This window comes from Paenibacillus sp. MABNR03, from assembly GCF_050455445.1.
Classification (GTDB): Bacteria; Bacillota; Bacilli; order Paenibacillales; family Paenibacillaceae; genus Paenibacillus; species Paenibacillus xylanilyticus.
This window is the reverse complement of record NZ_JBCIYR010000001.1, coordinates 1,672,470-1,787,812: the sequence shown is the minus strand read 5'-3', so window position 1 is coordinate 1,787,812 and position 115,343 is coordinate 1,672,470. Positions and strand designations below refer to the sequence as shown.

Here is a 115,343-nt window from a genome sequence, read left to right as displayed (position 1 = left end):
GGCTTATCTAAAAGACATTACGGATACATTCACAAGTACCAGTCCAAAGTACGGAAGCAGCCACGGCTGGAATATGAATCAGATTCGTCTGTTCATCGACCGGGAAGACATGGGAGATGTGGCAGCAGGCACTTACAATTTTGCAGGTGTACAAACGGTAACGCAAAATGTCATTATCCCTTATATTCAATATGCCAAAACAAAAGGCGTCTATGTCACGCTCGGTCTTGACTTCACTTTGAAGGATGACCAGGCTACCACCTCAGCCAATCTGCAAAAGTTTAACGAGATCTGGGGTTATCTTGCTTCCCGGCCAGAAATCAAAAGTGCAGACAATGTGCATTTTGAGCTGATTAACGAGCCTGTAAAATCATATGCGAACGGGCATTGGGGCGGCTACAACGGGGAGAATGACTTCGTGGATCACTGGAACGACCTACGCAATTTCCAGAATTCCATCATATCCACGATTCGCAGTAAGGGCGCAGACAACGTGATCTGGGCAGCAGGCCTCGGATACAATCAATTCTATAGTTTGACGGCGAGTCATCCTCTAACAGATCCGCTGAACAACTATGGTTATGCGGTTCATTGGTATCCGGGATACGGTGCCCATGACGATATGTCGATTCTGCAAGATCAGTGGAATACGAATGTGAAGGCTGCGGCCGATAAATATCCAATCAACATCACCGAAGTAACATGGTTCAAAAAGAAAGCGGGAGATTCGGAATACTGGAATCTGTTCAACGGCAGCAATGAAGGATTTGGAAACAATACGAAGACCATTTTCAACGCAGCTGGAAATGTCAGCATTGCAGCACACATGAACGGATTTATTTTAGATGCTGGACAACGAAGCTCCTTTGCCGACCCTACGGCAGGCCTAAAATGGGATGGCGATGCTTCACGGAGCGCGATGGGAAGGTTCCTCTTCGAATGGTTTTATGAACGTGCACAGACCTACCCGAACGGCGGCAATCCGTCAACCGGTCTGATCCCGGGTGCGACCTATAAGATTGTAGCCAGACATTCGGGGAAAGTAATTGATGTGCCGGGCGGGGTGAATGAGAACAATCTGCAGCTTCAGCAATGGTCCGATCTGGGAGGCAATCCTCAAAAGTGGGTCCTGAACCAGATTGCGGGTGGGATCTATAGTTTGACGAGTGTGAATTCGCCCGATAAGGTCATCGACATTCGGAATGGAACCAGTAACAATGGAGAAGCGGTTCAGCTTATGAGCAATTTGAATACCACAGCGCAGCACTTCAAAATCAATGATCTGGGCAATGGGTATTGGAGTATTATAAACGTTAACAGCAATAAAGCCATTGAGGTAACAGGTTCTGCGACGACAGATGGTGCAAAATTGCAGCAAAATACCTTTACCAATGCGACCAATCAGCAATGGAAGTTTGTTGCAGTCAATTAAACAGCATGTACAAGTAAGGACCTCCACGGCCATAACATGGCTTGGAGGTCCTTACTTGTATTCAGGAGTGGTAAGCAGCAAAAACATTGAAAACTAGCAGACAGTTTTGAGTTTGCGGACTTTCTTCTATTTAATGAAGCTGGATCTTTTTAATTGGATTTTAAGGATTTGTACCAAAAAGAAGAAGTTGTACCTTCACCTAGCGCAAATGAAGGGTGTATCATTAACAGAACACTTTTGTAAACGCTTACCAAAGGAGGAGGTACATATGAAGCACCTATGGTCCAAATTCTCGCCGTTGTTTCGCAGATTCATGGTTTCTTATCTGATTGTTCTCATGATTCCTCAAATTGCCGGATATGCCTCCTACAGAGCATCCATTGAAGCAGCGAGGACAAGTTCTATTGAGAACAGCTTAAAGTCACTTAATCTTGGCAAGGAAATTATTGAACGTAATCTTATGCAGGTCGAGGATTTCACAAGACAGTTAGCCATTAACCAGGATTTATACCGTTTAATAGCCGATCCTAAGCCGCAGGATGCTAATAATGTCTACGGTTTGAGCCGCATGCAGCGCAGTCTGTCCATGTACAGCAGCACCAATGAGTATTTGTCTCATTTCTTCATCTATATTCCCAATTATAATGTCATTATTACGCCTACGACGGTTTACTACCGACCTGAACATTATTTTGCTGCCAATCGCCTGGAAGGCGTGACGTTCGACGAGTGGAAAGACAACATCTTAAAAAAGCCGCATTTAAATGAAATCATTCCCCTGCAAAATTACAAGAAGGAGATTCGCAGTAATGTGCTTGTGGACGCTCCTGCCATTACGTTTCTTCAATCGCTTCCATTAAACAGCTTCAACAAACCACAGGCTACAATCGGCGTCATGATTGATGAGGATAAGATGGCGAGCTTGACTCACCATATTGTAGAGCAATATGGAGGATGGACACTGGTGACAGACTCCAATGAGAATATCATTTTTTCGAGCGGCCTGAATAAAGACGAGGCAAACAAATTAAAGGTTATGACTGCCGGCAAGGAAGATGAAGCGAAGCCTATGGGCGACGGACGTCTGCTGATTTCCATTCACTCCAATCAAAACGGTTGGAATTATATGGCTGGTATTCCCGAACGTGCGCTGATGGTCAAGGCAGATCAAATCAAGCAGGTTACCTTTACCTTTACGCTAGCAACGCTTGGTTTCGGATTGTTGATTGGGCTTCTACTTGCTTACCGAAACAGCGCTCCGATTCATCGGCTTCTGTCCGTGTTCCGGGAACAGGATATCGTGCTGCCTGGAAAGGCAGGCAACGAATATGATTTTTTGGCAAGCAACATCACCAGCCTTATTACCAATAACCATTTACTCAAGAATGCATTAAATGAGCAGATTCCCATGCTGCGGGACGGGTTTATCAAGCGTCTGCTGACGGGTGAGTTTTACACCATCCGTGAGTTGGAGGCGATTTCTTCCCAGACCGGCATATCCCTTCATACCAGCCGGGGCTTTGTGGGAATCCTGAAGGTAGACGGTTATGGCAGTCCGGATAGCGAAGAAATTATTCAAGAACTAAGCGTAGCGAGACTCATCGTGCGCGAAACCATGACCACATGGCATGCCGACGTGCTGATAACAGACTGGGGGACAGATCAGATTGCTTTTGTGCAACCGCTTAGCGAAGAACCTTCAAACACTCCCTTGCACACTGCTGTATCTGAACTGAGCAAACGGATGAATGCTGTATACAGGGATTATCGGGTATCCACCACGATCGGAATTGGTTCTTCTTATGAGGATTGGAATGATGTTGGCCGATCGTTTAACGAAGCCAGACAAGCGTTGGAATATGCCATTCATATGGGAGCAGAACATCTGGTGAGATTCGAAGATACCATAAAGGAAACCGAATTGTACTACTATCCGATTGAGTCCGAACAGCGTCTGCTAAATACGCTGAAGGCGGGAGAAATGGAAGAATCTGATCGTGTTTTGGATCAGTTGTTCAGCCGAAATTTTACAGAACGAGAGCTGTCTTATGACATGACACAGCAGTTCGTTGTGGAACTAAAGGGAACATTCCTGAAGTTGGAACCCAAGATCATGCTGGACGAAGCGCTTGTCGATGAGTTTAAAAATCGGATTGCGGCCATTCAGGTAACGGACAGTGTTGGCATACTCCGGGACAAGTTTCATCAACTGGCGAAAGACGTCTGCCGGGACGTACAACGCAAAAAATCCAATATGCATGCGGAAATTGTTAACGAAACGATCGCTTATATTCAGAAACGCTATGCCGATGCCACCTTAACGGTATATCGGATTGCGGAACAAATGGGGAAACCGGAAAAATATATCTCGCAATTATTCAAGGAGTACACCGGAGAGAACCTTTCCGACTATGTGGAAGTGGTACGAATTAACAAAGCTGCTGAACTGCTGCGTGAGAGTCAGCAGACGATTGATGAGATTGCCCTGACAACCGGATATAACAGCGCGCATTCGTTCCGAAGAGCCTTTAAGCGAGTCCGGGGGGTCTTGCCTAGTTCATTTCGCCAGATGGAGGATCAAATAAAATGAAGCTGCCACAATCATTATCACCAAACAAAGCGGAAACCACAGAAAAATCAAATTGAAAAGTAAAGCAGTATCAGGCTTCCCGGCCTATTTGTCCTTGAATCGTACCTCTTCGATTAAAGTGTACCTTTACGCGACAAGGGGGTCCCTCTTATGATTACGAACAAGAAAGCGCTATCAAAAAAGAGGGCCTTATTCATATTAGGCTACCTACTGGGGGGATGACTCTGAGAACGACAACTTCGAATGGCAAAATGGTAGTGAAACAAGGCAGGCGCTCTGCGGTGAAACGAGTCTTGTCCAGAAGCTGGAGGAGGCACTGGCAGCTATACCTGTTGATGATTCCTCCGGTCGCATACTTCCTTATTTTCAAGTATGTGCCCATGGTTAATGCAGTGCTCGCTTTCAAAGATTACAACGTGATCAAGGGGATTTGGGGAAGTCCGTGGGTAGGCACCAAATATTTTGAGCTGCTTTTCCAAAACCCCGCGTTCGCTACTCTCATCAAAAACACGCTGTATATTTCGTTTTACAGTTTGGTCGTGGGTTTTCCGGTCCCGATATTGCTGGCACTGGCGTTGAACGAAGTCAAAAACGCCCGATTCAAGAAAACGGTACAGATGGTTACTTATGCACCTTACTTTATTTCTACGGTTGTCATGGTATCCATTATCATGCTGTTCCTATCCCCGCGGCTGGGCATTGTGAACACGATTGCAGGGGCACTTGGATTTGAAGCAGTCAATTTTCTTGGAGAGCCTGGGCTGTTCCGTTCCATCTATGTGTTTTCTGATGTCTGGCAGAGCATGGGATATTCGGCAGTCATTTATTTGGCAGCACTTGCGGGTATTGATCCTTCATTGTACGAGGCAGCCAAGGTTGACGGAGCTAACCGGTTTCAGAAAATGTTGAACATTGATCTGCCCGGCCTGCTGCCGGCGGCAGTCATTATCCTGATCCTGAGCGTTGGCAATATCATGGCGGTTGGATTTGAAAAAATTTATTTGTTGCAAAATCCGTTGAACCTGTCCGCTTCCGAAATTATTTCCACATATGTGTACAAGATGGGTTTGCTGAATGCGAATTACAGCTTTGCTACCGCTGTTGGCCTCTTCAATTCGCTTATTAATCTGATTCTGTTGTTAATAGTCAATGCTGCCGCCAAGCGTCTGTCCAATACAAGCTTGTGGTAATGCGGCAAAAGGAAGGGGGATAAAAGATGAGCAAGTTGCACTCCCAAGCCGGTTCGGCGGTAAGTCGGAGGAGCACAATCAGAGAATCTTTTGGGGACCGGGTTTTTATAGCCATCATCTACGTCATTCTGACTGTAATCTTGATTGCGGTACTCTATCCACTGATTTATATCGTAAGCTCGTCCCTGAGCAGCCCGGCAGCAGTTACTTCAGGAAAAGTCTGGCTGTGGCCCGTTGATATGACACTGGACGGCTATAAGTCTGTACTGCGCAACGATCAGGTTATTATGGGTTATGCCAATTCGTTATTTTATACCGCAATCGGAACACTAATTAGTGTAGCGCTGACAATTATGATTGCTTATCCACTTTCCAAAAAAACCTTTGTTGGGCGCAATCCTCTCATGATGTTCATTACGTTCACCATGCTTTTCTCCGGCGGATTGATCCCAACGTATCTTGTGGTCAAATCCATGGGACTTATCGATACTCGCTGGGCGCTGTTGATTCCAAATGCCATTTGGGTGTGGCAAGTGATCATCGCACGAACCTTTTTTCAGAATTCAATCCCGGAAGAGCTGTCCGAGGCAGCTGATATTGACGGATGCAGCGATATTCGTTTCATTTTCAGCGTCATTTTGCCTCTGGCCAAACCTATCATTGCTGTTCTGTCGTTGATGTATGCCGTTGGACAGTGGAACGCATATTTTGATGCGCTAATCTATTTAAAAACGCAATCACTCTACCCGCTGCAATTGATTCTCCGCAGCATTCTGATTCTGAGCAACAGCACGGGAAATATGGATGTGGGAGAGATGGTGAAACAGCAGCAGATGGCCGAGTTGATGAAGTTCTCGCTCATTGTTATGGCCAGCTTGCCCGTACTCGTCATTTATCCGTTTGTTCAGCGATATTTCGTTCAGGGCATGTTGATTGGCTCCGTCAAGGGCTAGTTCACGACAATCATTCATAAGGGAGAGGGTCTATTTGAGAAAAACAGGATCATTCGTACTTGCTTGTATACTGCTTCTGTCACTGGCACTGGCGGGATGTTCATCCAGCGGGGAAAAGGGAGAGGGGGCTTCATCCGGAGACAACGCGTCCATTAACGTGTTCGCTCACCAAAGCTCGGATACCAACCTTCAAACGAACAAGTTTACGAAAAAAATGGAAGAGAAGTTCAACATTAAGATCAACTGGACGACCGTTCCTTTTGACGGTGCAGCTGAAAAAAGACAGATTTCACTGGCTTCGGGTGACTACCCTGACCTGTATTTGCTCATTCCATGGGTGGACCGTTTTTCTCAAACAGACCTGTTAAAATTTGGCCAGCAAGGTGTCATTGTACCGCTCAATGATCTGATTGATCAATATGCGCCGAATATCAAAAAGGTACTGGACAGCAGTGAGTATTATAAAGCCATGAATACTGCGCCCGACGGCAATATTTACGGTCTGACGGGCTTGAATGAATGTTTCCACTGTTCTTATCCGAACAAGATGTGGATGAATACCAAATGGCTGAAGCAGCTCGGCTTATCCGAGCCTACAACGACAGAGGAATTTAAGGAAGTGCTGAAAGCATTTAAAACCAAGGACCCGAACGGCAACGGTAAAGCTGATGAAGTCGCGCTAAGCGGTTCCATTGAAAATTTCGGTGTGCATATCATTCCCTATTTGATGAACGGGTTTATCTACGACGATGACAGAACCTATCTCATAGCGAAGGATGGCCGGGTTGAGACGGTTGCGAGTAAACCGGAGTGGAAGGAAGGACTTGCCTATATCAAGTCGCTGTACGATGAAGGCCTGATTGACCCCGGTGCGTTCACGCAAAATGTTGGGGCATTTAAAAAAATCGGAGATAATGCTGATGCGCAGCTTCTTGGTGCAGGTGCAGCCATGCACCCGTCTCTTTTTGTAAATACGGCAGAGGATTCTCCGTATGGGAAGGATTACAATCCGATTCCTCCTCTGAAAGGGCCGCATGCCAATTATGCAACCTATAACTATCCAATTGATCCTGGAGCATCGTTTGTACTCACAAACAAGGCAAGCGAAGAAACGCAAATTGCAGCCATAAAAATGCTGGATTATCTCTACACAGAGGAAGGAGCCATGAGCGCATATCTGGGTGAGGAGGGCACGAGCTGGCGCAAGCCGCAGGAAGGAGAAGTGGCCCTTAATGATCAGGTGCAGCCACTCTACAAAGCAATTCCACTCCCGACAGGAGAGGAGCCCCGTAATGACAGCTGGGGAGCGCTCAGTCAGTACAATCACCACAGAGCTTACCGGGATGCCGAGGTACAAGGCAAGGACATCTATGCGGGTGACGGATATGAGCGCCGACTTTATGAGGCGACACTGCTGATGGAAGGCAAAGAACCAGATGAGATATTTCCGCATTGGGCACTATGGGTGGATCCGGCAAATGCAGATGAAACAAGCATGATGCAGACGAATCTCAAGGATTATATTGACCAGAACGCCCTGCAGTTCATCACTGGAGCGAAGAGTCTGGAAAAGGATTGGGATGATTATGTGAAAGGGCTGGAGGGCCTCAATATCAATCGTTACCTTGAAATTATGCAGTCCGCGTATGATTCTTCAACCATTTCTAAGTAAGAAGAACAGGCATGATTGAGTTTTAGAATCATCTGTGCGAGCACAGACCGTCCATCTTCCTAAAAAACGGACCCGGTTCGCATTCCTTGCGAAATCAGGTCCGTTTTTTGGGAGATTGATACCCTTGTATGCGGTTATAATGATCTGCTTTAATATATGCGATAGCAGCCGCTCAATGCCAGCAGACTGAAGAAATAGAGACAATTGTCATAATACCTACGTTCGCCCTGGCGCAGAGGAGTGTTCCAAAACTGGTGCACGAACTGGCTGGAATGTGGACCGTCCGCAGCCAGAGATGCCATGGCATTGGTGGCGAGAAGTCCGATAGGATGCAGCGATGGCTCATCGAAAGGTTCACCATCGATGGTGTAACGACGATAATCGGATACTTGAATCTCACTGAAAAACGCCTGTATGCGATTGGACTGCTCCACTTGCCAACGATCCTTGCCAAACCATTCCCAGTCAAGGGCGATGTTAGCCGCAACCCGGTAAGCGTCACTGTAAAAATGTCTGAAATCTCCATGACGCTGAGGGGGGGCGGGTGTTCCGTCAAAATTGGCATACTCCGGCGAGAGCCCGGTCACCGGATGACATGCTTTGTGCAGGTACGCCCGGCTTGCTGCCGCAGCTTCTGTCCAAAACGCTTGATCGCATTCATCTGCGTACTTCGCAAACAGTTCGTAAAAATGGGGCAGATGATAGGAGGGGTCACTAAACGGTGATTCCGGTATGAATTTGATTAATTTGGTTTCCGCGTCCCACATGGGATCGCCCTCGCCATGTTCACCTTGATGCACGCAGGCGTGAAGGATTTTTCTCGCTTGCTGCGCATAATCATATGGCGCTGTTCCATCCCCCCATCGGTTGGAGGCAAAGAACAGGGCCATAGCAAAAAATTCTTCCCCGTCCGGAGCAGGGCCTTGCGATATCCGCGTGCCGTCAGGTTTGCAATGCCATGCAAAATAATCCTTGTATCGGCCATCGGTATGCTGCATGAATGTTTTCGAGAAATTCCAGAGTCGATCGAATTCTTCTTTTTTGTCCATTTGCACAGCCATCATCATGCCATAAGACATGCCTTCCGAGCGAACGTCGTGATTGCCGGTATCGAGAAGGTATCCTTTGTCCTCATCAATGGGGTAATAAATCCGCGTATTAGGGTCACCGTAGAACAATTCGGTCCAGGTGTCTTCAATTTTTGCTGTAATTTCTTCGTCGGAGTAGCCGTGCTCCAAAAACAGATTTCTGTACTTTGAAGTATTGTAAGCGCCTTCAGTTATGTGAGCCAAGTTATTTTCCTCCTTGATCGATCGTACTCGCTTTAGTATAGCATGCGGGTTATGGATCAAATTAAAGCATTTTCCTTAAAAATCTTAGTTTATTGGTCTGACCTATTGGCCCGAAGAAAAATATGCGCAATAATCCAATTGTGCTAACCGAAGTGAAATTTCAAAATAAATCATCACTATCAATTTACATGTCATATAAGAGTACTGATCTGCTGGAATACGTCATTTTTATTCCTTAGTTGGATGATAAAATTAAATTACACTCATACAAATATACCTATTATTCGTATTGGAGGTTCACAATGAAGGTATCGAATCGGAACAATCATCGAATGTGGTACAGCAAACCTGCGGAGGTGTGGAACGAGGCTTTGCCAATCGGGAATGGTCGTCTAGGTGCAATGATATTCGGTGGGATAGCTGAGGAGCGCTTGCAGTTGAATGAGGACTCCATGTGGTATGGCGGACCACGCGATCGTAATAACGAAGATGCACTGCCCAATCTGCCCCATATCCGCAAGTTAATAATGGAAGGGAAACTCCGGGAGGCTGAAGAGATTGCATCCATGACGATGGCCGGGCTTCCGGAAGCCCAGCGACATTATATGCCACTTGGGGAGCTGCAGTTATCATTCGGCAATCATGATGGTCCCATTGAGGATTATGTTCGGGAGCTTGATTTGGACCGGGGCATCTCCAGAGTTAGCTATCGAGTCAGTGGTATCTGTTATACACGTGAGCTGTTTGCCAGCCATCCGGATCAAGCCATCTTCATCCGAATTTCAGCAGACAAGAAGAGTGCATTGTCTGTAAAAGCCCGATTTAATAGACATAAGTGGAGGTACTTGGAGAAAACAAAGAAGTGGGAGCAGAGCGGGCTCATCATGCTTGGTGAATGCGGTGGTAAAGACGGAAGTTCCTTTGCGACTGTTTTGAAAGCGATACCAACTGACGGTGCCTGCAGGCTCCTTGGCGAGTATTTGCTGGTGGAGGACGCGAGCTCGGTCACACTGATGCTGGCTGCGGAAACGACTTTCCGCCAAAAGGATCCGGAATTGTACACTAAACGTCGCGTGGAAGAGCTTAGCCAGACTGCTTATGATACGCTGCTTGCACGGCATACATCGGATTATGGTGAACTGTATAACAGAGTTGCATTGAACTTGATCCAAAAGATTGACCGCCATGATCTTCCTACCGACGAGAGGTTAAAACAGTTTCAACAGGGAGAAGAAGATCCCGGATTGATCGAAACCTATTTTCAGTTTGGTCGATATCTGCTGATTTCCTCAAGCCGGCCAGGCTCTTTGCCAGCAAATCTTCAAGGCATATGGAATGACAGTTTTACGCCGCCATGGGATAGCAAATTTACCATCAACATTAACACACAAATGAATTATTGGCTCGCTGAAAACTGCAATCTAGCAGAGTGTCATGAGCCATTGTTCGATCTGATTGAAAGAATGCGTGAGCCCGGCCGAATTACGGCTCGGACGATGTATGACTGCCGGGGTTTCACTGCACATCATAATACCGATATTTGGGCAGACACGGCCCCTCAGGATACCTACCTTCCAGCTTCCTTCTGGCCGCTGGGCGCTGCTTGGTTATGCCTGCATTTATGGGAGCATTATCGCTATAGTCAGAATCGCATTTTTTTGGAGAAGGCTTACGAAACCATGAAGGAATCTGCACAGTTTCTCCTTGACTATTTGATCGAGGATGCAGAAGGACGCCTGATTACTTGTCCATCCGTTTCTCCAGAGAACAGTTACAAGCTGCCTAATGGCGAGATTGGGGTGCTTTGCGCAGGTGCTTCAATGGATTTTCAGATTATAGAAGCTCTGTTCACTGCTTGCATCCGCAGTGCCGAGTTGATCGGAAGAGATTCTTCATTTAGAGAAGAACTTGCTGCAGTCCTGGAGCGAATTCCGAAACCGCAAATCGGTAGAAGCGGACAAATTCAGGAATGGATGGAGGACTATGAAGAAGTGGAGCCGGGACACCGCCACATCTCGCATCTATTCGGGCTGTATCCTGGAGAAAGTTTCACGCCAGAACACACGCCGGAATTAGCGAAAGCAGCACGTACAACTCTGGAGCTCAGACTGAAAAATGGTGGTGGACACACCGGCTGGAGCCGGGCCTGGATCATTCATTTCTGGGCACGTCTTCAGGATGGGCAGAAGGCTTATGAAAATGTCAGGGCTCTCTTGGAGGACTCAACATTGCCCAATCTTTTTGATAATCATCCGCCGTTTCAGATTGACGGCAACTTCGGTGGGTCATCGGGAATTGCCGAAATGCTAATGCAGAGTCACACAGAGGTGATCCGGCTTCTACCTGCCTTACCCGACACCTGGTATGAAGGGAGTGTTCAGGGACTCAGGGCCCGAGGCGGCTATACACTTGATTTCTCCTGGATGATGGGGAGAGTTATTGAGGTCACCGTAAAAAGTGCAATTGATGGATTTTGTCAGTTGGAAGGCCCTGGACTTAAGTCTGTTTCCTTCCATGCAGAAGCTGGACGATCCTATACTTTTACTTAAACAGATTCCGTTCAATGTGTTGCTACAAGGTCCACTATCCGATGATTAAAAAACGATATCTTATCAGTGGGGGAAAGGATGATTTCCATGCAAGGCACCAGTGAGCCACTTTTGGACTTCGAATCACAAGCTTATCGTGATCTGATTTCAAAATCGCTGTTGAATAAGGGCCATAACGCGAGACTGAAAAGGGCAATTGAGAAAACAAAACGAGGGGCTCCAAGCTCTTGGTGCTGACAATGATCCTGCTGTCATTCTGCTGTTCAGCGTATTTGAGAACGACTGGAATCTGCAGGATCGCTTGGCACCTGTAGGTTGGCATTATAATCTCCCGATGGTAAGCGTAAAAGATGCGGTTGTGGAGCAGTTTCATCATACCCCAGCGGAAGGAGGCATCATTTCCAGAGAGCAATTCTTTCACGACATCTATCATCCAAGCAATGCCGGGCATTTTATCATGGCCGATTGTCTGGGCTGGTTATTCGAGGTAACGAATCATTCTGATCTGGACAAAGAAAAATTGGCGATGGATAAACCACCGCTAATCGGAAATGATTTTGCAGAAGTGAAGCTGCTGGATCGACTGAATGGCGACGCTATCGCCCGAATCGATGCGGGAGGCTTTGAGAAAATAGATACGGATCTGCAAATGGCAGAGATGGATGATCACGCCTTTGGCACTCCTCATTTCCCTAATAACTGGATGCACACAGGAGAGCGTGATGATGGAAATGGCAGCTTTAAAATGATCCTGCGGAGTAAACGAGTCATTCTCGTCTTCAAAGACTCAGGAAGCGACGAGTTCGGGATCGCCAATATAATCGTGGATGGTAAGCTGGTAAGAAAAGCCGACCCGAGCCAAATCAAGTGGACCCATTGTCATGCCGTGCTTCTGTTTGATGAAAAGGATGCCAGGGAGCACACCATCGAGATTGATATGGATGAAGGCCATGAGGCCAAACAGTTTACGATTCTAGGCTTTGGCTATGTCGATTAAAACGCGGTATGAAGCTTAACAAAGGTCCACTGGTTGCAAATGAAGAAAAGGGGAAGCCTGTAGCGAGCGCGAATTGGACTTCATCCATGCTTTCTTGAAAATTCGCCCAAGTGCTGCTTTTTGGAGTTCAAACAGAAAGAAACAGAACAAATAGACGGGAGCATTCCTACTGTGGCTGTGTGGCAGGGAGCGTTCTTGTCTTTTGTTCTAATACCCAAAAAATACATAGCCCTCATAGACTGTTAAGAACTCAGTTTTATCAAAACGCCATAAATGAGTAAAGCTTTGGATACTAAATCAAATATTGAATGTTGCAAAAGAGATGAAAGCTCTTGATAATTAAAAAGGTACACTTTTCCAGGGGATTTGCGTCAGAGTCCGTGGTCTAGGATAGCCCTATGGTTCGAAAGAAGGTAATGCTTCTCAATTACCAGGTTAAAAGATATGCATCATATGATACTATTGGTTTGAAATGAAACGTGAACAGATTCGCTGTCGAACACAAAACAAACTTCATTTAATGCGAAGGGGGAAACATGAATGATGGATGTTTTATTGGTGGATGACGAGCCATGGGTACTGGAAGGTTTGAGATCCATGGTCAATTGGGAAAAACACGGTTTTCGAATCTGCGGAGAGGCCGAGAATGGAAATACCGCCTGGACCATGATTGAGCTTCTTCATCCAGATCTGGTGTTTACAGATATTCATATGCCTTCCGTAAGTGGGCTTGATCTGATTGACCGTTCCAGGCACGAGCTCGCCAAACCACCGCGATTTGTCATATTAAGTGGATACGATAGCTTCGAGTATGCGAAAACAGCACTGGAACAGCGGGTGGAAGATTATTTGCTCAAGCCCATAGATGAAGCCGAAATTGAAACCGTATTGGAGCAGATGAGCCGTAAAATCCAGAAAGAGCAAGATTCAGAGAAATTGCATCAACGCGAGCGTGCCTTATATGTGAATTGTTTATTCAAACGCCTTCTTCAGGGTGAAGAAAGCAGCGAACTAAAAGCGGAAGTGGAAGAAATGCTGCAAATGGAAGGTCATGAGAATATGGCATGTCTTCTTATTGAAACAGATATGTGCAATGAGGAAGTGCATGCACGGTTGCGTAATCTTGCTGAGGCTCATTGGTCAGAACCCTTTACCGATGCCGAAGGAAGAATTGGCGTGTTCGCTGCTGAAATTGAAGATTCTCTGAAGCTGCTTGAGATGTTGGGGAGAAGTTTGTATGAGATGTACTCTACTCATGCGTCAATCATCGTTGCATTCGGACTAGAATCAGGCGGAGTAGATGCTATGCGGACAGCGTATGAAAAAGCACAATCTGCAGTCAAATGGAAGCGCTATCATCAAGAGTGGGGTATTGTTTATCATCAGGATTTGCCACAAAATAATGCCATGTCGAGTGTGAATCAAAAAGCGTTGACAAATCTGATGGAAACCATACTGTCCGGGGAAGAGGAGCGGTTGGAGGCAAAGGTACAAGCGCTGCTTGCCAAACCTGACTCAGGACAGCCTGTGTCGGAAATCGAATACGTCAGGGTTCAACTTCTTGCTCTTGAAATGGGTGTCCTCAAGAAACTGAAGGAGCTGGATGGAGATGTGGACCACTTTATGCTTCAGGTTCAAAATATGTCAGGCGGCATTAATGGAATAGACTCATATCCTGCGTTTTTGGAGTATGCACTTGTATTAAGTCTCAGCGCTTTGAAGACGTTACAGGAACAGCGAAAAGAAAAGGAATGCAACACGATTTTCTGTGTGGTGCAGTATGTCAATCAGGAGTTCAGGGAGAAGCTACAGCTTCAGGAGCTTGCACAGAAATTTCATATGAATGCCAACTATTTGGGGCAGGCATTTAAACAGCAGACCGGCAAAGCTTTTCGGGAGTATTTAAATGATAAACGAATTGAAGAGGCGAAGCGGTTATTACGTCAAAGCTGTATAAGTATTGCCGACGTTGCGGTAAATTCCGGTTATCCGAATGCTGACTATTTTGTAAGCCAATTCAAGCGAATGACTGGTATGGCACCTTCTGCATATAGAAAGCAGCAATAGGCCTTTCGGAAGATGAGATGAACGAAGGATGGCGATAGCAGACATGTTCAGACAAATCCGTTTCCGCAGCATCGTGAACGATATCCCGTTGAATTATAAGTTTATTCTGATCTATGTAATTGGAATTTTGCTGCCCATCATTGCGAGTAATTATTTGTTTATGGATCGTATGTCCGGGCTGATCAAGGAGCGGGAGGAGCACAATTTGCAAATATCGCTGGAGCGGGCAAGAAAGGACATTCATACCATGATTGATGGTGGCATTGCAGTCAGTCATGCCTTGATCACGGACAAATTATTGTCTGAATCCATGGATCGGGTGTATAACGGACAACTGGATTTTTACAGCACGCTCGATGATCAGCTGCGGCACCGGGTGACCTCCTACATTCCTGTGAACAACCAGATTCAGCGAATTGGCATTTATACCGATAATCCAACCATTGTGCCTGGAGGGGATTATTATTTTCTGGATAGTACGACGCGCTCCAGCACCTGGTTCAAGCAGTGGAAAGCGGCGGGGGAGTCCTTGCGCGTGCTCGCCTACCGTGATCAGGCAGCCAATGATCGGGCTGCGACTTCTTCTTACTTTAGCGTGATCGAAAAAATGGACTATTACAATGAGGACAGCTCTTATCAGAAACTGGTCCGGATCGATTTTTACCTCAATCGTTTCTATGACGTGATCGCCAGAGAAAAGAGTTCGCTGGATCTGTATCTGGTTAATGCCCAGAATCAAATCATCGTTTCTGCGGATGACAAATATCAGGGCGAGGTGGATAGCAATTATGCGTTGTTCGATATGAGCAAGGCGGCAGACAAAGACCTACATATTGTTTCAATTGGCAATGCCAGCTATGTGAAAGGCTGGAAGCTGATTGGTGTGCCTCAGGAAACGCGTGTCAAAGAAGCGATGCTATCCATGCAGCTCTATTTCGGCATGCTGGCCGGGATCATTACCCTGATCACTTCCATTTTCATTTATGTCATGCTGCGGTCCTACAATTATCGGGTAAAACGCTTGTCCAGACACATGCAAAAAGTCGGGAATGAGAAATTCGAGCTGATCAACATAGACGGTGGACAAGATGAGATTGGTCATTTGATCCGGAATTTTAATATGATGACTGCTCAGATCCATTCATTGATCAACAATGTATACAAGCTGGAAATTCAGCAACGGAGCCAGGAAGCCGAGCGTATCCGTGCCGAGCTTAATATGCTGCAAAGCCAGATGAATCCTCATTTTTTATTCAATACACTGAATGCGCTGCTTGTGGTTAGTGCCAAAAATAATTATACGGATGTCAAGGATATCATAAAGGACTTGTCCAAGCTGCTTCGTCGTCTCTTGAATTGGAAGGACGATGTGGTCACGCTGGAGGAGGAGATGAGTTTTACAGTCATGTACCTGGGGATTGAAAAATTCCGTTTTCGGGACAAGTTTGAGTACTACATTGAAATTACTGATGAGGCACGACAATATAAAATACCGAAAATGAGCATCCAACAATTGGCGGAAAACGCCTGCAAACATGGCATCCAGGCCATTGAGGGTCTTGGCTATGTGAGAATACGAGCTGAGGTCGTGAGGGAGCGTCTTCGTGTCGTTGTGTCTGATAATGGCAAGGGCATGGACAAGGAGCGTCTGCAAGAGGTTCTCTATCATATGCGAAGCAAGGAGGAAAGCGGAGGAAGCAATATTGGCATGCGCAACGTGTATCGCCGTCTCGAATTGTACTATGACGATAAAGTGAGTTTTAACCTGGTGAGCAGAATGGAAGAGGGGACTGAGGTCTCTTTCGAAATTCCGCTGCAGATGCTGGAACGTCAGGAAAAAGGGGGCATGGATAATGGCATTTAAAGTGCTATTGATTGATGATGAGCCATGGGCGCTCGAAGGCTTGCAGCTGTGGATTCCTTGGGAAAGTCTTGGCTTCGAGGTATGCGCCGTCTGCGGAAACGGGGCGGAAGGGTTGAAACAAATGGAGGAGCTGAAGCCGGACCTTGTCATGGTAGATATACATATGCCAATTATGGATGGACTGGAGATGATTGAGGAATGGCGGCGCAGAGGCAACTGGACAACCAAGTTTATTATTCTTACGGGGTATAGCGATTTCGAATATGCGCGAAAGGCACTTAAATTCAAAGTTTCCCGTTACCTGCTCAAACCATTGGATGATGAACAGGTGGAGTCCGAAGTTCTCATCATGAGACAGGAACTGCTCAAGGAGCAAGAGCAGCACCAAATTGGACAGATCGCACAGAGAGAGCAGAAAATGTTGACAATGAAAGAAGCGCTGATGGGCAGCACGCTTCCGGTAGAAGCTGCTCACTTAATGGAGTCGCTGTCCCGGGCAGCAGATGTCTGGAATGTATGCCTGATTCAGATGTCCGCTGAAGATTATGGCCGATGGAGCAGTCTTGCTGCGGAGTTTCTAAACGGGTGGGATGCCGTTTACTTGATTCGTTTGCGAAGTGATCTTGTTTCCATCGTGTTTGGCGAATTGGCCTCTGCAATCCAGGGAACGGAAGAAACGGTAAGAACGCGATTGGAGACACTAGCTCGCCGTTTGGCGGGCTTTCGTGTATTTATGGCGGTAGGCTTACCCGAATCTTCCCTCATTAGCATTAGCAATTCCCGAATTACAGCAGAGGAAGCGCTGCTGCATGCCTTTTATGAAGCGGAACGGAACAAGATTATAGAATATGAAGCGGTCAAGAATCACGCTTTTCAAAGGCACTACAATCAGGTAGAGCTGGTGGAGAGAGTACTGGGGGCGTTTCAGCTCATTGATCACACCAGTTATCAGTCCGCTGTGGGGTTTATTGAACAAACATTTCGTGAGACCAGGGTTCACCCGGAAGCTGCCCGGAAATTTGTGATATACCTTCTTCATGAAATTAGGGCGTATATGGGAGCAAAAATGGCGGAGAATTCAGCAGATTCAAACCGTCTATTCGAAATCCCGAATCTGGATGAAGCCCTTCTTACCTTTGATGATTTAATCGGCATGCTGCATTCGTGCGGAAGAGTCTGTTTTGAGCTTTTGCTTAAGGAGAACGCCTCAGAAGCGCAAGGCATTGTACAGGATATTAACGATTATATTTCTGCGCATTTCCGGGAGGGGTTGACCATTAAGATGCTGGCTGAACGCTTCTTTCTGCATCCAGCCTACTTGGGACAACTGCTGATACGAAAAAATGGAATCGGCTTCAATGAACTGCTCCATAATCTGAGGATTGAGGAGGCTTGCCGGCTGCTCCAGCTGAACCAATACAAAAATAGCGAAGTTTCAGAAAAGGTTGGATACGCCAGCTACCATCATTTTCTGAAGCAGTTTGAGAAACGTATGGCCATGTCTCCTAATGAATATAAGAAAAACGTCTAGCCAGGTACCTTTAAAAAGAAAGCAGATGATTTAGCTGGATTTTTTTCTTGCAATATCAGGAAAATAATGTACTACAATGTAAAGCTTTAGGTATTTATAGAAAACCTGAGCTTTTCTCGGAAAGAGCTATAATTCGAATATAGTTTCCAGGTGGCGATAAATTTATAATGAAATTATTCAAATGAAAGGGCTTTCATGAAGGCGAGATCAAACTTTGGAGGTGCTTTATGGGGGACAGTAAAAAGAAGTTTTTCCGTATGGGGGCAACATTACTGTTGTCACTGAGCGTTGTGCTGGCAGGCTGCTCAGGCGGCAGTGATTCAGGCAGCGGAGAGACAAGCAGTGAAGGCAGTGAGGTGGGAGCTGAAAATCCGTTAGAAATCTCGGTATTCTTGAACGAGGCCGGACAGCAGCCAACCGCTGACAACAAGATTTACAAGAAAATGAAAGAAGAGCTTGGTGTTACATTCAAATTCGAATTCCTGGCTGGTGACAAAAACCAAAAGCTCGGCGTTATGATTGCTGGTGGGGATTATCCAGACCTGATCTCAGCTGATACCAAACTGACAGCTGCAGGTTCAGTCATTCCGCTTGAAGATCTGATTGAGGAACACGCCCCGAATTTGAAAAAACATTACGAGAAGTACTGGAATCAAATGAAGGATCCGAATGATGGACATATCTACTACCTGCCAAACTATGGTGCATATAACGGCGAAGTGGCTGACACCTATTACAGCGGTCCCGCGTTCTGGATTCAAAAAGCCGTACTGAAAGAGTTCGGTTACCCGACTCCAAAAACACTGGATGAATACTTCGACCTGATCGCGAAATACAAAGAGAAATATCCGACTATTGACGGCAAGCCGACCATCGGTTTTGAGGTCCTGAACTATGACTGGAAAAACTGGGGCTTGTTGAACCCGCCTCAGCATTTGATCGGTCATCCGAATGATGGCGGAGTGGTCGTCAACGATGGCAAGGCGGAGATCTTCGCCGATAAGGATTATGCCAAACAGTACTATCAGAAGCTAAATGAAATCAATGCCCAAGGCTTGCTAGATAAGGAAGCGTTTGCACAGAACTACGATCAATATATGGCCAAATTATCCAGTGGGGCCGTACTCGGCATGTTCGATCAACATTGGAATTTCCAAAGCGCGGAAGATTCCCTCATAACGCAAGACAAAATTGAACGCACTTATGTAGGTTTCCCGCTTGTGTATGACAGCAGCACCAAAGACTATTATCGTGACCGCGCAGCACTGAATCTCAACAATGGTTTCGGTATTACCGTGAGTGCCAAAGACCCTGTAAAAATCCTCAAAGTGCTCGATAAACTGATGGAGGAAGAATGGCAGAAAACACTCACTTGGGGCATTGTGGATGAAGACTATTATGTCAATGAAGAAGGCCGCTTCATGAAGACACAAGAACAACGCGACAATGCAGCGGATGCTGCTTGGAAGCTTGCCAACAAAGCAGATGCATTTTATGGAACAGCACCGAAAATGGAAGGGTACTTTAGCGATGGCAACGCAACTTCGGCAAGTAATCAGCCAGAAGAATACCAGGCAAGCCTGAAACCGTTTGACAAGGAAGTTTTGGATGCATATGGTTTCAACAGCTATATCGATTTCTTCAGTGCTCCACCAGAGAATCCGGTGACTTACCCTGCTTGGTCTGTCGATGTGGTAGAGGGATCTCCAGCCAAGATTGCCAATACGAAGTTGAACGAATTGTCGACCAAATATTTGCCAAAAGCAATTTTGGCCGGTACATCAGAGTTTGACAATGTGTGGAACGAATACGTTTCCGAGATTCAAAAGCTGGACATCAAGGCATATGAAGATCGTATCAATGAAGTGTTGAAGTGGAGAATCGATAACTGGTCTGTGAAATAAAAGGTTTAGCGTCAGGAAGGAAGGATGCCTTCCTTCCTGATTTTGTGAAAAACATGCTGCTGGACGCGGTCTGTCACCAAGGAAGATACGCGGCGGACGTTTTTCCTTTCATTATAAAGATGGATAGGGGCTTGATAATATGGAGGAAATTGTAGTGGGAACCAAGCCGCACAGCCCGAAGAAAAAACCGAAAATCAGGCGGCTGACCTGGCAAAACATCAAAGCACAGAGACAGCTCATATGGATGTCTGTTCCACTGCTTGCATACATTATTGTCTTTGCTTATGTGCCTGTCTGGGGCTGGACGATGGCCTTTCAGGATTATAAACCGGCGAGAAGCTTCTCGCAGCAAACTTGGGTAGGATTCAAGCATTTTCAATTTTTATTTAGCGATGACAATTTCTTGCGGGTGCTTCGCAATACGCTCGCCATGAGCGTCATTAACATGGTTTTGGGTTTTGTAACCGCCATTGTTTTGGCATTGTTGCTCAATGAGATCAAAAAGATTATGTGGAAGCGGACGGTACAAACCATCTCGTACCTGCCCCATTTCTTATCATGGATTATCGTTACCGGCATCGTGGCGACATCGCTCGCTTCGGATGGGATTATCAACGATATCCTTATGAAGCTGCACTTGATAAATGAGCCTATTCTGTGGCTGACAGAAGGAAAATATTTCTGGGGAGTCGTAGCCAGTTCCCATATCTGGAAAGAAGTCGGCTGGAGTACAATTATTTATTTGGCGGCCATGGCCTCTATTGATCCGGCACAGTATGAAGCAGCCGATATTGATGGAGCTAATCGATATCAAAAAATGTGGAATATCACCTTGCCTGGAATCAAGCCTACTATTGTCATCCTGTTGATTATGTCGATTGGGCATATTCTGGAAGCGGGCTTCGAGGTTCAGTATTTGCTGGGTAACGGTTTGGTTGTTGACTGGGCGGAAACGATTGATATCTTCGTGCTCAAATACGGGATTGCACAGGGTAACTATTCGCTCGCAACTGCAGGCGGAATATTCAAGACTGTGGTCAGCATTACCATGTTACTTGTAGCAAATTGGACCGCCAAGCGGCTTGGGGAAGAGAGGCTGTTATAATATGAAAAAAACATCATTGTCCGGTTCAGGGAATACAGCGGCACTTTCCGTACGCCGCCCTGGTGCCAGAGGTATCGAACCGTTTCTGTTCAACACGTTTAATACCATCTTCATGATACTGCTTGTCATTGTGACGTTGTATCCGTTCTTGAACACGATTGTCGTTTCGTTTAATGCAGGGAATGACACCATTCGGGGAGGCTTATATTTATGGCCTCGCGATTTCACCATGCAGAATTATAAAGCCGTATTTGCGTCAGGTACAATTTATAACGCGTTTATGGTTTCCGTTGCACGTACTGTTCTTTCTACCGTTCTGAATATTTTCTTGACTACCATGCTGGCTTATACGCTTAGTCGGCGCGATTATATTTTCCGTAAGCTGATTACAACCATTTTTGTGCTGACGATGTATTTCAATGCAGGGCTTATCCCGGGATACTTCCTGATGAAGGATTTACATTTGATCAATTCCTTCTGGGTCTATGTCCTGCCATCACTGGTCAGTGCGTTCAACCTGATCGTTATTCGTACTTATATATACACGATTCCCGAAAGCTTGATCGAATCTGCCAAAATTGACGGTGCAGGAGATTTTAGAATTTTCTGGAAAATTATTTTCCCGCTATGCAAACCTGTGCTGGCGACGATTGCGCTCTTCGTCGCAGTTGGCGCTTGGAATTCCTGGTTCGATGCTTTTCTGTACACGTCATCCCGTCAAGAGCTAAGCACCCTGCAATATGAATTGATGAAGCTGCTGTCTTCCAGCATGAATGCCAACAGTAACCCTTCCGTAGCCAATGGCGTGGGGGTGGAGCATTCAACACAGGTAACGCCGATTTCCATTCGAGCGGCAGTGACAATTGTCGCCTCTGTTCCGATTCTGCTCGTATATCCATTTATGCAAAAGTACTTTGTCGTTGGACTTAACGTAGGGAGTGTGAAGGAATAATGCCACAGCTTCAATCGCAGACAATTCATTATGCCAACCCGATCCTTCCCGGATTTTATCCGGATCCGAGCATTGTAAAAGCAGAAGATTACTTTTACCTAGTTTGCAGTTCGTTTGAGTATTTTCCCGGTGTGCCGATTTTTCGGAGCCGGGATCTGATTCATTGGGAGCAGATCGGCAATGTACTGGACCGGATGAGTCAGCTTGATTTGACCGATCAGAAGAGCTCGGACGGGATCTATGCTCCCGCGCTGCGTTATAACAAAGGCACGTTTTATATGATAACAACTGACGTGAGGGGCATCGGGAATTTCTACGTCACGGCAACCAATCCTGCCGGACCGTGGTCTGAACCAATTCGTATACCTTACGGTGGAATTGACCCATCTCTGTTTTTTGATGATGACGGCAAAGTGTATGTTACTGCACAGCAAGGTGCGGATTACAATTCACACGCCATTCAGTACGAGATCGATATTGCGACGGGAGAAGCGCTTTCTGAACCACAAGTCGTCTGGCATGGGGATGGCGGGCCTTGGACCGAAGGGCCGCATTTGTACAAAATCAACGGCATGTATTATATGATGTCTGCTTCCGGCGGGACAGCCAAAGAACATCGGGAAATCATCGGCCGAAGTGACAAGCCTTACGGGCCCTTTGAACGCTATCCCGAACCCATCCTGACTCACCGCAATCTGGATCATCCCATCCAGTATCTGGGTCATGCCGATCTGGTGGAGGATCATCACGGCGACTGGTGGGCCGTATTCCTTGGCGTTCGATTGACGGAGGAGGGGTACAGTGTGCTCGGAAGGGAAACGTTCCTCGCACCGGTCATTTGGAACGAAGGCTGGCCGCACATTGACAACAATGAAGGAACGGTCAGTCTGGACATGGTTGTTCAGCGCCTGCCGATGACAGTGCCTGCCATACCGGAGAGCCACGCTTCAATCGTGGAGGGCCGTGAAGACTTTGATGCAGAGCTTGGGCCTCAGTGGCTGTTTGTGCGCAATCCGTCAGAAGGGGCATGCTCCATTACGGAAAAACCAGGTTTCCTGACATTGTATGGTCAGGAGTCAGGTCTCAGTGACGTTGGCCAGATTACGTTTATTGGCCGGAGACAGCAGCATCTTCAAGCCAGCTTTACAGCTAGCATGTCATTTGTGCCAGCTGTCGATGGTGAAGAAGCTGGATTATGCATCCGCCGGGATGAGGATGCACACTATGAGCTTGGGGTAAGGCGATCGGAAGGACGCAACATGATCTTTGCCCGTCTAACGGTACGTGGAGAGTCGAGAATCGTGCATGAGAGCGAGACCGAAGCGGACGTGCTGCGGCTCCGAATCGAATCGACAGAAAAGGAATATAAGCTTAGTTGCTCCGCGGATGGAGAGAACTGGTTAAGCGTGGGCTCAGGTGCCGCACGGGCCATTTCTCCGGAGGATTTTGTGCATAAAATGTGCTTTACCGGAGCGGTGGTCGGGCTGTATGCTACCGGCAATGGCCAGGCTAGCTGCACGCCTGCCCGCTTTGACTGGTTCGAGTATGTGATCTAGCTCTTAGGATTCGTACAGGAGCCACAGGAGTGAGAGGATTCGGCAATATAGAGGAGGGAAATCATGACTAAGTTGCGAGCAGAGACTCCATTGAAGACATTGTACAAGGATGCTTTTCACATCGGAGCAGCAGTGAATACGAGAACGATCGAAAGTCAGAAATCACTGCTTGCGTATCACTTTAACAGTATAACAGCTGAGAATGAAATGAAATTCTCCAGCGTGCATCCACAGGAGGAGTTGTACACGTTTGAAGACGCAGACGTCATTGCTGCATTTGCCAGAGAGCAAGGCATGGCCCTTCGTGGCCACACATTAGTCTGGCATAACCAGACCCCGGATTGGCTGTTTGAGGATGATAAAGGCGGTCTTGCGGAGCGTGACGTATTGTTGGCGCGGCTTCAATCACACATTCAGACCGTGGTTGGCCGATATAAGGACGTTATCTATTGCTGGGATGTCGTGAATGAAGTTATATCCGATGATGCGAACGATGAGAGCGCATTTCTGCGGCCTTCCAAATGGCTGGATATTGCCGGAGAGGACTTCATCGCGAAAGCATTCGAATTCGCCCATGAAGCAGATCCGCAGGCGCTCTTGTTCTACAACGACTACAACGAGTCCAATCCGCATAAGCGGGAGCGCATCTATCGGCTCGTTCGTTCGCTGCTGGATCAAGGCGTACCGATTCATGGCGTCGGTTTGCAGGCGCACTGGAATTTATTCGATCCTTCTCTGGACCAAATGCGTGCCGCGATTGAGAGGTATGCGCAGCTTGGCGTACAGCTTCAGCTGACCGAACTGGATGTGTCGATGTTCCGCTTCGAGGACAGACGTACGGATCTGGTTCAGCCCACGCAAGACATGCTGGAGTTGCAAGCCGAACGATATGAATCCATATTCCGCCTGCTTCACGAATACAGTGAACACATTAGTGCTGTGACATTCTGGGGGGCTGCTGATGATTATACCTGGCTGGATCATTTCCCTGTTCGGGGACGGAAAAACTGGCCATTCTTGTTCGATGAGGCACAGCGTCCCAAGGAAGCCTATCAGCGTGTTGCCCAAATAGCTGCGCCCAAGTAAACATGGACTAATGAAGCATGATAAATCAGTTTTACATCGGTAGAGATGGGCTCAATAGTATATTTTATGGAAGGAGTCATTGGGATGTCCAAATTATCTAACATGCATCAACCTCTAGTCACTCATATTTTCACTGCCGATCCGTCAGCGCATGTATTCGAGGATCGCCTCTATATTTACCCTTCCCATGATCTGGATCACGATGGTCCGGTGAATGACAATGGAGATCAATACAAAATGGAAGATTACCATGTTCTATCCATGGCTGGCCCGGATTCAGCCGTGACGGATCATGGCGAGGCGCTGCATGTGAAGGATGTTCCATGGGCGTCCCGTCAGATGTGGGCGCCGGATGCCGCATTTAAAAACGGCACATATTACTTGTTTTTTCCTGCGAGAGACCATGAAGGCATTTTTCGCATCGGCGTGGCTACATCACCATCACCGGCAGGTCCGTTCAAGCCGGAGGAGCATTATATTGATGGTAGCTTCAGCATTGATCCTGCCGTCTTCATTGACGAGGATGAACAGTCCTATATGCTCTTCGGCGGGCTGTGGGGCGGACAATTGGAGAAGTGGCAGACAGGTAGTTATGTAGAACATGCAGAAGGCCCTGCTTCGGATGCACCTGCGCTCGGTCCAAGAATTGCAAAGCTGAGCGAGGATATGCTCTCAATGGCTTCGGAGGCGATGGAAATTCTTATCGTCGATCAGGAAGGAAAGCCACTGACTGCAGGTAACGAGGATTGCAGATATTTCGAAGGGCCATGGATGCACAAGTATAATGGAAAATATTATCTGTCCTACTCGACAGGAACGACGCACAAGCTGGTGTATGCCATCGGAGACAGCCCAATTGGACCATTTACGTTCCAGGGAACCATCCTGCCGCCTGTTTCGGGTTGGACAACGCATCACTCCATTGTTCAATTTCAAGAGAAATGGTACTTGTTCTATCATGATTGTTCTCTTTCTGGAGGCATCGACTACAAACGCTGCGTAAAATTGGCCGAGCTGACGTACAATTCGGACGGTACTATTCGTATGATTGATCCCTATCCGGAGAAGTAACAGAACTAAAGGCACTGCATGAATGGCGGAAATACCTATAATCGTGGCCTTTAAGATGCCCTTGATTGGTCGTTTGTTTCAAGGGCACAGGCACGGTTTTGAAGTTCAGACTGTAAGAAGCAAGCTGTACTATTTTACCCTCTTTTTATGTAAGCGCTTTATTATGTATGGATCCTTATTTCCCTTAAACGAGCGGATTTTGCCAACCATGCATCCTGATTTACATAAAAACGTCTTTGCTAAAGCGGTTCGACCTTATGGATGGCATCAGACAAAAAAATGGTTTATGCGGGCGTCCCTCATGGACTGTGTGCCAAAAGATGTTCTATAATCGTGCAAGCACGACAATATAATTGTCTACACAGATCGGTCAGGGCAGCTCGGTAAGCAAGTCCTATACTTTATCAGGTTGCTGTTAAAATATGTAAGCGCTACACTTTGAGAGAAGGAGTACATTTGTTACTGATATATCTGAAGTTTTGACTCCTTCAACATGCTTTTCTTGGATTGTAAAATCCTGCGGAAAGGATGGTGATGCTGTAACAGTTGGAAATTGGACGTGATGACCGGGATCTGCACCGAAGACACCGTTTATTCGGATATCTTCATTGTCAAAGTTGCAATAACAACACTGGAGAAAGACCCGGGGGAGGGGTTACGAAAGCCTAATGTTGGAAGTGATTGCTTCAAATAACAAGCTATTGATGAACCTCCTTTATAGCGTACTTGCGTACTTGAGAAGCACTGGAATCTTCTGTACCACAGCTACCATCCAAATGACAGGAGGGTATGGGGATAGGCGTTCACAATTCCGGGTTTCTGCTACGTCGATGAACTAAGACTCATCCAGTTCAAAGGGATAATGCATGCCATGAAGGGAGTATTACACATGATATCTTCAGCACCGGTGGGATTTGACCAATACCGAGATAACATACCACGCGGAGTAATCGAGACGGTAGAATATCACTCCGAAACGGTTGGGAATGTACGTAAAGCAATGGTGTATACACCGCCAGAATTTTCTTCGCAGCTCACGTATCCTGTCCTTTATCTTCTGCACGGGATTGGTGGGGACGAAACAGAGTGGCACAACTATGGCGCTCCGCAGATTATTCTCGATAATCTCTACAACGACAACCTGCTTGAACCGATGATTGTTGTTTTTCCCAACGGCCGCGCCATGCCCAATGATCGCGCCGAGGGAGACCTTTTCGAGCCTGAGAAAATAAGAGCTTTTGAACGTTTTGAGTCCGACCTGATTCATGACCTTATACCTTATATCGAGTCTGTTTATCCCACAAATAAAACCAGGGACAACAGGGCAATTGCAGGCTTGTCCATGGGAGGAGGCCAGTCCCTGAACATCGGATTGGGTAACCTTGACCATTTTGCTTGGGTCGGTGCCTTTTCCGCAGCTCCTAACACCAAAGCCCCGGAATTGCTCCTACCCGATCCGGCAGAAGCTTCCTCACCCCTCTCGCTGCTGTGGCTTTCCTGTGGTGATCTGGATAATCTCATACAGATTAGCATTGGTGTACATCAATACTTGGAGCAGCAAGGATTAACTCACATTTGGTATGAAGAGAGCGGAGGGCATGATTGGCCGGTGTGGAAGAACGATCTATATTTATTTTCGAAACGTCTTTTCAAGTAATCTGATCCATGAAATATCCAGACCCAGGGAAATGAAAATCGGCATATGGTCAGTACTAAATCCATTTAAATATCAGGAGGTATTCTACCATGTTCAAATTCAGCAAAAAATTGTTGACGGTCGTTCTTGCAGCTTCCATGAGTTTCGGAGTATTTGCCGCTACATCAAGTGCGGCGACAGATTATTGGCAGAATTGGACAGATGGCGGAGGAACGGTCAATGCCGTGAATGGCTCTGGCGGAAATTACAGCGTAACCTGGCAGAACACCGGGAATTTTGTTGTCGGGAAAGGGTGGACATACGGTACGCCAAATCGGGTAGTCAACTACAATGCCGGCGTATTTTCTCCTTCCGGTAACGGATACTTGACCTTTTACGGCTGGACCAGAAATGCACTTATTGAGTATTACGTGGTGGACAACTGGGGGACATATCGTCCAACCGGAACATACAAAGGTACGGTAAACAGTGATGGCGGCACATACGACATCTATACAACGATGAGATACAATGCACCTTCGATTGATGGTACGCAAACCTTCCCTCAGTATTGGAGTGTCAGACAAACCAAGCGGCCTATTGGAGTAAACTCTACGATCACGTTTAGTAATCACGTGAATGCGTGGGCAAGTAAAGGGATGTATCTGGGCAACAGCTGGTCCTATCAGGTAATGGCGACAGAAGGATATCAAAGCAGCGGAAGCTCTAATGTGACGGTCTGGTGACTTTCGTTGACTCTTTCAATTGAACCAGGAGGCTATTGTAACGCATACCTTCTAGGACAGACTCAAGCAGGACAGGTCCACAGCCTGTCTTGCTTTCAATTTACGGATCGAAAGGAGACATTTGAATGAAGAAGTGGTTGGTCGTTCTTTTAATCATTGCAGTCGCTGGCCTGAGCGCTTGTTCAACAACCGGCACCGGTGTTGGCGATCATTTTGTTTTTGTGGAGGGTGGGACGTTTAAGAATAACAAGTCCACTTTTAGTGGCAAGAACATAACGATGTCCGACTTTTATATTGGGAAATACGAAGTGACTCAGAAGGAATGGCAGGACATTATGGGCGAGAATCCGTCCGGTTTCAAAGGAGATGATTTGCCGGTTGAAATGGTGAGCTGGTATGATGCGGTGGAATATTGCAACCAACGAAGCATCAAGGAAAACCTGAAACCTTATTATGAGATCGACAAGAATACGACGGATACAAACAATAAGAATGAAAACGACCATTTAAAATGGACTATTACCATTAATGAAGGTGCTGATGGATATCGCTTGCCTACAGAAGCGGAGTGGGAATATGCCGCAAGCGGGGGTGAAAAAAGTCTGAACTATGTCTACAGTGGAAGCAATAATCCTGACGAAGTGGCGTGGTACTGGGTCAATGCTGGGGACAAGCTATTAACCGGAGACTGGAGCTGGCCGGCTATCGAGAATAATCGGAATCAAACGAAAAAAGTGGGGACGCTGAAGGCAAACGAGTTAGGAATCCATGATATGTCTGGAAATGTGAGAGAATGGTGCTGGGACTGGTACAGTCATCCCGAAAGCCCGGAGAATACTTGGCGTGTGGTCAAGGGAGGTGGCTGGATTGGCGGTGTTAACAACAATGAAATTTCCTTTCCGGGAAAATTCGATGCAAATGGGTTTGGACCCGATCAGGGTTTTCGAGTCGTAAGAGGAAAATAATCGGTCCCTTCATTACAGAAGGGCCTTTTTTTATTTTCAATGCTTACGAACCTTTACCTAATCTTGATGAGGCGCAAGTTTCATTTGTCAATCCTTTTTCGGCACGCGGATGTCCTATTCGCACAGTCAAGCAGTCCACCCAGCGCGTAGACTATAGCAGATCAGCGGATTGAGGTGATATTCCATGGCTAAAACCAATGAAATACGTGTAAAGGCAAAGCGGTATAAGGATCGGCCGGTCTGTGTGACTCTTCATAACGGTGAAACATACATCGGTTACATCTCTAGGGTGAGCAGCGGAGGCGTGGTACTTACCAATGGAGGAAAAATGTCACGTCCGGCAACAGGAGCTGGGAGTTCCCATGCTGCTAAACGAAAAGCTGGTTCGAGCGGCAAAGGCAAATCTTCGCCGAGTCGGAAACGGGTGAACAGCATGCGCAAGTCATCTATGCGATCACGTACAGCATCTCGTGCACAAGTATCATCCTTTTTACCCATGATGGGCTCGTTGTTAGGCGGTTTCGGCGGTCTGGGCGGGGCTGCTTCGGCTGGAGGCATGCTTGGTGGTGGTTTGCGTTTGTTCGGCATGATCCAGCGATTTGTGCCTGTCGTGAAAATGGGTTACGGCATGATCAAGTCCATCCAGCCGTTTATGGGTGCGGTACAAGGACTAATGGCTCCGCCTAGCCAGCAGGCAGAAGAGGAAGAGGAATAATCCAGTATCCAGCCCCTCCGGAAGACGGAAGGGGCTTTTGGCTATGAAGCGCAGAAAGTCGTTCTGGATTTCACACGGATATAAAAGTATTTGAATATTTGGATAGTGGACCAGTATAAGGTAGGCTTAACTCTCTATTTACTTTGCGAGTGTACTCTTCTAACAAATACCTTTTATGATAGAGAATGCTTGTTTACTTAGAGCAAACCAAAATGGAATAAAAGGAGATGCGGGTTAAATTGAACAGAAGAAGGATATTTCAGCGAAGTGTTTCCATCGCTGTGCTAAGCAGCATGATTCTGGCAACGGGAATGCCATTTTCCTCCTTGCCTGCAGTACACGCAGAAACGGTGTCATTGACAGACAGCGGGGAACAGACACAATTTCAGCAAGCTGTAAATGTTCAGGTAAACCACACCGCTTCGGATTGGATTACCGAAATGCAAAATTATACGGTTACCGCCACGGTATATGGCACAGATCAGCTGTTGACCGGGCGCATCTCTTTTTCCGTCGATGGCCAAATGTTTGCACCCGTTGAACTCGGGCCAGTAGAACAGCAGCCAGGTACATACGCAGGGGACATTCCCGGAGAGGCACTGGTCGGCAGTGAGTTGAACTATTCCATCGATATTGTGGATTATGAAGGAAAGACCATTCATTCGGCATCATACTCCACGAGGATTCGTCCATCTATGTCCCCCATGCAGCAGAACACAGGACCAGAGCTTCTAATTACCGAGATGGTACCGGATACGACGAATGTGCCAAATGTTAGTTCAGATGCGTACGAGTTCGTTGAGGTCTATAACAATACGGATCATGATATAAATTTCAAAGACTATGTCTTTTTCTACAATAACAAGGATACGTGGAAGACAGGAGAAGGTACGGATATCATCGTTCCTGCTCGGAGCCCGATCGTATTCTGGATTTTGAACGGAAGCAACAACCATCTTACGACCGAGCAATTCAATGAAAACTTTGGGACAACCCTCATTGAAGGGGATCGCTTATTCCGCATTGAGGGTGGAGGAGGCATGGCTAACGGCAGTCTCAGATCACTTGTAATCAAGAACCAAACCAATGAGAGCATCGTTTCCGCTGCCTACGAACCGGCTCACGTTAAGGCGGATATGGGGATATTCTTCAAACATCCGGCTGCCGGAAGTACGCAGATGAGCGTCATGGAGAATTCAGGGGGAATTCCTGCCACGCCAGGCGTGATTGATCTTGCACAAGCGGTTCCGCCAGTTGTGGAGGAGGGATCGCAAACCGAAATTGTGCATGCGGTTCCAAAGGTTCCCTTGGAAATTCAGGATTTTGAGGTGAAGGCTCAGGTTAAAAATCTGGGTACGAATCCGGATGGAACCAAGCCAGCAGTTAAGTTATTATACAAAACTCCTTCCCAACATCGCTACACTGTCACGACCATGACGAATGTAACTAATACGGACGATTATACAGCAACGATTCCGGCTTCCGTGCTTACTGCTCCGGAACTCGAGTACCGAATACAAGCAGGCAACCTGGACATCCCTTATTCGGCTCAGGTACACATGGATGCGTTCGACCCATCCAAAGCACCGACGCTGCTTATTACGGAACTTGTGCCAAATACAACGAATATTACGGGTACATCTACAGACGCCTATGAGTACATCGAGGTTTATAACAATACGGACCAACCGGTTAATTTTAAAAACTATAGCCTGTATTACCGTTATCCAGACAAAGGACCCAGCGCGGACGTGGAATGGGGAGCAGTCCATCCCGATTTTGTCATTCCTGCGCAGCAGTCGGTCGTATTTTGGATTAAAAACAGCGCCAACGCTTCTTATTCCGAAAATGATTTCAATCTATTTTATCAAACCAGTCTGATCCCTAATGTTACGCTGCAATCAATTCCGAGCGATGGGATGGCGAACTCCGGTCGCCGAGCCCTTGTGATCAAAACGAATACCGGCAAGGAAATTTCTTCTGCCTATTATGATGCCGACCAGGCGTACGAGGACGGTACCAAAGGCGATGAAACGAAGGAAGACAGGGCGATCACTTACGCTTACCCTGTAAATGGCAGCACGATGATGATCAAATCCAGTTCTGGTGTGTTAGCTCCCTCGCCAGGCAGCATCTTGCCCGAACAGGTCCCTTCAGAGCCGGTTCATATCGATTTGGATGTGGTTCCGCCAACGGTTCAGGACCTGACGAACATGACCGAGGCAGATCAATCCAAAGGATTGGAGCTGACTCTCGACGCCAGCGATGACCGAGAGGTGACGTCGGTTGAGGTATTCGTTCGTTCAGACAAACAGGCCGAATATACGGCTCATCGTTTGACAGAAGACTACGATGATATGTTGTACCACTATACAATGACATCAGCTGATCTGATCGGACGCAAAACTATCGAGTATTATTTCGTCGCTTCTGATGGCGTTAATGAATCGAGAACCAAGACGACCAGCATATCCGTGACCGGAGGGGTAAGCGATGAACCGCTTCGCCTGAACGTAAATGATCAGGATACTATTAACGGTGTTTATACGATAAAAGGAACCTCGCAAATGGCAGGCACGGACATTGCCCTCAGCATTGACGGAGAAGTTCTGCCGGAAGATGATACCTTTGCCGCACTTGAGCATGATGCATACTTCGTGTTCGAAGCAGTTAATGTCGATTATTACTTTAAGAATGCTGTAACAATGGGACCATCAGAACTGGAGGATAAATCCATTCTTTATACGTTCATGGAACCCATTACGACATACACAACGTTGTCCTATCCGATCGATTCGGAACGTTTGGCTCAGGGCGACAATGTGATCTATATTCGGGCAGGTTCCAAAACTTCGCCGTTTGATGAACGTCCGGAGGAAAACAAAGATGATTTTGAAGTCAAAAACGTCCGATTGCTTTTGGCAGACGGCACTGAAATATGGGACCCGGCCTACGCTGAAAAAGAGAAACAGATCAAAATGGGTGATTCTGCCGGGAAAAGTGAATCGATTGGCTTTCATTTCGACCTAAAGCCTGAACTTTTGAAGGCTAAAGCCTATGCGTGGGACACAACCCACATCCCGGATGGCACTCATGAAGTAGCCGTAACCGATGGGGCAGAGCATGTTACGGCCAAAGTCATGGTGGATAATACGGCCCCCGAAATCACGCCGACGGTCGAAGAGGGGAAGGAATACCGTGGAGATTTCGTCATCGATGCTGAGATCAACGATGCAATAGCCGGCATGGACAAGGTTAGTGTGAAGCTCGACGGCAAGGAGATCGTTCTGCCCCTGAGAACCTCTTCTGGGCAAATGCAGGCCGGAAAGCACACACTGGAGATTCAGGCAACAGATAAATTGGGCAACGTTGCGGAGAGAACTGTGAATTTTGAAATACCCGATGAGAACCCGCTTCCACCGGAGTTAGTATCTCCCAAGCAAAATCAAACGAATGTTGGATCAGATGCCAATCTGACAGTTAAAGTTCAGGACCCAAGCAACGACGATATGGACGTGACATTTTACAGAGGTTACAAATACGATGGAAGCCGAGCCGAAGGCTTTACGGGCTATATGAACACTTCCGTTACCGAGCCGCCTAAAGAAATGACTCCTTCGGGAGAAAAGGCCATGAATGCAGAGGATTACAGGAAGATCGCCGAAATCGACGGAATATATCTCGTTAATGACTCGGTGGAGCAGTTCCCTTACCAGCGCTTTGAAGTAAAGATTGATCCATCCGTGAAAAGCACGGATCGTGTCGAAATCGAATGGCAGGGCAAGTCACTTGAAGACAGGAAAGTAAGCTTGTATGCCTGGAGCATGAGCGAGCAAAAGTGGAATCCGTTGGATCAAGTTATTGCTGGTACAGGAGATTTTGAATTAAAAGCTGTGGTAAAAGCGGGTGATTATGCGAAGGATCACATCATCCAGGTTATGGTGCAGGATGAACTTGTGGAAAAAGCTGAGACCACAGGCAGCAAACCAACTCCGGAGTCACAGGATCCGTACGATTTTTCGTTTGTTTGGATGTCGGATACGCAGTATTACTCCCAGAGCTATCCGCAAATCTATCAAAATATCGTGAACTGGATCGCCGGGCAAAAAGAAAACATGAACATCAAATATGTTATTCATACGGGGGACGTCGTCGATAAAGCGGATCAGGAATACCAATGGATCGAGGCAGACAAAAACATGAAGGTGCTTGAGGATGCTTCAATTCCGTACGGCGTATTGGCAGGAAATCATGATGTTGGACACCAGGACAACGATTATGCCAAATTCCAGCAGTACTTTGGAGAGGACAGATTCAAAAATAATCAGGTATTTGGCGGGTCATACGAGAATAATCGTGGACATTATGATTTGGTTTCAGCGAACGGTAATGACTTCGTCATTGTATACATGGGTTGGGGGCTTGGAGAGAAAGAGATTGAATGGATGAACGAGATCGTCTCCAAGTATCCGGAACGCAAAGCGATACTATGTTTGCACGAATATCTGCTCGTATCCAATAACCGTGCGCCGATTGCAGACCAGATTTTTGAGAAGGTCGTAAAACCGAACAAAAATGTGATTGCTGCCCTTTCCGGACACTATCACGATGCGGAGCTTAAGGTTGATCAGCTGGATGATAACGGAGACGGTATTCCTGACCGCAACGTCTATCAAATGCTGGCTGACTATCAAGGTGCGGCAGAAGGGGGACTCGGCTATATACGGCTTATGCAGTTTGACATGGCAAACAATAAGCTTCATATCAAGACGTATTCCCCTTATCTCGACGATTACAATTACTACGATCCGGAGACGGAACAAGGCAAAGACGAATTTAGTCTGGATCTCGGTCTGGCACCAACAACGAAGCGGGTAGCCACGGATTATATCGGGGTAAAAGTTTACACGGATCAGGAAATAGGCTCTAAGGCTAACATTGCGAGTGGGCAAGAAGCTTCTGTGGAATGGAAGCGGCTTTCAAACAAGAGCTACTACCAGTGGTACGCCAAAGCAGAAGACAAATATAGTGGAAGTGCCCTATCAGATATTTGGGGGTTCCATACAGGGACTTCTTCTCCGGGTGAGCAAACACCTGGTAATGGAGGAGGTTCAGGTAACGGAAGCGGTAATCAGGAAAAAACTCCTACGGATAGCTCCAACGAGTCCAATCCCCCAGCTGCGATTAGCAGCAACGGCCGAATTAAACTTGATGCATCGTCCGATGGAACCTATCGTGCAGATTCCCATGAGATGGAGCAAGCCGTTACTTCAGCAGGTGGCGGGAAAGTAGTCATTTCGCTTGAAGACAAGCAAGAGCCGGACGGGCAGTTTGATGTGTATCTTCCTGCAGAAGCGGTGAAAAAGGCGAAAACAAGCGGACTTTCAATCGTGATTTCAATGTCGGCATTAGAAGTTACGATCCCAGCTGCTTCCATACCGCAGCAATGGGGAGTGGCGGATCAGCTGCTGCTGCGCATGACTACTTTCATGAATGACGATATGAATCAGCTGTTGAGTGACCGTCTAAGTGAGTCACAACATTATTCACGCACGGAGATTGGACAATCGCTGCGCATGTTTATGCTCCAAGGAGAGAACGAGACGGAGGTCACGGTATTCGGTAGTCCGGTCATGCTTGAACGGACGTTGACGGCCGAACAGCAAAAGCAAGTTCAATCGGAATATGCTGGCGTTTATCTGCTCGGGAAAGAAATTGAATATAAGGGCGGTCGCTTCGGAAGCGGAACCGTGACATTTGAGGCGGACCATCCAGGTCTATACGCCATTCTGGAATATCATAAACAGTTCAAAGATATGAAAGACTCTTGGGCAGAGCGTTACGTCAATACATTAGTGGCGAAACATCTCATCCAAGGTATGGATAATGAGAATTACGGTCCTGCCTTGCAGGTAAGTCGTGGGGATTTCATTACCCTGATTATGCGTGCTGCAGGGTTGAGTTCTTCGGAAGAAACAGTGGGTTATGCCGATGTTTCCGCAGACGCGTATTATGCTCCAGCTGTGGCCGAAGCAACCAAACTCGGTATCGTGCAAGGAAGCGGTAATCTGTTCAGGCCTAAAGATTCCATCAGCCGGGAAGAGGCAGCCGTGATTTTGATGAGAGCTTCCGGAGTGTTGTTTGATGATCAACAAGCAGACATAGTGAAATCTTCGTTCTCGGATCAAAGCCAAGTATCTTCTTGGGCAAAAGAAGCTGTCGAGCATGTCAATGGACTGGGATTGATGACAGGCAAAGCTCATCTTCGGTTTGACCCAAAAAGTAAAGTCACACGTGCAGAAATGGCTAAAATCGTGTATATGCTCATAAATAATTAAACAACTTAAATCCTGTTTAGGAAGCAAGTGAGCCATCAAGTAAGGAGTTCTAATTACGCATTAGAACATCATACAACCAACCAATAACCTCCCTGACTGTGGGGGTTATTTGGTTTGGACTAAAACTGCTGAATCTTCCGCAGATTTGCGGGGGGTGCGGAAAGAGATAGTATTCGATATTTGACAACTATATCGTTATATCGTAATATTCTAATATAACGTTCTAGGAGAGATGAATATGGATACTCACGCTTTTGAAAGCAGTGATCTGACGCAATTTGACGAACCTGCAAATCTGCTTAAAGCTCTGTCACATCCAATTCGCCTGTGCATTGTCCGCGGGCTGATGCGAAAAAAGAAATGTAATGTTTCCTATATGCAGGAATGCCTGGATCTACCGCAATCAACCGTGTCTCAACACTTGCAGAAGCTGCGGAGTACGGGGATTGTCGCTACCGAGCGCAACGGCCTTGAAGTAAATTATGTGCTTGCCGACCAACGAATTGCGCAGATTGTTACTATTTTGTTTGGAGAGGAAGATTGTGAGTCATGAGTAAAAAAGTATTGATTGTAGGGGGCGTTGCAGGTGGTGCATCTGCAGCGGCTCGCCTGCGCCGTCTGGATGAACATGCGGAAATAGTCATCTTTGAAAAAGGACCTTATATATCGTTTGCCAATTGCGGTTTACCTTATTATATTGGCGGAACGATCGCTGACCGCGAGCGTCTGCTGGTACAAACCCCTAAGGGGATGGCTGATCGCTTTCGAATTGACGTACGAACGAAGAGCGAGATCATAGCTGTCGATTCGGTCAATCGCACGGTGCAGGTACAAAGCCATGAGCTCGGTCAATATGAAGAAAGTTATGATGAGTTGATTCTGTCACCTGGCGCACGTCCGATCATTCCCGATTTGCCGGGAAAGGATAACGAACGTATTTATACCGTGCGAAATATTCCAGATATTGACCGCATCAAAGAACAAGTTAATTCATATAACAACGAATCTGCAATCGTTATAGGTGGAGGCTTTATCGGTGTTGAAATGGCAGAAAATTTAAGGGAAGCAGGACTTGAAGTGACTTTGGTTGAGGGAAATGATCAACTGCTTACTCCGTTTGATCCTGAACTGGCAGCTGCACTGGCACAGGAAATGGAACAGCATGGCATAAACCTGTTATTTTCCCAGCGTGTTCAGGGCTTTCTTGCTCAAGAACAGGGCATTGGTGTTAAACTTGCGGGTGGTGATGTTTTGTCTGTTGATATGGTTATTCTTGCGATAGGCGTCACTCCGGATACTTCTTTCCTGAAGGATAGCGGTATTTCCCTCGGTACACGAGGTCATATCATTGTCAACGAAGCGCTGGAAAGCAGTGTGCCGCATATTTATGCTGTTGGTGATGCCATCGAAGTAAATGATTATATTCATGGACATAAGACAGCTGTTCCGCTTGCAGGGCCTGCCAACAAACAAGGTCGAATCGTTGCTGATCGGATTGCCGGAATACATTCCACTTACAAAGGAACACAAGGGACATCCATAATTAAAGTGTTTGGAATGACAGGAGCTTCTACCGGCAGTAATGAAAAAACATTAAAGCGTCTTGGTATTGATTATCGGACGGTCATCGTGCATCCTGCTTCTCATGCATCTTATTATCCGGGTTCGAGTGCGATTACGCTTAAACTGCTGTTTACACCGGAAGGTAAAATTCTGGGCGCTCAGGCCGTAGGATATGATGGTGTGGACAAACGGATTGATGACATTGCCGCAGCCATTCATTTTGGTGGTTACGTCAGCGATCTGACGGAGCTTGAGCTGAGTTATGCACCGCCGTATTCCTCTGCGAAAGATCCTGTTAATATGGTTGGCTATGCAGCGGAGAATCTCTTGGCAGGACGTGTGAAAACTTTCACCTATGATCAGCTGTCTGCACGCGAGCCGGAACAATCCATACTGCTGGATGTACGCAGTGACTTGGAACATCGTAATGGGAATATTCCGGGTTCAGTAAGTATTCCGGTGGATGAGCTTCGTGAGCGTTTAAATGAATTGGATTCCACCAAAGAAATTTGGGTATACTGTCAGGTCGGTTTACGTGGGTATACGGCTTCGCAAATTTTGCGTCAGCATGGCTTTAGCGTTAAAAATTTGAGTGGAGGCTATAAAACATACCGTCAAGCTCAATTTAAGCCAGCTCCATTTTCTTCCGAAAACAGTAATCATAATGGTGGCCAGGACCATAGTGAGCAAGTGCCTACAGTAAAAGGAACTTCGTTTGGGGAGACCAATCTGGCATCCGGACAGCCAGTGCATATTGATAAGGAACTGGATGTATGCGGTTTGAGTTGTCCCGGTCCGTTAATACAAGTCAAACAGAAAATGGATGAACTGACGGATGGACAGACGTTGCATATTAAAGCTTCGGATCCGGGTTTTTATGAAGATATGAAAGCGTGGGCAGCAATGTCTGGTTCCCCGCTCCTGCAGTTGGAGCGAGGCAAGGGCGGTATTATTGAGGCGATTGTAGCCAAGAAAACAAAACAGCCTGTATCTCCAGCAATGGAAACTGCTAATGCTGAGCCTGCCAGCACGATGGTGATCTTCAGCGGAGATCTGGATAAAGCAATTGCTTCTCTTATTATTGCAAATGGTGCAGCTGCAAGTGGACGCAAAGTAACGATGTTTTTTACATTCTGGGGATTGAATATTATTCGTAAACATGAGCCGCAGCCAGTATCCAAAACCATTATCGCTCGTATGTTTGATATGATGCTTCCACGTGGTAGCCGCAAGCTTGGCATGTCCAGAATGAACATGTTGGGTATTGGGCCGAAAATTATCCGAGGTCTTATGAAGAATAATAATGTTCCTTCACTGGAAGAACTGATTCAAACCGCAACTTCCCAAGGAGTTGAGATCGTCGCCTGCCAGATGTCCATGGATTTAATGGGAATTCATCGCGAAGAATTAATGGATGATGTTAAGCTTGGAGGTGTGGGTTACTACTTGGGCCAGGCTGCTCATGCAAATCATAACCTGTTTATATAAAACAATTGAAGCTGCATAAACTGGTTGTCATTGAAGACATTGAAGCATGCTGGCATCCGGTTAAAATTTCATAAAGTATAATGAAGAGAAGACCATCCAACGATAAGTACCGTTTGGATGATCTTCTTTTTCTTACATACAGAAACCAACCATACCTTAATATGTTGTGGAGGGGCAAGAGTTTTGCCATTGTGTCAATATTTTATGCGGCTGTGCCCTAAGCTTGTGCAGTGGGACGGATTACAATCTCGTTTACGTCAATATCGTCAGGTTGCTCAATGGCGAATGCAATGGCACGAGCAACCGCATCCGGAGGCATTGCCATTTCGTCCCGAATAGATGCGAGTTTATCTCTTACTTCGCTATTTGTTACACTTTCAGTGAAATTTGTTTTTACAATACCAGGCGATATTACGGTTACACGCATTTGATTGCCGGCCTCTTGACGAAGCCCCTCGGAAATGGCCCGAACTGCGAACTTTGTTCCTGAATAAACAGATTGATTGGGCACTGTCTTATGTCCTGCGGTGGAAGAGGTGGTCACGAAATGTCCCGATCCTTGTTCGCGAAAAAGAGGTAGCGCTGCGGCTATCCCGTACAGAACGCCCTTCATGTTTACATCGATCATCGCTTCCCAATCTTCGATCCTTAATTCATCAAGGGGAGAGATCGGCATGACTCCGGCATTGTTAATAAATACGTCAATCTTGCCGTACTTTTCACAACCTAGCGCGACAAGACGGGTTAAGTCTTCACGCCGTTTCACATCAATGCTTGCATAAACCGCTTGACCCCCCTGATTCACAATTCGTTCCGCAAGTTTCTCAAGTCGATCGGTTCCGCGTGCTCCAAGTACAACTTTAGCTCCACGTGCGGCAAGCAGAAGTGCCGTTGCTTCTCCGATCCCGCTGCTAGCCCCGGTAATAATAACAACTTTACCTTGAATTCCTGAATGTATTTTGTATTGTTCTTCGCTCATGGATGAACCCTTCCTTCATAGTGAGTTTTGCTAGTGCTCTGCTGCACTTACACTGTGAAGTATAGTTAAATCTACGTTATATGAGGTAGACCATTCATGCGCTTTTATTGCCTAATCCTTCCCTGCCAGATACAATTGAGGAATTAGATTGACCTTATAAGGATCGGTGATTCATGTGAACGACCACATCAAAACGAATGCCTTTACAAGCCCTCTACAAGAATTGCTTCGTCTTACCGAGCGGCATTCTGCTGTTGAAGGTATGAACTCCACTGCCATACCCGAACTACATTTCAGACGTGCCAGCCAAGAATCGGAACCGACGTATACAATTAATATGCCCTCTCTATACATCATTGTTCAAGGATCGAAGACAGCTACGTTGGTTGGTGAAACGTACCATTATGATTCAGCTTCCTATATGGTGTCATCCGTTCATCTTCCCGTGATCGGCAAAATTACAAATGCTTCAGCGCAGCTTCCTTATTTGAGCCTGCAATTGATACTTCATCCGGATGTTCTGCTGGACATCGTCAACAGATCGAATCAAAAGAAAAGTTTAAAGACGGGACGCGGCATAATGGTTAATCAGTCCACGCCAACGATGTTAGAGGCAGTTATCCGGCTTGTAAAACTCCTTGATTGTCCCGCCGATATTCCCATGTTGGCTCCACTCTACATTCGTGAAATTTTTTATCGAGTGCTGCAGAGCGAGCAGGGGGTGTTACTCCAGTAATTTGCCGTCATTGGCAGTTATGCACAAGGTATATCCAAGGCCATCCAACATATTAACCGCGACTACTCCAAACCTCTCGTTATTAACGAGCTGGCTAAAGAAGTAAACATGAGCGTAACGTCCTTGCACAAACACTTCAAGCGTGTAACTGGAATGAGTCCGTTGCAGTATCATAAGACGATTCGATTGCAAACGGCACGACGTTTGCTTCTCACAGAAGGTTTTTCAGCGGCAAATGCGGGTTTTAGTGTGGGTTATGAGAGTCCATCCCAGTTCAACAGGGAATACGCCAGGTTATTTGGACTTCCCCCGATAAGCGATATCAAGCATTTCCGAGATTCCGTATATGAACTCAATTGATTTGGGTAATCATGCGTAATTTAAAAAATTCAAAACAGGTGGGGATATTCCATGAAGGTAACCAAAAAAATGATTGATAAACAATTACGATTTAAAGGCAGACTTATTGACTTATTGTTGAAATCCTCTTCTGAAGAAAAGTGGGTGGAGTCGATGGTCAAATTTAAAATAAGATCAGACAAATCGGCGGGAAAAATAAAAGATATTGAGGGCATTACATGTAGCGAAATGTGGATCCCCCGTCATAATAGCGATTCTAAAATACGTATTCTTATTTATCGACCTGCTAATCACCATCAAGATCTTCCCGGGGTTCTTTGGATTCATGGCGGTGGGTATGCAATGGGGAATCCGGAGCAATTTGTTCATGCTTGTACAAGATTAATCCGTGCCAAAAATTGTGTGGTTATCGCGCCGGATTACCGTTTATCCGTAGAAGCGAAGTATCCGGCTGCGCTGGAGGATTGTTATGACACACTGCTTTGGATGAAAAATCAGGCAAAAGAGCTTGGAATCCGTGACGACCAACTCATGGTCGGTGGAGAAAGTGCAGGTGGAGGTCTGACGGCTGCACTTACGCTATATGCGAGAGATAAAGGAGAAGTGAAGATCGCGTTCCAAATGCCTCTTTATCCAATGATAGATAATAGAAATGGTACGGAATCAGCAAAAGATAACAATGCCCCAATCTGGAACTCGAATTATAATAAATGGGCGTGGAAATTATATTTGGGGGCGTTAGCTGAAGATGCGGTTCCGCCTTATGCAGCGGCGGCCAGAGCTTCGGACTACAGCAATCTGCCGCCTACGGTCACTTTTGTCGGGGATATTGAACCATTCAGGGATGAGACCATTCAATATGTGGATCGTTTAAGAAAAGCCGGGGTTTCCGTTGAGTTCGAAATATATAAGGGGTGTTATCATGGATTTGATATTATTAACCCAAACGCAGAAGTGAGCAAAAAGGCGACAGCATTTTATATCAATGCCTTCAAATATGCTGTAGATCATTATTTTGTTAAGCAGAATGTTTAAAGGGCTTGATCATGTAATGATCAAGCCAGTAGTCAGGTATCGAAATCGATTAATTATGAAATAATTGAAGTGTAGATAAGATGGGCGAACCAAAGTAGGTTCCAGCTGTAAAATAAGTTATGGTCCATAACAGAGCACTGGAATAGGATATAAGAGCAAATCTTTTAAACTTGATCCCACTCAGTCCAATCACCAAAGGCAGCACATATCGCACAATGGGAATAAACAAACCGATACACATTGCCCAATTGCCTCGTTTATTCAGTATGCGCTCAGCCTTGATCATATGTTTATTATCTTGTAATGTGTGCCTTATTTTTTTCCCAAATAACTTACCTGCAAAATAAGCTATAGTAATCGCCGTTAATAGTCCGGATAAGATACAGAAATATGTGATCCATGAATTGATGATACCTGTCTGGCTCAAAATGGCACCACTGATAATTGTGATCTCATTGGGTATTGGAATTCCGAAAGGGCCCAGGGAGAAGGCAAAATAAAAAATCAGATAACCATACTGATGAAGTAACTCCATGATCGTCGTACTGATCATTCATGTACCTCCTCTCTTGTTGATACAGACATAATAATGAAAAAATCTAAGGAATTAATGAGTAAATTTCTAAAGAAAATCTAAAGATAACTTCGTAAAGAGATCTTATATCTACATTCCACCCGAAACGTGTGTTGGCAAGATCATATCCATTACTGTGATATGTTTTTAATTTTATTATCTTTATGTTCATAATAATATCATTCAGTGGCATGCACAACTCTCAACAGATCAAGGTTTTTCGCCGTATTCTTTACCGAAGTCCGCCATCTTCTCAAGGATCGGCAGCAGTTTGTTTCCCTTGTTGGTTAACGAGTACTCTACTCGTGGAGGAACTTCCGGATACACATCACGCTTGATAACGCCATCGTTTTCCAACTCTTTAAGCTGCTTGGTGAGAGAGCCTTGTGATAAACCTCCAAGGAATTTTTTTATATCCGTATAACGGCGTGTTTCACCTTTCAGATACCATAATATAAAGTATTTCCATCGTCCTGAAAGGACATTTTGAGTAAAGGCGATCGCGTACATTTCCCTTTTATTATCGATAAACTCTTGGTCAAATCCTTCATTACAAACTCTCATTGAACTCACTCCTCATCTATAGGTACGAAAAAATGTACTATGTTCATTTAAATTGCCCTCTTTGCAAACGAAACGAATAAACTTATGATTGTTTCAAATCACGTACACAAGTTTAGTTTGCGTAATATGTGAAAGATATTATTCTTATTTCGCTATATAGTTAGTAGGCTAAATAAATATACCATAGAAAGGAGTAGTTGATAAGTGAATATTAGCAGGACAGTAGTGGGGCTATAGACACTCGGAGGTTTCAGCAGATACCAGTGAAATTAAAATAAAAGGAGATGTTTTACATTGAGTAAAAAAATTCGAACCGGAATCATAGGTGCATCAGTGAACAATGGTTGGGCAAGCGGTACTCATATTCCGGCCATTGAACATTTGGATGAGTTTGATCTTACGGCAGTTGGGACAAGCAATATGGCGAGTGCGAAGAAGAGTGCAGAAGCTTTCCACGCAGATCACGGTTTTGATAACATGGAAGATTTGGCTCAGCATCCGGATGTGGATATGGTAGTCGTCAGTATTAACGTTAAGGAACATTATAATGCTGTTCAAACCATTGCTCCTGCTGGAAAACCGATCTATTGCGAATGGCCACTCGGATCCAATACAGGTGAAGCGCTTGAAATGCAGAAATGGGTAGCTGATCGCCAATTGCCAAATGCGATTGGATTGCAAGCCAGACAGGCCCCGGCAATTCAGTATGTGAAAGATCTAGTGGCAGAAGGGTATGTTGGAAAAGTATTGTCAGCCAATCTGAAGATTTCCATTGATGGAATGGGTGGTGTTGGTGACAAGTCCACAGCATATTTGTTTGACCGGAAGATTGGAGGGAACTTGCTCACCATTGTAGGTGGACATAATTTAGATGCATTTACCTATATGCTTGGGGATTTCACCGAACTTTCGGCGGTCACGGCGCAACAGTTCCCTGAAGTCGAATTGGTGGATATCCAGAAAGTCATCAAGAAGACGACAGATGATCAAATACTGATTACAGGAAAATTGACGAGTGGTGCAGCAGCCAGTGTTCATATTCAAGGCGGAGTCAAACATCAGACCGGACTTACACTTGAGATCTTCGGTGACACGGGTACAATCGTGCTGAGTGCGCCTGCTTCAATTCAGTTCGGGTCACACCAATTGCGCGGTGCAGGCACTAATGACCAACAGCTTGGTGAGCTAACCATTCCCGATTCCTATTACTGGGTGCCAGACTCTCTCAAAGATGACCCAGGATTTGTTCTGAACATGGCTCAGGCTTATCGTAAATTCGCCCAAGATATCCATGAAGGAACATCCTTAACACCCACTTTCGCGGATGCGGTAAAACTCCATCAGTTACTGGATGCAGTAGAGAAAGCAGCACGAACTGGAGAACGTCAATATTTTTGATTCTGAAAAGTTAGGGACAGAACAAAGCTATCAACTTTTAGTTAACAGGCTAATTATTAAAGGATTACAAAAAGGTGATTTTACGCTGTGGCTTTCGGAGTAAGGAGAAGAACGACATGAAAACAAGAAGTGAGATGCAGCTGGCTCTACAAATGGTTTCTGGGTATGGAGCTGAGTTCAGCGCCTGGAGAATGCCTGGTACCGACCCAGCAGCTTATACCAATACGGATCAATATGTGGAACGGGCTAAATTAGCCGAAAAAGGAAAATTTCAAATGATTTTCATTGCCGATACTCCAGCATTAACCGTTAACTTAGGGCCTCAGACGCCTATGTTTCCTATGGACCCTATGCTGGCTCTAATGGCTGTAGCAAGAGAGACGAACCATATTGGGCTTGTTGCTACTCTCTCTACGACATTTAATTATCCTTACAATATCGCGCGTCAGTTCAAAGCACTGGATGTAATCAGTCATGGACGTGTAGGGTGGAATGCAGTTACCACATCTGATCCCTTAGCGGCAGCTAATTTCGGTTCAAGGGTTGCCAATCGCCAAGAACGCTATGACAAGGCGCATGAGAGCATCCAAATCGTGCAGGCATTGTGGGGGAGCTGGGAACCAGACGCTTGGACGTTAGATGTAGAAGGAGGGACATTTGCCGATATGGACAAAATTCAGCCCATAAACCTTCAAGGTCAATATTATGCATCTCGCGGTCCGTTGCCGATCCCGCCATCCGAACAGGGCCAGCCTGTTATTTTCCAGGCTGGAGGAGGGAGAGAGGGATTGGAATTGGCGGGAAAATACGCTTCTGGCGTCTACGCCAATCCTTATGATATAGAGTCTGCTCGTGAACAAAGGCAAGCGATTCGGGAAAGTGCTGCCCGTTTCGGCCGAAACCCCGATGATATCAAGATGTTTGCAGGTTTCATGTTTTCTCTGGCTTCAACGGAAGAAGAGGCTCTAGTACGTCGAAAACAACTTATGAGTTTTAATCCGGAGGAGATTCCCAACAGGGTAAGTTACCTTGGTTCTATGGTTGGTCTGCCTTTATCCGTAAATTCGGTAGATATAGATAAACCTTTAGCCCACGACTTACTGAAGAATGCATATGCCAACCCAATGGATCCACGTTCCGCAAGAGCATTGAAGTTGTTGTTTCAAGGGTTATCTATTCGGGATGTTCTCGCCCACGGAGTCATTAACTATCATCCGGTAGTTGCAGGTACCCCTGAGCAAGTCGCTGATTTCTTGGAAGAATGGTTTGTGGCGGGTGCATGTGACGGCTTCTCGGTTGTACCCGATATATCCTTTGATGGAGTTGCCGATTTTGTGAACCTGGTTGTCCCGATATTGCAGGACCGGGGATTATTTCATAGGGAATATGAAGGGAAAACACTACGCGAGAATATGGGCGTTCCTTACGAATATGGGATGCGGAAAATTTAAATAACTAAATATTGGAGAGGACTTTTATGAATAATACACTCGAATTGCTTCATAACCATACATCGTTTCGTGCTTACACATCTCAACCCCTTACGGAAGAACAACGGGACGCAATCTTTCAGGCAGCTAATCAAACCTCATCGTTCAGCCTTCTGCAGGCCGTGTCCATTATTCGAATCACAGACCCGGTACTTCGAAAAAAAGTCAGACATCTCTGTGTCGATCAACCTTATATTGAAGAAGCGGCAGAGTTTTGGATTTTCTGTGCAGATTTTAACCGGAACCATCAAATTGCCCCGGATGTGGATATTGAATTTATTGAATTTCTATTGATCGGATCATTCGATGCCGGACTAATGGCACAGAACGCGTTAACGGCAGCCGAATCCCTGGGACTTGGCGGTGTTTTTATTGGTGCGGTCAGAGCCAATATTTCCGAACTATCTGACGTATTAAATTTACCGAAGTATGTGATTCCTTTGGTCGGATTATGTATTGGCCATCCAGCTGGAGATAAACCTGAGCTGAAACCCCGGCTTCCACAATCCATGGTTTTACTGGAAAATCAGTATCACCCCCTTGATCGAGAGAAATTAGCTGTCTACGATGAAACCATGCTGAAGTATTATAAAAGTCGTCCGGTTAAGGCTCCTTTCACCGTGAAAAAAGTAAAAGGATGGAGTGACCATATCCAGGATCATCTTGAAAGAAGTATTCAGCCTGAAATGATGGACTACTTGAACAAGCAAGGATTTGCAAAAAAATGAGTTTCTAAACAAAGCTATCATTTGTGAAAATTAGATACGAAACCTGTCCCTAATAGGGGAACTCTAGGTAAATTGACACCTGTATTTCACCGTGATACATTTAGTATACTAACTATAATTCGGGGGCAGGGAGGGAACATTCATGACAGATCCAGTGGATTGTGATATTCGACAGACGTTAGATCGGATTTCTTCCCAAATGCGTCGAAATTATAGTGAATCTCTAAGGGAGATCAATCTCTACGTAGGACAAGATAATTTGTTGTATCGACTGTGGTTGGGTGACGGGGTAACACAAATGCAACTATGTGAACACTTAAAATGTGAACCGCCTACGGTAACTAATATGGTTAAATCATTGGAGCAGAACGGATTTATATATCGGAAACGTGATGAACAAGATGCAAGAATCATGCGTATATATCTAACGGATAAAGGCAAAGAATTAGAAAAGCCGGTTGAAAACAAATGGAAGGAACAGCAGGAAAAATTACTGCATTCCATATCTAAGGAAGATCGGTTGATCTTAAGACAACTAATGCATCAAATGGAGAGTAATATAGTATAGCTCGCTTATAAGTATTCAGTTCTCAAGATATAATTAGTAATCCAGATTAAATGCATGTGAAACAAGCCGCTATTTCAGCGGCTTTTTTTATTTCAAAAGTACAGCGCGCCTACTCGAATTTTGAAGGAGGCACGTTGTAATATTTTTTGAAGGCTTTAGAAAATGTAAAGGGATCGGGATACCCGAGGAAACCAGCGATCTGTTGTATCGTATATTTTTTTTCGTAGAGATAATCCCTTGCCCGATTCATTTTGATCCGGGAAATGTACTGTCCTGGCGTGATACCTACGGTTTTCTTGAATAAGGAGATAAAATACTTCTCGGAGACACCGGCAATTGCCGCGAGTTCGTTGATCCGAATGGAACACTCCAGGTTCGCATCCACGTATTGGAATACGTCCTGCAGGAATTCCAGGCTTCCTTCTGTTTTTCTTGGGTGTTTACCGTCCAGGAATGTACCAGCATAGGTACCTTGTTTGTGAAGCTCGAGGATCTGCGCGATGACGACGAGAAGAGAAGCTTTTAAGTAAAGCTGGTTCCCTGACGTGCCGCTGCCCCGCTTTAAGCGGTGATAGGCTGTGGTGAACAGCGTGACTTCCTCATGGATCAGGTTGCCCGGCACAATGCCCGGGAGTAGAAACTCGTCCAGAATTCGCTGTTGGTCGCCGATGCCGAAATCAAAGTGGATATATATGAATCTGCAATGATCTTCGTTTGTTGAGGCGATATAGGGCAGATCGGGATAAAAAAAGACGACGTCTCCCGGGAATGCTATATGTTCGATCCCATCAAGTGTGACTTTGACGGAACCCGATTGGATGAACCAGAGATCGTAATCGGGATGAGACTTGTGTTCAATCCAGCCTATATCGTGAACTTGTTCTAAATAAGAACTCATCCGGAGAGTAATGTACTCCGAGAGTTCGTTGAGTATACTCATATTTATTTTGCCTTCATTCATTAGAACCTCCCAATTTCCTCTACCGCATGACATCCTTCATTTTCAATTAGTATATCAAAGGATTAATGGGTTGTTAATGATCATACTATTTGACATGTTTTAAAAACTATCGCACATTCCGCTTTTGCTCCACTCTCCTATAATGAACTTATAACATATGAGGAGGGTTAATTATGAATAGTTCAAACATGCAGCAACCAAAGGTTGTCGTGATCGGAGCAGGCAGTCTATTTTTCGGACGTCAATCCATTTGGCAGATGATCCACTCCCCTTACCTGAATCAGGGAACGCTTGCTCTAGTGGATACGGATGAGGAAAGACTATCGAAAATGGTAAGACTCGCAGAAATGGTGGCTCGGGAGAACAACGTATCGTTGAAGGTGGAGGGCTCGACGGATCGAAGAAAGGTGCTTTCGGAAGCCGACTTCGTTGTGCTCAGTTTTGCGGAGCAATCGGTGAAATATCGGGGTATTGATTGCCAAGTGTCTTTAAAATATGGCATCCGCATGTGCTCCGGGGATACAATCGGGCCGGGCGGGATTTTTCGGGCGATGCGGGAGCTGCCGGTAATCATGGAATGCGCTAAAGACATTGAAGAGTTGTGTCCCGATGCTTGGGTTATCAACTACATTAATCCGTCTACCGTCCATGGTATCGCGTTACACCGTTATGCCCCGAAGCTGAAATCGTTTGCGCTGTGCGACAGCCACCATATGCCGCATAAAAAGGCCTTTTACGCAATACGAGCCGGAATTATTGGAGACCGGAACGAGTTTAACGAAGAGATCGACCGAAAATTCGATTTTCGTATCGCCGGCGTCAATCATTTCACGTGGCTGCTAAAAGCGGAATATGAAGGAAAGAATCTCATGCCTGCGATCGCTGAGACCATGCGCAAGGCGGCTGGTGAAGAGAACAACGGCGGAGACCGCGGTGCAAAAGCACTTCATAACGACGCCATCACGTACGAACTGTACGACACCTTTGGCTATATTCCTACCTGTACAGCACACACGAAGGAATACGTCCGTTTTTGGCAGGGCCTTGGTAAGACGCCAGACGCCATTCCGCCGTTATCAATCTGGGAGACGGAGGACCGGTATCAGCGTCATGATGAGATGTGGCAGCAGGTGGATGACTTCCTCACTGGTAACATTCCGATCGCTGAATACATGCGTACTTTCGGCCCGGATCATGCCACAGACATTATCGAAAATATGGTGGGGAATTTGGGAAAACGGTTTTTTATCAATACGCTTAACAACGGGGCGGTAACCAATATGAATCATGATTCATTCCTGGAGCTGTTATGCGATGTAAGCATGGATGGAGCGAAGCCGGTCCACGTAGGTGAGATGCCGCGAGGAATTCGAGGGATGCAGGAGCTTGTGCTGGATACGCATGAGCTTACGGTGGAGGCGGTCGTGGAGCAGAGTTATGAAAAGCTGAGGAGAGCCATGTTAACGGATCCGCTCGTAAGTTCCATCAGTGACGCGGATAAGATCATCAAAGAATTGCTGGCATTGGAGCGCGAGATGATTCCGGGTATCTGGTATGCAGATGGGCTAAACCGGAATTGGATTTCTGAATAAATCATCATAGGTAAGTTTCGCATCTGAATCATTAATGAATTCTTATGTACGATGAAAGTCGCTAATAGGCGACTTTTTTTGTTTCAAGCCGCAAACGAACACGTATATCTTTCATCCATCTCCTGTTGCTGATCTCGTTCTCACGTACCTGTACCAGATATAGAACAAAAAAATATTTGTCGAAAAATCATAGACAGAATATCGTTCTTTATTTTCCATATTTGTGTTATTCTGTTCTTGTTAGGCGGCTATTTCATTTGTTTGATCGATACGGAAGGGGGGAAGATTATCGAATCATCCAATGGGGATAAAGAGAGTAACGGCACTGCTTGTTGAAAAAAACAAAATAAGCGGAGGTTTGGTTATGCTCAAAAAAATGAGGAAATTTGGCGTTTGCAGCTTAGGGCTAGTATTGTTGGCAGCTGTGGCATTTACCGGGTGGAGTACCCGGGCATCGGCAGCTGATTTCAGATCATTAACAGCTTCGCAAATCGTATCGGAGATGGGTGCAGGATGGAATTTGGGGAATCAGCTTGAAGCAGCAGTAAACGGTGTACCGAATGAGACAGCATGGGGCAATCCTGTCGTCACCCCAGAATTGATCAAAAAGGTGAAGGCTGCTGGCTTCAAAACAATTCGAATTCCCGTATCCTATTTAAATCATATTGGAAGCGCTCCCAATTATACGGTCAACGCCACATGGCTGGATCGGATCCAAACCGTAGTTGACTATGCATATAATGAAGGCTTATATGTGGTTATTAACATTCATGGGGATGGGTATAATTCCGTTCCGGGTGGATGGCTTCTGGTAAACGGCAGCAATCAGGCTGCCATTAAGGAAAAATATCAAAAGGTATGGCAGCAAATTGCTACCAAGTTCAGCAGCTATAATGAGCGTCTTATTTTCGAATCCATGAACGAAGTGTTCGACGGAAATTACGGTAATCCGAATTCGGCGTATTATGCTAATCTGAACGCCTACAACCAAATCTTTGTGGACACGGTCCGGAAAACCGGAGGCAACAACAACGCCAGATGGCTGCTGATTCCAGGCTGGAATACAAATATTGATTACACTGTAGGCAATTATGGATTCGCGCTCCCGACCGATCAATTCAGATCCTCGGCAATTCCCAGCTCCCAGAAGAGAATCATGATCTCGGCACACTACTACTCCCCTTGGGATTTTGCAGGTGAGGAGAACGGCAATATCACCCAGTGGGGTGCAACGGCAGCAAATCCTTCGAAGAAGTCTACTTGGGGGCAAGAGGATTATCTGAATTCGCAGTTCAAATCGATGTACGACAAGTTTGTAACGCAGGGCTATCCTGTTGTGATTGGTGAATTCGGTTCTATTGATAAAACAGCTTACGACGCTAGCAATAACGTATATCGTCAAGCCTATGCCAAAGCGGTAACAGCAACCGCCAAGAAGTATGGTGCCGTGCCGGTGTATTGGGACAATGGACATAACGGTCAGCATGGTTTCGCTTTGTTTAACCGTTCAAACAATACAATCACTCAGCAAGGCATCATTAATGCCATCATGGAAGGTATGCAATAATCTAAGATCGTGTTTTATCATGAAATTGGCGTGTCCTTTCATAAGAAGGGACATGCCGTTTTTTTGTGCGATCCGTAGAGGTATGAGGTACATTTTTCCAATGAAATTTACATAAGACACATACAGAATTCATTAAACTCCACAATACCTTTTATATACTTAATTTGCTTGAAATAGCGAACTAAAAGGACTAGGTGGTAGACAGAATGTTGAAAAAACGAGATTTGCATGAATGCCACACACTGTACAGCTTATTGATAGACCCCGCAGTGTCACCTTACGTTCGTTACCAGTGCCAGTCGCATGAGGAATATTTATTCCTGACCAAGCAGTTGATGGATGAAGAAGAACAGAATACCACGATTTCCCGAACGATTCTGAACGAAACTGGACAGCCGATCGGAACCATTGATTTGTATCATGTCGTAAATAACACGGGTTACCTGGCTACATGGATTGGAGCGCCGTATTTCGGAAAAGGGTACAGCCAACGAGCGAAATCCGCCTTTTTGACTGAACTTTTCCTCGAACATGCGATCGAAACGGTATTTATGAAAATTCGCAAGCAAAATATCCGATCCAGTAAAGCCGCACAGAAGTTGCCTTATGTAAAGTTAGCCAATGATTTGTATCATGAAATGTATCTATCGATTAATGCCAAGGAACAGATCTATGATCTGTATCATGTGGAACGGTCGACCTTTATCGAGAGCAGCATTGAGCTGCATCACGTAGTGGCTACGTAACAAATAATATAAAGAACCCTTTGCATAAGAGGAACGATTAAGAAATCATGAACACAATAAAGCAAAGTGAGCTGTCGAGGGTCAAAAGCATGCTCTCATTAAATGCCGCTAATTTAGCGGCTTTTTTTGTTGTCTTATCGGCACAAGTTCCTGTCCAGAGGGAGAATAACAACTTGTTCTGTGATGAATCAAACATGGATTGAAACGTGTTACGGCTCACTACGTATCATGCCCTCCTCCCACTATCTCTTGTGGACCTGCCATTCTATTCTCCACACTAAGGAGAAAGGAAGGAAATAGAAGAAGTTAACAAGCTTAATGTCATATTTAATAACATATAAGTCGTGTTTTTGTGAAAATTACAAAATTAAATCAATACTTTTTATGAAAAAACACAAAGACTTACGGATTTTTTCGTAATATAATATGACACAAGAAGAAAAACGATCATAAAAGTCAGGTTATGTAACATGTGATTACGGCCTGCTAGATGAATGCTGATACGTACTGAAAGGGGACTAGAACATGCAAATTACAGCAGAGCCTTATCATTGGCCTTTTGACGGGAGTGTCGATCCCATGAGAACAGCATTAGTCATCATCGATATGCAAATCGACTTTTGTGGCAAAGGTGGTTATGTGGACCAGATGGGGTATGACTTGTCCTTGACGGCCAAACCGATTGGGCCCATTCAAACACTTCTTCAGCGAGTTCGACAAATTAAAGGTTTTCACGTCATCCATACGAGAGAGGGACATAAGCCGGATCTGTCTGATTTACCCGCGAACAAACAGTGGCGCAGCAAACAGATCGGTTCAGAAATAGGCTCGCTTGGGCCTGCGGGACGCATATTGGTTAGAGGTGAACCGGGTTGGCAGATTACCCAGGAGCTTGCACCCATCGAAGGGGAATCGATCATTGACAAACCAGGTAAGGGCAGTTTTTATGCGACGGACTTGGATCTGATCTTAAAGAATAAAGGAATTACCCACTTAATTTTGACGGGGATCACAACGGATGTTTGCGTGCACACGACAATGCGCGAAGCCAATGACAGAGGATATGAATGTTTGATTCTTGAGGATTGCACGGGAGCAACCGATCCGGATAATCATCACGCGGCGCTTCAAATGGTTAAAATGCAGGGCGGCGTGTTCGGCAGTGTCAGCAGCTCAAGCGAGGTTTTGAAAGCACTAGCTATGTTTTAAGCAGACAATACCATAAAAACAGACAAAACCAACACCATCGGAGGAAACCATATGTGGAAATGGTCTAGAAAGTCATTAATTATCCTCATGTCCGCTTTAGTTCTCGTACTAACAGCTTGCGCTTCTAATAATACACCGAGTTCAGCTACAGGGGATGGGGAAACAGGTGAGCTGAAAAAGGTCATCCTGCGTCTGAAGTGGGTTCACCAAGCACAGTTTGCAGGGTTCTATACAGCAGTGGAAAAAGGCTTCTATAAAGAAGCCGGCTTGGACGTTGAAATCAGACCAGGAGGCGCGGATTTCCCTTCCGTACAGATGATTGCATCAGGTGCGGAGCACTTCGGTGTAACGGGTGCAGACCAAATACTGATGGCCAGGGAAAAAGGGGTTCCCGTGAAGGCACTTTCCGCTATATATAGAAAAACGCCATTCGTGTTATTTAGTCTCAAGAATTCCGGGATCACCAAGATGGAAGATCTGGTCGGTCAGAAGATTGGTGTGAAGCTGGGCGGAAATGAAGAATTAACTTACCGTGCAATGGTGAAGAATGCCGGCATCGACGGCACAAAGGTAGAAGAAATGCCAGCGAAATATGACCTGAGTCCATTGCTCAGCGGGCAAGTGAAGGCATGGCCCGGCTATGTGATCAATGAGGTCCTCGCTGTACAGGAACAGGGGAATGAAGTCAACATCATAGAACCGAACGATTATGATATTAACTTTTATGCGGATACGTTGTTTACGACCGAGGATATTATCGAACGGGATCCGGAGATGGTAAAAAGCTTCGTCCAGGCTTCCATGAAGGGTTGGAGTTACGCCATTGAGAACCCGGAAGAGGCTGCCGAATTCGGCCTGAAATACGGGGACAAATTGACCCTTGATCACGAGGTTAGCATGATGAATGCGAGTATTCCTTTGCTGGAGCCAGAGAATCTGCCACTCGGTAAGATGGAATCAGAGGCATGGGAGGTGCTGCAACAGAACCTGATTGATCTGGACTTTTTGAAGAAAGAGCAAAAGCTTGAGGACGTATTCTCAAATGAATTTATTGAATAGGGAGTGATTTTAATGCTAACAACGGCTTCTTCCAAAAACGAAATCGCGGTTACGTTGAAAAATTGCTCCTTATCGTTTGGTGACGTAAACGTACTGAATAATGTGTCGATTGATATTTATAAAAATGAATTTGTTTCCATACTCGGACCAAGCGGCTGCGGCAAATCAACACTACTCCGGTTAATGCTCGACTTGCTTCAGCCGAACGCGGGAGGAGAGATCGTCTATCCATCGAAGGATCTCTCGCTCGGCATGGTATTCCAGAAGCCGGTATTGATGCCTTGGCTGACTGCAATCCAAAATATCTCCCTGCCGCTCACGATCGGAGAGAAGAAATTCACCAAAAAGGAGATCAAGGAAAAAGCGGAGTCCTCGCTTCGGTTAGTTGGACTGCAGGATTTCATGAATCATTTCCCGCATCAGCTCAGTGGAGGCATGCAGCAAAGGATTGCGATTGCACGGGCGCTCGCGGCAGATCCGACGGTATTGCTTATGGATGAGCCCTTTGGTGCATTGGATGAATTTACGAGAGAAAAGCTGAATTTCGAGTTACTGCGTTTATGGGAGAGTCCCGAAACAAGCCTAAGCACGGTCGTTATGGTTACCCACTCGATTCAGGAATCTGTGCTTTTATCCAACCGCGTTATCATGATGTCACCAAGGCCTGCGGGAGTGGAGGATATTATTTCAGTTCCGCTGCCGTCACCGAGAGAGGTGGGGATGGATGAACTTCCGGCCTTCCATCAGACTGTAAATGAGTTAAGAAAGCGGGTCAAACATCTATGAGGACAAAAATACAAGACGCCATGTATCCCTTCGTATTCGCTATCGCCTTCCTGGTATTGTGGGAACTTGCTGTACGTCTCTTCGATATACCGCTCTATTTGCTCCCATCTCCCACTGGAATCATATCTGTTATGGACAGCTCGTTGTGGTCGCATATGCTAGTCACGCTGATGGAAGCTTTGGCGGGCTTCGTACTGGCCAATTTCTTCGGATTGATTACCGCTGTCATATTCGTACATTCCAAACCCATTGAAAAAGGAGTATTCCCGCTGGCCATTGCGCTCAAAACTACCCCGCTTGTCGCTCTGGCTCCGCTTCTGGTCGTATGGATGGGGACGGGTTACTCTTCCAAGGTTGTAGCTTCGATGCTAATCTGTTTCTTTCCCATTCTGGTCAACAGCGTTAAGGGTCTAAAAGCGATTGAGCACGAAGCGTGGGAACTTTTCTCCACATATAAAGGTACCAAATCGGAAATTTTCTGGAAGTTGCGGCTGCCGACGAGTTTGCCTTACGTGTTCTCCGCGTTGAAAATTTCGACCTCTCTAGCCATTGTTGGTGCAATTGTCGGTGAATTTGTCGGCGCAAACAAAGGGCTAGGCTATGTCGTCTTGGTTTCCTCGTACCATATGGATACGCCTGTGATGTTCTCCGCAATTATCGCTTCAGCATTATGCGGACTTGTTCTATTCTGGGCAATCAGCTTACTTGAGAAAAAAATTATATTCTGGCAAAGGGCGGATGACCTATGATGAAATGCACCGTGAACCGTGTTCCAAGCCGTTCCCCTAACGACTTGGTGTCGCTTGAGCAAGCGATCAAAGAAGGAGTAATTGATCCGCAAGATGTGGTTGCGGTTCTAGGCAAAACGGAGGGCAATGGCTGCGTGAACGATTTTACACGAGGCTATGCTGTTTTAGCTTTAAAACAATTTTTTAGCGAAAATCGCAAAGATTCAACCTTTCCAATTTCTTATGTCATGTCAGGAGGAACCGAAGGCATATTGAGCCCTCACTTTACGGTGGTCAGCCGCAAAGGTGCCTACAGCCCAAGTGAGGTGAGAAAGGATCAAAAATCACTTGCGATCGGAGTGGCTAAGACGGCTGATTTCCTTCCGGAGGAGATTGGAAGGCTGGCTCAAGTGGATGAGGTGGCGGCGGCTGTTCAACGAGCCATAGCGGAAGCTGGCATCGAGTCCGCGGCAGATGTACATTTTGTGCAAATTAAGTGTCCGCTGCTGACGTCGGAGGACGTGCAAGATGCTCAAAATAGAGCTCATAGCACCGTAACGGAAGATACTTATAAATCAATGGGGTATTCGAGGGGCGCATCGGCAATTGGTGCAGCAATTGCTCTCGGAGAGGTTGATCGGGCGGAGCTTAAGGATACGGATATTTGCGGGTCCTGGCAGCTGTTCAGCAATGTCGCCTCAACCTCCGCAGGAAGCGAGCTTGCGTATTGTGAAGTAATCGTCTTCGGTAATTCTGCCTATGCGGAAGGTCCGTACTTCATCGCCCATGATGTGATGAAGGATGCCATTGACGCGGCTGCACTCAAACGTCTGCTGGTGTCACACTCAGATTCTGAAATGGTACAGGTGCTCGCTAAAGCAGAGGCAGATCCAACAGGATTCATTAGGGGCAACCGGCATACGATGCTTGATGATTCGGATATCAATCATACGAGACATGCACGTGCTGTCGTCGGAGGTGTACTTGCCTCAGTGTGTGGCGATCCGATGATATACGTATCCGGTGGTGCTGAGCATCAGGGGCCTCCAGGCGGCGGGCCGGTAGCGGTCGTTTTCAAGCGTAAGGAATAAACGAACATCCAACAAACAGCCAAAGATGGAGGAACGATAACGATGATCACAGCAAAGAAAACTGAGGTAATTATTGGAGAAGAAATGCAATGGGGGCTTATGCCAGACCATATTGAACTTTATCACCGCGAGATTGTGTCTGCGTCACAGGCCGATCAAATGGGCTTTCGCACCAGCTCCGTTCTATGGGAGAAAATTGGAGTTGGCGGTCAGGTACTGCCGCATTTTCATGATGTGGCTGAAATAATCTATATTACGGTTGGTAAAGTAAAGCTGTTGTGCAATGGAGAATGGAAAAGCTACAAGGCGGGCGATACGTTCCATGTCCCGGCAGGCGTCGTGCATTCGGTAGCGAATGACGATGATCAACCGACCGAGCAGATCAGTATTTTTTTACCTGTAGAAGAAGATACCCCGACCAACTCGTTTTTTAATACAACGCTGGTGGAAGACGTGTATTCTACAAAATTGAAATAGTCAGGCGGGACATGAGATGGCAGATCACAAGAAGGCAGGATTCACGTGCAACGATGTTTTCCTGATCCCCGACTTTAAGGAAGCTGTCGTCTTGGCTGGCGCTAATGGCATGCAGCGAATCATTAATCGCGTCAACGTGATGGAAGTGCCGGATGTCATCGATTGGGTGCGTCCGGGGGAGTTTTTAATAACGAGCGGCTTCCCATTTCGAGATCAGCCGGATGCGATCGCGGATATCATTCCGCAGTTAGTGGAGAAAGGTGTATCGGCCCTCGGGATTAAGACCAAACGATTCATCGATCAAATTCCTGCACGTGCGCTGGAGCTGGCTGATCAGCTCGATTTTCCGATCTTTGAGCTTCCAGCCGCGATCGTATTTTCGGATGTTGTCCGGGATATCATGGAGCGGGTGCTCGTGCAGGAGGCAAGGGAGCTTTCGCTGCTGCAAAGCCGTTTTCAGAAGTTGTCACAGCAGCTGCTGCACGGGAAAGGATTAGAGGAATTTTTGCAGACACTGGATAGCATACTGAACAATCCGATTATATTGCTGGATGATTCCAATCAACTCTTTCTTTCTCCACAGGCGGAAATACTAGAGGAAGCGGACAACCCGATGCTATGGGCTGCTCTTCGGGAGGAAAGCAATCTCGGAGTAAGCTTCATTACACTGGGCGAGCGCCGAATCCGTGTATATGTGTCGGCTGTCAATGACAAGCAATACGATAAATGCCTGCTCGTCCTGCTCGAATGGAATCAGGAACATTCCGTTGTTGATCGGCTGACGATCGACCGTGTTGGTGTTTTGGTAGGGTTAGAGATGATTAATGCGAATGCTAGGCGGGAAGTAGAGCTGAAATACGTCGACCAGTTTTTGCAGGATTGGATTACGGGCAGGATCGTTACCATAGAGGATTTAAGGCTGCGTGCCGAAGCGTGCGGGCACTCTCTCGAGGATGACCGGCCGCGCTGCGTTGCCTTAGTACGCTTTCTAAACTCCAAACCAAATATCAAGACGATGCAGCAGGCGATTAAACGGCTGAGAACCAAATCCATATGCGAGGACCTTCAAGCAACGATACTGGAGGGGGAAATGATTTTTCTTTTTCCGGAGGCGATGAATGGTATCCGAAATGTGGCGGTTGAAGCGATTTTGGCGGATATGAAGACACTTTTCCCAACAGAGAGCTTCTCGCTTTGTGTCGGTAATCGAACCCTTGTTGCAGAAAAGGTTCATGAGAGCTATAACGATGCCAAAAAAATTCATCATATCAGCTCCATTTGTGATTACCGTGAAACGTATGTCGACTACATGAAGCTTGGTGTATTCCAACTGCTCTATCATCTTCCAGATACGGAGGAGGTTCAAGATTACCGAGACCGATTTATACTGCCACTGCTTGCATACGATGCGAAGCATAACTCCCAGCTGTTTGAAACCCTGAAGGTTTATTTCAAGCACAATCGAAATGTGAAAAAGACTTCAGCAGAGCTGTTTACCCACTATAATACCGTATCCTATCGGGTAGAGCGCGTATGTGAACTGCTCGGTATAAACATGGATAATGGCGACGATATATTGCAGCTGCATTTGGCTGTGAAGCTTAACGAAATGAGACCGGCCTAATGTAAAAACAGGCAGGTGTTTAAGGAGGGAAGTCGGATGAGCAGACTGAATATGCCGCATGAGCTTACAGTTGATTGGCTGCAAGCGAGTTATGGAAGCGGGAAAATTACTCCTGAGCAGGTCATAGAAGAGATTATTCACCGTGCCCAAGAGGACGAAGGAATGAACATTTGGATTACACCGCCTGTGCTCGAGAGAATTCAGCCTTACTTGAACAACCTCAAGTCAATGGATGCTTCCCTGCCGCTTTGGGGCGTGCCATTCGCAATTAAGGACAACATAGATTTGGCCGGCATACCCACGACGGCTGGCTGCTCCGAATATGCTTATATTCCCGAGAAGCATGCTGCAGTCGTAGAGCGACTTGTGAATGCGGGAGCGATTCCTGTTGGTAAAACGAATATGGACCAATTTGCCACAGGACTTGTTGGCACCAGAAGTCCTTATGGTGAGACGCATAATGCGCTAAGCGAAAAATGGATTAGTGGCGGCTCCAGTTCGGGTTCTGCCGTTGCGGTAGCGAGGGGGCATGCGGCATTCGCTCTAGGTACCGATACTGCGGGTTCTGGACGAGTTCCTGCAGCATAGAATCGCCTTGTAGGCTATAAGCCGAGCCTTGGTGCGTGGCCAACAAAAGGTGTTGTTCCTGCTTGTGCAAGCTTGGACTGTGTAACCGTATTTACCCATTCTTTACAGGAAGCAAGAGTTATTGATGAGCAAGTCCGCGGGTTTGAGCCATCGGATCCTTGGTCAAAGAGCGTTCCTCGCTTGAAGGAGAAGCTTCCGAAGAAGCTATACTTGCCGATGAAACCCTTGAACTTTTTTGGACCAATGGCAGAGGAATACGGTAAAGCGTGGGATGCAGCGGTTGAGAAGATCGAAGCGCTCAATCTGCCAGTTGAATATATCAATTACGATATGTTTGAGCAGGCTGCAGCGCTCCTTTATGAGGGCCCATGGGTTGCCGAGCGCTGGGCCAGTGTAGGCGAATTTGTAGATGCGCGTCCAGGGATCACGTTTCCGGTGACCGAACAAGTTTTGCGTTCGGGTGCATCCGGCAAGCATGATGCAGCTTCCGTATTTACAGCGATGTATAAGCTGCAGGAGCTGCGTATGAGAAGTAATGAGCTTTTGAAAGGAGCCGTTCTTGTCATGCCGACCTGTGGAGGAACGTGGACAAGAGCGCAGGTTGAAGCTGAACCCATAACCACGAATTCGGACATGGGGCTTTATACGAACCATTGCAATCTGCTCGATCTATGCGCGATTGCAGTACCGGCAGGTGATGCGGCGACAGGAATACCTTTTGGGATTACACTGTTTTCGCTTTCGGGAAATGAGCATCTGGTGGAACAAGCTGCAGCTTCGTTTCTTGGAGCAGACTTGCCGCCTTTGAAAGTGAATAGGCCAGAGACGATAGCGCTTGCCGTTTGTGGCCTGCATATGAGAGGATATCCACTGGAGAAGCAGATGCTGGAGTTCGGGAGCCGATTCGTCTATGAGGCACATACGGCAGAGAAGTATCAGATGGTGAAGCTGCCTACAGTACCGGCTAAGCCTGGTTTGCTAAAAAAGAATGCGGGAGGGGGCGCGTTTGCGGTGGAAGTGTGGGAGATGCCAGCAGCTTCATTTGGTGCTTTTGCTGCACTCATTCCAGCTCCGCTCGGCATCGGCAAGATTGAATTGGCGGATGGAACAGAGATACCTGGTTTTATATGCGAGGGCTACGCGGAAGTGGGTGCGGAGGATATTTCCGCTTACGGAGGCTGGAGAAACTCACCATAAACAATAAGAAGTCATATTAACTTACTGCGACCAGCCTTCAACGCGAAAACAATCTAGTGATAAAAAAGATAGGGCGGCCATTCTTCTTTTAATAGAAGAGTGGTCTTTTTTGCATTTACAGAACATTAACATGATGCAGATACAGGCCTGATTTTTCACCCGTAACATTAGTGGTGGATGTGGGAACGGTCCCACACCATCCATAAAGGGATTGAAGACTACGAAAAAAAGAAAGGCGGTGCGGCCCAATGAAGCTGGTGGATCTGCAAGGATATGCGGCACCCGTGGATTCCAAAACGCATATTCGAATTCCATTTGAGTTGGACGAGGGCTGTGACAAGCTGCACCTGCGATTACAATATGCACCGAAGATGCTGGACAATCGGGAGAAGGCACTGCAGCTGCTCAAGGACAGTTACGACTTATACATCTTGCCGGAACATCGGGAATACGCGATCTTCAACGCCGACCGATATCTGCCCTTGAAAAATCTGATAACCCTCTCGCTGGACGATGCGCAGGGATACCGCGGAGCGTGCCACCGACAAGATGAGCTGCAGGAGCTGTTCGTATCGGAGCAAGAAGCTTCTCCAGGCCTGATGGCGGGCGAGCTGGTCCCTGGACACTGGAGCGTCACGCTCAGCCTGCACTGTATCGTGACGGACACCTGCGATTATCGGCTGCAAATCTGGACGGCGGAGGATGACGGGATATGAAATGGCTCGCCTGCGAACTACATACGCACACACTGCACAGCGACGGCAGCCAGACACTGGAGGAGCTCGCTGAGGGAGCGGCCAAACTGGGCTTCGATGCCATCGCGCTGACCGACCACAACACGATGTCCGGCTTGATCGGCAAAGAAGAAATTGAGCAGAAATATGGACTTCGGATCATCCCAGGCATGGAGTGGACAACGTTTTACGGTCATATGGTCACGATTGGGCTGAGCGCTTTTGCCGACTGGCGTCAAACGGTTCAGGGCGGGATCGATGAAGGAATCAGATCCGTGCACCGCCTCGGCGGAATCGCCGGGCTCGCCCACCCGTTCCGTATGGGCAGTCCGGCCTGCACAGGCTGCTTCTGGGAATACGAGATCGAGAATTGGTCTGCCGTTGACTATATTGAAGTCTGGTCCGGCACATTCCCTTCTATCCAACTGAACAACCGACGGGCATTCGATCTATGGACAGACAAGCTGAACGAAGGATATCGAATTGCCGCTACTTCGGGCCGAGACTGGCACACGCAGAGTGAGACGGATGAGCCGATCTCGGTCACTTACCTCGGCATCGAGGAAGATGGAATGGCGGAGAACGGGAATTCCGCTGCCTTGTCAACCTGTGAAGAAACGCTGATTCGTACGCTGCGGGAAGGGCGTGCGTCCGTTACGATAGGACCCCTGCTGACCCTGACGCTGGACGCAGGGGGTACATTCTGCCCGATCGGCTCTACAGTTCCAGCGGTAGTTGAGAGAGGGAAAAGTACTGAGCGGCCGATTATAGCAAATTTGATGCTGGACTTCTCGGTCCGCGCCGGACTGTGGTCGCTGCCGAAGCAAGTCTGCAGACTGAAGCTGTGCTCCAATCTGGGCGAAGAGCTGAGCCTGGAAGTCCCCGTGCCATTAGACGGACAAATGATGCCGTTCAAAGCCCAACTGCCGGAGTTTCCTCCCGCTATCCCTCGCCGGTGGATTCGAGCCGAGCTATGGGGAACCGTACGGGGTGCCCATGTGCTCATTGCCTTTACCAACGCGATTTATTTCAACGAAGGAGGATACTTGTGATGAACAAATTCCCACTGATCACGGCTCACACCGGCTGCATGGGCCATCCTGATCATTCTTTGGAGTCACTGCAGGCCGCCCTGACACTTGGCGCGGATATTTACGAAGACGATATCCGGTTGACTCGGGACGGCGTACTGGTGCTAGCGCATGACGAAGAAATTGCCTTGGCGGACGGAAGCTGCGGCAATCTGGCAGAGATGACGCTAAAAGAGCTGGAAGAAGGCAGTTCAGCACCGTTTCCAACCCTTCAGGATGTGCTGGAGCAGATTCGTGAAGCTGGTAAAATCATGAATCTCGACATCAAAAAGGACAGTGCTCTGGAGCCGCTGTCTGCCCTGGTTGAACAAATGGGTATGACGGAGCAGGTATTCCTCAGCGGCTGCACGTACGCGACGGCAGTCAAAGCCGGACGGTATGCCCCGCACATCCGCAGGCTGCTGAATGTAAACATTGACAGCTTCAGAAGTATGCACTATGGCGAGGCGATTATCCAGGCGTGCGCAGAAGGTCGCGAAGCCGGCTGCTTTGGGCTTAACGTGCCATATCAGGTGGTTCGGCAGGAGCTGCTGGACGCCGTGCGGCGGAACGATCTGGATATTTACGTCTGGACGATTACGGAGGTGGACGACATGAGGCGCCTTGCCCAGTGGGGCGTCGATTCGATAACAACCCGCGATCCGGCGAAGCTGATCGCCGTCCGGAGAGAATCGGAATTTGCAGAGGAGAATAGGGATTGGACAATAAGCTAAATCACAGTCTGCGGGAGCTGGCGCAGCTGGCTGGTGTATCGAAATCGACCGCTTCTCGGGTCATCTCCGGAAACGGATACGCAAGTCCCGAAGTCAGGGAACGTGTACTCCAGGCGGTAGAACAGCTTCGCTACAAGCCGAGCGCTGTCGCCAGGGCGATGGTAGCCAAGCGGACGTACAACATCGGGGTCATCGTTTTTCGCGACAAGCTTCCGATCGTGTCCCATACATTGTATGGCAGAATTATCGACGAGATTCTGATGGCTGCTGAAGCGTTGGGCTACTCGATCTTCCTGAAGACTGACCGGGAGATGTCGCTCCGCTCCACCGATTATATGCTGGAGCAGCGGGTGGATGGTCTCATTCTGGTCAGTCGGCTGCAGAAAAACGTCATCGACTATGTTAAAAACTTTCATATCCCTTACCTGATGGTAAATGGCTCAACGGAAGATCCGGACGTCGTGCATCTCGTTAGCAATGACGAAACCGGCGGGGAGCGAGCCGCAGAGCATCTGTATGAGAGAGGACATCGCAGGTTTTTCATCATCGCCGGACCGGGGGAGCACCGGAGCCACTCTTTGCGGCTGGCTGGCTTCCGTAAACGGCTGGAATCTTTCGGTGTTTCTTCCGGTAAGGTGGAGTACACCATCGTTGAATCGCCGGAATCCAGCTTCCAATCTGGCCGGAAACTGATGGAGGAGCATTATGTGGCATTCCGGGAAGCTGGATACAGTGCCCTGTTCAGCACTAACGACATGCTTGCACTTGGTGCGATGAAAGTACTGCTGGAACGAGGCGTCCGCGTTCCCGAGGAAGTGTCCGTTATGGGGTATGACAATACCGAAGTGTCTGACATGTATCACCCGGCACTGACGACCGTCAGCGTGGATGCGGCAGGTATCGGTCGGGACGCGGTGGCGATTCTGGATCAGCTGATCGGCGGCGAGGAGAGTGTGCCGCGTCTGATTGAATACGAAAGTGAAGTGATCGTTCGTCAATCGACGAATGGAAAGGAGGACGAAACATGTTTTGGTACTGGAAACACGTAGGCCCGAGAAGGATTATCGAATTTTTGCTGCTGACTGTGTTCGCCGTTTTTTTCGCGGGGCCGCTGGTCAACCTGCTTGTGCTTGCCTTTAGCGAAAAGTGGAATTATCCGGACATCCTGCCCCAGGTATGGGGCTTCAAATGGTGGGAGTTCGTGCTGGCGAAGGATGATATCGTCTCGTCGATTTCACTGTCGTTTCTCATTGCCACTCTGGTAACCCTGCTGTCTATTGTGGTCTGCATCCCGGCAGCATACGCGTTCGCCAGACTCCAGTTTCCACTGAAGCGGATGTTCCTGTTCTCATTCCTGCTGACGCACGCTTTTCCCAAAATGGGATTGTACGTCTCCATCGCGGTTCTCTTCTACCGAATAGGCCTGATGAATACGCTGTTAGGCGTCGTGCTGATCCATATGATTAACGTGTTGATGTTCATGACCTGGATTCCGACTGCTGCTTTTCGCAACGTACACCGGGCGCAGGAGGAATCGGCGCGGGACGTCGGAGCTAGTCCATTCAAAGTCTTTCGCAGCATCACGCTGCCAATGGCGATGCCGGGCATCATGGTTGCTTCAATCTTCACATTCCTCAATTCGCTCGACGAAGCGCAGGGGACATTCCTGGTCGGCATTCCCGACTACAAAACGATGCCGATCGTGATGTACTCGATCATTTCCGACTTTCCGAGCAGCGCCGGGGCCGTATTCTCTATCATCCTGACGCTGCCGACGATCATCCTGCTGGTGGCAGCCCAGCGGCTGGTGAGCGCGGACGTGCTCGCAAGCGGTTTTCAAATGAAATAAAAAGGTTTGGGTCAAATACCGGGCAAAGGGAGGCGGCAGCATGCAGTTATCTGTACGAGAGTTAGCAAAACGCTACAAAACCGGTGACGGAGTCAGCGGCATCAACATTGATATTGAAAAAGGCGAGCTGGTCACCCTTCTCGGTCCTTCGGGATGCGGGAAAACGACCGTGCTGCGCAGCATCGGCGGATTCCTTGAACCGGACTCCGGCGACATCCTAATCGAGGGCAAAAGTGTCATTCAACTTCCACCGGAAAAACGGCCGACCTCGATGGTATTTCAGAGTTATAATTTGTGGTCGCATATGTCGGTGTACGACAATCTGGCGTTCGGCCTGAAAATCCGCAAAGTGCCGAAGGCGGAGATCCGAACGGCGGTCGAAGATGCACTCAAGTTGGTCCGGCTGTCAGGCTTCGGAAAGAAGTATCCGGCGGAACTCTCGGGCGGACAGCAGCAGCGGGTGGCACTGGCCCGGTCGCTGCTGCTTAATCCGGCGGTGCTGCTGCTGGACGAGCCATTCTCGGCACTGGACGCCAAGTTGCGGCATGAAATGCGAGAAGAACTGCGGGAGATTCAGATGAAGACGGGACTCACAATGGTATTCGTCACGCACGACCAGGAAGAAGCACTGTCGTTATCTGACCGCATTATCGTCATGAATCATGGGCGCATCGAGCAGATTGCCGAGCCGCAGAAAATCTATGATGAGCCCGCTTCATTATATGTCGCCGGTTTTATTGGCAAGATGAATTTTCTGAAGGGGGTGGCTGAAGGGGAGGACATCCGGATAGGAGACCTTCGCCTGCCGAACGAGAAAGGATTAACCGGGCAGGTGATGGCGGCGATCCGGCCGGAAGATGTTCAGGTGGGCAGCAGCATGGATGGGGAAGGTGTTTTGGCGGGCAAGGTCAAGCAGGTGATGATTCTGGGACATTACGCCGAGATTACCGTGGAACTGGCGGAATTTGGCATTATACGCGCTTTCCTGAACAAGGAAGTCGTACAGCAGCTGCAAGTAGGAAAAGACGTTGGCGTCTCGATATCGAAAATGACCGGATTCCCGGTCGATGAATCGAACTGAGGAGGATGAAACATATGCGTTTGAAGAAGCCATTGTTATCGTTATTGACTGTTGTGGGATTGTCGGTGTCATTGCTGGCCGGGTGTGGAAACGGAAGCGAGAACAAAAGTACCTCCACTGAGGGAAGTGCTGCGGCATCGGGAGATCCGGCATCTTTTAACTTTTATTTTACCGGTTCGCAGAACGTCAAGGACCTGTGGGATTCACTGGAGCCGATGTTTGAGAAACAGCATCCGGATATTGACGTGAAACTGGTTTACATTCCGTCTGGCACCGGCGCTGAGCCGACTTACGACCGGATCGTTGCCGCCAAGACGGCGGGTAAAGGCTCAGGAGATATCGACCTGTACGAAGACAGCATTGCCTACGTTTCACAGGGCACGAAGGACGGAATATGGACGCAATTAAACGCGGATGACATTCCGAACCTCAGCAAAGTCAACGCAGAAACAATGAAGGATGTGGACAACTTCGCAGTGCCGTATCGTTCATCCGCAGTGGTGCTGGCCTATGACAGCAGCAAAATTTCCAATCCGCCGACCACGCTGGATGAGCTGCTGGAATGGATCAAAGCCAATCCCGAGCAGTTTGCCTATAATGATCCGTCAACAGGTGGTTCCGGCAGTTCGTTCGTCCAGACGATCGTCTACAAAGACCTGCCGGAAGAAGACATTCACAACTCCGATCCGGCGATCATGGAGAAATGGGACGGCGGCTTCAACACCCTCCAGGAAATCGGACCATATGTCTACGGTCAGGGCATCTATCCGAAAAAAAACCAGGGTACGCTGGATCTGTTGATGAACGGAGAAGTATCCTTGATTCCGGCCTGGTCGGACATGGTGCTGCAGCAGCTGAATGAAGGTCTGCTGCCGGATACAATCAAGATGCAGCAGATCACGCCAGGCTTCAATGGCGGACCAACTTATCTGATGGTCAATCAGGAATCGGACAAGAAGGAAGAGATCAATGAATTCCTGAACTTCGTCCTCTCGCCGGAAGCACAGGAGGTCATCGTTGAGAAAATGAACGGTTTCCCGGGCATTGAGCTCTCCAATATGTCGCAGGATATGCAGGATAAGTTCGACGGCGTGGCCGAAGGCTTCCGTACGTTCAACATCGGGGATCTGGGCACAGAGATTAACAAACGCTGGCAGAGCGATGTTGCCGCACAATGAGTAAGGAAGCCAAACAGTCGATCACGGGCCTGGCAATGGTCCTCCCCTCCTTCGCCATCCTGCTGATCGTTGTTATTATCCCGATCGTCCAATCCTTCATCATGAGCTTGAGCAACGGCTCTGGCGGATACGATCTGAGCCGCTATACGTATCTGTTCACCGATAAGGGGATGCGCAACAATATTGTCTTTACGCTTCGGGTCACCGCCATTACGTGCGTTGCCGTGATGCTGGTCAGCTACACGCTGGCGATCTACATGCGCTTCAACCAGGGACCGATCGTCAATCTGATCCGCAAAACTTACATGATCCCGCTGTTCATCCCCGGTGTCATCGCCACCTATGGTCTGATCAACCTGCTCGGCAACCACGGCTGGCTTGCCCGCATGCTCGAGGTCGTCGGTATTACGCTGCCGCGCATCATTTTTGACGAAAAAGGTATCATCATCGCCAATCTGTGGTTCAACATTCCGTTTACAACGATGCTGCTCAGCTCTGCGCTGTCGGGCATTCCTTCGTCGGTCATCGAGAGTGCGAAGGATGTGGGCGTAGGGAGATTAACACTGTTTACTCGGTTTATCTTTCCTCTATCATACAAGACATTTCTTGTTGCCCTGACGTTCGTCTTCATGGGGGTCATCGGTTCTTTTACCGCGCCCTACCTGATTGGAGCCAACTCTCCACAGATGCTGGGTGTCTCCATGCAGCAGGTGTTCAGCGTCTTCCAGGAGCGCGAACAGGCAGCGGCGATCGCTTTCTTCTCATTTCTGCTCTGTTCGGTACTGGGCGCGTTCTATATCCGGTCGATGGCGGAGGAGGAGAAGGCGAAGATCTAGGTGTGATCGTGAAAAGGTAAATGTTGAAGCGCTCCTTTACAGGGAGCGCTTTTTTTGATGTGAAGACACGTTTGGTTGAATAAGGATGATGAGCGCTGCCAAAATGGAAAGGTTTCTGTAAATATTCTTTTTGAAGCAAATCTCTAAAATAACACTAATTTTTTTGGAACCTAATCAACCTTAAACATGCCAGAGTTAACTTCATAGTAAGCAGTAATAAAATCACGAAAATTGCTAACCGATGAAAAGGCTTTGCGGGCAGCAGTGCCAGAGCCTTTGGAAATCACTCAACCTTTGGTTAAATTTGAAGTTATGTGGATGCCGGATGTTTCTGGACTGGGAGCATATACCGAAGCTGGACAAGTTATTCCTGTGCAATTTAATGGGGAGGAAGGCGATTATGTGCATTCGATGTACGTGGACAACTTTCCTGCGATTGCAAGTGGGAGGGAGCTGACAGCGTATCCCAAAAAGTTAGGTGCGCCCAAGTTGTATACCGATTCAGATACGCTTGTCGGCACACTTGATTATGGAACGCTTCGTGTAGCCACGGCGACTATGGGCTATAAGCATATGGAGATGGATAAAGAAATGGCTAAAAGTGAAATATGCCGACCCAATTTTATGATTAAAATCGCTACGGACTATAACGGTAATTTAAGAATTTGTGATTTGATCCGAACTCAAATAACGGACATAGAAGTTAAGGAGGCTTGGACGGGACCTGCAAGACTTCAACTTTTTGAACATGCATTGGCACCTCTTGCAGATCTGCCTGTATTGGAAGTTGTTTCAGCATCCCATATCCTTACCAACTTAACCCTAAACGCTGCACAACCTGTATATAACTATCTGGAAGAGAAATAAGGAGGAGCAACGGAATGAGAATTGCAATTGTAGGAGCAGGTTCTTTGGGAACCATCGTTGGCGCATACCTTGCTGATGGGGGAATGGATGTTGAGTTAATTGATGCTTACCAAGAACATGTAGATACTCTAAATCAAAAGGGTGCTAAAGTCATCGGAACAACGGAGTTTCAGGCAAAGGTGAAAGCCGTGACCCCTGATAACAAATCAGGTAAGTATGATCTCGTGTTACTTTTAACTAAACAATTATATAATGATGCCGTTCTCCAAGAGTTACTTCCGTTCTTGAAAGAAGATAGTATGATCTGTTCGTTGCAAAACGGTATTCCTGAAGAAAAAGTGGCTTCCATCGTTGGGGACAAACGTGTCATTGCAGGATCGGTTGAATTTGGCGCAACGTTCATTGAACCAGGTGTATCAAGTCTAACTACCGAGTACAGCCAATTTAAGAAGTATGCTTTTCAAATCGGAGAATTAAATGGAGAAATCACCGAACGAATTCAGCGTGTTAAATCGGTCTTGGATCTTGTGGGTGGAACACACATTTCCGACAATCTGGTTGGAACCAAGTGGTCAAAATTGCTGATCAACAACGCATTCAGTGGTTTATCAGCAGCATTAAACGGAGAATATGGAGATATTCTTGATAATGAAGTTGGCATTGTGAGTGCCGTTCATATCGCCGATGAGACGATTAAGGTTGGACACGCCAATGGGATCCAATTTGTTAAAATGTATGGATTTGATATCGCCTCGCTTGAACTAAAAAGTAAAAATGATATTCCTGAACGAATTAGAACGTTACAAGTCGTGATGGAACCTTCAAGGCTGTTAAAAGCAAGCATGCTTCAGGATCTTGAGAAAAAACGCAAAACTGAAATTGATTACATTAATGGCGTGGTTTCGAGTAAAGCGGAAGGTACGGGGATTGAAACCCCTTATAATGATTTAGTTGTAAAACTGGTCAAATCTGCTGAAGAAACGCAATCGGTTCCACATTTTCACACGAATATAAAAGCTTTTGAAGATTTGGTAAGTGCACAAATATAAGGTGAATGAAGGGTAAGGGATAAACCGTTGAACTTTAAGTTCAACGGTTTTTTTTTGGGGGAGTTAGGATAAATGGATATGGTCCATATTGATCCTTCTGTTTTGAACAAGTGGTTAGTGATTTTTTAAGCCCAACAGGTGACTGGGTTAGTCCGTGTGTGCGACTGCGCTGATTTCGATCAGTTGAACAGGGGACGCCAGGTATGACACGCCAATGCAGCTGCCGGCCGGTCTGTGTTGACCCATGTATTCCTTGAACAGCTGGATGCATGGTTCGAAATGCTCTTGCGCGTTTGTCAGATAGACCTCCACATAGGCGAGGTTGGACTTCGTGACACCAAATTCTGCTAGCACACGATCGAGATTTTCTAGTGTTTGACGAGTCTGTGCCTCGATATCGCCCTCACCAACAAACGCACCTTCCGTATTATGGGAAAATTGTCCTGAAATGTAGATCGTACCGTTGACGCTGTAGCCCTGCGAGATACCGTGATCCCAAAGATGGTGATTATAAGTTTTGACAGTAGTCATTTGTTTCTCTCCTTTAGTTCAAAGTAAGGTTAGTATAAAACGGGTGTTAATTAAAAAATAGTACGCACTTTATTGATAGCAGCTATCCGAAAAGATAGTGTACCAACGAATATGGCTGCTTATAAACTTCTTAAAACCTTAAGTTCTCAACTTAAATTTGAAGACAGTTGGCATGATGAAAGGCTAATTTACCAACTGAACTTCTCGTAGCATCGCTTAAAAGTTCAAATCCATGTTTAGGTTAATAATGGAAGGGTACCATAATATGGTGGAGATAAATTTGCAAACTTTTAAGGCAGTCTAAAAGAACAGCTGGATCAAAAAGTTGGATCAACTTGGAGCTGCGCCAAAATATTCTAACCATATGGATTAAACCTGCTTAAATAGGTTTATTTAATTTTAAATAACGAGTGCATAATACTGTATAAATTTTCTATTTACAGATAAGATATAGTGGAACTGATTATGGAGGAGGTTTTCGATTTTGGCAGAGAACAATGATAAAAATGCTTTAAACGAACAAGACGTGAAACGTGAGACTTTGACAACGCGCCAAGGCCATCCTGTGAAGGATAACCAAAACATCCGTACTATCGGTAATCGTGGTCCAGCCACACTTGAAAATTACCATTTCATTGAAAAAATCTCCCATTTTGATCGTGAAGAGGTTCAGGAGCGTGTGGTACACGCTCGAGGTTCAGGAGCTTTTGGATACTTTGAAACATACGGAAAAGTTGGAGATGAGCCAGTAGAGAAGTATACTCGTGCAAAAGTATTTTCAGGTGCAGGGAAAAGGACACCCCTAATGGTCCGTTTCTCTACAGTAGCTGGCGCGAAGGATTCGCCGGAAACAGCACGGGATCCTCGCGGCTTTGCGGTGAAAATGTATACGGAAGACGGCAACTGGGATCTGGTTGGAAACAATCTGAAAATTTTCTTTATCCGTGATGCGATGAAGTTTCCGGATATGATTCACGCATTTAAGGCTGACCCGGCTTCGAATGTGCCAAATCCTCAGCGGATGTTTGACTTCGTATCCCGTACACCTGAGGCAACCCATATGATTACATTCCTATTTTCTCCTTGGGGTATTCCAGCTACATACCGGCACATGCAGGGTTCTGGTGTGAACACTTACAAGTGGGTCAATGAGAAAGGCGAGGCTGTGTTAGTGAAGTATCACTGGGAGCCAAAGCAAGGGATACGTAATTTGACGCAGGAAGAAGCCGATGCGATACAAGCAAAGAATGTTGGTCATGCAACGCAAGATTTATATGAATCCATAGAGCGCGATGATTATCCGGAGTGGGAGCTCTTTGTGCAGATCATGGAGGATGATTACCATGAGGAGCTTGATTTTGATCCTCTTGATGATACCAAACTTTGGCCAGAAGAGCAGTTCCCGTGGCTGCCTGTAGGACGTATGGTCCTTGATCGCAATCCAGTAGATTTCCATGCGGAAATTGAGCAAGCAGCTTTTGGCACCGGTGTTCTTGTCGATGGTATGGATTTCTCAGATGACAAAATGCTGCAAGGTCGGACCTTCTCGTACTCGGATACACAGCGTTATCGGGTCGGTTCGAACTATTTGCAATTACCTGTCAACGCGCCAAAAACGGCTGTACGTACGAATCAGCATCGCGGTCAAATGGATATCCGTGACCCGAAAGAGTCCGGGGAAAATCCGCATATTAACTATGAGCCATCGATGCTGGGCGGACTTAAGGAAGCAAGTGAAGAAAAACATCGTCCGCACCATCCTATGTACAATGCAGCAGCTATGAGTGCACCGATTGATCGCCCTAACAACTATGGTCAAGCGGGCCACACGTACCGTAGCTTTGAGGATTGGGAACGCGATGAATTGATTAAAAATCTCTCTGAAGCCCTGGCGGTATGTGAAAAACCGATTCAGGATGCCATGATTGAACACTTCAGACAAGCCGATGAAGACTATGGTCGTCGTGTGAAAGAGGGTATCGAAAAGAAAATGAAAGAAATGCAAGAAATGCAGTCGGAAAACAATGTTCCAGGCCGCGAAGCAGGAAAATCGAAATATGGCCAAGGCTCATTAGCAGCGAACAAAGCAACAAAAGATGCTGTGAAGAAAAGTCAGGAAGCTGATCCATATTAATGATGAAGTAATGACAGGGGTGTCCAGAGTGTCAGTGAAAACTGAATGGCTGGACAGCCCTTTTTTTGTTCATTTCATTTATTTAAACCTCTTGATCCTATTAGAGACAAAACTATTTCCAACAGGGAGTCATGCTGGCTCCATTGAAAGATCATTGCTTAATTTACAGTAGACGAGATGATTTAGGTTGAAAGGTGAAATTAACAGCCCATTTACATGAAGATGATATAAGACGAATATTTCTGCTTTAACATATAAGATGACAAACGAGGGAATGAGGAGTGACTCATGAAGGATTATCCGATCATCGCATCCATCACGGTAGATGAGCAAATCGCACGAGCTATGGCAAGCGATGTGAAGCGAGTTATTCTGATGACAGGGAACATCACGAATCTTGGTTCAATCATAGATAGTCTGCATCAAAGCGGTAAACAGGCATATGTACATACCGAGATGGTATCCGGTATTGGACGAGATAACTCTGCCATTCAGTATCTTGCTGATGTGTTCAAAGTCGATGGTATCGTGACGACAAAGAGCAATACGGTTTCTGCGGCAAAGCAAGCAGGCATATTAAGCATTCAGCGCATATTTGCCATTGATTCAGCAGCAATTGAGACTGCAGTACGGATGATTAAGAGCTATAAGCCAGATGAGGTTGAACTGATGCCGGGGCTTATGCCTCGAGTCATCCAAGAAATGAAAGAACGCATCACGCAGCCTTTGATTGTTGGAGGACTTATCCGGCATGAGGAAGAAATTCAGGAAGCATTAAAGAGCGGGGCAGATTTTGTTTCGATAGGCCATGAGAAATTCTGGGCTTAATTTTATAATTTTATACATTTATCCTTGGGTGGAGACGACGAGAAAACCCGGTGGTAAGTAAATCAATACAACCTTGATGTTGAAGGAGGGTGATTTGCTGCTGGGTTTTTTGTGTTGTCCAAAAAATACAACGGGAGGTAATTGAGCATGACCATTCAAGCAGCTGCTCATCGCGGTTATCCAAAGAAATATTCTGAAAATACGCTGTCTTCCTTTTTAGAAGCGGATGTGTTGGAGTTGTCCGGCTCAGTGTGAGTGGGCAGGGTTAAGGTCATGGAGGATTTGTATGCTTACGATGCGTATTGCTTCGATTTAGACGGGACGATCTATGTTGGCCAAATGATGCTCCCTGGCGTAAATGACTTCATTAGTGGCTTGCGCTCACGGGGCAAGCGTCTGTTGTTTCTTACGAATACTCCCGTTCATACCAGGGAGGATTGCTACAAGAGACTGCAGAGTCTGGGTGTTTCATGCCAGCTTGGTGAAATTTTGACGGCAGGGTACGTGTCAGGAATGTATTTTGCAGAGCATGCCCCAGACGCCAATGTGCTGGTTGTCGGTGAGGAGGCTTTGCGGAGAGAACTTCAGGGAATCGGGATAGCTATCACCGAGGATCCGTATCGATCCACGCATGTGTTAGTCGGAATGGATCGTCAGTTTCATTACGATAAGCTTCATCTGGCGGCAAAAGCAGTTCGTCACGGGGCGGTTCTGCTCGCAACGAATCCGGACAGCTGCTGCCCCGTACAAGGTGATATCATTCCGGATACCGGATCCATTCTAAGCTCCATTGAGGCAGCCAGCCAGCAGAAAGCGTCAGTCGTGATTGGCAAGCCTTCCCGATACTATGCAGAGAAGGCGCTCCAGCTTTTGAATGTGAATAGCAGCAGATGCCTTATGATCGGCGATCGGCTGGAAACGGATATTTTATTTGGGCAGCAGAATGGAATGAAGACTGCCCTGGTGCTTACGGGTATCTCCTTGAGAGAGGATATCCAAAAAACAGGTATTGTTCCGGATTATATATGGCCTTCCTTCAACGAATGCATCATGGAACAGCAGGACCATTCGAAGCATTCAACTGTGTTGCAGGTGGAGAAAGCTTAGCAGCAAGGTGTTGCAAAATAAAGATGGAGGTGGAGTTCATGCGTTTGGCGTTACTTGGTGATTTTCACTATTCAAGCATGAGTTATGGGACCGAAGAAATGAAGGCTGCGAGAGTTCGGGTATATGAGCATATGCTCAAGGCCTTTTTAGAGGAAGAGGCGGACTTTCATGTCTCAATTGGCGATTTAACGCATGAAGGAATGGCTCAGGAATTCCGATCGATTTACTCCATCCTTTCCAGAAGTGAACGGAACTTCATTCATGTGCTGGGCAATCACGATACGTATTCGATACCCAAGCTTGAAATTTCCGCGCTAACAGGTCAGGATCGCTATCGATCGATTGACACGCCTCATGCCAAGCTGGTTTTTCTGGATACTACCCAGGAAATGAACCGTGAAGATTGGGGAGGGGAGCTGGACGGAGAGCAAGTGGGATGGCTCAAAGACCAGCTTGCCGACTCGCATAAGAAGCAGGTGCTTCTCTTTGGGCATCATCCGGTTTTTGATACAACTGCACGTTCAACGCTCGATAAGCTGTATGTTCGTCCGCAGGATGAACTGAAGAGCATACTCAATAGTCGGCCAGCAGGAGGCATCTATTTTTGCGGGCATAATCACATGAACTCCATCGTGAAGCAAGGTACATGGCACTATGTTCAGACCGCAGCTTGCCTGGATGTGCCTGCATACCGTGTTATTGAAGTTCGTGAGGGCGAAGTAGCGATAACTCACCATCCTATAGAGGGTGCTAGCCTCGCCGATGATATTCAAAGTTTTTGTTGTGATATGCCGGGTTTTGGACCTGTCGCTGGTGCGTTAGGTGAAGAAAATGACCTTATTCTATCCATTCAATTAGCATCGGCCGCTCAGTAATGTAAAGAGAAGGAGGGAACGTCATGGCACAAATTGTGTTGAAGCAAATTGAAAAAAGCTTCAAGCAGGATAAAGTCATCGAGGGTCTGGATCTGACCATTGAGGATGGTTCCTTTACGGTATTGGTCGGCCCGTCTGGCTGTGGAAAATCAACGACACTCCGCATGATCGCAGGACTTGAGAAAGAAACGGGCGGTGAGATTTGGATCGGAGACCATTGTGTCAATGGGGTAGAACCGGGCAAACGTAATGTGGCCATGGTATTTCAAAACTATGCTTTGTATCCAATGATGACGGTAAAGGAGAACATTGAATTTGGACTCGTGAATCGCAAGGTGCCTCGGTCTGAGCGAGAGCGTCTTGTTAAGGAGATCACGGAGGTGGTCGGCCTTGCCGAGTATTTGAACAAGAAGCCGCAGGCTCTGTCCGGTGGTCAACGTCAGCGGGTTGCCTTGGCTCGGGCTATGGTTAAGAATCCCGCGGTATTCCTGATGGATGAGCCATTGTCGAATCTGGATGCCAAGCTGCGCCATCAAATGCGTACGGAGCTAATTCAGCTTCACAAACGGCTAGGCGCAACCTTTGTCTTTGTTACTCATGACCAGGTTGAGGCCATGTCGATGGGAGATCGTATCGTCATCATGAATAAAGGGCGTATTCAACAAGCAGATCGTCCAATGAAAATCTACGATGATCCGGATAATGTCTTCACAGCCCAATTTATCGGTACACCGCCGATGAATGTGATTGATCGCGAACGTATCCTGCCTTATTTAAATGGGCAGCTTGATGATGACATTGGGCAGGTTGGCTTTCGACCAGAGAAAGCAACGATGACACTTGAAAACAGACCGCAGACGGGGCATGTTCAATTCACAGCCCATATCATGACACGCGAGACACTAGGGGCAGAAATCATCTATCAACTGGATTCCGCGCTTGGATCTGTGGCCGTGAAGAGCTTTTTGAAGCCGTTGGAGTCCGCCTCCGAGGTAAACGTCACGGTCTCCATGCAGGATCTGTACTATTTTGATCGGAACGGAGTCCGTGCTCGACAGCTTGAACGGTCTGAACCTAGAGAGCTCATTGTCCTGGGAGGGGAATATTCATGACCGTTTGGTCCAAATTCCGTCCCTATGTCATGGTGGCTCCCTCTATCGTGATATTCTCTATTTTCTTCATTTATCCGATCTTCTATATGATCTTTTTGAGTTTTTACAATTGGGATTTTATTAACCCGGTCAAGGAGTTTGTGGGCTTCAACAATTTTGTCGAGTTATTTAAGGATAGTGCGTTTCTTCAGGTCCTGAGAAATTCCTTGAACTATACGCTTCTTTCCGTATCCTTATCCATTGTGATTTCGCTTCTGCTTGCGATTTGGCTGAATCGGGAAGGAGCATGGTTCGGGTTTGTTCAAGGTGCACTATTTAGTCCACATATTGTTTCGCTTGTATCTGTATCCCTGGTGTGGATGTGGCTGATGGATCCCAAATTCGGTTTGCTTAACGGTTTGCTGGATATGGTTGGCTTGCCCAAACTGGAGTGGCTGAGTAGTCCCGACAGTTCATTACTGTCGCTTGTGCTTGTTTCGGTCTGGAAAGGCGTGGGATACAACGCTCTCATCTTCATCGCTGGTCTCCAAAGCATTCCGAAGGATGTGTATGAAGCCTCAGCTCTGGACGAGGCCAATTGGTGGCGGAAGTTCTACAAAATTACGCTGCCCATGCTTTCGCCGACCCTGTTTTTCTTGATTATCATTAATTTGATCAGTTCATTCCAGGTGTTTGAGACCATTGCCATCATGACCAACGGGGGTCCGGTTAATTCAACCAACACGCTCGTCTTTTACATCTACGAGTACGGATTCCGCTATTTCAAGATCGGTTACGCCTCGGCTGCAGGTGTTATACTGCTCGTTGTTGTTGGTGTGCTTACGCTAGTCTACTTCAAGCTGCTGAGCCGCAAGGTTCACTATCAATAGAAAGGAGAAGGGATATATCATGGCAAGAAAGTCATTGCTTCGTATCCTGAATATTACTGCCACGATCGTACTGGTTGCGATTTTTGCTATCCCTTTTCTATGGATGATTTCAACATCACTGAAGTCTTACCCGGAGACCGTGATCTTTCCACCCAAATGGATTCCCTCCAAGGTGATGTGGAGCAACTTCCAGGCGGCGTGGGAATCAGGGCCTTTTTTAAAATACCTAATGAATAGCGTTGTCGTATCGGTCAGTATACTCCTGCTTCAGTTCACAACCATTATATTGGCTGCCTATGCGTTTGCAAGGTACTCCTTCAAAGGAGACAAGCTGTTATTCGGGATAACGATGGTGACCTTGATGATTCCTGGTCAGCTGATTTTCCTGCCTGTGTATTTGTTGCTCAGCAAGTGGGGACTCATTAACAATTTGCTGGCACTCATTCTGCCTTTCTCTTCCAGTGCCTTTGGCATATTCATGCTGAGGCAGTCATTCAAGCAAGTACAGGAAGAGCTTATTGAAGCGGCACGGCTTGACCAAACGCCGGAATGGAAGATCATTCTTAAGATTATGGTGCCCATGGCACGGCCAACGTTGGTGACCTTTGCATTGTTCAGCTTCATCGCACACTGGAATGATTATTTCTGGCCGCTCGTGATGACGACCTCCGATGCAGCAAGAACGCTTCCGATTGGGATCTCTAAGCTGCGCGAGGTCGACGGAGGAGCCGCCTGGCACATTTTGATGGCTGGAAACATGATTCTGGTCGTTCCGATTTTGATTGTTTTCTTATTTGGACAACGGCAAATTATTAAAGCATTTGTCTATTCGGGTGTAAAGTAATCCAATTCATAGGAGGGTTTGTCCATGAAAAAATTTGGTTCTATTTTGTTGGCAGCAACGCTTGCATTTGCTTTAACGGGTTGTGGTGATTCCAATTCTGCAGGTTCTACCGATAATGCTGCTGCTTCTGGTAGTTCGAATGGTGCGGCCAATAAACCGGTAGAGATTACATATTGGTACTCATGGGGGGACAAGATCGCCGAGAACAATGAGAACTTGGTTAAAATGTTTAATGAATCCCAGGATGAAGTCATTGTAAAGGCGGAATACCAAGGATCGTATGCAGATCAGCATTCCAAGGCACAGGCTGCTTTTGCAGCGGGCAATGCACCTGAAGTTTGGCAAAATGAAATTGCTTCGGTTGGTGTGTTTGCCGAATCCGGCATGACGCAGGAATTGACTTCATTTGTTGAGAAGGATCAACTTGATATGGATGATTTCATTCCAGGACTAATGGGAAATTCCTACGTAAATGACAAGCTGTATGCTCTTCCTTATTTACGAAGTACACCAATCCTGTATTTGAATCGTACGATGCTGAAAGAAGCGGGACTTGATCCGGCTGGCCCGAAGAATTGGGCGGAATTTGAAGATTATGCACGCAAGCTAACGATTAAGGATCAGCGCTATGGTATCTCGATGCCTGTTGATATTTGGTTCTATGAGGCTTTTGTTAGACAGAGCGGAGGAACGATGATTAGCGAGGATGGGAAAAGTGCGGCATTCAATAATGAAACCGGCATTGAACCAGTGAAGCTGTGGCTTAAGATGAAGGATGAAGGCATCATGAGCATCGGGACGACCGATGATGCAGGTACACAAGCCAAGACGGATTTCCACAATCAGCGATCTGCGATGATATTCTCCTCAACTGCGGACTTGACCAATAATATGAAGGTTGCAGAAGAGCAGGGTTTTGAACTTGGGACTACATTTATGCCTGCGAATGATACGTATGGAGTGCCAACAGGTGGTGCCAACCTGGTGATGACTTCCGGCTTGTCTCCAGAAAAGCAGGAGGCGGCGTGGAAGTTCATTAAATGGATGACCGCCAAAGAGCAAACGATTTATGCAAGCTCCTTCACGGGATATTTGCCTAGCCGAATTAGTGCAGTGGAAAGCGATGATATGAAGAAGCTTTATGAGGAAAAACCGCTGTTTAAGGTGGCGGTAGACCAACTGGAATATGCGGGTCCACGCCCAATGCAAAAGGTGTACCCAGAGATTGGTGAGATGATCAAGGATGAAATTCTACGCGCGGTTGTTGATTCGTCCATTACGGCAGAGGCAGCTATAGCTGAAGCAGCGAAGAAGGCCGATGCCTTACTGAATAAGTAGACTATTATTAAAGAGCTAGGCGGTTTCGTCCCGCCTAGCTCTTTAATTTGGGTAGTGCATTCCTAAATGTTCAGAATTTGTTGAGACATACGTGTTAGAATCTTTATGAAAAGCGTAATTAGGGATATACAGAGCAGTTTAATCGATAACCAGCATGAGGGAATCTTCAGCGTTAATGGTTCCGAATGTGCTGAGTAAGTCTGACGGCATGATCAACGAAAGCAAGCCCTCCATTGTGAGGGCCTTTATTGCTTGTTTTGTAGTATGCGACAGCCAACAGACAGAATCTTGAACAACTTGAGACGGATTAATGGCAAATGGGGGAACAAAAATGGAGCGGAAAATTAGAAATTCTGCAAAAGCATTAATTATCAAAGATGGGAAAATGCTTGCAATTAAACTAGATGATCATGGTGATGTGATCTATATCATGCCTGGTGGGGGTCAGAATGCAGGGGAAACTCTTACCGATGCCGTGAAGCGAGAGGTAGCGGAAGAAATCGGAGTGGATGTAGAACCGTTATCATTGGAATTTGTAATTGAAGGGGTATACGGCGAAGCTTTTCATCGTCTAGATTTGGTTTTTTTATGCAAATACGTAGGTTTAACTGACAATTCTATGCTGCAAGGTGACGAAAACCAAATAGGATATGAATGGCTTGATGTTGAAAATATTACCGAACAACCGTTATATCCGTCCAAATTAAGAAAGCAGATTCTAAGATTATTCAAGGGAGAAAAGACAGATATGTACTTAGGTAATGAGGAACCTGGTGACCCTGAAAGTTTAGTATAAATTAGAAGATTGATTGATTTAACTCCTGAAACACTATTTAGGAATGATCACACGTATAGGAAGTCGCTAATTTAGCGGCTTCTTTGTTTTATCGGTAGAGGTCCTTGGCCGGGTAGAGGACAAATCAACGAAGTCAACTAGTTGAAATCTTTTTTGGTTGAGGATCTGGTTTAATTATTCTCCAGCGACAATAACATAAAAGGTAGTTTTTGACCTCTTAAGGTAACGGGTGGAACTCATTTAAATATGGACTGGATGTACAATCAACAATAGAATAAGTACTAAGAAAATATTTCCATTATGGGGAGGGGAACAAGATGGAACTTTTTTACGAAATTGAAGGGAATGGACCCCTGATAGTCATGATTCACTCGGGAGGAGTCGACTCAAGGGTATGGAGGTATATGGTGCCTGAACTGGCAAAGTCATTTAAGGTCATTACCTTCGATGGTCGAGGAACCGGTCGCTCACCTGCTATGCTGGAGCCGACTTCACTTGTGGAGGATTTGCGCAAACTTCTCACACATCTCGGACTGGAACGTGTCACACTTATTGGTCATTCCATGGGCGGGCAAATCGCGACTGACTTTACGTTATCCTATCCTTCAATGGTTGAGCAACTAGTGGTAATTGCCCCTTCATTAACAGGATATAACTATTCGCAGGAGTTCACCAATTATATGACATCCGTGAATGCGGCTGCTCCCGATATATCTAAAATCGTGGAGTTGTCCTTAGCAGCACCGATCTATCGGGCTGTGATGGCTAGCCCCCATCGGAGCCTTCTGAGTGAAATGCATGCTCACTACATGGGGAGGGTATTTACCGAATGGAGAAGCTTTGAAGTCCTTTGGCCAGAGCCGCCTTCTATTGAACGTTTAGAGAAAATTACAGCGAGTACGTTATTTATACATGGAACAATAGAATGGCCGGATATGTATAATATTGCCGAGCACTTCAAGCGTGTACCTGAGATTAGGTTTGTCGAAATCCAAGGGGCAGATCATATGCTTGCCCTTACTCATGCAGAAGAACTAGCCATAAGCATCCGAGAGTTTTGTCAGAGGTAAGAAAAATAGCCCATCTCTAATTCCTGACGGAAAGAAGAGAATGGGCTATTGCTGAAGATTGGTGACTATTTATGCTTCTTTAAAATATCGAAAATGATTGCTGCATTATCCGTATTGTCGATCAGGCCTGCAAATCGATGGCTTGCCGGACCGTAAGCATAGACTGGTACGTCTTCTCCTGTATGTCCGCCTGTTGTCCAGCCAGTGAACGAACGGTTATCGATAATCGCTTCAATGGCATTATCGATCGTCGTTACATCTGCGTCTTTTGCTGCATCTTTTACGGATTGAATTTCTTCTGCTGTCAGTTCAAGCTTGAGGTAGCTCTTAAGCGTCTCTTCTACGGAAGCACCTTCAGCAATTTGAGCTGCCATGAAGTCTGGAGTGCGTACTGCAGCTTTAATCGGATCCACGAAGAAGTTATATTCTCCGTCTTTTCCGAGCGTGAGTCCCCCAGTTGAATGGTCAGCAGTTGCTACGACAAGAGTTTCGCCGTCTTCTTTGGCAAAATCAATAGCTGCCTGGAATGCTGCTGCAAAATCCTCCATTTCACTCATAGCGCCAACAATGTCATTATCATGGCCGGCCCAGTCAATCTGGCTGCCTTCAACCATTAGGAAGAACCCATTTTCGTTTGTGCTCAGGCGATCAATGGCTGTATTCGTCATCTCGGCCAGCGAAGGTGTTTCGCTAGTACGATCGATCATCTTGTCCATTCCTCCGTCAGCAAAAAGTCCGAGAATCTGTTCATTTGTATCTGCGAGCAGGGTGCTGGAATCAGTCACGTAGCTAAAGCCAGCTTCTTGAAACTTTTTCGACAAGTCACGATCCTCACGTACAAAATTGGATTTTCCTCCACCTAACAGGACATCAAGTTTGTGATCTCCATTGATCAACTCATCATAATAATCATCTGCGATCGCGTCCATGTTCTTCCGGCTGATGTCATGGGCGCCGAATGCAGCCGGCGTGGCATGGGTGATCTCCGAGGTGGCAACAAGACCGGTGGATTTTCCGTTTTCCTTCGCCTGCTCCAATACTGTTTTAACTTCAGTATGGTCATTATCGACCGCAATGGCGGCGTTATATGTCTTCACGCCAGCAGACATAGCGGTAGCCGCGGAAGCGGAATCTGTCACGTTCTGACTGTCGTCATCCGGATATGTCATTTGAGTTCCCACAAGATAGGGATCAAATACGGTTCTCTCCATGACCTTGGTTGAAGGATCGTCCTTCATATAACGATAAGCGGAAGTATAAGCAGTTCCCATGCCATCACCAATGAGGAAGATGATATTCTTGATTTGTTTTTTCTCTACACTAACAGCTTGTACTGCATTTGCCTGTCCGGCAGACAAGACTGAAGAAGCAGCAATGGCCAGGCTCAGTGCTGCTGCGGGTAGTGCTTTTTTTGTTAATCTCACGATAATTCCTCCTTGTATTTTAAACATGAACATATGAAGCTTTATTCATCTGTATATGAAGATTATCATTCGAGTGTAAAATAGGACCAAGATATCTGTATACGTGGAGTAAAATGAACAAAAAAAGAGATGTGTAATTGACAGACAACCAGAAATATAGGGGTGGCATTGAAAAGCAAGGAAGAATGAATGTCAGGGGACGAGATGAATGAACGAAGGTCGTGGAAAACACGGCTTTTTGTTTGGATAGAAGATAGGATCGTGGTCTTTGAAATGGTAGAATAGCTAAAAAGATCAGGTTGGCTCTCATTTTCCAAAATAGTAGTGAACCTTAATTCAATCCAGGAAAAACAAAAATGGGGGATGCCCATGTACAAACTAATGATCGTAGATGATGAATTACTGATGCGTGTTGGGATTCGTTCCATGCTGAATTGGGAAGAGTACAATTTCTATGTTGTTGGTGAGGCGGGGAACGGAAAAGAGGCATTGGAGCTTGCGCTTGAAGTGGCTCCCGATCTAATCATTACGGATATCAAGATGCCGATCATGGATGGATTACAGCTTATACAAGAGGCCTCCGGCGTGCTGAAAACCTGTAAGTATGTCATCCTGAGTAATTTTGATGAATTTCATTATGTGAAAGAGGCACTGAAACTTGGCGCCGCTGACTACTTGATTAAAAGCGAAATTACAGAAACCTCCCTGATCGAGCTCCTGACTACCATTGGACAGAAACTGCAAAGCGAACAAGTCAGCCCGACAAACACACCTTCTATGTCACTTGATTACTCGAAGAACCTGAGACATCTGAAGGATAGTTTCTTTCAAGATGTTGTAAGCGGATTCATTAATGGAAAGGATATGGTCGCCAAAGCTGAAGAACTGCATTTTCACATAAGATCGGATCAACTGGTTGTCATCAAATTCATCGTTAACTATTACGATGATGCGAAGAGGAAATATGTGGAGAAGGGGGAGAAGCTGCTTCGGTTTTCTATTCTTAATATTATGGAAGAGATCATTCCATCCAAATGGGAGAAAGAGATTTTCGTCGAACATTCGTCTGAGTATTGGGTTATTGTCAATGTGCTTCCAGAGTCTAAATCTGTACACGCTGACCTAAATAAACTATGTAATAAGCTTCTGTCTTCCATCAAGGATTTTATGAATCTGTCGCTTACAGCAGGTGTAAGTACAATCGTTTCCGGTTTTCATGGCATTAGAAAGGCGTGCCAAGAAGCTGAATTTGCACTAAAACAGGGGTTCTTCACAGGCAGCAACCAGGTACTGTATTACGAAGATGTGATTCAAGCTCCAGCCCGGAAAGAAGTGAACGGAATGCTGAGCCCAGAGCAAGAACGGGATTTCCTGAAATTGTGGATAAGCAAAGACAACATAAGAGCAAAGGAGTTCCTTGAAGGAATTCGATCTGGTCTGGAGGCAAAGCAAGCGGATGAGAGCAGTATTCGTAAGCAATATATCATGGTGATGGAAACCATTCACTCCCATTTATCACGAGCTGCTGAAAGAGGCAAACCTTCTTTTACGGAGAAATCGCCTTATGAAATCGTTCTGAAGGGAGAGTATTGGGAGGATATTCATCAAGATATGCTGGATCATATTGCGTATTACTTTAAAACCGATTCCCAAATCATGCAGGAGCGTACCTATACAGACCTCGCCACCGAGTTGATCGACAAGTATTATGCGGAGGATATTTCGTTGCAAAGCGTAGCTAGCCAAATTAATGTCAATCCATCGTATCTCAGCCGATTGTTTAAGCAGGATAAGGGAGAGAACTTTATTTCTTACTTGACACGAGTTCGGATCGATCATGCGAAGGCTTACCTATTGAGCAAGGAATTGAGAGTGTATGAAATTGCAGATAAGGTGGGTTACCACAACTACACGTATTTCAGTAAAATTTTCAAGAAATCTGTAGGATACACGCCTGAGGAATATCGGGAACGACTGCAGCAGGGATCCATGTAATCCGTGAATAAGAGGTGCAATAGATGAGGCGTACCCAACTCTTTCGAATCCAAAATAAAATCATGGTGATATGTATAACGGTCATTATCCTGCCGGTATTTGTGATGACGATTAATTCGTATTACTCCTCTGAACGGTTATTGGCCCAGAATTACACGAAGCTGCTCAGCGACCTGGCCAAGCAAACGAATATTCGGATTGATGAGTTTCTAAAAGAAATTGAGAAAATCACGCTGCTGGCCAGCAACGGACTGAGCAATAATCTATCTGCGACCCATGAAGGAAGCTTTCCGATCCAGGATTTTCTGAGAGATGGGGATCAGCAGCATGAGGTTGCCGCATACAATATTCTGATGAATTATATCATGATGAAGGATCGCGTATTCTCCATTTACCTCTATAACTTAAACGGGGGACAAGATCTGTTCGTGAGTCCTAACCAACCCATTGACCCTAACTACAAAGTGGCTAATGAATTGTGGTTTAAAAAGTTCATGCATGATAAGGATCGAACCATCACTCTGACCACCCGGATGGATGAGCAATTAAAGAATAAAATTTTGGCAGTCTCGCACGCTCGAAAAATTCATGATGTGGCTAGCGGGAAACTGCTTGGCGTGATCGTTGTCAGCATTGATATCAAATTCATCGAGATTGTTAATCGTAACCTGCAGGAAGGGCTGCGTTCCAGGTTCATGATCGTAGATGAGAATGACAAGATTGTATATAATGTGGACGAACGATTGATCGGTACACTGTTCCGGGATAACGTTCGCCCACCCGAATCATTGAATGTTGTGGTAACCAGTCCGCTTAGTCAGCAAAAATGGACAACTTACTTATACATGCCCTTGGATGAGCTGACTGCTGATGGCAAAATATTGGGCCGTAATCTGATAACATTGGCCATTGTCATGTTTCTTTTTGCTGCAGTAATATCCATATTTCTATCTCATGTCATTACAACCCCCATTAAGAAACTCCTGCGTAATATTGCGCTGGTCGAGAAGGGGCAGTTTGAACAAGTCGAACATATTCGCTCTCGGGACGAGATTGGACATTTATCGATTCGATTCAACAAGATGTCGCATGAATTGAAGCTCTTGGTTGAGCGGATGCAGCAGGAGGAAATAGAGAAAGCCAAAGCTGAGATGCGTGCCCTTCATGACCAGATCAAGCCTCATTTCCTGTATAACACACTAGGGTCGGTAAAATGGATTGCGTCCATGCAGCAGGCTGACAAAATCGTGGACATGACAGATGCACTTATCTCGATGCTCCGGTATGCGACAAGATCAGATGGGACGCTCGTAACGATTCGTGAGGAGATTGATAATATAACGAATTACGTCACGATCCAGAATGTCAGGTACTATGATTGTATTCAGATGAGATATGAGATTGAGGAGCGACTGATGGATTATCGTATGCCCAAAATGATCCTGCAGCCCCTTGTGGAGAACGCGATTTTTCATGGTCTGGCCGAACTCGAAGAAGATGGGATCATCACCATTCGGATTCAATCACAGCTGGATGAAGTTGTAATCGAAGTCTGCGACAATGGCGTCGGAATGGATCATCTTACGATGCAGAACTTGATGGAAGAAAAGTCCGGTGCCAGTACAGGAACGAATGGGATTGGATTGCATAACGTGCAGCGGCGGATTCAACTTCATTTTGGTAAACCCTATGGAATACAAGTCGCGAGTAAAATAGATGAAGGTACCATTTTCTCCATTCTGCTACCTGCCATTCAAAAATGAAGTTTAGATATAAACAAAAGGGCTTACAGTATGAACTGCAAGCCCTTTTATGATTTATCCTTTAACGCTGCCTAGCACCAAACCCTTGGTGAAATATTTCTGTAAGAACGGGTAAACGAGCAGAATCGGAATGGCACCCAGGAACATTTGGGCGGCGCGTCCGGTTCTGGCATTCATCATGGATAGAAGTTGGGTATAATCGGATCCTGATTTCAGCATGATTTGCTCAAAGCTCTGCAGAAGGGTCTGCAGATAGCTTTGTAATGGATAATTGGCTGGATTGTTCATATAAATAATGCCATCGAACCATGAATTCCAATGGCCGACAATACTGAACAAGCCGACTGTAGCGAGAGCTGGCTTGAGGAGAGGGAGCAGTATGCGAAGCAGTACCTGTACAGGCCCGGCACCGTCGATGATGGCTGATTCTTCAATTTCCTCTGGCAACCCTCTAATGAAATTCATGAGAATGATCATGCTAAATACCGGTAGAGCTCCGGGCAGGATCAGGGACCAAATCGAATCTATTAGTCCCATTTTGACAACCACGAGGTAGGTTGGAATTAATCCTCCGCTAAATAACATGGTCACGATGAAAAATCCCATATAGATATTACGGCCCATCAATTTTTGTTTGGATTTGGAAAGTGGATAAGCTGTGAGCACGATTAAAACGAGATTGACCAACGTTCCGAGAACGGTCCGTTGGATGGCGACCCAGAGCGAGGAAAAGAATGACCCTCCAGTTAATGCAAATTCATATGCCTTCGTCGTGAATTCGACGGGCCAGAACGTGACACTTCCCGCAGATACTGCCGAGCTGCTGCTGAACGAAACCGCCAACAGGTTGATAAACGGGAGGATACAGAGAAGAGAGATAAGAAGCAATATCGTGTAATTCATGATATGAAACAAACGCCTGCCCATACTTTTATCATGGATCATAATGATAGTTCCTCCTTAGAAGATACGATAGCCGGCTACCCTGTAGGCCAGGATGTACGATACGGCAACCAGAATACTGGAAATGATGGATTTGAATAATCCGACGGCAGTACCAATCGAATATTGTGCCTGCTGAATACCCAGACGGTATACATAGGTGTCGATAATGTCACCGGTCTGATACACAACAGGGGAGTAGAGGTTGTAAATTTGATCGAAGCCTGCATTAAGTACGTTCCCAAGCGACAATACGGTCATTAAAACAATCGTAGGCATAAGGAGGGGCAAAGTAATGTAGATGGTCTGCTTCCACCGTTTGGCTCCGTCGATCACAGCGGCCTCGTAAAGTCCAGGATCGATGCTGGTCAGGGCTGCCAGGTAAACAACCGTGCCAAATCCGAAGCCTTTCCAGATGTCACTCACGATCATCGTCCATGGGAAAATGGAAGGTGTCCCAAGAAAGGAGATAGGTGCAATCCCGAATACGCCTAAAAATGTGTTGATAATGCCGTCGGAGCTAAGGATATCCAGCATAATGCCGGCCATAATGACCCAGGAGAGGAAGTTCGGAATATATACCAGAGTTTGGAATGTGCGTTTGATTCCACTGTGCAGCACTTCATTAAGCAGTAATGCGAAAATAACAGGTACGATAATACCACCGATAATCTTAAAGACAGACATGTACAGTGTATTCCAGATCGTTCTTACGAAGTTCGGCTGATTAAACACATGCGTAAAATTATCCCATCCTACCCATGGTGAGTTGAAGCCAAGGCCCGGGTTGTACTTCTGAAACGCAATAATAAGTCCGTAGAAAGGGATGTAACTAAAGATGAAGACCAGGACCAGACTTGGGATCAACATGAGATGGTAGGGACTCTGCTGCTTCCATTTTCTCAGCATTCATATTCCTCCGTTCTTGACGAGATCAAGTTGTAACCGCTACCAACAAGAGATGAGAACATCCCATCCCTTATTGGCAATTGTCTTATTATTTTCCGTATGCGTCATTGACTGCCTGGGTCGCGTCATCCCCTCCGGCTGCTCGCCAATTCTGGACAACAACATCGAAATAATCGATACTTTCGCTACCCATAATGATTTTGGTGAAACCCTCAGTCAGGATATCATCCAGCGTTGTGCCGTAGCTCGACAATGCTTCAGGTGAAACTCCCCATAGAGCCGTCTTTGTGTAGTTCCCGCTGTCGAGCACTTTCTTCGCAAGACCGTAAGCATTCTTTGGAGCCCCTTGTTGCAAATAATCACCGACTGCTCCCGGTGTTGCGTTCTTCATAAACTCAACACTGTTGTTATATTTCTGCCACATTCCCGAAGTTGTGAGTCCACTGGTATCCTTGGATTCAAGGGCTGCGGATACAGCCTCAAACTGCTCGTAGTCGGAATTCGGATTAAGTACACGGAACGCTCCCACAACATGGGCAATATCGTTGTCCAGCAGGGCGGATAACGTTTCTTTGGATTCCTTGCCATTGCCTTCATCCACGATATAAGCATAGTCGTTCAAAATTTTAATCACTTCTTGAGGATTCTTGAATCCCTTTTTCATGACAATATAATTGTTGTTGGCGAAGAAAATGGATTGTTTCGCTTCCTTTCCATCGACGGTAGGGATGATATACGGATAAAAGATCGCGTCCTTACCCAGATTGGCTATCGTATCGACACCCGGATTATATCCCCACCACTGGTAGTAAGGCTGCATCCCCACTTTGCCGGCTACGATATCAGCGTTCATTGCATTAAAATCTTTGATTGCAAATTCCGGATCAATGATGCCTCGCTTGTACCATTCCGACCATTCAGCTAGCGCATTCTTCATCTCAGGCTGGACTGAGCCGTAAACCAGTTTTCCACTGTTATCCTCGATCCACATATCCGGATGTGCATTCCATGCAATGGCGAGCAGGTTCAGATAATCCAGCGTTTGATCTACCGCAATACCGTAACCGCCGTGTTTTTCCATGAATTTCAGTGCGATGTTCTTGATGTCTTCCACGGATTTCGGATCCTGGAGACCCAGTTCTTCTTTCCAATCGTTCCGAATCCAGATGAAGTCTGGTTGTTCAATTAATCCCCAGTGCATCTGAGGGATCCCGTACAGCTTACCTTCCTTCTTTCCAGACTCGTAACTGTCCGCATCTGCTTCCATGTAACCTTTGAGTCGATCTGAAGCGTGCTGTTCAAAGACTTCCGTAAGGTCCATCACCATATCCGCTTCCACCAACTGCCTCAATTGTGAGGGGTTAACCCTGAACACGTCGGGAAGATCGTTCGATGCTATAGCCAAATTTAATTTGGTATCGTACTCATCGCTTACCCAGTCTGTTTTGACATCGATATTAAACTTCTCTTTGTATCGCTTAATCCAGACATTGTTTGTGATATCGTCTCCTTGTGGATATTTTGCAGAAGTGTATTCTGACGTTACCGTGTGAATGGTTGTTGTTCCACCCTCGTTGGTGTCCGAATCCGTATTTGTCGGACTTTGCTCGGTGCTGCTTCCGTTCGTACAGGCTGCGAGTAATAAGGTCGACATACATAAAGACAACATTAAGTTTTTCGTTTTCTTTTTCATAGTGCTTCCCCCTTTTTCGCGATAGTTACTAATGACTTGCTTGAAAATATTGTAAAGGAGAAAGGGAACACGTGATATAAAAGTTATTGACGAGAAGCAGTAAGTTTTTTTACTTTCGATTTCAATGAGGAGAGATGATAAGAGAGGATCGTGCACTTATTTGACTTTTGACAAATCTTTTTTTTACATCGCAAATGAGGACTGACCAACTCATTCCAATGTAAGTACGTTTGCATTTTGGAAAATCGTAAATATTAGTACACTTGAGAAATGTAAGATGAATAAGGGAAGGAGGGGGAAGGGGGATACAACTGCTGCATTCGTGAACAAAGCAAAGGCGTGGCTATTTATGGAGGTGTAAAAAAACGCCGGTAACCCTTATCAGGTGACCAGCGTTTTCATATCAGCTTGGCGGCATTTGACTCTCATCCATGTACAGCAGGTTCCAGCGGTGACCGTCCAGGTCGGCAAATCCAGCGCCGTACATCCAGCCGTCAATTTCACTTGGCTTGCCAAAGATGCTTCCTCCGGCAAACTCTACTTTTTGAATAAAAGCATCTACTTCTTCTCTGCTTTCAGCGCCAATTGAAAATATTACTTCTGCGCTATGGGAAGTATCAGTCGTTTTTGAACTTGTAAATTTCTCAAACGCCGCATCCGGGAACAGCAGAATCGTTGTTTGGCCTATGGCAAGCTTGGCTCTCTCGTTACCAACGCTCACCGCATGGAATCCGATCTCATTGAAAAAGGCAGTTGACCTCTCAACATCCTTGACCGGCAGGTTAATCCACATTTCCTGTGACATGGCTGCAGCCTCCTGGAATATATTCTCAACAACTTCTACTATACTACTTCTGGTAGCAGAAGCGAATCATATAAATGAAACTTATACCAATCTTCATTTAGCTAACGGCATCGAATATCCATTCACGAAAGCAGGATAATTCAGGAACCACGTGGAATAAATATACATCTTTACCGAATGAGGAGGTCGTGTAGTGGCGTTTCCGACACATATTGTATCAGCAGGTGGAATTGTAGAAGATGGAAATGGAAATATCCTATTAGTAAAAGCTCATGACGATGGTTGGGTGTATCCTGGTGGCATCACTGAAGTTGGAGAAAATCTGATGGATGGCGTGATTCGTGAGGTCAAAGAAGAAAGTGGAATAGACGCCACGGTTAGCCATTTAATTAGTGTTGTTTCGAATACAGCGATACATAAGTGGTATGACGGTGTGACCGATGTTCCTACGAAGGTCATGTTTGACTTCGTTTGCAAGGCTGTGGGTGGTGAGTTAGCTATTTCTGATGAAACGAGCGAATGTAGGTGGGTTCCAAAGGAACAAGTTCTGGATTGGATTACATTACCCGCCATCCGATTGCGTTATGAAGCTTATTTGAACTTTAACGGCAATGTGAATTATATGGAGTACGTCACTGGGACAATGTCAGAATGTAATGTCAAACTTCAAAGGCATGTTTAATTGCACGAGGGCTGTAACTGTAAGGAGGTCTTTGTCCAAGTGAATACTATATTTGATCTATCACATGCCAAAGGGATTTTAATGCGCATCGATCAATTAGCCCAAGACTCCCAACCACAATGGGGGCGTATGGATGTTGCTCAAATGCTAGCTCATTGCACTTCGTTCCATGATGTAGCAACGGGAAAATCCCATTCCTCAAGAAGTTGGTTAGGAATGTTCATAGGAAAGTTTGTAAAACCCATTTTATATAACGACAAACCAATTCCTCGCAATATGTCTACCATTCCAACCATAATGATTGTGGACGAGAGGGAGTTTGAAGTAGAAAAGGAAAAACTAAAACAAAATATAATGACATTACAACGTAATGGTCCTAAGACTTGTGCAAATCAACGGCATCCTTTTTTCGGAGTACTTACTTCCGAGGAATGGGGCAAAGGGATTTACAAGCACTTGGACCATCATTTAAAACAATTTGGCGTGTAGTTTTAGTCAAACTAACTGGTAACGTTTATTCAATATCAAGTTCTAGTACTCGGACAGCTGCTGCTGCGAAATACAAGAACATGAGCCCATTGAGAGTCGCTATTTAGCGACTTTTTGCTTTTTGTTTAATCGGTACAAGTTATTCTAACCCTAATCTTCGCTATAACCGACTGCATGGAAGTATTCAGTTTCGATACGGTTATCATCCGAATCTTCGAAGCTCATTTAAATTTAAATCTTTCCCTCTCTCAATCGGTGAATATCTGCTCTGGGGGATAAACCAAATAAGCGGGAATATTCCCGGCTGAATTGAGATTGACTTTCATAGCCCACGCTGATTGCGGCGTTAGCTACATCGGTTGACTCGGTTATTAACAGTCGTCTGGCTTCCTGTAATCTCAATTGTTTTTGAAACTGAACCGGACTCATAGCCGTTACCTCTTTAAAATGCCGATGAAGCGAAGCTGCACTCATGCTCGCTATTTCAGCCAGCTCCTCAATTCGAAAGGGATCTTTATACGTTTCAATAATATGTTCAATTACTTTTCGTATTCGAACGGAATTGCTGCCTTCTAACGCCATTTGTTCGAGTGCTTCCCCATGTGGACCTTGCAGAATCCAGTAAAGTATTTCTTTCTTAATTAATGGAGCAAGTACTGGAATATGTTCTGCATGGTTTAGCAAAAAAGCTAATCGGTAAACGGCATCCAGCAAAGGTGGTTCAACGTGTCCTATAAACATCGCCCGTTTTGCATTTTTTTGGGGCCCAGGTTGAAGAGCAGCGTGATTTAGAACCTCTAAGACATCACTGGGTGAAAATTCAAGTTTGAGTGCCAAATAAGGAGATTCAGGTGTTGCTTTGATAACTTGACCAGTCACGGGTAATTCAACAGACGCAACAATGTAATCGTTAGGCCCGTATCTATAGCATTCTTCACCCAACCAAACCTCTTTTTCGCCTTGAATGATAATGCAAAAGGAGGTTTCGTTAACTCTAGCTACGGGTTCGCTAATCATGGATTCACGGATCAGAAATAAGGATGGAATAGGTGTAGGATGAACACCATCCTGATTTATGTAATGCTCAATAACTTTACTTAGTTCGTGCTCTTGGCTAAACTTCTCAGCAGTGAACTCAGGCATGTCCGCTTCTCCTTTACTCTTTCTTTTGCAAGTTTTCATTTTACTTGATTACTGAGGACAATGTAAGTGATTTGAGAGGATTAGGCACAAACTTGATATGAATGTGGGTAGGGTTTGCTTAACATTTATGACATAATCAAATTTATAATGATCCATTCAAGAGGGAAATATGTAAATACATGAAAGGGAGGAATAAATAAAATGGAATACGTTAAATTAGGTCATACAGGATTGGATGTATCCAGGTTTTGTCTTGGTTGCATGGGTTTTGGTGATCCAAAGAAGTGGATACATCAATGGGTACTTGATGAAGAAAAGAGCCGGCCAATTATTAAAAAAGCCCTTGATCTAGGAATCAATTTTTTTGACACCGCTAATGTCTATTCGATGGGGACCAGTGAAGAAATTATTGGTAGAGCCTTAAAGGATTATGCCAATCGTGATGAAATTGTGCTTGCTACCAAGCTACATGGCCGTATGCACCAAGGTCCAAATGGTGCCGGTCTTTCAAGAAAGGCAATCATGAGTGAAATCGATAAAAGTCTAAAGAGGCTTGGCACAGATTACGTAGATCTGTATATTATCCACCGCTGGGATTACAATACTCCCATTGAAGAAACGATGGAAGCGTTACATGATGTTGTGAAGGCCGGAAAAGCAAGATACATTGGTGCTTCCGCGATGTATGCTTGGCAATTCCAAAAGGCACTGTACGCAGCGGACAAAAACGGATGGACTAAGTTTGTATCCATGCAGAATCATTTGAATCTGATGTACCGTGAAGAAGAGCGTGAAATGTTACCACTGTGTAAGGAAGAGGGAATTGGAGTAACCCCATATAGTCCACTTGCATCAGGAAGATTAACACGTGATTGGTCGGAAACAACGCTTCGTTCAGAAACGGATCAAATCCAGAAATCCAAATATGATGCGACTGCAGATGCAGATCGATTGATTGTCGAACGAGTTGCAGCCCTCGCAGAAAAACATGGTGTCCCACGAATCCATATCGCACTTGCCTGGTTGCTGCAGAAAGAAACCGTCTCATCTCCGATTATTGGAGCCACAAAAATATCTCATCTAGAAGGTGCCATAGGAGCTTTAGATATGAAGTTAACAGCTGAAGAAATTGAGAGCTTGGAGGAGCCTTACGTACCACACTCGATCGTTGGACATGCGTAATTGAAGAATCTACAGTTACGAAGAATGAGATGGAAGTTCGTAGGGTGATCTTCTTTTGTCCACCAAAATTTGATAAAGTGGGGAAAAAATATGCCTTACATTGTTGAATTAATCTTATCTGTATTGATTTTGATTGGAATTTATTTTTTAGTAGCTAGTATACTTGAAAATCCCCGAATGGGTAGTTACGTTGAACATCGATATAAACAATTCGAGAAGAATCTCTACGAAGATAAATCTGAGGAATTGAAATAAGGCACATAAAGTATGGTAGAGTTGCTTCATTGATGTCAATGTATCTAAGATAAGCCTCCAAATGTGAACAATGAAAAAAAAGCGGACAAGCGATAGAACAAAGAGGAGGCTTAGTTATTTTGAATCGATCAATTAATCCGAGTATGCAACAGCATTAAAGCTCTCAATACCTATTCGAGTCGCATCTGCTGTGCAAAAAAGATATAAGGTATAAACCAGTTCATTAGATGGTGGTAATGGGACATTAAAATCGGATGCATTAATGGTGACGACTTGTACAGCGTTCGGATTTTCTTCAGAAACACTGACCGAATACAGGGCATAGGCAACAAGCGAATCAGTACCACGTACAACAGAAAATGAAATCACGGAGTCAAATGGTGGAGTTGTAGGGAATGCAAGTTCAGCGATCCCCGATAATTGTACACGGATGTTTCCGCCTGCACCAGTTACATCTAGACCAACCTCAGCGATGGCAACAGGCGTATTAGCTGGCAGGGGGATGGAGATGGTATTACCATAACTCGCGTTTTGAGAGGTTCGAGCATCCAGTAGTTTCGCCATAAAGCATACCTCCAATAGTTTTTAAGATATGGTATGCCATTTTTCAAAACATGTCGTCCGCAGAATGGAAATTATCTCTTGTTAGTACGGGCTTTGAAAATATTGAAAGCAAAACTTTGAATAGTATTTAGGGCTAACCGCCTGAAGCATGCTTCAACAAACAAGAATGCGAATTAAAATTCGTTCATACATTAAAAGAAGAACGATTCAACCGGTCCACTGTGCCGAATGAATTCGCTCTTTTTTTTATTTCAAATATTGCCTGCGAAATTGCAATGGAGAAAGGCCGAATTCGCGTTTGAAGCAGGACGAGAAATAGGGGGAGTGACGAAAACCCACTTCCTCGGCGACCCGGTCAATGGACCAATCGGTGGTGACCAGGAAACGTTTGGCCCGCTCCAGCCGGTACTGCTGCAGATAATCCGATGGCGTGCAGCCGTACCTCGCTTTCATGCAGCGAACGATATAATTCGGATGAAAATGGAGGGCAGACGCAATCGCATCATTGGTGATTTTCTCCCGATAGTTGGCCTGAAGGTATGCCGCAGTCCGTTCGGCTAGTCGGGAAACCACGGAATCCGTTCGCCCGAAGCTTCCTTCTTCAAGCAAGCCAAGCAATTCGCCAAGCAAATGCTGCTCCTGCCAAAAGGAAAGGGCTGAGGGCTGAGCCAACAGCTGTTCCACCATGCCAAACACCCTCCATGAGTCAGGCAAATGCATATACTTCGGCAATCTCAAGGTGTAAGGGTTAATGAATGGCCTGGTTGAATAAAGCGATGGATTGTTCTCCGTTTTCTCTTCCGGAAAAACATCCTGTCTGGGGGCATGTTCGAAGTGCACCCAGTAAAAAACGGTATCCTGATCGCAGGGCTGGAGAGGATAATGTTCCGCATCAGGCAGCAAGAGCAGCATGTCCCCTTCTGTTAGCGTCCAAGCCGATCCATTCTCCCCAATGTGCATCTCGCCACGAACCAGTATCAGCAAATCATACGCCCCGATATTGCTGCGGTGGGGATGTTGATCCCCTATTTTGTATTCCGTTCGGCCCGATCCCAGATAATAGGGCAGCGGGGGGATCCGAAGTTCAATCAAGGTGTCTTCCACCAGAACATTCACGCCCCTTCGCCTGTGTTAAATTTTATAGAAATTGGTTCATTCCATCGCTATTAAGTCCCTAGCACCAAGCATATAATTGAGTTCGTAAAGAGTCAATTTATATAGGAGGTACGGTAGATGCAGACAACACAGGTTCACATCCGGGACAAATTTTGGGAGGATTATTCCGAATTGGTTCGCCAAACAGTCATTCCCTATCAATGGGAAGCGCTGAACGATCGCATCGCAGGGGCAGAACCGAGCTATGCCATACGCAATTTCCGGATCGCTGCCGGATTGGAACAGGGCGAATTCGGGGGCTGGGTGTTTCAGGACAGCGATTTATATAAATGGTTGGAAGCGGTTGCTTATTCACTGAGAAACCAGCCGGATCCCGAATTGGAGAACATCGCTGACGGAGCCATCGATCTGATTGGTCAGGCTCAGCATGATAATGGGTACATAAACACCTATTTCACGATCAAGGAGCCGGGCAATGAGTGGACCAACTTGTATGAGGCCCACGAATTATACTGTGCCGGGCATCTGATTGAAGCTGCGGTGGCTTACGCCGAAGCGACGGGCAAACATAAGATAATGGACATTGCATGTCGCTTTGCCGACTTGATCGATACTCTTTTCGGCACTGGGGAGAACCAGAAGCGGGCATATTGCGGGCACCAGGAGATTGAACTGGCCCTCGTCAAGCTGTATCATGCAACCGGGGAGGAACGTTACCTAAATCTGAGCCGATATTTCATCGATGAGCGTGGCAGCAGCCCGAGTTATTTCACCCAGGAATGGGAACGGCGCGGCAGAACGGGCATCTGGTCACAAGGTTCACCCAATCTGGAGATGTACCAATCGCATCTTCCGGTGCGTGAACAAACGGCTGCGGTCGGACACTCCGTACGTGCCGTATACATGTATACGGCCATGGCCGATCTAGCCCGCTTGACGAATGATGACAGCTTGAGGGCGGCGTGTGAACGGCTGTGGGCCAATACAACCCGCAAACAGATGTACATTACGGGCGGCATCGGAGCAACGCATCTTGGCGAGGCGTTCACCTTTGACTATGATCTGCCCAATGACGCAGTGTACGCGGAGACATGTGCATCCATCGGACTCATCTTCTGGGCACGCCGGATGCTTCACCTGGAAGCGAAAAGCGAATATGCCGATGTGATGGAACGAGCGCTGTACAACAACGTGCTTGGCAGCATGTCCAAGGACGGCAAACATTTTTTCTACGTCAATCCGCTTGAAGTATGGCCGGAGGCCAGTAAACGCAATCCGGACAAGCATCATGTGAAACCGGTCCGCCAGAAGTGGTTTGGCTGTTCCTGCTGCCCGCCGAACGTGGCCCGTTTGCTCAGCTCGCTGAACGATTATATCTATGATGTGTCTGCGGAAGGGAACGCGGTTCACGTTCATTTGTACATTGGCAGCACAGTGCAGTTTACATCAGCTGAAGGCCGGGAAGTCACGCTGAGTCAGCGTTCCGAACTCCCATGGAACGGCAAAGTTGACTTCAACGTCTCGCTTGCTCCAGGAAGCGCCAATGGCGCTGCCTTTACGCTCGCGCTGCGGGTCCCCAACTGGTTCCAGAGCGGGCAGCCTGTTCTGCGTGTGAATGGTGTAGTGCAGGAGGTTACGGTGAATAACGGTTATGCACATATCAACCGACTCTGGTCGGAAGGAGATACATTGGAGTGGCTGCTGCCACTGGAAACGAAGCTGATTGAAGCTCATCCGCAAATCCGGGCCGATGCCGGCAAGGCAGCCATTCAGCGCGGACCACTTGTTTATTGCGTGGAAGAGGCGGATAACAGAGCACCACTTGCCTCGTTATCCATTGCCGAGACAGCCCATTTGACGGAGCGGGAAGCCCCACATCTGCTCGGCGGTTGCGTTGTGGTGGAGGGTGACGGGTTGGTCGCGGACGGATCCGCATGGCCGGAGGATCAGCCGTACCAGCCGATCCGCAAGACTCGTAATCCGGTACGCTTCACGGCCATCCCTTATTATTTATGGGGCAACCGCGAACCGGGTGAAATGAGCGTATGGCTGCGTAACTAAGGCGGGAATCATCGAATCGAACCCAACATTGCAAGGCATTGCATGGCAAATGAACATAACGCGTGGTTTCGAGACTGGCAGGTCAGGAGGTCCCTGGTGTACTACCGGGGGCCTTCCGCCATGCCCTGCATGTTGAAACCCGGAAGCGGAGATGAATGCATGAACACAGACCATGTACGAAAGTCCCGTATGGAACGAATCACGCTGAAAAATCGAATTCTTCTGCTTTTTGCGGTCGTAGCCCTCATTCCTTTCCTTTTATCCTGCTACCTATCCTACCGTACGATCAATTCCATTCTGACGACCAAACTGCAATCCGGCATCCAAAGCAATCTGAAACAGGTGACATTGTCCCTGGAAAACACACTCAGCAACCTGAACCATGCCTCCCAGCAACTTGCCTTCGAAGGAAGCATCGGCAAACAGCTGGAACAGCTCATGATTGCGGATCAACCCTATGACCGCAGCTATTTGACCGACCAGATCAAATACCAGCTAAACCTGATTGCGTTTACCAATCCCAATATCGGGTTGTCCATGTACTATTTTCGTGAAGACGATACTTATCTTTTTGAAACGATGGGGGTGAAGGATTCATTCGATCCGGAGAAACTGCCCATCATGGCCAGTTATTACGGAATTACGTATTTCGGACCCCATATCAGCAACGACAGGTTTAACGATCAATACGTTCTTTCAGCGCTGCGAAAGGTGGATCTGCCTGAACGTGAGGATGCCTATGTGTACATTGAATCCGGGTTTAAGCTAACGCAAAGCATCCTTGACCTGGACGATGTCAGCAAAAACACGGCTCATCTCATTTTGGATAACCATGGGCGAGTCTCTTACAGCGAGTTAGGAGATATGTTTCCTGAAAACACGACTTTTCCTGATTCTGGACATTCTGCGGTTGCCGCAGCAACTTCGGGCCTCACCTCAGATTATTACTGGTACAGGCAGTACAGCAACCAGGGATGGAGTGTGGTATCACTTGTTTCCAAAGCGGATTACGACCAGGAGAAAAACCAGTGGATGATGCAGATGTTTCTGTTAACCGTGTTGTTTGCCGCAGTCAGCCTGGCGATCGGCTGGTTGCTGTGGAAAATGGTATATCGGCCATTGTCCCAATTTCATCGGGAGATGAAGCAGATGCTTGACAGCAACTTCGACGTGGTGGATGCAAACTCCCGCATACCAGAGTTTGAAATGCTGCTGACGCAGTTCGGGCGGATGAAATCTCACATTGCAAGGTTATATTCCGAGGTTGAGATTAAAGAGAAGCGCAGGGCGGATCTGGAAATCGAAAAGCTGCTCTACCAAATCAACCCGCATTTCCTGATGAATACGCTGGATACCGCACATTGGCTGGCTGTCATGAATGGACAGGAGGAGATTGACCGGCTCGTAACTTCGCTGAACAAGTTGCTGTATTACAATTTGCGTAAAGGCGGCCAGAGCTCTACTATCCGTGAGGAGATGGATTCGCTCAGGCAGTATCTCATCCTGCAGCAGATTCGCTATAATTTTCAATTCGATGTTCGCATACACATCGATGACGAACTGCTTAATGTATCGGTGCCGAGGTTCATTCTGCAGCCGCTGGTTGAAAACTCCCTTTACCATGGGCTGGACGACAAGGGAAGGATTGAAGTGGAGGTAAGCAGGCACAACAGCCGGCTTGAAATCTCGATCAGGGACAATGGCAGAGGCATCTCGGAAGAAAAGATCAAAGAGCTGCTGGAACAAGAACAGGCCGAACGTCATCGGGTTGGAATGGGGATCGGCATGAATTATGTCAAGCGTATGCTGGAGTCTTATTATGAAGGTCATGCCACCCTGAGCGTATCCAGCGAACCGGGAAAAGGAACCTGGATTGTCATACAACTGCCTATTCAATGCAAAGGGGAGGAATCACCATGATCAAGGTGCTGATCGTCGATGACGATCAACTTGTACGCAAAGGACTCATGCTCGCGATGCCGTGGGATGCATTTGAAATGAAAGTCATTGGCGAAGCGGGGAATGGTGAGAGAGCGCTTGAATTTTTATCAGAGAACCGCGTGGATTTATTGATTACAGATTTGGCCATGCCTGTCATGTCAGGAATTGAGCTAATCCGTATCGCACGCAAGCAATTCCCGGAATTGCCGATTGCTGTCCTTACGCTGCATCAGGATTTCGAATACATTCAGGAAGCGCTGCGTTTGGGCGCCATTGACTACATTGCCAAAGTACAGCTAGAGAAAGAACGGTTCGAGGAAGTGCTCGGCCGCATCCATGATCGTATTCTGACCGACAGGCGAAAACGTTTAAATGACGATACCGTATCAGAATCCGATAAGGACGCGTTGTTTTATGGGGGGGCCGACACAGGTAGACAATTACTGAACGAATCGATCTGCGAATGTGAGCAGACCGGATCGACATGCGTTGAAAAGGGAGAGGGGAGTCTAAAGGACAAATTGCACTCCTTTCGCTGGGTTCATGATGAGCGATATATGAGTGAACTGCTGCAAGAATTGAGGACCATGAGATTGCCCGTACCCCGATTGATGCAGTTGCTATACGGCGTTACGGTAGACTGGAACCGAACATTCAAAAACATCGTCCAAACGGAAATGACCACGCCCGTTCATTTTGCGTCATGGCAAGACGTGGTGGAATGGATGGCAAACTTTCGTGCAGAAGCGCTTGTATTATCGGGCGGCCAGTACCTTCGCAAGGAGGTGAGCAGCAGCATTTTAACCGCAGTCAAAATGGTTCATGACGAGCTGCAGAAACCGTTATTTGCCAGCGATGTCTCGAAGCGGGTCAATCTCAGCCGCAGTTATTTCAATCAATGCTTCAAGGAAATGGTCGGTTATTCTTTTAATGAATATCTTCGCAAAGTCCGGATTGACAAGGCGCGGGACTATCTGACCCAAACGGCTAAACCGATTGTCTGGATTGCGGAGCATACGGGTTATGCAGACGAAAAGTACTTTAGCCGGATGTTCCGGGAACAGGTCGGCATGCTGCCAAGCGAGTACCGTAATGCACCACGATGAGGGTAGACGGATGGAGGTCAGGGGTGATGAATGGATTGTAAGCGTTATCAAAATCGGACGTTTGACCGCCTGTTTCTCGTTCGCCCCTCTATCCATAAACGTTTTCCGTCCGTGTTATATTGTTGGTGCTGGACGCTAATGACATTCCATTAAAGGGGGAGCATCCATTTGAGCAAAAAAATGGTCATGGTGGCGATGATGCTGTTACTCACATTCACGAGCGCCTGCAGCAGCGCAGGCAGCAAGGAGAACGGAACGGCGGGAAACAATACCACGCCTGGCGTTGCTGAAGAAGGGCCGGCGGATCCGTTCGGCAAATATGATCAGGCGATTACCCTAACGTATGGTAAAGAAGTCGATCCAACGGACAAAAGTTTGCCTGCCGGAGATACGCCGGAGAATAACCAGTATTCGCGTTATGTGAAGGACAATCTGAACATCGATACCAAGGTAACCTGGCAGGCGGCCACCGGAACGAACTATGAGCAGAAAGTAAATCTGGCGATTTCAAGTAACGATTTGCCCGATGCGCTCGTGGTCAAGGATACCCAATTGCGGGCGATGGTGAAGGCTGGGCAGCTGGAGGATCTAACCGATGCATTTAATCGATATGCTTCTCCGGCCATGAAGAGTTATATGGAAAAAACGAACGGTGTATCGGCTGAGGCGGTAACATTTGACGGGAAAATGTATGCTATCCCTAGTATACAAGTACACTCCGACGGTGTTCACCAAATGTGGATACGCAAGGACTGGCTCGACAAGCTGGGACTTGAGCCGCCAAAAACAATGGAAGATCTGGAGAACGTTGCGAAAGCATTCGTGGAACAGGACCCGGATGGGAACGGCCAGAACGATACGATCGGTATTGCCGGACAACAGAACGGCGGCCGGTTATACGCCAATTTTTTGGAATCGACGAACAACACATATGGACTTGATCCGATCTTTGGAGCGTACAAAGCTTATCCTGGGTACTGGTTAAAAGACGATTCAGGCAGCCCTGTCTACGGCTCCATTCTGCCCGAAACGAAGGAGGCGCTCGCCAAACTGCGCGACATGTATGCTAATGGGTTAATCGACAAGGAACTTGGCATACGCAAAAGTGCGTCCGAGCCGGTAGTCAATGGTAACGCAGGTATCTTCTTCGCTCCGTGGTGGATGGGATATGGACCACTGCCGGATGCGATCAAAAACAATCCTGAAGCCAACTGGCAAGCATATCTGCTGCCGCTGGATGCCGAAGGACAATTTAACGCTCACATGGGAGCGCCTTCTACCGTATTCGTCGTCGTTCGCAAAGGATATGAGCATCCCGAAGCCGTTATCAAAATGCTGAACCTGCTCATTCGGGACGAATCGAAATTCGATATCTCCGTGCCTGTAGGACATTATCCGCTGCGTGTTCCGATGTCCTATATGGATGAGAGCGAATATTCGGCAAAAGCGCTGCAGGAAGTGCTCGCTGGCTCCAAAAAACCTGAAGACTTTACCGATCCGGGCTACAAATTGCTTGCGGCAGATATCCAAAATGTCAAAAAGGTAAAGAAAGAGCCGTATGACAATATGGACATCCAGTACTGGGATCCTCAGGCAGACCTTGGCGTATGGAGCCGCATCTATTCGCTATTGGTCGGATCATCGTCCTTGCAGCAGGATTACAACAAGGTATATAGCCTTCTATACTCCCAGACTCGCACGATGGAAAGCCGCTGGTCGAACCTGAAGAAGCTGGAGGATGAAACCTTCCTGAAGATCATTATGGGAGCTGCCCCTTTGGATACATTCGATACGTTCGTCAGCGACTGGAAAAAGCAAGGCGGGGACAGAATTACTGAGGAAGTCAAGGAGTATGTCAAGTAGACAGCCGTCCAGAGCGCCGGATTCATCCGGCGCTTCTTCTGGAAAGAATCAGGATGGGAGATTGCAAGGGAGGAACACCGGATGCGAAACCGAAGTTTCATCAAACATTATTACATCATGTTGTTGCCCGGAATGGTGTGGCTGCTGTTCATCAGCATCATTCCCATGTTCGGGATTGCCATCGCCTTTCAGGACTTTAACCCGGGCCAAGGCATCTGGAAATCGACCTGGATCGGGCTCGAAAACTTCGAATATATGTTTAGCCTGAACGATACCAAAACCATTTTCTTTAATACGGTGTACATTGCTGTCATGAAAATTGCGGGCAATCTGATCGTGCCGTTGATCTTTGCAATTATGCTCAATGAATTGCGTCTCATGGTGGTCAAGCGTTGGGTTCAAACAATCGTATACCTTCCGCACTTTTTGTCTTGGGTTATTCTGTCCGGCATATTGCTCGATGTGTTTTCGTATACGGGTCCTGTCAATGGACTACTCAACTTGCTGGGGATTGAACCGGTGTTGTTCTTTGCCCGTGCAGACCTGTTCCCGTTTATTGTTGTAGGCAGTGATGTATGGAAGGAATTTGGTTTCAACACGATCATCTATCTGGCAGCGCTGACGGGCATCAGCCCATCTCTTTACGAAGCTGCATCGATTGACGGTGCAACCCGGATGCGCAGAATCTGGCACGTGACTTTACCAGGCTTGCGAACTACGATTGTGCTCTTGGCCGTGCTAAGTTTGGGAAACGTGCTCAACGCAGGCTTTGATCAAATTTTCAATCTGTACAATCCGCTGCTGTACTCGACGGGTGACATTATCGATACCTGGGTATATCGCGAAGGTCTGCTGAACATGCAGTACGGACTTGCAACCGCGGTTGGGTTGCTGAAATCGGTGGTCAGTTTCGTGCTCATCATTGTCTCGTACCTGCTTGCTTCGAAGTTCGCCAATTACCGCATATTCTGACAATGAGAAGGAGTCGAGCGAGATGATAAGAGAAACGACGCTGCGATCCAGAGTATTCGATGTCACGCTGCTGGTCGTGCTGCTCCTGATCGCGTTCCTGTGCATTTTGCCTCTCTGGTATACGCTGGCCGTGTCTTTAAGCGAAAAATCGGCTGCTGCTGCGGGTAAAGTATGGTTATGGCCCGTTGGCTTCAACTTCAATTCATACCAGCAAATTATCGGAGACCGTTCCTTTTTCAATTCCTTCTGGATTTCCATTCAGCGGGTTGTGCTTGGTGCGACAATCACGTTTATCGTGACGACAATGATGGCTTATCCGCTCTCCAGAAGCCCGCGCGAATTTCGCATGCGCAACGTGTTTATGTGGATTCTCGTGTTCACACTGCTGTTCAACGGTGGGTTGATTCCATGGTATATGACCGTAAAGGCCATCGGGCTTTATGATACCATTTGGGCGCTCGTTCTTGGCGGGGGAGTGCCGGTATTTAACGTCATTCTGATCGTGAACTATTTCCGCAATTTGCCCAAGGAGCTCGACGAGGCTGCGCTCGTGGACGGGGCCGGGCCGTGGAGAATGTTGATCACCATTTATGTGCCGCTGGCCGTGCCCGTGCTGGCTACTGTAACGTTGTTCACCATCGTGTACCATTGGAACGAGTTCTTTCATGGTCTGGTGCTGACTTCAGGGCAGGATCATTATCCACTGCAAACGTTAATCCAGCAATTTGTCGTGGTCATCGACGCGTCCAACATGACGGAAGACCAATATAAGCGGATGAATGAGTTGTCCAATCAAACACTGAATGCCGCGAAAATTTTCATCGCCATGCTTCCTGTCTTGATTGTATATCCATTCCTGCAGCGCTTTTTCATCCACGGGATTACACTCGGCTCGGTGAAGGAGTAGTTGCTTGGTTCATGATGCAATACGTGTTTATTGCAGTGTTCCCTGGTCGGCGCATTTCTGTCAAATTGATAATCCTGTATGAAGATGGGGCTGTGTGTTCCATTTTCTTGCAGGATTTTTGCACGGTTCGATATGTATTAGACGATATAACTCCTTCGAGAGTAGTTTTTGTATTGTACAAAATAGGAAATTAAAGTCGCAAAGCTTCTCTTTATTTTAATGGAATTCATCTGTATCATTTGATTAAAATCAGATGGGAGAGGACGAAATGAAAAATACAGAAAAGTTTTCGAACCGGGTCGATTCCTATTTGAAATACCGCCCGAGCTATCCGGAAGAGGCAGTTCAATATTTGTACGACTTCGTTGGATTGCGTTCGAATAGTAAAATATCAGACATCGGTTCAGGTACAGGGATTTTTTCCAAGCTGCTTCTGGAACACGGCAGCAATGTGATTGCGGTTGAGCCCAATCGGGCCATGCGGGCAGCCGCAGAGCAAAGGTTAGAAAGCTATCCAAAGTATCAAAGTATTACAGGTTCTGCAGAATCTACTGGGTTACCTGATCAGTCGGTGGAGTTTATAGTATGCGCACAGGCTTTTCATTGGTTTGATCGTTTAGCAGCGCAGACCGAGTTCCGCAGAATTCTACAGCCGGGTGGGAGAGTGATACTCATCTGGAATTCCCGTATTACAACGGGTACTCCATTTCGTGAACAGTACAATCAGTTGCTTCATACATACGGAATCGATTACGAAAAAGTCAATCATAAAAATATTTCCCGGACGATGCTTCTGTCTTTTTTTAAGGAAGGTTCGATGCAAGAAGTGCGATTCAGAATGAGTCAGGAATTCGATTTCAAGGGCTTGAGAGGACGGTTGCTATCATCTTCCTACAGTCCTGTACCCGGGCATCCAAATTACAATCCGATGATGACAGAACTGCGAAATCTATTTGATCGGAATCATCAAGATGGTATTGTTCCATTCGATTATGAAACGGAGATATTTTGGGGAGAAGTATAGTTTGATTTGATGGTCTTTGTGACCAACTAGTTGTCCGAAGGATAGAACACATAGTATAGTTAAAGTGGTGATTTTCATGAAAAATATACCATTATACAAGCAAATTCAGCATGTAATAAAACATCAAATTACGCTCGGAAATCTGCGTTCAGGAGACCGGATTCCTTCGGAAAAAGAATTGGCGGAACAGTTCCATGTCAGCTTAATAACGACCAAAAATGCTATGGCGGGGCTAGCTGAGGAGGGCGTGGTTGTCCGCATAAAAGGAAAAGGGACTTTCGTTGCTGGCCAAGCCTCGTTTAAGCTGCGCATACCGAATGAAACATACCAACAAACAGACGAGAGCCCTGAGATGCTTCATATCCCGTTTTCTTCAAAACCAAAAGAAATGATAGGTATTATTATCCCGTCCATGCGAACCAAAGTGGAGCAGCGTCTGCTCGATTCGATTGAAAACGCTGTCAATGAAAACGGATATACGCTGGTTATTCGTGTTACGAGAGGTAGTTCAGTTAAAGAACTCCAGGCAATTGAAGAGCTTTGTGCGTTGGGAGTTAGGGGATTAGTGCTGTTTTCCATTGGAAGTGAACATGAACGGCATACGGTTGACCGAGCTTCAGAACTGGGGTGTCCGTATGTATTAATTGACCGTTATTATTCGGACAAACCAAACGTAAGCGTATGCTCTAATAATATAGAGGGGGCGCATAAAGCGGTAACAAATCTGGTTAAGCAAGGGTTTCGACAGTTTGCTTTAGTTACCCCGCCCAAAGAGCACAGCGTTGTGATCGAACGCATTGCAGGCTTTGAACAAGCGGTGGCGAAAGCACGCTTACCACAAGAGGACATCATATGCCTCACGATGCCCTATGAAATTTTTAATGAAGAGATTCAACATAGAGAGCAGATCCTAGACAAGTGGGTCAGTCAATACTATGGTCAATTTACAGCTTTGGTGGCTGTTGACGTTGAACTAGCCCGTTTGGCTCATTATTCGTTAATCCGTACCATTGGCAAGGAGAGAGCAAAACGCATAGCAATCGTAACGTTCGATGATCCTGGGATCGCTGGTATTGCCTATGTTCAACAGAACGAGAAGATGATTGGTATACAGGCTGTCACCTTGCTATTGGATCAGATGCATCACGGCATACGAACTCCCAAAAAACTCTTTGTGCCAATGGAGTGGATTCCATCATCATCATAACAACCGAAAAAGTAAAAGAAGGTGATTCGACAATACATACTGCCGAATCCCTTCTTCTTATCATTATGGGGTTATACGGAAATTGTCGAAACGTGTATGATTATTCATGGTTCGCAGGCCAACCTTGCCGTGCGTGAATGGATTCATGCTATTATCCTTGTACGTGATCTTTGGTGTGTTCATATCGTCAACATACACCTTAATTGTCGTACCGGAGGTCACTACCTTCATATGCTCCCAGGTACCTGAAGCAATGGAGAGGGGGGCCGAAGCGAGCTCCTTGTAGCCGTAGTTCATTTTGCCCAGGTAGACACCATTTGACTTAATGAATGCATAGTAACCTTGTACATAATCCGGATTATTCGCGAGCACTTTACCATTGGAGGGGTTATTGACCCGCACCATAATTCCTGCATCTCCACTAGTATCAATAAGTTTAATGTCTGACTCAACCGTATAGTCAGCCCAAGTATCTTTGCCAATAGTGCTCTTGGCGAACATGCCGCTGCCTGCAGAATCTAGCTCACCATCAATGACGGACCAGTTTCCTTCGAATTGAGTCCAACCACTGTCATTGCCATCATTAAAATCATCAAACAGGCCTGTCACAGACTCACTGGGTGTAAATGTCATATCGCTGAAATCAAATTCGCCTTTCACAAACTCGAACCGCAGTTCATGATTGCCAGCAGTCAAATACAGACCCTTCTTGCTGGCCGTTGTCCAGTTCTCCCACTCACCTGAACTAGGTACACTTACAACACCTGTTAGATCCGTTGTTTCGCTCCAAACCCGGAAGCTTGCATCGTTAAACGTCGTGGCTAGTCGAACATCCAAATCATAGTATCCGGTTTCGGCTACATTAACACGATACTTAAGCCATTCACCAGTCTGATTCCAGCCAACAACATTTTTGCCTTCAGCCGCAGAGCTGCGAATATCAACTGCGTCGTTCCTGTAGGCACCTCCAAGATTAGCTGGTGAAAGATCATGATAAGCGGTTCCTTCATTTCCAGCCATATAATGAACGGCTTCAATCTTACCCGGCAAGGGCTTATACGAATTCCAGGCACTGCTACCGTTTACTTTATTGCTAAATGCCGTATATCCAAAATCAGCGTGCACATCTGTAGTTGTGTAACCGATTTTACCGCCTTTTAGTCCATCAATTGTTCGAGTCTGCTTCTTCATCCCGTCCACATAGACAGTAAAGGAAGAACCAGCCTTCTCTACGCGGATTTGATGCCATTTGGAATAGTCGTAACCCGTTGGAAGCGATGCATATTGCCAGCCTTGACTCACGCCCTCTACGACGTAATTTGTCTCCAAACGATTCTTATTACGATTCAGTACCGCGACGCCGTAAGAGTTCTCATTGGTGTAGGAGAAGACAGCACCATATACTGGGTTTTCACTACTACCCTGTTTCATCTGTTTTGTGTTGAACTCGGCCGTATAATCGTTGGCACTATTAACTGCTGTGACCTGACGGTAAGTTGATGCAGTACCAATGGTATCCTGCCACATTAGCTCTTGATTGTAAATTCCCCATGTGCCGCCCCCAACATTCGTCCAATTGCTGCCGAGCGATGTCCTGTTAAAGCGATCCTCAAAATCCGGCATTTCCGGATTTGGCTGTGATTCGGTTGTAGGTCCCTGCACAAGAAGCTTATCTCCATTCCAAACGATCCGATCCATATTCATTTTACGTCCCGGGTAGGTTGTATTCCCATCAGAAGCATGACTATGGTATACGATATAATCTGAATCAAGATCAGGCCCTTTGATGATTGAATTGTGACCAAGTCCGACATTAGAGCCTTCGGTATTAATAAGTACTGGATTCATGTCCGCAGCCGGCTTGAAACCAACTGTTGGGCTGCTCCCCGTTGCATAATCGACACGGTAGGCAGTGCTCCAGACATGGTTGCCCGTGTAAGTCATGTAGTATTTTCCATCTCGTTTGAAAGTGGTTGATCCTTCTGTCCAACCAGCCATGGATAATCCGGTTGAGAGAGGAGCCCCGAATGTGGTTGGGCTTGTCATCGGACGTGCCGCAATTGTATTTGAACCGGTGGAGTAGAAGTACCATTTACCGTCATCGTCGATGAAGACATTGCCGTCAATGCCCATACCCAGGTTGCCTGTTTGAAGTGTGAAGGGGCCAGTGGGGCTGGGACTGGAAAGTACGTAGTGACCACCGCCTCCTGGGGAGGTGTACATATAGAATTGACCGTTCCAATATACAACTTCGGGGGCATATGCCGCCTTGGTCACGGCCTCCGTTGAACATAAACCGCGATATGTCCAGTCAACCAGATTTGTGGATGACCATACTTTCACACCTACCGAGTCATCTACTGTGCTGACATACAGGTAGTAGGTCCCATTGAACTTCAAAATATATGGGTCACCTTCACCATAAAAATCGCTATTCGACCAATGCCAAGAGTTTGTTAAATTAAACGGATTATTGTAGGCATACATATTCGAGGGCATCAGAAAGCATAAGGCTGCACTTAAAAAAAGAATTCTCCATTTTTTCATATTGCAACTCCTTTATTATTAAATATCTGTAAATATAATCATTTCTAAATAGAGAGAGACACCTCCTGAATTCGAAATGTGGGCGCTTTCTATAATGGAGTATAACAAAGGAACGCTCGGATTCTTATAACCAATTAGATATAATTTTTAAGGATCTTTATGCGTTGGCACGATATCTAAAGTAACTACGACCACTCCAAAAAACGAATGAATAATATATGTAATATCTATATAGTTCGTAAATAACTGTGAACAAATCGTTAGATCGTTGACAATGGGTGTTATATTTATTAGAATACGAAATGGACATCAGGTTAAAAACAGGTATGAGCATCCTTATTGTTGGTTTGGAAGCTTACAATTATAGAGCTGTTAAATCCTAATGAATGACGTATATAGGAGCGATAATATTACAATCCTATATGAAGATTAGGATTTTTTTTGTTTTTAGCTTTGGAGCATAATATGAAGGTTGGAGGCTGGCTTTATCATGGACAATTGGTTCAAATTAAAAGAAAGAGGCACGAGCGTTTCCACGGAAATCATCGCAGGGATCACGACGTTCTTCACGATGGTATACATAGTGATCGTAAACCCAGGAATACTCAGCAGTACAGGAATGGACTTCAATGGAGTATTCATTGCTACGGTGCTGGCAAGTATTGTGGCGACACTGATTATGGGATTATGGTCTAATTATCCAATCGTCCTGGCGCCTGGGATGGGCTTGAATGCTTTCTTTGCCTATAGCGTGGTTGGCGGTTATGGTGTGTCTTGGCAGGTTGCACTGGGAGCGGTATTTATCGCAGGGCTTTTGTTTATTATTTTATCGCTTACTTCATTCCGTTACATGCTGCTTGATGCAATTCCTTCGAGTCTTAAACACGCGATAACAGCGGGGATCGGATTGTTTATTACAACCGTAGGCCTGCAAAATTCCGGGATAATTGCTGATTCAGAATCGAACTTGATTACCCTCGGGAACCTGGCAGAGCCAATGACTTACCTGACCATTATCGGACTGATTATCACGGTTGTGCTAATGGCCTACAATGTAAAAGGTTATCTGTTCATCGGAATGGTGATTACAGCGATACTTGCGTGGATCATGGGGCTGTTCCAAATGCCGGAAACCATTGTATCCATGCCGCAAGGCATTACGACAACGGCCTTCCAATTGGATCTGGCAGGCGTATTCTCTAATGGGCTGTATACGATCATATTTACTTTCCTGCTGATCACCCTTTTTGATACGACAGGAACGATGCTCGGAGTAGCTGAACAAGCGGGACTGCTCAAAGATGGTAAATTTCCGCGTTCACGCGGTGCGCTGCTGGCCGATGCGGTAGGGACAACTTCTGGGGCACTGTTGGGAACAAGCCCTACCTCGGCTTATATCGAGTCCAGCACAGGGGTAGCTGCAGGCGGTAGAACAGGACTGACAGCGGTAACGGTAAGTGTGCTGCTCGCTCTTACTTTGTTCTTTACACCGATCGTGAGTGTGATATCAGGTATTCCGGCGATCACTTCTCCGGCACTGATCATTGTTGGTTACTTTATGATCAATGTCATCAGCAAAATCAATTGGAAAGATCTCGAAGAAGCGTTTCCTGCCTTCCTGATCATCATACTTACTCCGTTGACGCACAGTATTGCGACAGGCATCGGCGTAGGGTTCATTTTTTATCCGGTACTCAAGCTGCTTCGCGGAAAAGGCAAGGATGTTCATCCGATATTCTACATTTTTGCGGTATTGTTCTTCATTCAGCTTGTGTTCTTGGACCACTAATACACTGTCTAATAAAAAGGAGAACTGCTTATATACAGGCAGTTCTCCTTTTTTCGGAGCCATGAAATTCACAACATGGAATATGGCGAGCAGATGGCTTCTTTAATGAATGATCATTTTCAAATGCAACAAAGAGGTCGCATCTCCAACGATGGCTTCAACTGGATAAGGAGGGTGTACACTGTCTCTTGTAGTACACATAATCTGCCTAGAGACATGGAGAGAATCCGTCTAAGAAAAGATGGATGTAAAACCAGTGTAACTCCTATTCATCCATTTATTTTGTTTATCCTCAATCACAGTTTCAGGGAATGACGAGCGAGTCAACCATGGTGGATTAGAATGCACCAATGAAGGCTATAGTCTATATATTGTTGTAAAAAAGGAGTTGTTGGATAATGATTAATTATGTTCCTACGTACTATTATCCTGTCTTTCGAGTAGCCGATCACTTGAGCTGGCCGCCAGCCAACATAGATTTAAACAGGAAGCTCAGAGCACTATGGGAACAGCACGTGTTCTGGACGAGATTAACAGTGAATAGTATCGTCGATGGGCTTGATGATGTCAAACCAACAACCGCAAGACTTCTACGAAATCCAAGTGATTTTGCAATGGTGCTTGAACCGACTTATGGAACTGCTATTGCCAATCAATTTGAAAAAATGTTCAGAGAACATTTAACGATTGCCGCAGAACTTGTCAGTGACTTAAAGGCTGGTAACACTACTGCAGCGGAAGATGCTCAGAAACGATGGTATGCCAATGCAGATGCGATTGCAGCTTTTATGGCCCATATTAATCCATATTGGTCTCAAGTGGAATGGCAACGGATGATGTATGAGCATTTACGTCTCCTCAGTGAAGAGGTTGCAACTCGCATCGCGAAAGACTACGTAAGAAATGTTGCAATAAGTGATTCCATTGAAAAACAGGCTCTAGAGATGGCTGATATGATGACAATCGGAATTGCACAACAATTCCCTGCCGTATAGAAGTTTTAATGAATTTGTAGATGCTTGGGGTTCAGTTAAAACTAAACTAAACAATGAAAGCTAGAAGACGTTCAACTTAGGTTTATTTCTTCATTACGAGCGTGTCAAGGGACAAGAACATATTTCTTTTGAGAGTCGCTATTTTAGCGGCTTTTTATTTTATAGGTCAAGTTTTTTCCTAAGCCAATGTCAAAAAGTTACTGCCATATGACCAGCAGACCAAAGAACAATTGAACATCATGATGTGTAAAAACATGTATAACAACACTCAATTAAATGAGGCAGAGAGCATGTATTCCAACTTAATAGCAGCTGAACAGCTAACTTTTCCTTCCCATTTACCTGTCCTTTTCTTTGTACAAGCCAACCACCCTGTGACAGATCAATGGATCCCTGAACATGTGAAGCAAATAGAGGAGTCTCTGTATGGAGAAATGGTCTTGTTGGACGCGGGACATTATGTATATCGTTCCCATGCAAAAGAAATCGCTGGAAAAATACAAGAACCTGGCATCAGTCCACCCTGATCGATTGCTTTGTTCAACTAACGTTGGGACGTTTATAAAAAAGTTGCTAAGCTTCGCTCCTTTGGATATGATTATTTAATGCGGTGTTTTCGAGAAAATAACACTTATATGGTTAATTGATAATAATGGATAGTGAGGTAAGCGAAATGATTGCAAGAACAGAAGAAGACTTTAATGGTTTGAAGGAAATCGGCAAAATTGTTGCCTCGATTAGAGATGAATTGGTACGAAGAACAATTCCCGGTATAACGACAAAAGAGCTTGACGATATAGCTGGAGAGCTTTTCGAGAAAGAAGGCGCAGTGTCAGCTCCAAAAAGTGAATATGATTTCCCTGGTTATACTTGTATTAGTGTTAATGAAGAAGTGGCACATGGTATTCCGGGAGATCGGGTCATCCAAGAAGGGGATCTGGTGAATGTAGATGTTTCCGGCTCAAAGAACGGTTATTTCGCTGATACAGGAATCTCGTTTGTCGTAGGCGAGGGAGAAGAAGTGTTAACGAAAATATGCAGTGTTGCTAAACAAGCATTTGAAGCAGGTCTTAAAAAAGCAAAGCCTGGCTCCAAAAAAAGCGGAATTGGAAAAGCAGTATTCGTAACTGCAAAACAACATGAATTAACGGTCATCAAAAACCTTACAGGACATGGTGTTGGACGCGCAATCCACGAAGCACCTGACCATATTTATAATTATAACGATACATCGGATGATGAGTTGTTAAAGGAAGGGATGGTTATCGCTTTTGAACCATTTGTCTCAACCCTTGAAGAGGAAGTATACCAAAAAGGAGACGGATGGACCTTTGCTACAAAAAAAAGCTATGTAGCACAAGTGGAACATACGATTATCCTTACTAAAAATGGTCCAATTATTGTCACGCTTTAATGAATTCAATAAGCAAAAAAATAAAGGCATGGTTCGGTTAAGAACATGCCTTTATTTCTTGTTTACATAAACATATCCAGAATCAAAACACCAGCAAGTCCTACCAACGATATAATCGTTACCATAACAGACCAGGTTTTTATCGTTTTGCCGATACTGAGATTAAAATATTCCTTGTAAATCCAGAATCCTGCATCATTGACGTGAGAGAAGGTAACGCTTCCTGCACCCGCAGCCAGTACCATCAATTCTGGACTTACACCCGTTGCGGCAACCAGAGGCGCGGCAATACCGGCTGCTGTCATACCGGCTACAGTTGCAGAACCAACGGCAA

The 115,343-nt window shown here is 46.2% G+C and carries 91 protein-coding genes and 3 pseudogenes (2 of these 94 cut by a window edge); 77 read left to right on the top strand and 17 right to left on the bottom strand.

What is annotated here, in order from left to right; genetic code table 11:
• The 5 genes from AAIH57_RS07490 to AAIH57_RS07470 all read left to right on the top strand — a co-directional run.
• Window positions 1-1,432 carry the 3' portion of an RICIN domain-containing protein gene (locus AAIH57_RS07490; protein ID WP_430021137.1) on the top strand. It extends 263 nt beyond the left edge of the window, so the window shows 1,432 of its 1,695 coding nt (coding positions 264-1,695); its start codon lies beyond the left edge, outside the window; the stop codon is at window positions 1,430-1,432.
• Window positions 1,433-1,700: 268 nt separating this feature from the next.
• On the top strand, window positions 1,701-4,022 hold the full coding sequence (locus AAIH57_RS07485; protein WP_430021136.1) for a helix-turn-helix domain-containing protein: 2,322 nt from the start codon (window positions 1,701-1,703) through the stop codon (window positions 4,020-4,022).
• Window positions 4,023-4,357: 335 nt separating this feature from the next.
• Entirely contained in the window at window positions 4,358-5,212 is an 855-nt protein-coding gene (locus AAIH57_RS07480; RefSeq protein ID WP_430021346.1) for an ABC transporter permease, read from the top strand.
• A gap of 26 nt (window positions 5,213-5,238) precedes the next feature.
• On the top strand, window positions 5,239-6,165 hold the full coding sequence (locus AAIH57_RS07475) for a carbohydrate ABC transporter permease (RefSeq protein WP_430021135.1): 927 nt from the start codon (window positions 5,239-5,241) through the stop codon (window positions 6,163-6,165).
• 34 nt (window positions 6,166-6,199) lie between these two features.
• Window positions 6,200-7,837: an ABC transporter substrate-binding protein gene (locus AAIH57_RS07470; RefSeq protein ID WP_430021134.1), complete on the top strand. Its 1,638-nt coding sequence runs from the start codon at window positions 6,200-6,202 to the stop codon at window positions 7,835-7,837.
• A gap of 149 nt (window positions 7,838-7,986) precedes the next feature.
• Here the strand turns inward: AAIH57_RS07470 and AAIH57_RS07465 are convergent, their stop codons facing one another.
• On the bottom strand, window positions 7,987-9,129 hold the full coding sequence (locus AAIH57_RS07465) for a glycosyl hydrolase family 8 (protein WP_430021133.1): 1,143 nt from the start codon (window positions 9,127-9,129) through the stop codon (window positions 7,987-7,989).
• Window positions 9,130-9,431: 302 nt separating this feature from the next.
• Here AAIH57_RS07465 and AAIH57_RS07460 point away from each other — a divergent pair, with 302 nt between their 5' ends.
• From AAIH57_RS07460 to AAIH57_RS07375, 18 genes are all read left to right on the top strand, one after another.
• Window positions 9,432-11,678 carry a glycoside hydrolase family 95 protein gene (locus AAIH57_RS07460; protein ID WP_430021132.1) on the top strand — a complete coding sequence of 749 codons (2,247 nt, stop codon included), beginning with the start codon at window positions 9,432-9,434 and terminating at the stop codon, window positions 11,676-11,678.
• A 196-nt stretch (window positions 11,679-11,874) separates the two neighbouring features.
• The gene (locus tag AAIH57_RS07455; protein ID WP_430021131.1) at window positions 11,875-12,675 is read left to right on the top strand and encodes a hypothetical protein; all 801 of its coding nucleotides are present in this window, start codon (window positions 11,875-11,877) and stop codon (window positions 12,673-12,675) included.
• Window positions 12,676-13,215: 540 nt separating this feature from the next.
• On the top strand, window positions 13,216-14,742 hold the full coding sequence (locus tag AAIH57_RS07450) for a response regulator transcription factor (protein WP_430021130.1): 1,527 nt from the start codon (window positions 13,216-13,218) through the stop codon (window positions 14,740-14,742).
• 43 nt (window positions 14,743-14,785) lie between these two features.
• Window positions 14,786-16,606 carry a sensor histidine kinase gene (locus tag AAIH57_RS07445; protein WP_175398887.1) on the top strand — a complete coding sequence of 607 codons (1,821 nt, stop codon included), beginning with the start codon at window positions 14,786-14,788 and terminating at the stop codon, window positions 16,604-16,606.
• Window positions 16,596-18,137 carry a response regulator transcription factor gene (locus tag AAIH57_RS07440; RefSeq protein ID WP_430021129.1) on the top strand — a complete coding sequence of 514 codons (1,542 nt, stop codon included), beginning with the start codon at window positions 16,596-16,598 and terminating at the stop codon, window positions 18,135-18,137. Before AAIH57_RS07445 ends, AAIH57_RS07440 begins: the two co-directional genes overlap by 11 nt.
• 227 nt (window positions 18,138-18,364) lie before the next feature.
• Entirely contained in the window at window positions 18,365-20,041 is a 1,677-nt protein-coding gene (locus AAIH57_RS07435) for a sugar ABC transporter substrate-binding protein (RefSeq protein ID WP_430021128.1), read from the top strand.
• 139 nt (window positions 20,042-20,180) lie between these two features.
• Window positions 20,181-21,146 (top strand): ABC transporter permease, encoded by a 966-nt coding sequence (locus tag AAIH57_RS07430; RefSeq protein WP_430021127.1) that lies wholly within the window; start codon window positions 20,181-20,183, stop codon window positions 21,144-21,146.
• 112 nt (window positions 21,147-21,258) lie between these two features.
• Window positions 21,259-22,098, top strand: a complete 840-nt coding sequence (locus AAIH57_RS07425; protein WP_246311125.1) for a carbohydrate ABC transporter permease — start codon at window positions 21,259-21,261, stop codon at window positions 22,096-22,098.
• Window positions 22,098-23,654: a glycoside hydrolase family 43 protein gene (locus AAIH57_RS07420; RefSeq protein WP_430021126.1), complete on the top strand. Its 1,557-nt coding sequence runs from the start codon at window positions 22,098-22,100 to the stop codon at window positions 23,652-23,654. Before AAIH57_RS07425 ends, AAIH57_RS07420 begins: the two co-directional genes overlap by 1 nt.
• A 63-nt stretch (window positions 23,655-23,717) precedes the next feature.
• Window positions 23,718-24,740: an endo-1,4-beta-xylanase gene (locus tag AAIH57_RS07415; protein ID WP_430021125.1), complete on the top strand. Its 1,023-nt coding sequence runs from the start codon at window positions 23,718-23,720 to the stop codon at window positions 24,738-24,740.
• Between the two features lie 84 nt (window positions 24,741-24,824).
• Window positions 24,825-25,811, top strand: coding sequence for a glycoside hydrolase family 43 protein (locus AAIH57_RS07410; protein WP_430021124.1), 987 nt, complete (start codon window positions 24,825-24,827; stop codon window positions 25,809-25,811).
• A gap of 889 nt (window positions 25,812-26,700) precedes the next feature.
• Window positions 26,701-27,468: an alpha/beta hydrolase gene (locus tag AAIH57_RS07405; protein WP_430021123.1), complete on the top strand. Its 768-nt coding sequence runs from the start codon at window positions 26,701-26,703 to the stop codon at window positions 27,466-27,468.
• Window positions 27,469-27,557: 89 nt separating this feature from the next.
• Complete coding sequence (locus AAIH57_RS07400; RefSeq protein WP_175398879.1) at window positions 27,558-28,193, top strand: glycoside hydrolase family 11 protein; 636 nt, start codon at window positions 27,558-27,560, stop codon at window positions 28,191-28,193.
• Between the two features lie 125 nt (window positions 28,194-28,318).
• The gene (locus AAIH57_RS07395; protein ID WP_430021122.1) at window positions 28,319-29,158 is read left to right on the top strand and encodes a formylglycine-generating enzyme family protein; all 840 of its coding nucleotides are present in this window, start codon (window positions 28,319-28,321) and stop codon (window positions 29,156-29,158) included.
• Between the two features lie 184 nt (window positions 29,159-29,342).
• Window positions 29,343-29,873, top strand: a complete 531-nt coding sequence (locus AAIH57_RS07390) for a hypothetical protein (RefSeq protein ID WP_175398877.1) — start codon at window positions 29,343-29,345, stop codon at window positions 29,871-29,873.
• Window positions 29,874-30,112: 239 nt separating this feature from the next.
• On the top strand, window positions 30,113-36,211 hold the full coding sequence (locus tag AAIH57_RS07385; protein WP_430021121.1) for an S-layer homology domain-containing protein: 6,099 nt from the start codon (window positions 30,113-30,115) through the stop codon (window positions 36,209-36,211).
• A gap of 238 nt (window positions 36,212-36,449) precedes the next feature.
• Entirely contained in the window at window positions 36,450-36,764 is a 315-nt protein-coding gene (locus tag AAIH57_RS07380) for an ArsR/SmtB family transcription factor (RefSeq protein ID WP_430021120.1), read from the top strand.
• Window positions 36,761-39,262: an FAD-dependent oxidoreductase gene (locus tag AAIH57_RS07375; protein ID WP_430021119.1), complete on the top strand. Its 2,502-nt coding sequence runs from the start codon at window positions 36,761-36,763 to the stop codon at window positions 39,260-39,262. The genes AAIH57_RS07380 and AAIH57_RS07375 overlap by 4 nt, the downstream gene beginning before the upstream one ends.
• Window positions 39,263-39,479: 217 nt before the next feature.
• Here the strand turns inward: AAIH57_RS07375 and AAIH57_RS07370 are convergent, their stop codons facing one another.
• Complete coding sequence (locus AAIH57_RS07370; RefSeq protein ID WP_430021118.1) at window positions 39,480-40,241, bottom strand: SDR family oxidoreductase; 762 nt, start codon at window positions 40,239-40,241, stop codon at window positions 39,480-39,482.
• A gap of 262 nt (window positions 40,242-40,503) precedes the next feature.
• On the opposite strand from AAIH57_RS07370, the pseudogene AAIH57_RS07365 reads away from it, so the two are divergent.
• Together AAIH57_RS07365 and AAIH57_RS07360 are read left to right on the top strand one after the other, a co-directional pair.
• Window positions 40,504-41,337 (top strand): annotated as a pseudogene (locus AAIH57_RS07365) (AraC family transcriptional regulator N-terminal domain-containing protein).
• Between the two features lie 51 nt (window positions 41,338-41,388).
• On the top strand, window positions 41,389-42,372 hold the full coding sequence (locus AAIH57_RS07360; RefSeq protein WP_430021117.1) for an alpha/beta hydrolase: 984 nt from the start codon (window positions 41,389-41,391) through the stop codon (window positions 42,370-42,372).
• Between the two features lie 49 nt (window positions 42,373-42,421).
• On the opposite strand, the gene AAIH57_RS07355 is transcribed toward AAIH57_RS07360, so the two are convergent.
• Together AAIH57_RS07355 and AAIH57_RS07350 are read right to left on the bottom strand one after the other, a co-directional pair.
• A complete protein-coding gene (locus AAIH57_RS07355) occupies window positions 42,422-42,925 on the bottom strand; it encodes a DedA family protein (RefSeq protein WP_175398871.1) in 504 nt (167 codons plus the stop codon).
• 231 nt (window positions 42,926-43,156) lie between these two features.
• Window positions 43,157-43,510: a winged helix-turn-helix transcriptional regulator gene (locus AAIH57_RS07350; RefSeq protein WP_175398870.1), complete on the bottom strand. Its 354-nt coding sequence runs from the start codon at window positions 43,508-43,510 to the stop codon at window positions 43,157-43,159.
• Between the two features lie 294 nt (window positions 43,511-43,804).
• Here AAIH57_RS07350 and AAIH57_RS07345 point away from each other — a divergent pair, with 294 nt between their 5' ends.
• From AAIH57_RS07345 to AAIH57_RS07330, 4 genes are all read left to right on the top strand, one after another.
• Window positions 43,805-44,908, top strand: coding sequence for a Gfo/Idh/MocA family protein (locus tag AAIH57_RS07345; RefSeq protein ID WP_430021116.1), 1,104 nt, complete (start codon window positions 43,805-43,807; stop codon window positions 44,906-44,908).
• Window positions 44,909-45,024: 116 nt separating this feature from the next.
• The gene (locus tag AAIH57_RS07340) at window positions 45,025-46,359 is read left to right on the top strand and encodes an NtaA/DmoA family FMN-dependent monooxygenase (protein ID WP_430021115.1); all 1,335 of its coding nucleotides are present in this window, start codon (window positions 45,025-45,027) and stop codon (window positions 46,357-46,359) included.
• A 26-nt stretch (window positions 46,360-46,385) separates the two neighbouring features.
• Window positions 46,386-47,126 carry an oxygen-insensitive NADPH nitroreductase gene (gene nfsA / locus AAIH57_RS07335; RefSeq protein ID WP_430021114.1) on the top strand — a complete coding sequence of 247 codons (741 nt, stop codon included), beginning with the start codon at window positions 46,386-46,388 and terminating at the stop codon, window positions 47,124-47,126.
• A gap of 142 nt (window positions 47,127-47,268) precedes the next feature.
• Window positions 47,269-47,694 (top strand): MarR family winged helix-turn-helix transcriptional regulator, encoded by a 426-nt coding sequence (locus AAIH57_RS07330; RefSeq protein ID WP_175398866.1) that lies wholly within the window; start codon window positions 47,269-47,271, stop codon window positions 47,692-47,694.
• Between the two features lie 109 nt (window positions 47,695-47,803).
• Here the strand turns inward: AAIH57_RS07330 and AAIH57_RS07325 are convergent, their stop codons facing one another.
• Window positions 47,804-48,655 (bottom strand): AraC family transcriptional regulator, encoded by an 852-nt coding sequence (locus AAIH57_RS07325; RefSeq protein ID WP_430021113.1) that lies wholly within the window; start codon window positions 48,653-48,655, stop codon window positions 47,804-47,806.
• Window positions 48,656-48,828: 173 nt separating this feature from the next.
• On the opposite strand from AAIH57_RS07325, the gene AAIH57_RS07320 reads away from it, so the two are divergent.
• The 3 genes from AAIH57_RS07320 to AAIH57_RS07310 all read left to right on the top strand — a co-directional run bounded on the left by AAIH57_RS07320 (window position 48,829) and on the right by AAIH57_RS07310 (window position 52,560).
• Window positions 48,829-50,247 carry a glycoside hydrolase family 4 gene (locus tag AAIH57_RS07320; RefSeq protein WP_430021112.1) on the top strand — a complete coding sequence of 473 codons (1,419 nt, stop codon included), beginning with the start codon at window positions 48,829-48,831 and terminating at the stop codon, window positions 50,245-50,247.
• Between the two features lie 364 nt (window positions 50,248-50,611).
• Window positions 50,612-51,814, top strand: coding sequence for a glycoside hydrolase family 5 protein (locus tag AAIH57_RS07315; protein ID WP_430021111.1), 1,203 nt, complete (start codon window positions 50,612-50,614; stop codon window positions 51,812-51,814).
• A gap of 206 nt (window positions 51,815-52,020) precedes the next feature.
• Window positions 52,021-52,560 carry a GNAT family N-acetyltransferase gene (locus AAIH57_RS07310; protein WP_413032971.1) on the top strand — a complete coding sequence of 180 codons (540 nt, stop codon included), beginning with the start codon at window positions 52,021-52,023 and terminating at the stop codon, window positions 52,558-52,560.
• 37 nt (window positions 52,561-52,597) lie between these two features.
• Here AAIH57_RS07310 and AAIH57_RS07305 read toward each other — a convergent pair whose 3' ends face one another.
• The gene (locus AAIH57_RS07305) at window positions 52,598-52,780 is read right to left on the bottom strand and encodes a hypothetical protein (RefSeq protein WP_175398861.1); all 183 of its coding nucleotides are present in this window, start codon (window positions 52,778-52,780) and stop codon (window positions 52,598-52,600) included.
• Window positions 52,781-53,085: 305 nt separating this feature from the next.
• Between AAIH57_RS07305 and biuH the strand changes: the two genes are divergently transcribed.
• From biuH to AAIH57_RS07215, 18 genes and pseudogenes are all read left to right on the top strand, one after another.
• The gene (gene biuH, locus AAIH57_RS07300) at window positions 53,086-53,769 is read left to right on the top strand and encodes a biuret amidohydrolase (RefSeq protein ID WP_413032972.1); all 684 of its coding nucleotides are present in this window, start codon (window positions 53,086-53,088) and stop codon (window positions 53,767-53,769) included.
• 51 nt (window positions 53,770-53,820) lie between these two features.
• Window positions 53,821-54,828: an ABC transporter substrate-binding protein gene (locus AAIH57_RS07295; RefSeq protein ID WP_430021110.1), complete on the top strand. Its 1,008-nt coding sequence runs from the start codon at window positions 53,821-53,823 to the stop codon at window positions 54,826-54,828.
• Between the two features lie 12 nt (window positions 54,829-54,840).
• Window positions 54,841-55,614 (top strand): ABC transporter ATP-binding protein, encoded by a 774-nt coding sequence (locus AAIH57_RS07290; RefSeq protein ID WP_430021109.1) that lies wholly within the window; start codon window positions 54,841-54,843, stop codon window positions 55,612-55,614.
• Window positions 55,611-56,363 (top strand): ABC transporter permease, encoded by a 753-nt coding sequence (locus AAIH57_RS07285; RefSeq protein ID WP_430021108.1) that lies wholly within the window; start codon window positions 55,611-55,613, stop codon window positions 56,361-56,363. Before AAIH57_RS07290 ends, AAIH57_RS07285 begins: the two co-directional genes overlap by 4 nt.
• Window positions 56,360-57,433 (top strand): ring-opening amidohydrolase, encoded by a 1,074-nt coding sequence (locus tag AAIH57_RS07280; RefSeq protein ID WP_430021107.1) that lies wholly within the window; start codon window positions 56,360-56,362, stop codon window positions 57,431-57,433. Before AAIH57_RS07285 ends, AAIH57_RS07280 begins: the two co-directional genes overlap by 4 nt.
• Window positions 57,434-57,475: 42 nt before the next feature.
• The gene (locus tag AAIH57_RS07275) at window positions 57,476-57,910 is read left to right on the top strand and encodes a cupin domain-containing protein (RefSeq protein ID WP_175398856.1); all 435 of its coding nucleotides are present in this window, start codon (window positions 57,476-57,478) and stop codon (window positions 57,908-57,910) included.
• Window positions 57,911-57,926: 16 nt separating this feature from the next.
• The gene (locus AAIH57_RS07270; protein ID WP_175398855.1) at window positions 57,927-59,534 is read left to right on the top strand and encodes a PucR family transcriptional regulator; all 1,608 of its coding nucleotides are present in this window, start codon (window positions 57,927-57,929) and stop codon (window positions 59,532-59,534) included.
• A 36-nt stretch (window positions 59,535-59,570) separates the two neighbouring features.
• Window positions 59,571-61,319 (top strand): annotated as a pseudogene (gene atzF / locus AAIH57_RS07265) (allophanate hydrolase).
• A 248-nt stretch (window positions 61,320-61,567) separates the two neighbouring features.
• The gene (locus AAIH57_RS07260) at window positions 61,568-62,035 is read left to right on the top strand and encodes a hypothetical protein (protein WP_430021106.1); all 468 of its coding nucleotides are present in this window, start codon (window positions 61,568-61,570) and stop codon (window positions 62,033-62,035) included.
• A complete protein-coding gene (locus tag AAIH57_RS07255) occupies window positions 62,032-63,105 on the top strand; it encodes a CehA/McbA family metallohydrolase (RefSeq protein WP_430021105.1) in 1,074 nt (357 codons plus the stop codon). The genes AAIH57_RS07260 and AAIH57_RS07255 overlap by 4 nt, the downstream gene beginning before the upstream one ends.
• Window positions 63,105-63,857 carry a glycerophosphodiester phosphodiesterase gene (locus tag AAIH57_RS07250; protein WP_430021104.1) on the top strand — a complete coding sequence of 251 codons (753 nt, stop codon included), beginning with the start codon at window positions 63,105-63,107 and terminating at the stop codon, window positions 63,855-63,857. Before AAIH57_RS07255 ends, AAIH57_RS07250 begins: the two co-directional genes overlap by 1 nt.
• Window positions 63,842-64,906: a LacI family DNA-binding transcriptional regulator gene (locus AAIH57_RS07245; protein WP_175398850.1), complete on the top strand. Its 1,065-nt coding sequence runs from the start codon at window positions 63,842-63,844 to the stop codon at window positions 64,904-64,906. The genes AAIH57_RS07250 and AAIH57_RS07245 overlap by 16 nt, the downstream gene beginning before the upstream one ends.
• Entirely contained in the window at window positions 64,882-65,706 is an 825-nt protein-coding gene (locus AAIH57_RS07240; RefSeq protein ID WP_175398849.1) for an ABC transporter permease, read from the top strand. Before AAIH57_RS07245 ends, AAIH57_RS07240 begins: the two co-directional genes overlap by 25 nt.
• A gap of 40 nt (window positions 65,707-65,746) precedes the next feature.
• Entirely contained in the window at window positions 65,747-66,787 is a 1,041-nt protein-coding gene (locus AAIH57_RS07235) for an ABC transporter ATP-binding protein (protein WP_175398848.1), read from the top strand.
• 14 nt (window positions 66,788-66,801) lie between these two features.
• Entirely contained in the window at window positions 66,802-67,965 is a 1,164-nt protein-coding gene (locus AAIH57_RS07230; protein WP_430021103.1) for an extracellular solute-binding protein, read from the top strand.
• A complete protein-coding gene (locus tag AAIH57_RS07225; RefSeq protein WP_430021102.1) occupies window positions 67,962-68,801 on the top strand; it encodes an ABC transporter permease in 840 nt (279 codons plus the stop codon). Before AAIH57_RS07230 ends, AAIH57_RS07225 begins: the two co-directional genes overlap by 4 nt.
• Window positions 68,802-69,038: 237 nt before the next feature.
• Window positions 69,039-69,668 (top strand): annotated as a pseudogene (locus tag AAIH57_RS07220) (acetoacetate decarboxylase); the annotation flags it as partial.
• Window positions 69,669-69,682: 14 nt separating this feature from the next.
• Window positions 69,683-70,717, top strand: coding sequence for a ketopantoate reductase family protein (locus AAIH57_RS07215; RefSeq protein WP_430021101.1), 1,035 nt, complete (start codon window positions 69,683-69,685; stop codon window positions 70,715-70,717).
• A 147-nt stretch (window positions 70,718-70,864) separates the two neighbouring features.
• On the opposite strand, the gene AAIH57_RS07210 is transcribed toward AAIH57_RS07215, so the two are convergent.
• Window positions 70,865-71,248: a RidA family protein gene (locus AAIH57_RS07210; RefSeq protein ID WP_430021100.1), complete on the bottom strand. Its 384-nt coding sequence runs from the start codon at window positions 71,246-71,248 to the stop codon at window positions 70,865-70,867.
• 484 nt (window positions 71,249-71,732) lie between these two features.
• On the opposite strand from AAIH57_RS07210, the gene AAIH57_RS07205 reads away from it, so the two are divergent.
• From AAIH57_RS07205 to AAIH57_RS07160, 10 genes are all read left to right on the top strand, one after another.
• Window positions 71,733-73,382 carry a catalase gene (locus AAIH57_RS07205; RefSeq protein WP_430021099.1) on the top strand — a complete coding sequence of 550 codons (1,650 nt, stop codon included), beginning with the start codon at window positions 71,733-71,735 and terminating at the stop codon, window positions 73,380-73,382.
• Between the two features lie 288 nt (window positions 73,383-73,670).
• Complete coding sequence (locus AAIH57_RS07200) at window positions 73,671-74,210, top strand: glycerol-3-phosphate responsive antiterminator (RefSeq protein WP_175398840.1); 540 nt, start codon at window positions 73,671-73,673, stop codon at window positions 74,208-74,210.
• A gap of 273 nt (window positions 74,211-74,483) precedes the next feature.
• Window positions 74,484-75,317 (top strand): HAD-IIA family hydrolase, encoded by an 834-nt coding sequence (locus tag AAIH57_RS07195; RefSeq protein ID WP_430021098.1) that lies wholly within the window; start codon window positions 74,484-74,486, stop codon window positions 75,315-75,317.
• Between the two features lie 38 nt (window positions 75,318-75,355).
• Window positions 75,356-76,192: a metallophosphoesterase family protein gene (locus tag AAIH57_RS07190; protein WP_430021097.1), complete on the top strand. Its 837-nt coding sequence runs from the start codon at window positions 75,356-75,358 to the stop codon at window positions 76,190-76,192.
• 23 nt (window positions 76,193-76,215) lie between these two features.
• On the top strand, window positions 76,216-77,304 hold the full coding sequence (locus tag AAIH57_RS07185; RefSeq protein WP_430021096.1) for an ABC transporter ATP-binding protein: 1,089 nt from the start codon (window positions 76,216-76,218) through the stop codon (window positions 77,302-77,304).
• On the top strand, window positions 77,301-78,173 hold the full coding sequence (locus AAIH57_RS07180; protein WP_430021095.1) for a carbohydrate ABC transporter permease: 873 nt from the start codon (window positions 77,301-77,303) through the stop codon (window positions 78,171-78,173). Before AAIH57_RS07185 ends, AAIH57_RS07180 begins: the two co-directional genes overlap by 4 nt.
• Before the next feature lie 19 nt (window positions 78,174-78,192).
• Window positions 78,193-79,017 (top strand): carbohydrate ABC transporter permease, encoded by an 825-nt coding sequence (locus tag AAIH57_RS07175; protein ID WP_175398835.1) that lies wholly within the window; start codon window positions 78,193-78,195, stop codon window positions 79,015-79,017.
• A gap of 24 nt (window positions 79,018-79,041) precedes the next feature.
• Window positions 79,042-80,355, top strand: coding sequence for an ABC transporter substrate-binding protein (locus AAIH57_RS07170; RefSeq protein ID WP_175398834.1), 1,314 nt, complete (start codon window positions 79,042-79,044; stop codon window positions 80,353-80,355).
• Between the two features lie 331 nt (window positions 80,356-80,686).
• The gene (locus AAIH57_RS07165) at window positions 80,687-81,151 is read left to right on the top strand and encodes an NUDIX domain-containing protein (protein WP_430021094.1); all 465 of its coding nucleotides are present in this window, start codon (window positions 80,687-80,689) and stop codon (window positions 81,149-81,151) included.
• A 317-nt stretch (window positions 81,152-81,468) separates the two neighbouring features.
• Window positions 81,469-82,221: an alpha/beta fold hydrolase gene (locus AAIH57_RS07160; RefSeq protein WP_430021093.1), complete on the top strand. Its 753-nt coding sequence runs from the start codon at window positions 81,469-81,471 to the stop codon at window positions 82,219-82,221.
• A gap of 65 nt (window positions 82,222-82,286) precedes the next feature.
• Here the strand turns inward: AAIH57_RS07160 and AAIH57_RS07155 are convergent, their stop codons facing one another.
• Entirely contained in the window at window positions 82,287-83,672 is a 1,386-nt protein-coding gene (locus tag AAIH57_RS07155) for an alkaline phosphatase (protein WP_430021092.1), read from the bottom strand.
• 342 nt (window positions 83,673-84,014) lie between these two features.
• On the opposite strand from AAIH57_RS07155, the gene AAIH57_RS07150 reads away from it, so the two are divergent.
• Both AAIH57_RS07150 and AAIH57_RS07145 read left to right on the top strand, forming a co-directional pair.
• Window positions 84,015-85,640, top strand: coding sequence for a helix-turn-helix domain-containing protein (locus AAIH57_RS07150; RefSeq protein ID WP_430021091.1), 1,626 nt, complete (start codon window positions 84,015-84,017; stop codon window positions 85,638-85,640).
• 23 nt (window positions 85,641-85,663) lie between these two features.
• Window positions 85,664-87,403, top strand: a complete 1,740-nt coding sequence (locus AAIH57_RS07145; protein ID WP_430021090.1) for a cache domain-containing sensor histidine kinase — start codon at window positions 85,664-85,666, stop codon at window positions 87,401-87,403.
• 54 nt (window positions 87,404-87,457) lie between these two features.
• Here the strand turns inward: AAIH57_RS07145 and AAIH57_RS07140 are convergent, their stop codons facing one another.
• From AAIH57_RS07140 to AAIH57_RS07125, 4 genes are all read right to left on the bottom strand, one after another.
• Entirely contained in the window at window positions 87,458-88,348 is an 891-nt protein-coding gene (locus AAIH57_RS07140; RefSeq protein ID WP_175398829.1) for a carbohydrate ABC transporter permease, read from the bottom strand.
• Window positions 88,349-88,363: 15 nt separating this feature from the next.
• Window positions 88,364-89,254, bottom strand: coding sequence for an ABC transporter permease (locus tag AAIH57_RS07135; RefSeq protein ID WP_175398828.1), 891 nt, complete (start codon window positions 89,252-89,254; stop codon window positions 88,364-88,366).
• An 88-nt stretch (window positions 89,255-89,342) separates the two neighbouring features.
• Window positions 89,343-90,947 (bottom strand): extracellular solute-binding protein, encoded by a 1,605-nt coding sequence (locus AAIH57_RS07130; RefSeq protein ID WP_175398827.1) that lies wholly within the window; start codon window positions 90,945-90,947, stop codon window positions 89,343-89,345.
• Window positions 90,948-91,350: 403 nt separating this feature from the next.
• On the bottom strand, window positions 91,351-91,752 hold the full coding sequence (locus tag AAIH57_RS07125) for a VOC family protein (protein WP_430021089.1): 402 nt from the start codon (window positions 91,750-91,752) through the stop codon (window positions 91,351-91,353).
• 193 nt (window positions 91,753-91,945) lie between these two features.
• On the opposite strand from AAIH57_RS07125, the gene AAIH57_RS07120 reads away from it, so the two are divergent.
• Together AAIH57_RS07120 and AAIH57_RS07115 are read left to right on the top strand one after the other, a co-directional pair.
• A complete protein-coding gene (locus AAIH57_RS07120; RefSeq protein ID WP_430021088.1) occupies window positions 91,946-92,434 on the top strand; it encodes an NUDIX hydrolase in 489 nt (162 codons plus the stop codon).
• A 39-nt stretch (window positions 92,435-92,473) separates the two neighbouring features.
• Window positions 92,474-92,923 (top strand): DUF1569 domain-containing protein, encoded by a 450-nt coding sequence (locus AAIH57_RS07115; RefSeq protein ID WP_430021087.1) that lies wholly within the window; start codon window positions 92,474-92,476, stop codon window positions 92,921-92,923.
• A gap of 231 nt (window positions 92,924-93,154) precedes the next feature.
• On the opposite strand, the gene AAIH57_RS07110 is transcribed toward AAIH57_RS07115, so the two are convergent.
• Window positions 93,155-94,066, bottom strand: a complete 912-nt coding sequence (locus tag AAIH57_RS07110; protein WP_175398821.1) for an AraC family transcriptional regulator — start codon at window positions 94,064-94,066, stop codon at window positions 93,155-93,157.
• Between the two features lie 201 nt (window positions 94,067-94,267).
• On the opposite strand from AAIH57_RS07110, the gene AAIH57_RS07105 reads away from it, so the two are divergent.
• Window positions 94,268-95,248 carry an aldo/keto reductase gene (locus tag AAIH57_RS07105; RefSeq protein WP_430021086.1) on the top strand — a complete coding sequence of 327 codons (981 nt, stop codon included), beginning with the start codon at window positions 94,268-94,270 and terminating at the stop codon, window positions 95,246-95,248.
• Between the two features lie 387 nt (window positions 95,249-95,635).
• On the opposite strand, the gene AAIH57_RS07100 is transcribed toward AAIH57_RS07105, so the two are convergent.
• Both AAIH57_RS07100 and AAIH57_RS07095 read right to left on the bottom strand, forming a co-directional pair.
• Complete coding sequence (locus AAIH57_RS07100) at window positions 95,636-96,067, bottom strand: hypothetical protein (RefSeq protein WP_430021085.1); 432 nt, start codon at window positions 96,065-96,067, stop codon at window positions 95,636-95,638.
• 246 nt (window positions 96,068-96,313) lie between these two features.
• Complete coding sequence (locus AAIH57_RS07095; RefSeq protein WP_430021084.1) at window positions 96,314-97,183, bottom strand: helix-turn-helix transcriptional regulator; 870 nt, start codon at window positions 97,181-97,183, stop codon at window positions 96,314-96,316.
• Window positions 97,184-97,300: 117 nt separating this feature from the next.
• On the opposite strand from AAIH57_RS07095, the gene AAIH57_RS07090 reads away from it, so the two are divergent.
• From AAIH57_RS07090 to AAIH57_RS07055, 8 genes are all read left to right on the top strand, one after another.
• Complete coding sequence (locus tag AAIH57_RS07090) at window positions 97,301-99,244, top strand: glycoside hydrolase family 127 protein (RefSeq protein WP_430021083.1); 1,944 nt, start codon at window positions 97,301-97,303, stop codon at window positions 99,242-99,244.
• 159 nt (window positions 99,245-99,403) lie between these two features.
• Window positions 99,404-101,164, top strand: a complete 1,761-nt coding sequence (locus tag AAIH57_RS07085) for a sensor histidine kinase (RefSeq protein WP_430021082.1) — start codon at window positions 99,404-99,406, stop codon at window positions 101,162-101,164.
• On the top strand, window positions 101,161-102,291 hold the full coding sequence (locus tag AAIH57_RS07080; RefSeq protein WP_430021081.1) for a response regulator transcription factor: 1,131 nt from the start codon (window positions 101,161-101,163) through the stop codon (window positions 102,289-102,291). The genes AAIH57_RS07085 and AAIH57_RS07080 overlap by 4 nt, the downstream gene beginning before the upstream one ends.
• A 180-nt stretch (window positions 102,292-102,471) precedes the next feature.
• Complete coding sequence (locus AAIH57_RS07075) at window positions 102,472-104,154, top strand: extracellular solute-binding protein (protein ID WP_430021345.1); 1,683 nt, start codon at window positions 102,472-102,474, stop codon at window positions 104,152-104,154.
• Between the two features lie 81 nt (window positions 104,155-104,235).
• Complete coding sequence (locus tag AAIH57_RS07070; RefSeq protein ID WP_175398815.1) at window positions 104,236-105,126, top strand: ABC transporter permease; 891 nt, start codon at window positions 104,236-104,238, stop codon at window positions 105,124-105,126.
• Window positions 105,127-105,148: 22 nt separating this feature from the next.
• Complete coding sequence (locus AAIH57_RS07065; protein WP_175398814.1) at window positions 105,149-106,033, top strand: carbohydrate ABC transporter permease; 885 nt, start codon at window positions 105,149-105,151, stop codon at window positions 106,031-106,033.
• A gap of 268 nt (window positions 106,034-106,301) precedes the next feature.
• Window positions 106,302-107,057: a class I SAM-dependent methyltransferase gene (locus tag AAIH57_RS07060; protein WP_430021080.1), complete on the top strand. Its 756-nt coding sequence runs from the start codon at window positions 106,302-106,304 to the stop codon at window positions 107,055-107,057.
• Between the two features lie 76 nt (window positions 107,058-107,133).
• Entirely contained in the window at window positions 107,134-108,264 is a 1,131-nt protein-coding gene (locus AAIH57_RS07055; protein WP_430021079.1) for a GntR family transcriptional regulator, read from the top strand.
• Between the two features lie 63 nt (window positions 108,265-108,327).
• On the opposite strand, the gene AAIH57_RS07050 is transcribed toward AAIH57_RS07055, so the two are convergent.
• Window positions 108,328-110,811, bottom strand: coding sequence for a family 43 glycosylhydrolase (locus AAIH57_RS07050; protein ID WP_430021078.1), 2,484 nt, complete (start codon window positions 110,809-110,811; stop codon window positions 108,328-108,330).
• 490 nt (window positions 110,812-111,301) lie between these two features.
• Here AAIH57_RS07050 and AAIH57_RS07045 point away from each other — a divergent pair, with 490 nt between their 5' ends.
• From AAIH57_RS07045 to map, 4 genes are all read left to right on the top strand, one after another.
• Complete coding sequence (locus AAIH57_RS07045; RefSeq protein WP_430021077.1) at window positions 111,302-112,600, top strand: NCS2 family permease; 1,299 nt, start codon at window positions 111,302-111,304, stop codon at window positions 112,598-112,600.
• 398 nt (window positions 112,601-112,998) lie between these two features.
• Window positions 112,999-113,595, top strand: coding sequence for an acetylglutamate kinase (locus AAIH57_RS07040; protein WP_430021076.1), 597 nt, complete (start codon window positions 112,999-113,001; stop codon window positions 113,593-113,595).
• Between the two features lie 230 nt (window positions 113,596-113,825).
• Window positions 113,826-114,122, top strand: a complete 297-nt coding sequence (locus tag AAIH57_RS07035; protein WP_430021075.1) for a hypothetical protein — start codon at window positions 113,826-113,828, stop codon at window positions 114,120-114,122.
• 146 nt (window positions 114,123-114,268) lie between these two features.
• On the top strand, window positions 114,269-115,009 hold the full coding sequence (gene map, locus AAIH57_RS07030) for a type I methionyl aminopeptidase (protein ID WP_430021074.1): 741 nt from the start codon (window positions 114,269-114,271) through the stop codon (window positions 115,007-115,009).
• A gap of 62 nt (window positions 115,010-115,071) precedes the next feature.
• Here map and AAIH57_RS07025 read toward each other — a convergent pair whose 3' ends face one another.
• Window positions 115,072-115,343, bottom strand: the 3' end of a protein-coding gene (locus AAIH57_RS07025; protein WP_430021073.1) for a gluconate:H+ symporter. Its footprint extends 1,048 nt past the window's final position; 272 of the gene's 1,320 nt are visible here — the last part of the coding sequence; the start codon falls outside the window, past its right edge; the stop codon is at window positions 115,072-115,074.

What these genes read in the sequence shown, in the direction of transcription:
- AAIH57_RS07215 (WP_430021101.1), top strand. Translation starts at nt 69,683, where the DNA reads ATGAGAATTGCAATTGTAGGAGCAGGTTCTTTGGGAACCATCGTTGGC.
- AAIH57_RS07270 (WP_175398855.1), top strand. Translation starts at nt 57,927, where the DNA reads ATGGCAGATCACAAGAAGGCAGGATTCACGTGCAACGATGTTTTCCTG.
- AAIH57_RS07130 (WP_175398827.1), bottom strand. Translation starts at nt 90,947, where the DNA reads ATGAAAAAGAAAACGAAAAACTTAATGTTGTCTTTATGTATGTCGACC.
- AAIH57_RS07225 (WP_430021102.1), top strand. Translation starts at nt 67,962, where the DNA reads ATGAGTAAGGAAGCCAAACAGTCGATCACGGGCCTGGCAATGGTCCTC.
- AAIH57_RS07420 (WP_430021126.1), top strand. Translation starts at nt 22,098, where the DNA reads ATGCCACAGCTTCAATCGCAGACAATTCATTATGCCAACCCGATCCTT.
- AAIH57_RS07185 (WP_430021096.1), top strand. Translation starts at nt 76,216, where the DNA reads ATGGCACAAATTGTGTTGAAGCAAATTGAAAAAAGCTTCAAGCAGGAT.
- AAIH57_RS07395 (WP_430021122.1), top strand. Translation starts at nt 28,319, where the DNA reads ATGAAGAAGTGGTTGGTCGTTCTTTTAATCATTGCAGTCGCTGGCCTG.
- AAIH57_RS07140 (WP_175398829.1), bottom strand. Translation starts at nt 88,348, where the DNA reads ATGATCCATGATAAAAGTATGGGCAGGCGTTTGTTTCATATCATGAAT.
- nfsA (WP_430021114.1), top strand. Translation starts at nt 46,386, where the DNA reads ATGAATAATACACTCGAATTGCTTCATAACCATACATCGTTTCGTGCT.
- map (WP_430021074.1), top strand. Translation starts at nt 114,269, where the DNA reads ATGATTGCAAGAACAGAAGAAGACTTTAATGGTTTGAAGGAAATCGGC.
- AAIH57_RS07405 (WP_430021123.1), top strand. Translation starts at nt 26,701, where the DNA reads ATGATATCTTCAGCACCGGTGGGATTTGACCAATACCGAGATAACATA.
- AAIH57_RS07070 (WP_175398815.1), top strand. Translation starts at nt 104,236, where the DNA reads ATGCGAAACCGAAGTTTCATCAAACATTATTACATCATGTTGTTGCCC.
- AAIH57_RS07415 (WP_430021125.1), top strand. Translation starts at nt 23,718, where the DNA reads ATGACTAAGTTGCGAGCAGAGACTCCATTGAAGACATTGTACAAGGAT.
- AAIH57_RS07230 (WP_430021103.1), top strand. Translation starts at nt 66,802, where the DNA reads ATGCGTTTGAAGAAGCCATTGTTATCGTTATTGACTGTTGTGGGATTG.
- AAIH57_RS07275 (WP_175398856.1), top strand. Translation starts at nt 57,476, where the DNA reads ATGATCACAGCAAAGAAAACTGAGGTAATTATTGGAGAAGAAATGCAA.
- AAIH57_RS07445 (WP_175398887.1), top strand. Translation starts at nt 14,786, where the DNA reads ATGTTCAGACAAATCCGTTTCCGCAGCATCGTGAACGATATCCCGTTG.
- AAIH57_RS07290 (WP_430021109.1), top strand. Translation starts at nt 54,841, where the DNA reads ATGCTAACAACGGCTTCTTCCAAAAACGAAATCGCGGTTACGTTGAAA.
- AAIH57_RS07430 (WP_430021127.1), top strand. Translation starts at nt 20,181, where the DNA reads ATGGAGGAAATTGTAGTGGGAACCAAGCCGCACAGCCCGAAGAAAAAA.
- AAIH57_RS07055 (WP_430021079.1), top strand. Translation starts at nt 107,134, where the DNA reads ATGAAAAATATACCATTATACAAGCAAATTCAGCATGTAATAAAACAT.
- AAIH57_RS07400 (WP_175398879.1), top strand. Translation starts at nt 27,558, where the DNA reads ATGTTCAAATTCAGCAAAAAATTGTTGACGGTCGTTCTTGCAGCTTCC.
- AAIH57_RS07170 (WP_175398834.1), top strand. Translation starts at nt 79,042, where the DNA reads ATGAAAAAATTTGGTTCTATTTTGTTGGCAGCAACGCTTGCATTTGCT.
- AAIH57_RS07050 (WP_430021078.1), bottom strand. Translation starts at nt 110,811, where the DNA reads ATGAAAAAATGGAGAATTCTTTTTTTAAGTGCAGCCTTATGCTTTCTG.
- AAIH57_RS07145 (WP_430021090.1), top strand. Translation starts at nt 85,664, where the DNA reads ATGAGGCGTACCCAACTCTTTCGAATCCAAAATAAAATCATGGTGATA.
- AAIH57_RS07390 (WP_175398877.1), top strand. Translation starts at nt 29,343, where the DNA reads ATGGCTAAAACCAATGAAATACGTGTAAAGGCAAAGCGGTATAAGGAT.
- AAIH57_RS07165 (WP_430021094.1), top strand. Translation starts at nt 80,687, where the DNA reads ATGGAGCGGAAAATTAGAAATTCTGCAAAAGCATTAATTATCAAAGAT.
- AAIH57_RS07065 (WP_175398814.1), top strand. Translation starts at nt 105,149, where the DNA reads ATGATAAGAGAAACGACGCTGCGATCCAGAGTATTCGATGTCACGCTG.
- AAIH57_RS07315 (WP_430021111.1), top strand. Translation starts at nt 50,612, where the DNA reads ATGCTCAAAAAAATGAGGAAATTTGGCGTTTGCAGCTTAGGGCTAGTA.
- AAIH57_RS07125 (WP_430021089.1), bottom strand. Translation starts at nt 91,752, where the DNA reads ATGTCACAGGAAATGTGGATTAACCTGCCGGTCAAGGATGTTGAGAGG.
- AAIH57_RS07080 (WP_430021081.1), top strand. Translation starts at nt 101,161, where the DNA reads ATGATCAAGGTGCTGATCGTCGATGACGATCAACTTGTACGCAAAGGA.
- AAIH57_RS07350 (WP_175398870.1), bottom strand. Translation starts at nt 43,510, where the DNA reads ATGAGAGTTTGTAATGAAGGATTTGACCAAGAGTTTATCGATAATAAA.
- AAIH57_RS07060 (WP_430021080.1), top strand. Translation starts at nt 106,302, where the DNA reads ATGAAAAATACAGAAAAGTTTTCGAACCGGGTCGATTCCTATTTGAAA.
- AAIH57_RS07330 (WP_175398866.1), top strand. Translation starts at nt 47,269, where the DNA reads ATGACAGATCCAGTGGATTGTGATATTCGACAGACGTTAGATCGGATT.
- AAIH57_RS07450 (WP_430021130.1), top strand. Translation starts at nt 13,216, where the DNA reads ATGATGGATGTTTTATTGGTGGATGACGAGCCATGGGTACTGGAAGGT.
- AAIH57_RS07325 (WP_430021113.1), bottom strand. Translation starts at nt 48,655, where the DNA reads ATGAATGAAGGCAAAATAAATATGAGTATACTCAACGAACTCTCGGAG.
- AAIH57_RS07155 (WP_430021092.1), bottom strand. Translation starts at nt 83,672, where the DNA reads ATGTTTAAAATACAAGGAGGAATTATCGTGAGATTAACAAAAAAAGCA.
- AAIH57_RS07375 (WP_430021119.1), top strand. Translation starts at nt 36,761, where the DNA reads ATGAGTAAAAAAGTATTGATTGTAGGGGGCGTTGCAGGTGGTGCATCT.
- AAIH57_RS07255 (WP_430021105.1), top strand. Translation starts at nt 62,032, where the DNA reads ATGAAATGGCTCGCCTGCGAACTACATACGCACACACTGCACAGCGAC.
- AAIH57_RS07260 (WP_430021106.1), top strand. Translation starts at nt 61,568, where the DNA reads ATGAAGCTGGTGGATCTGCAAGGATATGCGGCACCCGTGGATTCCAAA.
- AAIH57_RS07180 (WP_430021095.1), top strand. Translation starts at nt 77,301, where the DNA reads ATGACCGTTTGGTCCAAATTCCGTCCCTATGTCATGGTGGCTCCCTCT.
- AAIH57_RS07090 (WP_430021083.1), top strand. Translation starts at nt 97,301, where the DNA reads ATGCAGACAACACAGGTTCACATCCGGGACAAATTTTGGGAGGATTAT.
- AAIH57_RS07435 (WP_430021128.1), top strand. Translation starts at nt 18,365, where the DNA reads ATGGGGGACAGTAAAAAGAAGTTTTTCCGTATGGGGGCAACATTACTG.
- AAIH57_RS07040 (WP_430021076.1), top strand. Translation starts at nt 112,999, where the DNA reads ATGATTAATTATGTTCCTACGTACTATTATCCTGTCTTTCGAGTAGCC.
- AAIH57_RS07075 (WP_430021345.1), top strand. Translation starts at nt 102,472, where the DNA reads ATGGTCATGGTGGCGATGATGCTGTTACTCACATTCACGAGCGCCTGC.
- AAIH57_RS07380 (WP_430021120.1), top strand. Translation starts at nt 36,450, where the DNA reads ATGGATACTCACGCTTTTGAAAGCAGTGATCTGACGCAATTTGACGAA.
- AAIH57_RS07240 (WP_175398849.1), top strand. Translation starts at nt 64,882, where the DNA reads ATGTTTTGGTACTGGAAACACGTAGGCCCGAGAAGGATTATCGAATTT.
- AAIH57_RS07295 (WP_430021110.1), top strand. Translation starts at nt 53,821, where the DNA reads ATGTGGAAATGGTCTAGAAAGTCATTAATTATCCTCATGTCCGCTTTA.
- AAIH57_RS07460 (WP_430021132.1), top strand. Translation starts at nt 9,432, where the DNA reads ATGAAGGTATCGAATCGGAACAATCATCGAATGTGGTACAGCAAACCT.
- AAIH57_RS07190 (WP_430021097.1), top strand. Translation starts at nt 75,356, where the DNA reads ATGCGTTTGGCGTTACTTGGTGATTTTCACTATTCAAGCATGAGTTAT.
- AAIH57_RS07105 (WP_430021086.1), top strand. Translation starts at nt 94,268, where the DNA reads ATGGAATACGTTAAATTAGGTCATACAGGATTGGATGTATCCAGGTTT.
- AAIH57_RS07110 (WP_175398821.1), bottom strand. Translation starts at nt 94,066, where the DNA reads ATGCCTGAGTTCACTGCTGAGAAGTTTAGCCAAGAGCACGAACTAAGT.
- AAIH57_RS07370 (WP_430021118.1), bottom strand. Translation starts at nt 40,241, where the DNA reads ATGAGCGAAGAACAATACAAAATACATTCAGGAATTCAAGGTAAAGTT.
- AAIH57_RS07160 (WP_430021093.1), top strand. Translation starts at nt 81,469, where the DNA reads ATGGAACTTTTTTACGAAATTGAAGGGAATGGACCCCTGATAGTCATG.
- AAIH57_RS07440 (WP_430021129.1), top strand. Translation starts at nt 16,596, where the DNA reads ATGGCATTTAAAGTGCTATTGATTGATGATGAGCCATGGGCGCTCGAA.
- AAIH57_RS07480 (WP_430021346.1), top strand. Translation starts at nt 4,358, where the DNA reads ATGATTCCTCCGGTCGCATACTTCCTTATTTTCAAGTATGTGCCCATG.
- AAIH57_RS07195 (WP_430021098.1), top strand. Translation starts at nt 74,484, where the DNA reads ATGGAGGATTTGTATGCTTACGATGCGTATTGCTTCGATTTAGACGGG.
- AAIH57_RS07085 (WP_430021082.1), top strand. Translation starts at nt 99,404, where the DNA reads ATGAACACAGACCATGTACGAAAGTCCCGTATGGAACGAATCACGCTG.
- AAIH57_RS07360 (WP_430021117.1), top strand. Translation starts at nt 41,389, where the DNA reads ATGAAGGTAACCAAAAAAATGATTGATAAACAATTACGATTTAAAGGC.
- AAIH57_RS07045 (WP_430021077.1), top strand. Translation starts at nt 111,302, where the DNA reads ATGGACAATTGGTTCAAATTAAAAGAAAGAGGCACGAGCGTTTCCACG.
- AAIH57_RS07320 (WP_430021112.1), top strand. Translation starts at nt 48,829, where the DNA reads ATGAATAGTTCAAACATGCAGCAACCAAAGGTTGTCGTGATCGGAGCA.
- AAIH57_RS07250 (WP_430021104.1), top strand. Translation starts at nt 63,105, where the DNA reads ATGAACAAATTCCCACTGATCACGGCTCACACCGGCTGCATGGGCCAT.
- AAIH57_RS07310 (WP_413032971.1), top strand. Translation starts at nt 52,021, where the DNA reads ATGTTGAAAAAACGAGATTTGCATGAATGCCACACACTGTACAGCTTA.
- AAIH57_RS07475 (WP_430021135.1), top strand. Translation starts at nt 5,239, where the DNA reads ATGAGCAAGTTGCACTCCCAAGCCGGTTCGGCGGTAAGTCGGAGGAGC.
- AAIH57_RS07150 (WP_430021091.1), top strand. Translation starts at nt 84,015, where the DNA reads ATGTACAAACTAATGATCGTAGATGATGAATTACTGATGCGTGTTGGG.
- AAIH57_RS07235 (WP_175398848.1), top strand. Translation starts at nt 65,747, where the DNA reads ATGCAGTTATCTGTACGAGAGTTAGCAAAACGCTACAAAACCGGTGAC.
- AAIH57_RS07210 (WP_430021100.1), bottom strand. Translation starts at nt 71,248, where the DNA reads ATGACTACTGTCAAAACTTATAATCACCATCTTTGGGATCACGGTATC.
- AAIH57_RS07175 (WP_175398835.1), top strand. Translation starts at nt 78,193, where the DNA reads ATGGCAAGAAAGTCATTGCTTCGTATCCTGAATATTACTGCCACGATC.
- AAIH57_RS07425 (WP_246311125.1), top strand. Translation starts at nt 21,259, where the DNA reads ATGATACTGCTTGTCATTGTGACGTTGTATCCGTTCTTGAACACGATT.
- AAIH57_RS07100 (WP_430021085.1), bottom strand. Translation starts at nt 96,067, where the DNA reads ATGGCGAAACTACTGGATGCTCGAACCTCTCAAAACGCGAGTTATGGT.
- AAIH57_RS07200 (WP_175398840.1), top strand. Translation starts at nt 73,671, where the DNA reads ATGAAGGATTATCCGATCATCGCATCCATCACGGTAGATGAGCAAATC.
- AAIH57_RS07340 (WP_430021115.1), top strand. Translation starts at nt 45,025, where the DNA reads ATGAAAACAAGAAGTGAGATGCAGCTGGCTCTACAAATGGTTTCTGGG.
- AAIH57_RS07280 (WP_430021107.1), top strand. Translation starts at nt 56,360, where the DNA reads ATGATGAAATGCACCGTGAACCGTGTTCCAAGCCGTTCCCCTAACGAC.
- AAIH57_RS07485 (WP_430021136.1), top strand. Translation starts at nt 1,701, where the DNA reads ATGAAGCACCTATGGTCCAAATTCTCGCCGTTGTTTCGCAGATTCATG.
- AAIH57_RS07285 (WP_430021108.1), top strand. Translation starts at nt 55,611, where the DNA reads ATGAGGACAAAAATACAAGACGCCATGTATCCCTTCGTATTCGCTATC.
- AAIH57_RS07410 (WP_430021124.1), top strand. Translation starts at nt 24,825, where the DNA reads ATGTCCAAATTATCTAACATGCATCAACCTCTAGTCACTCATATTTTC.
- AAIH57_RS07355 (WP_175398871.1), bottom strand. Translation starts at nt 42,925, where the DNA reads ATGATCAGTACGACGATCATGGAGTTACTTCATCAGTATGGTTATCTG.
- AAIH57_RS07135 (WP_175398828.1), bottom strand. Translation starts at nt 89,254, where the DNA reads ATGCTGAGAAAATGGAAGCAGCAGAGTCCCTACCATCTCATGTTGATC.
- biuH (WP_413032972.1), top strand. Translation starts at nt 53,086, where the DNA reads ATGCAAATTACAGCAGAGCCTTATCATTGGCCTTTTGACGGGAGTGTC.